The organism is Pseudomonas sp. NPDC087342 (genome assembly GCF_044744265.1).
Taxonomy (GTDB): Bacteria; Pseudomonadota; Gammaproteobacteria; order Pseudomonadales; family Pseudomonadaceae; genus Aquipseudomonas; species Aquipseudomonas nunensis.
This window is the reverse complement of sequence record NZ_JBIUXZ010000011.1, coordinates 20,489-134,041: the sequence shown is the minus strand read 5'-3', so window position 1 is coordinate 134,041 and position 113,553 is coordinate 20,489. Positions and strand designations below refer to the sequence as shown.

The window sequence follows — 113,553 nt, the reverse complement described above, 5'->3', positions numbered from 1 at the left end:
GCTGTAACCGCCCCGCGTCCAGATCTTCTTGAATCAGCCACTGCGGCAGAATCGCCACACCCTGCCCGGACAACGCAAAGGCCCGCAGCGTCGCCGAGTTGTCGGCGACAATCGCGGTTTTCCCCGGTTTGGGTTGGTACAGATACTCCGTCCCGGCCGGGTCGTTCACCGTCAGTTCAGGCACTCGTCCATGCCCCAACGTCGGCAACGATTCCAATGCCGGCAGCGTATCGACCGTCCCGAAACGCTCGACCAACCCCGGCGCCGCCACCGCAAAAATCTCGAACGTCGACAACTGCACTGCCCGCAGATTGGAATCGAGCATCCGGCCCAATCGGATCGCCACGTCGAAACGCTCGGAAATCAGATCGGCGTGGGTCGAGGAGGTGGATAAGTGGATGCTCAACTGCGGATGCTGCTCACGAAACACACCCAGCGCGGGCACCACCTGAGCCAGGGCAAACTCCACCGTGGTGGTAATCCGCAGCGTGCCCTTGAGCTGTGAATGTTCGGAACGGGCTTCCTCGATGGCCAGTTGGGCCTCGTCCAGGGTGCGCAAGCAGCGCCGATAAAAACGCTCGCCGGCATCGGTCAACGCCAATTGCCGGGTGCTGCGGGTCAGCAAGGTCACGCCCAGCTCTTCCTCCAGGCGCTTGAGGTTGAAACTCACCACCGCGCGGGTCTGCCCCAACGTCTCGGCCGCTGCGGTCAACGACCCGGCCTCGACCACGGCTTTGAAAGTGTCAAAACGGTCCAGGCTGACCATGCTCGCGGCACTCATTTGTCAAAATAATTTTGACAAACTAGCAGGCAAACCAGCGTTTTCCTAACGCCGCAAGCGCCCTACCCTGCACGCCTTATTACAGGGAAAGTGGCCATGGCCTATCGCTCGAAAGTCGCGCTGGTGTATTTGCTGGGGTTCGCCCTCGACTTGCTGAACATGTTCGTGGCCACCATCGCCTACCCCGACATTGCCCGGGAATTAGACGCTTCGGTGACCGAACTGGCGTGGATCAGCAACGCCTACATGCTCGGGCTGACGCTGATCATTCCGATGAGCGTGTGGCTGGCGGCGCGGCTCGGTGAGCGGCGGCTGATCCTCGGTTCGCTGCTGGTGTTCGGGATCGCTTCGGGGTTGGTGGCGCAGGCCGGATCGATTGAAAGCCTGATCGGCTGGCGATTGCTGCAAGGGCTCGGTGGCGGGTTGCTGCTTCCGGTCGGCCAGGCCTTGGCCTATCGGCAGTTTCCTCCGGCCCAGCGTGCGCATTTCACGGGTGTGGTGCTGCTGGTGGCGCTGATGGTGCCCGCGCTGTCGCCGGCGGCCGGCGGGTTGATCGTCGAGGCGTTGTCCTGGCGCTGGATTTTCTACCTGAACGTGCCGCTGGCGCTGCTCGCACTCAGCCTCGCCGCGCTGTGGCTGAAACCCGATCAAGCCACCAGTGAACGCCCGACACTCGATGCTCGCGGCCTGCTACTCGCCGTCTCGGCCCTGAGTCTGTTGTTGATTGCCCTGAGCCTGTTGAGTGAGCCGGACACTCGTCTTCTCGGCGTGCTCGGACTGATCGCCAGCGCGGCAATGGCGGCGCTGTACCTGCGCGACGGCTGGCGAAAACCCGCAGCAATCCTCGACCTGCAACTGATGAAGAATCAATCACTGCGCACAGCGATGCTGATCTACCTCTGTGTGCCCGGCATCTTTACCGGCACCCACCTGATTGCCGTGTTGTACCTGCACGACCTCGGTCTCGGCGCAGCGCAAATCGGCGCGTTGATGTTGCCGTGGGCGGCGGGCTCGGGTGTGGCGATCCTGTTGGGCAAACGCAACTTCAACCGCATCGGACCCAAGCCGTTACTGATCACCGGCATGCTGTTGCAGTGCCTGGGCATCCTCTTGCTGACACGCGCCGCACAGCCCGTCGGCCCGTTGCTGATCATCGCTTACGCAGTGATGGGCCTGGGCGGCAGCCTGTGCAGCGTCACCGCCCAGACCTTGGCGTTTGTCGGCATCGCGCCTGAAAAAATGGGCCACGCCAGCGCCCTGTGGAACATCAATCGCCAACTCGGTTTCTGCCTCGGCGCGGCGCTGTTGAGTTCATTACTCGGCGCGTTGGGCGCACAAGGTTTCAACTACTGCTTCCTCGCGGCGGCACTGCTGACCGTGATGCCAATGGCCGCCGTCCTGCGTCTAGATTCAACGAAAATCCTCGCTCTGCTCACTTCACCTGCCCTTCAGGAAAAATCCGTATGACTGACTACACCGACTACTTTGACGAAGTGATCCAGGCCCACGTGGCCATCGAACAATGGTTCGCCCAGGAACAAGACGAAACTGCACTGGATAGTTTGCTGGCGCGTTTTTCCCCGCAGTTTTCCATGGTTTCACCCTTGGGGCGGGTGTTGGATCTTGAGGCCTTGCGGGGGTTGTTTCGGATGGCAGGCGGGAAGAAGAACGGGTTCAATATCGAACTCAGCGAGATGTGCGGGATTGCCCTGCACGAACGCGGCGCGACGGTGAGTTATCGCGAGCAACAGACCGATGCGACAGGGTTGCACTCGGATCGACGGTCGACGGCAGTGTTTGAAAAACTCGAATCCGGGCGGGTGGTTTGGCGGCATTTGCAGGAGACGTTTTACCAAGGCTGACGCAACCGCCAGCGCCCGTGCATCCATGGCTCATTGCCTGGTTGTTGTCTGAGGCAATACCCGTAGAATGCGCGCACTCAATCGCATGGAAGCGCTGGCACATTGGAGCAAGGAACGGCTGAAATTCACCCTCCGCCCTTCTCCTGAAAATCCAGGCTCCCTCCTTTGCGCAATTGCACCTCAGGGAACTGTCATTGAAATTCAATAATGTGCTGCCATTGGCAATAGTCGCCTTGCTTGTTGGCTGTGATGCTTTGTCACCGGACGAGAAGCTGAACAAAGAGCTGCCCAACTTAAGTATCCAGGAGCTATTGCCCAAGCCCGTTGCCAACCAATACTGCAAGCCAGGCATGGACAGCGAACTTCTGTATGGCTTAGGCAGCATGCAATACGATGAAGACGAACGTCTTTATGGCATAGGACGTGTGCTGATCGAAAGCAAGGAACTGCAAATGGCCAAGAACTGTATGATCATGGCCGCCCCGGAGTACACCCGAAGTCTTTGCTTTCTGGCAGGTATGGTTGGCAGTAGGCCAAGTCCGGAAAACAATCGCGAAGCTTTCAATTACCTGGCTTACGCGGCATCAAAAAATGAGTCCTGCGCAGAATCGAGTCTGTCCGACGTCTACATCGTCGGCAAGTTGGACCAGGAACAGGACAAGACTTTGGGCATGCGCTGGTTGGAACGCGCCGCACGGCATGGCGACTTCGATTCACGACAAGATTTGATCAGTTTGAGCAGCGAGCAGGGCAATATGCCCGTCGCCTATGCTTGGGCGAGAATTCAGGATGACGCAGAAAAGATCGCCGCACTAAAAATAAATATGAATCCCGGACAAATCGCTGAAGGCGATCGGCACTACAACCAACTGCTCAGCCAAATCACCAGCCAGGAAGTCTTGAAACAGGCGCATCGCAAAGAACAAATCGCGCTGCATTCGGCGGACGTTTACATCAATCATCCAGAGGCGTTCGAGGGCATGTCCCCCGTGGAGCGTCGTGCCCTCATGGCCAGTGTTGTGGATACATTGAGCCTCTACCCGGACTTCACCAAACGCCAGCAACTTTACGCTTACGTGCTGATCGCCAGACGCACGCAATCCACTGGCCCAGCTGTGGATCTATGGCAGAACCCGGCAGTGCGTGCGGTGCTGAACGATAAAAAAATGAACATCGATGAAGTTGTGGCCAAGGCCTTGGCTATCTTGGCCAAGAATAGTAAATAACACCGGAACCTGGATCGTCGGCGGTGTTTGAAAAACTCGAATCCGGGCGGGTGGTTTGGCGGCATTTGCAGGAGACGTTTTGCAGTTGAATGGCCCCAAAAGATCGCAGTCTTCGGCAGCTCCAGGGTTTTGTACATACCAGTAGGAGCTGCCGAAGGCTGCGATCTTTTGATCTTCCGCTTACTCGGCAATTGCCTGCTTCACCACCACCGTGCAGGTAATCCCCGCCGCCAACAGCACGCCCTCCGGCACTTCATCAATGTGAATCCTGACCGGCACGCGCTGGGCCAACCGCACCCAGTTGAACGTCGGGTTCACATCGGCAATCAGCTCACGACTTTCCGGGTTATCGCGGTCGTAGATGCCGCGGGAAATACTCTCCACATGCCCCTTGAGTACTTCGCCGCTCATCAGTTGCATATCAGCCTTATCGCCCACTCGCACATGCGGCAATTTGGTTTCTTCGAAGAAGCCATAGACCCAGAACGAGTTCATATCGACCACGGCCATTTTCGCTTCGCCGATGCGCGCGTAATCACCGCGATGCACGTTGAGGTTGGTCACGTAACCGTCCACGGCGGCGCGAACTTCGGTGCGTTTGAGGTTGAGTTCGGCAGCTTCCAGTTGCGCCTGCGCGTGTTGGTAGTCGGCCAGGGCCGAGTCGGCGATGTTGCTCGCGTCGTCGCGGTTTTCCTTGGAAATCACCAGCGCGTCCATGTCGGCGCGGCGATGGGCGTTGACCTTGCGCATCTCCCACGTGGCCTTGCGCGAAGCCACTAATGATTGCGCCTGCTTGACCGCGATGCGGTAGTGCTCGGGGTCGATCTGCATCAGCAAATCGCCCTTCTTCACCAACTGGTTGTCACGCACCGGCACGGCGACCACTTCGCCGGTGACGTCGGCGGCGACGTTGATGATGTCGGCGCGCACGCGACCGTCGCGGGTCCACGGCGTGTCCATGTAATGCACCCACAGGGTCCGGCCGATCCATATCGCGAGGGCCAGTACCAGCAGGGTCGCGAGCAGGCTGAAAAGCTTTTTCATCAGTACGTTCTCAACGGTAGACCGTCAGCGCCAGGGCGCCGAACAGACAGGTAAACAGACTCAGGCGCAGCAGCGCCGGGTGCCAGAAGAAGCGGTACAGATCGAACCCGGACAAGAACCGGTCGAGCGCCCAGGCCAGTGCCGCGGCGATGAAAAACATCAGCGTCATGGTCGGCATATACACGCCGTGGAAGGCGATTTCACGCGGCATGTTCAACTCCTTTGACCGTAGCTTTTATGTAGCCGGCAAGCGGTGATTGCGGGTCGAGCAACGAGGTGCGGATGAAGTGCAGATAGCTCTTCACCCGACGCAACGCGGACGTGTCGAAGTGCGGGGCGAACGGTTCATCGGTGGCTTGCACGCGACTGATCGCATGATCGACCGCGATCAATCCGCGCTCGAGATTGCTCTGGCTCGGTTGCAAAAACAGCCGCACCAGCGAGCGTCCCATTACGCGAATTGCCTGACGCCACGGCTGGGATTCGGCATAGGCCGGATGCACCGGCAGAATCGCCTGTTCCTTGCGCAATTCGATGATCGCGTGGCCGACTTCCAGCACCACGAACATCCAGCGCAGCAAGTTCCGCTGCACCTGTGGCGAACCCACAGCCAAGCCATACGCCTGGTGCAGCAGATCCCGAGTGCGACTTTCAAAACTGGAGCCCAAGCCCTTGAGTTTGCCGCTGATCGCGTACACCACTTGCTCGCGCAAATCCTGCTCCAGCCGACGCCACAACCAGCGGCTGTTCGGCGGCAGGATGATCGCGCCGGCGGCGGCGCACACCAGCATGCCGAGGACCATCGCGATGTAGTCGTTGATAAAGGTGTAGGGGTTGTAGACCGTGAGGTTGTCCGGCACCGAACCAGTGCTGAAGAAGATCAGCAACCCGAGGCCGACCCCGGCGTATTGCGGGCGTGACGTCAGGAACGAACCGAGCACGATCACCGGCGCAAGCATCACGCACAGCAACGGAAAACCATCGATCCACGGGAAGATGAAAAACATCTCGACGAAGCCGATCAGCGCCCCGAGCAACGTGCCGCACGCCATCTGGAACGCCATGCGTTTCGGGTTCGGCGTCGCTGCGGAAAGGCCCACGGTGGCGGCGGCAATCAACGTCATCGTCGCTCCGCTTGGCCACGCGGTGGCGACCCAATAACTGCCGAGCACCACCAGAATAAACGCCGCGCGAATCCCCGACGCCGCCGAGGCCATCCAGTTGGTTTGCGGGGTGAACGGCTCGTCCCATTGCTCCCGCGCGTGACTGTGATCGGCCAGGGACGCGTGGGTCTGTGCATAACTGTGCAGGTCGTCGACGAAGCGATATAGCAGCTCGTAAGCGGTGTGGAAATCCAGCTGCTCGGCGTCGCTCGGCTCGCTCTCCTGGAAAGTCGCGCGCAGGCTGCGCACCCGCGCCGGCAAACCTTCCTTGTACGCGGTCAACGCCGTGACCAGGCGTGCGGCATCGGCATTGGTCAGCGCCCGACCGCTGAAGCCGTCGAGCAATTCGGCGAGGTCCTGCAAACCGGGTTTGATCGCCGCCACTACGTGGTCCGCCTCACTGCTGCGCAAGCGTTCGAGCAACTGGTGCAAGGCGTTGAAGCGGGTGGTGATGCTCATGAATTCGCTGTTCAAGCGACTGAGCCGACCGTTGCGCCGACGCATGTGTGGGTCTTCGAATACCGTCACGCTACGCAAGCCTTCCAGGCCCACCGCTTCGGCGATGAAGCGCACGTTGCTCGCCTCGAAGGCCTCGCGTTTGCTGCGACCGCGCAAGCCGTCGGTGACGAACAACGCGAACACGCCGAAGCGCTGATACAACGCGTTGCGCATCGCGGCGCTGGTGGTTTGCGGCAGAATCGCGGCGCTGATCAGGGTTGAGCAAATAATCCCCAGCGAGATTTCCAGCACCCGCCAGACCGCCGCCATAAATGCGCCGTCCGGGTGTGCCAATGCGGGCAAACCAACCATCGCTGCGGTGTAGCCGGCGAGCACAAAACCGTAGGCGCGGAAGTTGCGATAACGCGCCGCGCCGGCCGTGCACAGGCCAACCCAGATCGCCAATGAGCCGAGGAACAGTTCGGTGTTCTGCGCAAACAACGCGATCAGCAACACCATCACCGCTGACCCGGCGAGGGTGCCGAGGAAGCGATAAAAACTCTTGGCCAGCACGTGACCGCTTTGCGGCTGCATGACGATGAACACGGTGATCATCGCTGTGCGCGGTTGCGGCAATTCCAGGCGCATGGCCAGCCACAGGGTCAGGAACGCGGCGAGCAGCACTTTGAAAATGTAGACCCAGGTCACGCCATCGCTGCGTGCCCAGTCGTAAAAGCCCCGGCGCCATTCGAGGGAATACAGCCAGCGCAGCGGTGCGGGCAAAGTCCTGCTCATTGAGAAGAAACCTGAGTCGAGCAAAATCCTGTGGAACCGCGCGTACCTGTGGCGAGGGGGCTTGCCCCCGCTCGGCGGCGAAGCCGTCGTAAAACGAGTGAATTCGATGTCTCTGAAACAGCGCGATGGCAGGTTTTAGGGCTGCTGCGCAGCCCAACGGGGGCAAGCCCCCTCACCACAGGTTTTGTGTTCAATTCAAGATGCTCTGAACTGCACTAGAGATAGTCGCCGGGGTTTTCGGGGCGGCGGTCTGGCTGTCTTTCGGCACATCGCTGCCAGCACCAAGCCCACCGCCCAACGCCGTCACCAATTCCGCATGCGCACTCAACCGCGCGGCCTGCACTTGCTGCTGAACCTGCTGCTGTTTGAACAGCAACGTCTGGGCATTGAGCACGTTGAGGTAATCCGTGAGCCCGCGCTGGTAGGCGATCATCGCGATGTCGTAGGTCTTCTGTGCCGTGGCCACCGATTCGGCGGCGAACGCTTGCTGCTTGTCCATCGACTCGCGGCGGATCAATTGGTCGGAGATGTTCTTCAGCGCATTGACCAGCGTCTGGTTGTACTTAGCCACCGCGATGTCATACCCGGCGGACGCTTCACCCAGTTCCGAACGCAAACGACCGCCGTCGAAAATCGGCAACGAGATAGCGGGGCCAACGCTGTAGTTGAGTTTCTTGCCCGTCAAAAACTCCAGCGCACCGCCGCCCGTGGCCATGTAGCCGAGGCTGCCGACCAGATCGACGTTGGGGTAGAAGCCGGCGTGGGCCACATCAATGCCTCGGGCCTGGGCCGCGACTTGCCAGCGACTGGCGACTACGTCCGGGCGTTGGCCGAGCAACTGCGCGGGCAGCGACGACGGCAATTTCAGTGCGGCGCCCAGTGACAAGGTTGGCCGCTGCAACTGCGCGCCCTCACCCGGGCCTTTACCGGCGAGCGCCGCGAGTTGATTGCGGCTCAGGGCGATTTCTTCGTCCAGTGCGTCGATCTGCCGGTGGGTTTCCGGCAGCGGTGTTTCGGCCTGGCTGACTTCGAAATGCGTACCGATCCCGCCGTTCAAACGTTTTTGCGCGAGGTCGAGGATCTGCTGTTGCTGTTTCAACGTCGCGGCGACGATGTCCCGTTGCGCGTAATGCAGCGAGAGTTCGATGTAGGCGCGCACAATGTTGTTCTGCAATTCGAGCTGCGCCAGCCGTGCTTCAGCGGCGGTCATGTGCGCCATGTCCACGGCGCGCTCGGTGGCGTTGCTTTCACGACCCCACAGATCGAGGGCGTAGCTGAAGCCCAGTGAGGCGTTGTTATCCCAAGTCGTGGTATTGGACAGTTCGCCGGGGCCGTAGAACTGATCCGTCGGCCAGTTGTGGCGCTTGAGGGTCGATTCGCCATTGATCTGCAACGACTCGGCAGATTCGGCGATACCAGCCATGGACTTGGCCTGGCGCACCCGGGCGGCAGCCATGGCCATGGTCGGGCTGCCTTGCACGGCGAGGTCGATCCAGCGATTCAGTTGCGGATCGCCATAGGCCTGCCACCATTGCGCGGTGGGCCAGTGTGCGTCCTGTGCAGCGTTCTGGATGGCTTCGTCGGTGGCCAGCGAATCAGCCTCCAGCGCCTTGCCCTGCGGGGCAATACCTCCGGTACCGATGCAGCCGCTGATTGCCAGGGTTAAAGCCAAAACACTGAGCGTCTTGAGCGCTCTGTTGATGCGACGCGGCACTGCTGCAAATTCCTGAAAAGTGGAGGGAGGCACGAGATTTTGTGGGCGCCGCAATCCTTGTGGGAGCGAGCTTGCTCGCGATTGCGGTCTGTCATTCAACATTGATGTCGACTGGCACTCAGTCATCGCGAGCAAGCTCGCTCCCACAAGGTTTGTTTCGTAGGTCAGTTCCTGCGGTGGCGCAATTCTAGGGGTGGGCCTGGTTGGCGATAAGCTGGGATTCCTGTGAATCTTTGTTACCGTTACTGCGATAATCCCTTGGTCGGGGTCTCAGACCCTGAAACTTCGTGTCACAATTTGCCATCGAACCCGAGAGCACCCCATGGACACCTTGCAAAACATGCGCGCCTTCAGTTACGTGGCCGAGGCCGGCAGTTTCACCGCCGCCGCCGTGCAACTCGACACCACCACGGCCAACGTCTCGCGCGCGGTTTCCAACCTGGAAGCCCACCTGCAAACCCGCCTGCTCAACCGCACGACCCGCCGCATCGCCCTGACCGAGGCCGGCAAGCGCTACCTGTTGCGCTGCGAGCAGATCCTGGCCTACGTCGAAGAAGCCGAAGCCGAGGCCAGCGACGCCCACGCCCGCCCCGCCGGGCAACTGAAAGTGCACACCATGACCGGCATCGGCCAGCACTTCGTTATCGACGCGATCGCCCGCTACCGCAAGACCCACCCGGACGTGACCTTCGACCTGACCATGGCCAACCGCGTCCCGGACCTGCTGGACGAGGGCTACGACGTGTCCATCGTGCTCGCCAGCGAACTGGCGGACTCGGGTTTCGTCTCCCAGCGGTTGGGCATCACTTACAGCATCGTTTGCGCCTCGCCGGCTTATGTGAAAGCCAACGGCTGTGCGCAAAAACCCAGCGACCTGCTCAACCACGCCTGCCTGCGCCTGGTCAGTCCGGTGATCCCGCTGGAAAAATGGACGTTCGACGGCCCGGAAGGCCAGGAGATGGTCACCATTAACAGCTCCCCGTTTCTGGTGAACTCCGCCGACGCGATGAAAACCGCGATCACCAGCGGCATGGGCGTGGGCGTGTTGCCGGTGTACGCGGCGATTGAAGGGCTGCGCAACGGCACGCTGGTGCGGATGATGCCGAACTACCGCTCGCAGGAGCTGAATCTGTACGCGATCTACCCGTCGCGGCAGTACCTGGATGCGAAGATCAAGACGTGGGTCGAGTACCTGCGCGGGTCGTTGCCGGAGATATTGGCGGCGCATCAGGCGGAACTGACGGCGTATGAATTGAGCGGAAGCCTGGCCGGCGCGCGACTGGCGAATTGAGCTACGGACGGTCCTACAAACTGCGGATTTTCGAGGACGTTTCCGACGTGTTTTGACGGTTGTTGTGTGGGAAGGGAAGTGGATAGGCTTTGGGGGTCACTGACGCATCAGTGACCGGGTCTGGAAAACCCGAATCGATACCTCACCTCAGCACATGGCATACTGCGGCGCTTTTTTCCGCTAGCAATGTTATGGCGGCTGTGCGCGGGAGACCTTCGGGTCTACCGGGTTTTTGGTGAGGTTTGACCGGTTTTTCCAGTCCGCGCACGGCTGCCACCCTTCGTCTGGAAAACGAAAGTGGCAGCTCCATAACCTCACGATGGAGTAGCACCTTTATGTTCAAGCCAACACCGAATCCTCCGCACACTCCCAGCCACCTATTCCAGGTCGTCCCCAACGCCACCACCGAAGCCCTGATGGTCTACGCCAGCGAATCCCTCGCCTCCGCCAGCGTCATGGCCAGTGACTTCGCCGGATTTGTCGACGGCACCCACCGCAACACCCTGCTCGGCATCCAGCAAGTCATCATGCTGGCCGAACTCTCGGTGAACCGGGTGCTGGACACCATCGACCCGCAAGACTGACCAACACCATCGAACCTCCCCGGTGGGAGCGAGCCTGCTCGCGAAGGCGATTTCACATCCAGCATTAACGGTGACTGACTCACCGCTTTCGCGAGCAGGCTCGCTCCCACAAGGGGATTGTGTCCACCCGAGATCTCGCGCAAGACCCAAGAAGAATGTTAGCGTGCTTGGCATTCACCACCGCCCGCCGAGTCGCTTCCCATGAAAAAAACCGTCCTCGCCTTCAGCCGTGTCACCCCCGAAATGGTCGAGCGCCTGAAACAAGATTTCGACGTGATCGTGCCGAACCCGAAAAACGGCGACATCAACGCCCAGTTCAACGAAGCCCTGCCCCACGCCCATGGCTTGATTGGCGTCGGGCGCAAACTCGGCCGTGAGCAACTGGAGAACGCCGCCAAGCTGGAAGTGGTTTCCAGCGTTTCGGTGGGCTACGACAACTATGACGTCGCCTACTTCAATGAACGCGGGATCATGCTGACCAACACGCCTGATGTGCTCACCGAAAGCACCGCCGATCTGGCTTTCGCCCTGTTGATGAGCAGCGCCCGCCGGGTCGCCGAACTGGATGCCTGGACCAAGGCTGGCCAGTGGCAGGCAACTGTCGGCGCACCGTTGTTTGGCTGCGATGTGCACGGCAAGACACTGGGCATCGTCGGCATGGGAAACATCGGCGCGGCCATTGCCCGTCGTGGTCGGCTGGGTTTCAACATGCCGGTGATCTACAGCGGTAACAGCCGCAAGACAGAAATTGAACAAGAGCTCGGCGCGCAGTTCCGCAGCCTCGATCAACTGTTAGCCGAAGCTGATTTCGTTTGCCTGGTGGTGCCGCTCAGCGAGAAGACCAAGCACCTGATCAGCCATCGCGAACTGGCGTTGATGAAGCCGAGTGCGATCCTGGTAAATATCGCGCGCGGTCCGGTGGTGGACGAGCCAGCGCTGATCGAGGCGCTGCAGAACAACCGGATTCGTGGCGCCGGCCTGGATGTCTACGAGAAAGAACCGCTGGCCGAGTCGCCGCTGTTCCAACTGAAAAACGCCGTAACCTTGCCGCACATCGGCTCCGCTACCGATGAAACCCGCGAAGCGATGGCCAATCGCGCCTTGGCCAACTTGCGCAGCGCCTTGCTCGGTGAGCGCCCGCAGGATCTGGTGAACCCGCAAGTCTGGAAAGGCTGATTAAAAAAAACGGGCAGGTGTATGAAACACCTGCCCGTTTTTTATTAACGCTGACAACTTCAAGTTAGATACACACCTTGAAAACCAGTGCACCACCAAAAACTGGGTACCCACTATAAACTCCGCGCCATTCTCGACTATCACGAGTTCTGGCTACGGAGAGCATTTACATTGAACAACCTGAGCACTGACCAACTCATCAGATACAGCAAAGTCTTGCTGATGGCGTCCTTCAGTTTTTTTGGACTGTTAGTAATGATCAGCAACTTTACCGACTACCCTTCAAACTATGAATATGTTGGTCATATTCTGAGCATGGACACCACCCGAGAGAACAATTACATAAGTTATCGTGCAATTACATCGCCGATACTCCACCACCGAATTTACTGGATCATCATTACGCTGGAAGTGATCTACACCTTGTATTGCCTGATGGGAACTTATCAACTGCTCAAACATAGAAATGCTTCAGCCGAAACATTCCACGAGGCTAAAAAACTTTCTATCGTCGGCTTGTTGGTTGCTCTGTTTATTTATTACGTTTGCGTGCAAGTGATCGGTGTCGAGTGGTTTGACATGGATGAATCGCCAACGTGGAATGCCAAGGACTGGGCGCGGCATGTTGTCGATTTCATTGTGCCTTTGTTGATTTTCCTGGCCCTGAAGACCGAGCGCTGACGGCGCCAGCGCTCAAGCTTAAAATTGGCTCAGGCCAGTTTACCGCTGCCCTGCACCAGCGCAGCCTTGGGCTTGCGGAACACCAATACGTTACCCAGCATCACCAGCACCAGGCCCACCAGCGCCGGCGCGGTCCATTGGTAACCTTCGGCGAAGGCCGAGACGTTCAGTGCCACCACCGGGAACAGCACCGTGCAGTACGCCGCGCGCTCCGGGCCCATGCGCCCGACCAGCGTCAGGTAGGCGGTGAAGCCGATTACCGAACCGGGGATGACCAGATACATGAGGGAGCCGATGTAACGGGCGTTCCATTCGATGTCGAACGGGATGCCTTTGACCAGGCACCACACCGACAGCATCGCCGCGCCATAGGCCATGCCCCAGGCGTTGGTGGTCAGGGGTTTGAGCCCGGCCTTCTGTTGCAAGCTCGACAGCATGTTGCCAGCGGAGAAACACAGGGTCCCGAGCAAGGCTAAACCCAAACCGAGCAAGGTTTCAGGGCTGGCCGCATGGCCGGCGAGTTCCGGCCAGAACAACAAGCCAAGCCCCGACAGGCCAAGCGCGCCGCCCATCAACACATTGCGCGCAATTTTCTGACCGAAGAACACTCGCGCATTCAGGGCGTTCCACAGCGTCGCGGTGGAAAACACCACGGCGACCAGACCGCTGGGGATCCATTGGCTGGCGGTCAGGAAGCACATGAAGTTCACGCAGAACAGGCACAAGCCCTGGGCCAGGCAGATCAGATGCCCGCGACGGTTCATCACTTGCAGGCGACGGCTGAGCAGCAGCATCACGAACAGCACCAGCGCGGCGAGGCCGAAGCGATAGACAATCGACACCGGAATGGCCACTACGCCCAGTTGCCATTTCAAGGCAATCCAGGTGGTGCCCCAGATCAGCACGGTTAGTAAATACAACGACAGGTTCATGGCAACAACTCCTGGATGGGGCAATGCGGCGCTCTTTGTGGCAAGAAGGCTTTTGTGGCGAGGGGGCTTGCCCCCGTTGGGCTGCGAAGCGACCCCCAAAGATTTCGGCATCCGTTGCGAATCTTGTGAGCGCTTCGCACTCAAGCGGGGGCAAGCCCCCTCGCCACAAAAGCTCCCTCGCCACAGGGCACTGCCTGATTAGGAATCCAGTGTCCTGCGCCGGCGCCGGGTGCACTTGCATAAACTTGCGCTTTTGTCGGCCGACGGGCTGGCAGGTCAAGGTCTAGGGAGTAGGATGCAAGGCGTTGGAGAGAAAACGATCATGCCCGCACTGGAAACCCTGCAAGTTTTTCAAGCCCTCAACCGCTCGCCCAATGCTCGTCTTGAGCACAGCGCCGAGCTCGGTGACGGCATGGCTGCAGCTTTGTGGAGCAACCATCACGACGCCCAGGACTACGAAGCGCCGACTCACCACACCTTGTCCTGCTACATCGCCGGCGGCACCGGGACCTTTCGCCGTGACCAACCCGGCAACAAGGGCGGCCCGGACAAACTGTGCATCCTGCCCGCCGAGCATCAGTCCGGCTGGGTGATCAATGGCGATATTCGCCTGGCTCATCTGTATTTCAGCCCCGAACAATTCGCCCTCGGCTGCGTCACGCTACTGGACCGCGAACCGCGCGAACTGCAATTGCGTGAGGGCACTTTCCTCGAAGACCCACAACAGGCCCGGCGCTTTCGGCAGATGCTCACCCTCAATTGGGAAGAGCCCGGCGAGCGCGTGCTGACCAGCAGCCTGGCCCACGAAATGCTCAGCCACGCGTTGCTCAATCAGGTCGGCATGCGCCAGGGCTTGCGGCTCAAGGGCGGACTGGCTGCGCATCAGCGGCGGCAGTTGGTGGAGTTCATCGACAGTCAGTTGGCCGAACCCATCAGCCTGGGGCAGTTGGCGGGGTTGTGTGCGTTATCCGAATATCACTTTGCGCGGATGTTTCGCGAGAGCTTTGGCTTGCCGCCGCATCAATATGTGCTGGCGCGGCGTATGAGTCGGGCGCGGGAGTTGTTGCGCTCGACTTCCCAGCCGTTAGGGGAGATTGCGCTGGCGTGCGGGTTTGCCAGTGCGAGTCATTTCACCAATCGGTTTCGGCAGGTGTTGGGTGGGACGCCTGGGGAGTATCGGTTGGCGTTTTTGCGGTAGGCCTGGAGATTATCGGTGGCTGTGAGGGCCTCTTCGCGGGCAAGCCTCGCTCCTACAGAGGTACGCATTCCCCTGTAGGAGCGAGGCTTGCCCGCGAAGAACGATGACGCGGTTTACGGTCAGAACTCCAGGGTGCTGGACAGCGATATCTGCCGCGAATCCCCCATCGATACAAAGAACCGGCTCGCTGCCGAGGTGTAGTAAGTGCGATCAAACAGGTTCTTCACATTGAGCTGAAACTTGACCTTCTGCCCTTCGACTTTGGTGTCGTAAGTAGCGAATGCGTCAGCCACGGTGTAGCCCGGCAGATCGAAATCATTCGGTGCATCCCCCGCCCGCTCGCCGACATAACGCGCACCCGCACCGACCCGCAGTTGATCACCGCCGACAATAGTGCCGAAGTCGTAGACCGCTGACAGCGAGCCGGTGTTCTTGGCGACGTTTTGCAGTTTCTTGCCTTTGTAGTCCGGGTCTTCGGTGACTTCGGCATCGGTGTAGGCGTAGCTGCCGATCATGCTCCAGCGGTCAGTGAGTTGGCCGGTCAGGTCGATTTCCAGGCCACGGGAACGCACTTCGCCGGCGGCGCTGTAGATCGTGGTCGGGCCTTCGGAATTGGCGATCAGCACGTTGCGTTTCTTGATATCGAACAACGCGATGTCACCGGTAATGCGCCCCGGCATGTCGAGCCGGGCGCCGATTTCCCAGGACTTGGCTTCTTCCGGCGCGATGCTGCCGTCGAGCACGATGGTGCTGCCGCTCAGAGGTGCGATGGTCGAGTTGGGTTTGAACGATTCGGTGTAGCTGCCGTAGAACGACAGTTCATCGGTGTAGCGATACACCAGACCGGCGCGCGGCACGAATTTCTGGCCGTTGTTGTCGGTGTTGGCCTTGAACGGCACGCCTTTGCCGGCGTACTGGTCGTACTCCTGGAAGCGCCCGCCCGCGACCAGAATCCACTGGTCGGTGAGGTGAATCGAGTCCTGGGCGAAGATCGAATCGCTGCGCAGTTCATCGGTCTGGGCGCTGTCGGGTGCGCTGACGGTGGTGCCGGCGACTTCGCGGCCATACACCGGATTGACGTAGCTGAAGGTGGTCCGGCTTTTCTGGCGGATCAGGTCTTCGCGGTAGATCTTGCGGTACTCGTCATCGACGCCGAACACCAGGTCGTGTTGCATGCCCAATACATTCACTTTGCCTTCGAGGCTGGCAGTGGTGAAACGGTCGGTGCTGATCGCATTCTGAGTGCCGTCCATGCTGCGGGTCAGGGTGCCTTTCTTGGTATCGATGGCGGTGACACGCACTTGGCTGGCGTCGTAGGTTTCGCGGTTCCAGCTGTAGCCGAAGTGGGCTTTCCAGTTGTCGTTGAGCTCGTGATCGGCCTCGAAGTGATACAGGTCCGAGCGCCCTTCCATGTTGTTGAACGGCTCGTCGAGGCGCTCGTTACGCGAGATGTCCAGCGGATGGTTGGTGCGCGGATCGATGACCGTTCCACGGTCAAACGGGGTGAGGAATTCCCGGTGTTCGTAGGAGAACAGCAGCTTGGTGCTTTCGCCGAACCAGGCCAGGGACGGCGCCACCAATGTTTCACGGTGGGTGCCGAAGTTGCGCCAGTAGTCTTCGTCTTCGTGGTCCAGGACCATGCGATAGGCCAGCCCGGAATCGCCCAGTGCACCGGTGCTGTCGAGGCTGCCGCCGCTGCCGTTCTTGCCGTCGCCATAGGTCGAGCCGCGCAGCGTCAGGGCGTTGTATTGGGTCAGTTCGGGTTTCTTACTGACCATGTTGACCACGCCGCCCGGGTCCTGGATGCCGTAGAGCAACGAGGCCGGGCCCTTGAGCACTTCGACCCGGTCGACGGTGGCGTTCATGCCACGGCCCTGCACGATCGGCATGCCGTCGCGCATGATCGAGCCGTTGCGGTTGTCGCCGAAGCCGCGGGTCATCACCGAATCCTGAGTGCTCGCCAGGGTGTTGCCTTGGGTGATGCCGCTGACGTTGGCCAAGGCATCATCCAGATTGCGCGGCGCCTGGTCGCGAATGACCTGGGCCGGAATCACGTTGATGGTCTGCGGGGTTTCCTGAAGCAGCGCCGAACTGCGCATCACTGAACTGGTGGGCGGCGGCTGATAGCTCATGGTTTGATCCATCACCGAAGTGATGGTGGTCGCGCCCAGGTTGAGGGTGCCTTCGGTGGGCACAGGTTCAAGCGCCAGGGTATGAGCGTCGGTGCGGCGGAAGGTGAAGCCCGAACCGCTGAGCAAACGCTGGATCGCCTGTTCGGCACTCATCTGCCCGCTGACCGCCGGGGCGTTGATGCCGTAGGGCGCTTCGTCGGTGTAGACCACGCTGATGCCGGTGATCCGGCTGAAGTCGCTCAGGGCCTGGGGCAGCGGCTTGGCGGCCAGGGCAAAGTTGAATTGTGCGCGCTGTTGCGTACTGGCGGTTTCAGCGGCGATCGCCACGCTCAACGGCAGCAATGCCAAAGCCGAAAAACTCAGCGCCGAGGCACCGAACCACTGTTTGACCGAACCCGATTTTGCCCTGGACTTCATTGCTCATGACCTGTGTAGAACTGCTACGGGATGCGAATGACTCGCAGTTTCAGTCACTACACGGATGGGGCTCGGGTTTACCTCACTAAAATTTTGAAATTATTTTTATTTTGGGTTGGGTGGTGTTTGGTCTGGCGCCTTCGCGGGCAAGCCTCGCTCCTACAGGGATGTGTATTTACCCCGAAATTGCGATTCACAATGATCCCTTGTAGGAGCGAGGCTTGCCCGCGAAGAGGCCCGCCGCCTCACCGCAAAATAATGATTTGGCCCAACAGTTGATGCTGCTCAAACCCCATCACCCCCTGCAACGAACTCAACACCGCCTGCGGATCCTTGCTCGGAAAACTCCCGCTGACCCGCCGCGCCGCCAGTTCATCGTTAAGCAGCACAATCCGCCCCGGGTAATAACGGCGCAAATCCTCCACCACTTCCGCCAGGCTCGCCTTGTAGTAATTCAGCCAACCCTGGCGCCACGCGAGTTGCGCTTCGCTGTCCACGGCATGCAGTTTTTCCGCCGCACCTTCGCCGTAGGCAACCTGCTGCCCAGCGGTAAGGATTTGCTGCTCGGCATTGCGATCCGCCGTCACGCCAACCCGTCCAGACAACACCGTGACCTGCGCGCCATGCGGTTGCAGGCGTACTTCGAACTGCGTGCCCAGCACCCGCGCCTGGCCCTTTTCGGCCTCCACCACAAACGGCTCGCCGGTGTGGGTCACGCTGAAAAAACCGGCGCCGCGACGCAGTTGCACATGCCGTTCGCCACGGCTGAAATCCACGGCAATCGCGCTGTCGGCATCGAGGGTGACTTGGGTTTTATCCGCCAGAGTCACCGTGCGAACTTCCCCCGGCGCCGAGACATAGTCCGCGCCCAGATCATCCGCCCAACGCAGAGGCTGCCACCCCGCGCCGAGGCCGACCATCAGCAGCAGACACGCAGCCATCGCCAACGCGCCGGACCAGCGCCGCACGTTGGGGCGCCGCGAGCAGTTCATCGCATTGAGATAACCCTGCAGGGCCAACGCTTCCTCGTCGGCCAGTTTTCGCGCCGGCACTTCGCTCAATTCCCACACCACTTGCGCCTGGGCGTAGGCCTCGGCATGCGCGGGATCGGCCTGCAGCCAGTGGCTGAACGTGAGTTGATCGCCACTGCTGGGCTGATCGTGCAACAGGCTCAGCCACGCGAAAGCAGCCTGTTCCTGGGCGGGCGTCGGGGTGACGCGTTCGGCGTGGTTCACGGTGCTTTCCTTGGCGTGCGCGGTTCGGGTTCCCGCAGGCTGGCCTTGCAGGCGTCGAGGGCGCGCATCATATGTTTTTCCACGGCACTTTGGGACAAACCCATGGCCTTCGCGATCTCGGCGTACTTGCGGCCGTGAATGCGATTGAGCAAGAAGATCTGTCGCGTACGCTCGGGCAAAGCACGCAACGCGGCTTCGACATGGCGCAAATCGTTGCCTGCCTCCAGCGCGGCTTGCGGCTCGCTGCCCTGGCTGTCCGGCGCGTCGGGCATCCAGCCTTCGTTGACCCGCACCCGCGTACCTTCGCTGCGCAAGTGGTCGATGGCGATGTTGCCGGCACAACGCAGCAAGTAGGTGCTGAGTTCTTCGACCTGCACCAACGGCCGGCGCCAGAAGCGCAGGAACAAATCCTGCACCAGATCCGCCGCCGTCGCCCGGCAACCCACGCGTCGACTCACCAGCGCTTCCATCTGCGAACGCTGGGACAGAAACACCTGGAGGAAATGCGCGCGGGCGCCACGATGTTCGTCATCGTGGGATTCCGGAGGGCTGGCGAGCATCAGGTCAGCACTGCACAAACGGGGCTGGCGACCAGGCCCAACGCCGCCAACCACAAGGCCAGGCGCGGGCGATACGGCAGCAGCAACACCAGCAGCAATGCGCTGAGCATCAGGACGGCGAACCACTCGACCAAGCCCAAACCCCAACCGGTCGCGGACACCGCCGACCACAATGACAAGCCCAGTAACAGCCAGCCGCCGAGTCGCAGGTTGGATCGGCGTCGGGTCGAGGGTTTGCGCCCGAGCAGGTCAGCGTGATGCCGATCCATCGACAGGCAGAGCGCGGTGAATCCGCCGTAACAGAGCAACAAGGCCAGCAGCATTCAGGTCGCCTCGCGCTCAAGGGTGACAGGTCGGGCGCGCGCTCGGATGACCGGTTCAGTACGTCCCGAACGCTGCATTTTCCACGCGGCCCACGCCAGGAACAGGCCGCTGCCCAGGCACGTCAGGTCGAAACCGGCCATGGCCCAGTCGCCTTGGCGCAGCGAAACACCCAGATGATGCTGCGAGGTCAACGCATTGAGCAACGGCACCGCGCAGAACAACACAGCCGCCAGCGTCAACTGTTCAACCCACGCCGCGCGGCCACGGCGAAGCACGGCATGCAGCAGGCTCAGGCCCCAGACGATGAAGAAGACGTTTTCTTCCCAATGTGCCCGTTCCGCCATCCCAACCGGCAACAATCGATTGGCCCAGAAGAACGCCGCCACGGCAATCACCAGCCCCGACATGCTGGCGATGTTCAGCACTTCCACCAGCCGTAATTCGAACGGCATGACGCCGCTTTTCGCATGTTTGAGCTGACGCTTGCCGAGCCAGATCACCAGCCCGGTGCCGATCATCGCCGTGCCGGCCAAGCCGCAAATAAAGTACAACCAACGCAGCACCGGACCGGCGAAATGGCCCATGTGCAAACCATAGAAACCGCCGGCAATCGCCATCGGAATCGGCTGCTCCGCAGATTTGCTCAGTAGCTGGCCAGTCACGCCATTGAACGTCAGCGCGCGGCCAAAGTTGTAGACCACGCCATCGGCGCCATCGCGCTCCAGCACCACCGAGGCATTCGCATCGCCGGGATTATTCACCACCAAACTGCCGACTCGCCCGCCCGACCATTGCTCCCGGGTCTGGTCCAGCAACGAGGCCAACGGCGCCAACGTTCCCGGTTGGCCTGCTGCTGGCGGTGTGTTGCCCGCCGGGAACACTTCTTCGAAAAACGTCCCGGTCTGACCGTTGTACGAAGCGAGGATGCTGGCCGGCATCACCATCGACATGAAAATCACCAGGCTGCTATAGGTGATCATCAGGTGAAACGGCAACACCAGCACGCCCACCGCGTTATGCCCGTCGAGCCAGGAGCGCTGGCCCTTGCGCGGGCGGAAGGTGAAGAAGTCCTTGAAGATTTTCTTGTGGGTGATGATCCCGGTGATCAGCGCGACGAACATCAGCATGGCGGCGAGGGTCGACAACCAGCGGCCCCACGGGTAGGGCATTTGCAGCTCGAAGTGGAAACGGTAGAAGAACTCGCCGCCCAGGGTCGCCCGGCCCTGCACTTCGGCGCCGGTCAGTGGATCGAGAGTCTTTTTGCTGAACTGACCGCGCTTGCCCGGTTCGGCCGGGGCTTGTTGCCAGCGCACCTTCAGGCCGGGCTCGCGAGCGGTCGGCAGGTCGATAACCCAGCGCGACGCGTTGGCGGCGTGCTGCTGCAGATAGGTTTGCGCCACGCTCAGGCTGGCTTCGGAAGACACTGAGCGCGCGGGAATCTCCGGCTGCATCCAGTGAGTGGTCTCGGCCTTGAAATACGCGAGGGTACCGGTCAAAAAAATCGCGAACAGCAACCAGCCGAAGATCAAACCGACCCAGGTATGCAACCAGGCCATCGCCTGACGAAAGCCCTCTTTCATGGCTGGCCCGCCCAGTACGCCAACCCGGAAATCGCGCCCAGCACCAGGCTCGGCACGAGCATGCCAACCCACGCCCGCCACGCACTGCGGCAGGCAAAGCACCAGAGCACGGCCACCAGATAGGCGAGAAACGAGGTCATCATCCCGGTGATCACCGCTTCGGCGCGGGCCATGGGCAGCAACAGGCTGAGGCTGACACTGGCCATCGCGGCAACGACATAGCCGCCCAACAAGGCAGCCAACACCCGCGAGGTAACCGCCAGTCTGTAGGAAACGGGGAGCGTGCTGATCTTGCCTTTCATGTTTCGACCTTGAAACCGGGTGAGGCCCCGTGCACATCGCAGGACCAACAAGCGCGCAATATTAATGATAAATATTCTCATACGCAAAAGAGATCCGATTGCCGGATGCGCGATCGCGCCATTACAATGCGAACAATTCTTGTTCTCTAACGTATCCGTATGTGTCGGAGTGCTCCTGTTGCAGCCCGCCAATCCCGTCGAAGTGCTTTATCACGACCATCACAACTGGCTCACCGGTTGGTTGCGGCGCAAGCTCGGCTGCCCGGACAGCGCCGCCGACCTTGCCCAGGACACGTTCATGCGGGTGCTCACGGCCCGGGAAACGCCACAGATCATTGAGCCGCGCGCCTTCCTGACCACCATCGCCAAACGCGTGCTGTTCAACCACTACCGTCGTCAGGACCTGGAACGCGCTTACCTCGATGCCCTCGCGCAGATGCCGGAGTGCGTCGCGCCGTCGGAGGAAGAACGGGCGATCATCCTGCAAACCCTGATGGAGCTGGACCAGTTGCTCGACGGCTTGCCACGTCTGGTCAAGCGCGCCTTTTTGCTGGCGCAGGTCGATGGCCTGACTTATCCACAGATCGCCGCCGAGTTGGGGATCTCCATCGCCACGGTCAAACGGCACCTGAATAAAGCGGCGATGCGCTGCTACTTCGCCCTATGAACGCCCCGCCAGATTTTTCAAACCGTGTCGCCGAACAGGCGGTGCACTGGCTGCTGGAAATGCAGCAAGGGCCGTTGAACCCGCGCCAGCAACACGCCTGGCAGCAATGGCACGATGCACACAGCGAACATCAACGGGCATGGGAGCATATCCAGCGGGTCAATCAGCGCTTGCGCGGGTTGTCCTCGCCGCTGGCCCACGCGGCATTGAACGCACCGAAGTCCGGCAGTCGTCGTCAGGCGTTGAAGTTGCTGCTGATTCTGGGCGCCGGGTCTGCGGTGACTTGGGGCATGCGCGAACACAATCCTCTGACGCCGTTGCTGGCGGACTATCGCAGCCCGGTGGGTCAACGGCGCAAAGTGGCGTTGGGCGATGGCAGCCAGTTGCAGCTCAATACCGCGACGTCGGTGGATGTGCAGGCCGACGGGCTGATTCGTTTGCTCGAAGGCGAGGTGCTGCTGACTGCCGCTCGGAGTTTTGAAGTGCGCACGGCTCAGGGTTTGTTGAAAACCCAAGGCGCGCGGATGAACGTGCGGCAATTTGCGGATCGAACCCAGGTTGCGGTGTTTGAAGGGCGGGTCGAATTGACGCTCGACGGCGGTGCTCCTTTGTTGCTGCAAAGTGCCCGGCAATTGAGTTTCGGGCCTCGCGGCGTCAGCGCTCCCCTGCCCCTCGACGCCAACAGCGGCGCCTGGGCTGACGGCATGTTGGTGGCAGCGCATATGCGTCTTGGGGATTTTCTGGATGAGCTGGGTCGTTATCGTCGCGGGCAGCTTAATTGCGACGCGAAGGTGGCGGATTTGCTGATCTCCGGGACGTATCCGCTGGATGACAGCGAGCGGATTCTGCAGATGCTGGAAATCAGTTTGCCGGTGAAGGTGCGGCGGTTTACGCGGTATTGGGTGACCGTTGAAGCCCGTGCCTGAATCCAGGCCACACCATAAAACCTGTGGCGAGGGAGCTTGCTCCCGCTCGGCTGCGCAGCAGCCGTAAAACCTATGCACACGCACGATCAGAATAACTGCGGTGTCAGGTTTTGGGGCTGCTTCACAGCCCAGCGGGAGCAAGCTCCCTCGCCACAGAAATCGGTCAATCAAAAAATTTCGTACTACGTGAGCCGTTTTTCAGATCTGGCGTGACAGAGAAGGAAAGCCCCCTTGATTCCACCTTCTCAGGATCGTCGTCCATGCAACCCACTCGCCTCACCCCGCTGGCCCGCACCTTGCGCCAACTCTTGCTGGGCGCCAGCCTGAGCTTCGCCGCGGTCTCTTTGACTCAAGCCGCCGACGCCAAGCCGTACCACATCGCTCCCACCTCCCTGGAAAACGCCCTCAACCAGTTCGGCCGTGAAGCCGGGGTGCTGATTTCGTTTGGTTCGCAAGTCACCAGTGGCGTGAAAAGCCGTGGCCTGGAAGGCAACTACACAACGGAACAAGGTTTGAATGCATTGCTCGAAGGCACCGGCCTGCAAGCCCGATCCGAGGGCAACAACGCATTCAGCCTGCAACCGGCAGGTGACACCGCGCTAGAGCTGGGCACCTCGACGGTGGTCGGCGACTGGTTGGGTGATGCGGCGCAGATCAACGTGTTCGAACACCCCGGCGCTCGGGATGTAATCCGTCGCGAAGAGTTCGAACGCCAAGGCGCGACCCAGGCCAAGGACGTGCTCAACCGCATCCCCGGCGTCAACGCTCCGGACAACAACGGCACCGGCAGCCATGACATGGCGCTGAACTTCGGCATCCGTGGCCTCAACCCGCGCCTGGCCTCGCGCTCCACGGTGTTGATGGACGGCATTCCGGTGCCGTTCGCGCCTTACGGTCAGCCACAGTTGTCGTTCGCACCGATCAGCATGGGCAACATGGACGCGGTGGACGTGGTGCGCGGCGGCGGTGCGGTGCGTTACGGACCGCAGAACGTCGGCGGCGTGGTCAACTTCGTGACCCGCGCGATTCCCGATGCGCCAACGGTCAAGGGCGGTTTCCAGACTGAAACCAGCCCGTCCTCCAGCCACGACGGCTTCAAGACCACCGGCAATCTGCTGGCCGGCGGCACCGCCGATAACGGCCTGGGCGGCGCGCTGCTGTATTCCGGCACTCGCGGTGGCGACTGGCGCGAGCACAGCGACACCGAAATCGACGACCTGATCCTCAAGGGTAAATACCAGCTCGACGAGGCCAACAGTTTCAACGCCATGGCCCAGTATTACGAGGGCAAGGCCGACATGCCCGGCGGCTTGAACGTCGCCGATTACGATGCCGATCCGTACCAGTCGACGCGCCCGAAAGACCAGTTCTGGGGTCGCCGCACGATGTTCAATTTCGGCTATCGCTATCAGGAAGATCGCCGCGAATTCACCGCCAACACCTTCTTCACCAAAACCCTGCGCAGCGGTTATCTGGATCAGGGCACGTTTCTTTCGTTGTCGCCTCGCGAGTATTGGGTGCGTGGTCTGGAAACCCGTTTCGCCCAGGGCTTTGACCTCGGCCCGACCAGCCATGAAGTCGGCGTCGGCTATCGCTACATCAACGAGGCCGGCCACGAACTGCGCTACCGCACGCCGATTGCCAGCAATGAATTGCCGACTACTAACAGCCGCAATGACCGCGACACCCGTGGCGGTACTGAAGCCAATGCGTTTTTCGTCGACGACCGAATCGACATCGGCAAGTGGACCCTCACGCCGGGGATCCGCTACGAGATGATCGAATCGCAACAGACCAACAACCTGACTAACGTAAAGTACAAGGGCGACTACAACACCGCGCTGCCGGCGTTGAACGTGCTCTATCACCTGACCGACAGCTGGAACCTCTACGCCAACACCGAAGGTTCGTTCGGCAGCGTGCAGTACAGCCAGATGCCCAACCGGGTGACCAGCGGCGAAGTGAAACCGGAGAAGGCGCGGACCTGGGAATTGGGCACTCGCTACGATAACGGTGCGCTGAGGGCGGAAATCGGCGCGTTCCTGATCAACTTCGACAACCAGTACGAAAGTAACCAGACCAATGATTCGGTGATCGCCCGGGGCGAGACGCGGCATCAAGGTATTGAGTCGAGCATCAACTATGCCCTTGATGACTTGAGCCCTGCATTGACCGGTTTTGATATCTACGCCACTTACGCCTATGTAGACGCGACCATCCGCGAAGACGGGCCGAACAAGGGCAATCGTGTGCCCTTCTCCTCGAAACACAAGGGCACGCTTGGCGTCGGTTACACCGAAGGCGCATGGAAGCTGAACCTGGACAGCAGCTATCAGAGCGACCAGTTCGCCGACAACGCCAACACCTCGAAGGAAAGCGCCGACGGCAGCACCGGACGGATTCCGGGCTACATGCTGTTCAGCAGCCGCGCGGCGTATGACTTCGGGCCGAAGTTGTCGGATTTGAATGTGGCGGTGGGTGTGAAGAACATCTTCAACCACCAGTACTTCACCCGCTCGTTTGATGACAACAACAAGGGCAAGTACGTGGGGGAACCGCGGACGGTTTATGTGCAGACGTCGGTGGCGTTCTGATCGAACAGTCGCTTCACCCATAACGAACGCAAACCCTGTAGGAGCTGTCGAGTGAAACGAGGCTGCGATCTTTTGACTTTGATTTTTTTAAAACAAGATCAAAAGATCGCAGCCTCGTTTCACTCGACAGCTCCTACAGGGGACGTGTCGTGGTTGAGATTAAGGGGTGCAAAAACAAAAACGGGCCTGCATAAGCAGGCCCGTTTGTCAGTGGAAGGGTAAAAAGTGAATCAGGCCTCAGCCGTTTTGTGCAGCCTGTTCGTTTTCGAGAAATTCGTCTTCCAGCAGCGCATCGGCTGCAACTCTCTCGAATGGCACCACAGCGGCACGTGGTTTGCCCCGCAGTTTGCCGAACAGATGCTCTAGTGCGTGTTCGAGTTTTTCGGCCGCCCCGTCGATCGCTTGTTCAAGGGTATCGGCTTTATGGGTCACGGAAATTGGTTGATGGCCTTTAGGCCGCGCTTCCAGCTGGCAGCGCATGTCATGCGGTCCAGGCTTGTCGCCGTTTTCGTCCCGCAAGTGAACCTCAACGCGGGTCAGGTCCTCTTCGTAACGTTCGAGCGTGCTCTCAATGGTAGTACGTACCCACTCCTCCAGTCGGATGCTGCTTTGAATATGGTTATCACTGTTGACTTGGATTTGCATAGTTCATCCCTTATTTCAGCTAGCTCGCGAGAGGCCGATCGGCTGGCCCTTGGGCGTCATCACCGTGACCTCTTACTTACACAATCGGTGTGTGCGCAGAACATTTCAACCCCTAAAAAAAGATAAATATGGATTCGCAAAAAAAGCCGGACAACGGCCAAAAGCGCTGTTAAGGTCGGGAGTTGGGTCGCAACGCTTCTTTGTCACAATTCCTCACATCTGCTGCTCCGCCAGTGGATGCAGACTCCGAAAAATCCCCGCCTCTTCCACCAGCCAGTCATGCACCGCCCGCACGCCCGGATGGCTCAGCGCCCCTGGCGCATACAGCAGCACGTAGCGTTTGTGGTTCGGCACCGCCAGGCCAAACGGCACGATCAACGTCCCCCGCTCCAGCTCATCATTCAGTAGGGTTCGCCGCGCAATCGCCACGCCCATGCCGGCAATCGCCGCTTCGATGGTCAGGTGATTGCGATTGAAGGTGTGCCCGCGCCGTACGTCGGCCCCCTCGAAGCCGATGGCGTTGAGGTAGAACTCCCATTCCGCGTACTCGTAACTGCCGCGCCAGGCGGTGATGTCGTGCAGCAAGGGAAAATGCACCAGGTCCGCCGGGCCGTGCAGCGGCGGACGACCGCGCAACAGGCTCGGAGCGCACACCGGGAAGATCTGCTCGTCGAGCAAGGCTGTGGATAACAATCCGGGATAACTGCCGTCGTTCAGGTCGATGGCCAGGTCGAAGTCGCCCTCGTGTAACGGCACGCTGCTGTCCTCGGCCACCAGGCGCAGTTGAATGTCCGGGAATCGTTGCTGCAAACGTGGCAGGCGCGGGGTCAGCCACTTGCTCAGGAAGGATGGAATCGAGCGCAAGCGCAAAATCCCGCTGATCATTCCGGCGTCCAGTCGTCGCAATTCGGCGTCGATGCTGCCGTAAGCCTCGTTGACGGTGATGGCCAGTCGCTGGCCCTCAGCGCTCAATTCCACGCCACGCGCGCGCCGATGAAACAGGCGAAAGCCCAGGCGTTCTTCCAGTTGTCGGATTTGCTGGCTGACCGCACCCGGCGTGATGTGCAGTTCTTCGGCGCAACGGGTGAACGACAAGTGCCGCGCGGCACAGGAAAACACGTGCAACCAGACGTAAGTCTGGGCGTGTAATTGACGACTCATCGTTTAGTCCTGCTAAAGGCTGTCTTAGGAAGTTTCGTTGGTCACGTAGGACCGAGGTGGGCAGTATCGCCGACATTGCGCTTGTCCTACAAAAATGGCAGCGATTTCTCTTCCATTGCTTGTATAGGCTTTAGCATGGCTATCAGTGTTTTCGATCTCTTCAAAGTTGGCATCGGTCCGTCCAGCTCCCACACCGTGGGTCCGATGCGCGCCGCCGCGACCTTTGCCCAAGCCTTGATTGACCAGCAATTGCTGGCCGACGTACGGCGCGTGGAAATCCGTCTCTACGGTTCCCTGTCGGCCACCGGCGTCGGTCATGCCACCGACCGCGCCTGCGTCATGGGCTTGATGGGCGAGTGGCCGGACAGCATCGATCCGACCAGCATCGACAGCCGCATCCAGCAACTGCGCGAAACCGGCGAATTGTCCCTGGCCGGCAAAAGCACGATTGCCTTCAACTGGCAGCGCGATCTCCTGCTGCTCGACGAGAGCCTGCCCTACCACCCCAACGCCATGTCTCTTACAGCCTTCGGCGAAACCGGTGAGTTGTGGGAGCAAACGTACTACTCGGTCGGAGGTGGTTTCATCATCGAAGCGGCCGAAGCCGAGTCCGGCATCGCGCCGACCAGTGACGTGGTTTTGCCCTACGATTTCTCCAGCGCCGCCGAGTTGCTCAAGCTGTGCAACCAGCATGGCCTGCGGGTTTCCCAGTTGATGATGGAAAACGAGCGGGCCTGGCGCAGCGACGCCGAGATCCGCCAGGGGTTGCTGCACATCTGGTCGGTGATGCGCGAATGCGTCGAACAAGGCCTGCTGCATGAAGGCATCCTGCCCGGCGGTCTGAATGTTCCGCGTCGCGCGGCGAAATTGCACCGCAGTCTGTTGGAAATCGGCAAACCGAATGTCATCACTTCCACGCTGTCGGCCATGGAGTGGGTCAACCTGTTCGCCCTCGCCGTGAACGAAGAAAACGCGGCGGGCGGACGGATGGTCACCGCACCTACCAACGGCGCGGCGGGGATCATTCCGGCCGTGCTGCACTACTACATGAAATTCAACCCGGATGCGTCGGACGATGACGTGGTCGCGTTCTTTCTGGGCGCGGCGGCCGTCGGCATCCTTTGCAAGAAAAACGCCTCGATCTCCGGTGCCGAAGTCGGTTGCCAGGGCGAAGTCGGCTCGGCCTGCGCGATGGCTGCAGCCGGTCTGGCGGATGTGCTCGGTGCTACACCGGAGCAACTGGAAAACGCAGCTGAAATCGGACTGGAACATAACCTCGGCCTGACCTGCGACCCGGTCGGCGGCCTGGTGCAAGTGCCGTGCATCGAGCGCAACGCAATCGCCGCAGTGAAGGCGATCAACGCCACGCAAATGGCCCTGCGCGGCGACGGCAAGCACTTCATTTCCCTGGACCGGGTGATCCGCACCATGCGCGATACCGGCGCCGATATGCACGACAAATACAAAGAGACTTCACGGGGCGGCCTGGCGGTGAGCTGGGTGGAGTGCTGAGGCGCACTCCCGACCGTCCCGGCGGGCCGTTTGAAACGTAGCGAGCGAAGACAAGACAAGGCAAAAACAGGCGAGGAAGCGGAGTTTACTGGCTGTAAATGAGCATTCCGAGCCTGTTTTTAACGCAGGATTGTCGAGCGCAGTAGTTTCAAACGGTCTGCCTTCGTGAGCCCGAGCAAGAACAATAACGAGGCCAAAAACGATGACCGATGTACGTACACCTGCTGCCGATAATCCCGCTGTAGACCTGACACGCAATAGCGAAATTGCCCACAAGGGCTGGAGTAAATTCGACACCACCTGGATGCTCGGCCTCTACGGCACGGCGATTGGCGCGGGCACGTTGTTCCTGCCGATCAACGCCGGAGTCGGTGGTTTCTGGCCGCTGTTGATCCTCGCGTTGCTGGCGTTCCCGATGACCTTCTTCGCCCACCGAGGCCTGACCCGCTTCGTGCTGTCCGGGCGTTCGGGCGACATCACGGAAGTCGTGGAGGAACATTTCGGCATCGGCGCCGGCAAGCTGATCACGCTGCTGTATTTCTTTGCGATCTTCCCGATTCTGCTGGTGTACAGCGTGGCGCTGACCAACACCCTGAGCAGTTTCATGGAGCACCAGTTGCACATCGCCCCGCCGCCGCGGGCGATTCTGTCGCTGGTGCTGATCCTCGGTTTGATGGCCATCGTGCGTTGCGGCCAGGGCGTCATCGTCAAATGCATGAGCGTGCTGGTTTACCCGTTCGTCGCCGCGTTGCTGCTGCTCGGCCTGAGCCTGATCCCGAACTGGAACGGCGCGTTCTTCGCCACCGCCAGCGAAGGCATGCCGCTGCCGTTGTTCTTCAAGACGCTGTGGCTGGCAATTCCGGTGATGGTGTTCTCGTTCAACCATTCGCCGATCATCTCCGCCTTCGCCGTGGATCAGAAGCAACGCTACGGCGCCCAGGCCGAGCGTAAAAGCAGCGGCATCCTCGCCATCGCCCACGCGATGATGGTGGTGACGGTGATGTTCTTCTGCTTCAGCTGCGTGCTGGCCCTGTCGCCAGCGGATTTGGCGGCTGCCAAGGCGCAGAACATCTCGATCCTGTCGTACCTGGCCAATCACTTCCAGACCCCGGTCATCGCTTACGCCGCGCCGTTAATTGCGCTGGTGGCGATCACCAAATCTTTCCTGGGCCACTACATCGGCGCCAGCGAAGGCTTTCAAGGCTTGATCGTGAAAAGCCTGCGCGGCCGTGGCCGGGTGATGTCGTCGAGCTGGCTGAACCGCATCACTGCGCTGTTCATGATTCTCAGCTGCTGGGCCGTGGCCACGTTCAACCCGAGCATCCTCGGCATGATCGAAACCCTCGGCGGGCCGATCATCGCGTGCTTGCTGTTCCTGATGCCGATGTATGCGATCCGCCGCGTGCCGGCCTTGCGCCAGTACTCCGGGCAGGCCTCGAACGTGTTCGTGGTGTTGATCGGCTTGATTGCACTGTCTGCGATCATCTATTCATTCCTGCCCTGAATCGGGCAGATAAAAACACGGCGGGCCATAGTGCCCGCCGTTTTTTTGCCGTGATCATTGTCCGACAGTTTTCCCGGCATGGCCCTTGCTATGTCCATTACGCGACACGGACGAAAGCGCATGAACATGGAATGCCGATGGTCTGGTATTGCGAACCAACCCGATCACGGCCGGTCAACAACTGCACGTTCAATCAGGCGGTGACGCATCATGGACAACCCTTTTCAGCTCATTACCGATGCCTTTGCGCCGGACTATCAGATCAACCTGAGCATTCAGGGGCTGGACGGCAGCATCATGCTGACCCTCTCCAACAGTGGCCGCGTGGTCGCCAAACGCATGATCAGCGCTGAACAGCGCAACGACCCCAAGCGCCTCAAGCGCCTGGTGCAAAGCATTCAATTCGGCATCGCCATCGAGCAAGGCCACAGCGCCATGGCCATCCTCGAAGCCATGACCGACGGCGACAATCGAAACCTGCCGCCGCCTCAAGTCAAAGGTCACGCACGGCCAGCCATGCGCCTTTAAAGCTCGCCCTTCTCGACCTCAGGATGTTCACTGGAACCCGTGCCGATCTTGCGCTGCGGGTTCTCGATCTTCACCGAGGGGAATTGTGACGAGGCGTAACGCACCACCAGAATCGCAAACGCCAACAACAGAATCCCGCCGCACAGGTAGATGATGCCGATGTCCGGTGGGTTGTGGTGCGAGACGTTGGAAATCAGCAGTCGCGTCAGCGCAGTGATCGCCACGTAGATCAGGAAGCGCACCGGCATGTGGTTGGTCTTGAAGTAAATCCCGACCATCGCCCCCAGCTCCAGGTAGATGAACAGCAGCAGGATGTCATCGATCTTGATGTGCCCCGCCTCGATCATCTGCAAGAATTCCATCACCGCCGCCCACGCGGTCACCGCACCGATGGCGAACAGCGCCAGGTAGTGGAAGGTCTCGACGAACAGGTTGCCCAATGACTCGGCCAGTTGATGCACGTTTTGCCGCAGGTTCTCGGCCCAGTTGATTTTCACGATGATTCTTCCTTAGCTCGGTTCGAGCGGATGATGCGGGTTGGACGTGACGGTTGTTCTGCATGCAGAAAAAAGGCCAGGGTTGGGAATTGAGATGATGGCCGCGTGACATGAGACACTTCGGCGGTGATTGGACCGACGCCTTCGCGGGCAAGCCTCGCTCCTACAGGGTCGATGTGATCTGTAGGAGCGAGGCTTGCCCGCGAATGGAACAACGCGGTGCACCTGAACAAATGCCAATTTCGGTCTACATTGAAATGCCACTACCCAAAGCGCAGGGATTCGCTTATCCTTTTCGCTGTATATAGATACAGTAGTCGCGAAGACAACTTAATGTGAAGGCATGTGAGGTGGTGAATGGCCGTCGAAGTGGTATACCGCAGCAGCCGAGATCTGGAGCGCTTGTTCATGGATAAAGCCGAAGCTGACCGTCATGACAAAATGCTCGAACTGGCCGAATTGCTGGCTGAAGTGTTGCAAAAAGCCGTGCCGTCCCTGAGCGAGCAGCAAGTGGAAGAAGCCGGGATTTATATGGCGAAGAACCGCGATGTGTTCGCCAAGGCGTTCAAGAGCCAGCCGGACGCCTTGTCCGAATTGCTGAGCGCGCCTGCTGAAGTGGCTGAAGTGGCTGAACCTGTAGAGGTGGCTGAAGCCGCCGAGCCGGTCAAGCCTGCGAAAGCAGTCAAAGCCGTCAAGTAAGCAATGCCCGAATTGAATAGGCCTTGAGTCGAATGGCTCAGGGCCTTTTTAATGCTCGGAAATCAGCGATACAAAACTTTCTCCGCCAACTCATCCGCTACCCGTGCTGGCGAGCGTTTTTCCGCTTGGGCATGGGCGAAGACTTCGGTCAGCCGCGAGGCGATTTTCGACAGGTGCGCGGTGATGGTCGCCAGCTCTTCGCCACGGTGCTTGAGCGAGACGTAGATCAGCCCACCAGAATTGATCACGTAATCCGGCGCATACAGAATCCCGCGCCGCTCAAGCTGATCGGCAACGTCCAGGTGCGTCAGTTGATTGTTGGCCGAGCCGGCCACCGCCGAGCAGCGCAGTTGCGTCACGCTGTGGCTGTTGAGCACACCGCCCAGGCCGCACGGCGCGAGGATGTCGCACGGGGTGCTGAGCAACGCGTCGTTGGCAATCGGATGGGCGCCGAGTTGTTCCATGGCGAGTTGCACCTTGCCGTGATCAATGTCGCTGACCAGCAGTTCGGCACCGGCGGCATGCAGTTGCTCCGCCAAGGCAAAACCGACGTTGCCCAACCCCTGAATGGCCACACGCAAGCCTTCGAGGTTATCGCTGCCGAGCCGGGCCATGGCGGTGGCACGAATGCCGGTGAACACGCCCATCGCCGCGTGAGGCGCAGGGTCGCCCGCCGAGGTGGTGCTGGTGACGTGTTGGGTCTGTTGGGCGATGCAATCCATGTCCGCCACCGAGGTGCCGCTGTCGATTGCCGTGATGTAGCGGCCGTCGAGCTGATTGATGCAACGCCCGAAGGCTTCGAACAGCGCCCCACGGTTTTCGACATGGGCCGGGCGTACGATCACTGCAACGCCGCCTCCTTGGGCCAGGCCGGCCAGGGCCGCTTTGTAGCTCATGCCTTGGGCGAGGCGAATGGCGTCCTCGACGGCGGATTCGTCGCTGGGATAGGCAAGGTAACGACACCCACCCAAGGCAGGCCCCAGGTGGCTGTTATGAATGGCAATGACTGCCTTCAACCCGGTGACCGGGTCTACGCTAAGGTGTAGCGATTCAAGGCGAGTGCTTTGCATGAGAGCGAACATCGTAGGGCTCCCGAATCACTTCTGGTAGTCGCCAGTATAGGCTTGCGCCTGAAAATTGCTGAAGCGCACCGGAATAAGCAGCGAGCCTTTGAGGGCTTTCGGACATAACCTGCAACCGTCCACGCGCGACACTGGACGAAAGCGTTTGGCAGGGCTAAAACGAGGCATTCCCCGGAGATTTTGATGACCCCGCGCCAACGCTTCTTCGCCTGTCTGCAACGCTCACCGCCCGCGCTGTTCGAGGCGGCGCTGTGGATTGCGGCCGAACACGACGCCGAGATGAATCCCGAGGTCGTACTGGCAGAGTTCACCGAGCTGCAACTGCGGGTCAGTGCCGGCCTGCCGATGCTGCCCGTGAGCGAACTGGCCCAGCCGTTGTTACGGCGCATGAATGACCTGGGGTTCGCCCAGGACGATTTCACCCCGCTGCGTCCGCAAGTGGCCTTGATTCACAAAGTGCTGGAGCGCCGTCGCGGCCAACCGCTGGCCCTGGGCCTGATCGCGCTGGAGCTGGCCAGAAGGCTCGAGATCCCGATGGTCGGGGTCAACTTCCCCGGGCATTTCCTGCTGCGCGTGCAGGGCGCCGATCACCTGCTGGACCCGTGCGGCGGACGCCGCTTGTACCCCAACGACTGCCGCGATTTGCTGCAACGCCAGTACGGCCCGAACATCAAACTCAGCGCCGAACATTTGCTGACGGCCGACCCGGTGCACATGCTCCAGCGCCTGTCACGCAACCTGCGCCAGTTGCACCTCACCAACGATGACTACATCGGCGCCCTGGTGGACGCCGAGCGCGTGCTGGAATTGGGCAACGGCAGCGCCTCCGATTACCTGGCCCGGGCCAGCCTCTATCAGCGGCTCGACTGCCCGAACGCCGAGCGCTTCGACCTGGAACATGCGCTGCTGCTCAGCGACGACCCGATCCAGCGGATTCGTCTGACGGAGCGATTGGGCCACCTCCCCCCAAACTCCGTCGTTCACTGACCGCCCTTGTAGGAGCGAGGCTTGCCCGCGAAAGCGGTGTGTCAGCCAACATCAATATTGGATGTCCCGCCATCTTCGCGGGCAAGCCTCGCTCCTACAGGGGGTGGGGTTGTTTCTGATGGCGAACGCACCTGGATGATGAACAACGCCGCAATCACCGCCGGTATCGCGCAGAAGAAGAAAATCTGCTGCACCGGAATGTGCATCGCCAGCAGCATGCTGCCAAACAGCGGCCCGAGGATCGAACCGAAACGTCCCACTCCCAACGCCCAACCGGTGCCGGTGGCGCGCACCTGTGCCGGGTAGAAATTACTGGCGAAGGCGTTGAGGGTCAGTTGCCCGCCGATGATGCAGAACCCGGCAGCAAACACGCTGGCCACCAGATAACGCGGGTTGTCGTGATTGAGGCCCAGCAGAATCGTGCACAGCGCCGCCGCAGCCAGCACGCATGACAACAGCCGCACTTTGCTTTTGAGGCGGTCGGCAAACCAGGCCATGCAGATCGCGCCGACAGTGCCGGCGAACAGGAACATCGACGTCACCAGGTTGGCTTCATTGAGTTTCAAGCCACTTTCCAGCAACAGCGTCGGCAGCCAACTGATCATGAAATACAGCAGGATCAGGCTGACAAAAAACGTTGCCCAGATCAGCAGCGTCGGGCGCGCATAACCGTTGCGGAACAACTCCAGCACCGTCAGTTTGCTGCCCTGTTCCTGCTCGTTTTGTGCGATTGATGCGGCGGGCGGTTGCCAGTCCGGGAGCATCCGCGCGGTGACTTTGCGCAAGCGTGCGTAAGGGGGTGCATCGCGCAGCAGACGCGGCAAGGATTCGGGAAGGAACCAGGCCAGAAACGGGAACAGCAGCAAGGGCGTGACGCCACCGGCGAGGAACACCGCTTGCCAGCCGAAGCTGTCGATAAACCCCGCCGCAACGAACCCGCCCGCTGCGCCGCCGAAGGAAAACCCGCAAGCCGCCAAGGTCACCATCAAGGTGCGCAGACGTGGCGGCGAATATTCCGACATCAATGCCATCGCACTGGGCATTGCCCCGCCCATGCCGATCCCGCAGATAAAGCGCGCGGCCATCAAGGTATTCAGGGAATCGGCGAACACCATCAGCACAGTGAGGGTGGCGTAGATCAGCACGCAGCAGAGCAGAATCCGTCGCACGCCGAAGCGATCCGCCAATGGTGTCACAGCCAGGGAGCCAAGGGTCAGGCCCAGCAGGTTGGCGCTGAACACCGGGCCGAACGCGGCTTTTTCCAGACCCCAATCCTGAGCCAGCGCGGGCACCACGTAGCCGAGGACCTGCGCATCGTAGCCATCGGTGACCAGCAACAATGCCAGAAGCAACAGGAGCAACCACTGATAACGGGACACAGGACGGGCGTCGAGTGCCGCCCGGAAGCTGGCAATCTGGTTGTGCATCGCAAGGTACCTGTCTTGTTTTTATGGTGTTGTGGGGATATCGCCGATCCCTTGTAGGAGCGAGGCTTGCCCGCGAAGGCGGTGTGTCAGCTACATGGATGTCTGCTGATACACCGCCTTCGCGGGCAAGCCTCGCTCCTACAGAGGGCGGGGTGAAGCTTTAAGGGGTGTCGGGCTGGTTCGCCGGGTGCGCTTTTACGAACGCCGGGTGTGTCGCGGCCAGCGCTGCAACCCGACGAATCCGCGGATACGCTTCCAGCGGAATATTAAACCGCTCCGCCGCATACAACTGCGGGATCAGGTAAACGTCCGCCAGCCCCGGTTCATCACCGAAGCAATAACCGACATCACCAATCAACTGCTCCACCGTCGCCAGGCCCTGGCTGATCCAGTGCCCGATCCACTCCACCACCTGCGGTTCGTCGTGCCCCAACTGGCGCAGTTTGTTGAGCACGCTGACGTTGTGCAGCGGATGCACATCGCAACCGATGACCGCCGCCACGCCGCGTTCGTGAGCGCGGGCGGCGAGGTCTTTCGACAGCAGCGGCATCTGTGGATAACGTTCCTCCAGGTACTCGATGATCGCCGGCGACTGGATCAGCAGCTCACCTTCGTCAGTGCGCACAGCCGGCACCCGACCTTGCGGATTGATCGCCAGATACGGCGGCTGTCGATGCTCGCCACCGGGCGGTGCGATCAGGTTGATCGGAAGGGCCTGGTAATCCAGCCCCTTCAGCGCCAACGCAATACGCACACGGTACGACGAGGTCGAACGGTAGTAGGTATAGAGTTCCATGCCCCGCTCCTCTTAACGCGCCGGCACGACTTTGCCACGGCATTCGCCGAAACCGATCGAGGCAAAACCGTCGTGGCTGCAGCGAGCGCGGAGGATGATTTCATCACCGTCCTCAAGGAATTTACGGACTTCGCCGGAAGCCAGCTCGATCGGCTTTTTGCCGCCCTCGGTGATTTCCAGCAGGCTGCCAAACTGACCGCTTTCCGGGCCGGACAACGTGCCCGAACCGAACAAGTCACCGGCCTGCAATTGGCAACCGTTGACGCTGTGGTGCGCGACCATTTGCGCCACGGTCCAGTACATGTGTTTGGTGTTGCTCAGGGTCAGGCGATGAGCCGGCAGGTTTTGCTCGCGCATGGTTTCGGTGAGCAGCAGCACTTCCAGCTCGATGTCGAAAGCACCGCCATCCTGATCGCGTTTGTCCGTGAGGTACGGCAGCGGCAGCGGGTCGCCTTCCGGGCGTGCAGGTTGCGCGCGGCGGAATGGCTCCAGCGCTTCGGCCGTCACGACCCACGGCGAAATGCTGGTGATGAAACTTTTCGACAGGAACGGCCCCAGCGGCTGGTATTCCCAGGCCTGGATATCCCGCGCCGACCAGTCATTGAGCAGGCAGAAACCAGCGATGTGATCAGCCGCATCGCCAATCGCGATCGAGTCGCCCATCTCGTTGCCCTGACCGATCCAGATCCCCAATTCCAGTTCGTAATCCAGACGTGCGCATGGCCCGAACGTTGGCTCGGTCTGACCGGCCGGCAGGGTCTGGCCCTTCGGACGACGCACATCGGTGCCGGACGGGCGAATGGTCGAGGCACGGCCGTGATAACCGATCGGCACGTACTTGTAATTAGGAAGCAGAGGGTTATCGGGACGGAACAGTTTGCCGACGTTTTGCGCGTGCTCGATGCCGACGTAGAAGTCGGTGTAGTCGCTGATTTTCGCCGGCAGGTGCATCACGCAATTTGCCGCCAGTGGCAGCAGTTTGGCGCCCTGGGCTTCGATCTTGCCGTGCAGGGTGCTGCCTTCGGCGAACAGTTCCAGCAGGCGTTCGCGCAAAGCAACGCGGGCATCGCGGCCCAATTCGAAGAACGCGTTGAGCTGGCCGCCACGGGTCGCTTCGACCGCTGTGCGCGCGGCGCCGTCGAACAGACCGGCGTCCAGCGCCGCTTCCAGATCGAAAATATGTTCGCCGATGGCCACGCCGCTGCGCGGTGCCGAACCCTTCACGCTGAACACGCCCAACGGCAGGTTTTGCAACGGGAAATCGGTGTGGCCGTTGGCGGAGGCAACCCAGCTACGAGGGATGGAAGTCTGAGTCATGGGTTATCTCCGGGTCGGGTCGAAAGTGACGGGCAGCGTGGCCCAGCAGGCGTCGTAACTGGATTGCAGTTGTGGGCATTCGAGGGCGAACTGGCTCGGGCGCAGCACCTGGCTGGTCTCGAACATGAAGGCCATGGTGTTGTCGATTTTCGCTGGCGCCAGCTCGGCGTTGATCGCCTTGGTGCAGCTTTCGCCGTCCGGACCATGGGCGCTCATGCAGCTGTGCAGCGAGGCACCGCCGGGGACGAAGCCTTCAGCCTTGGCGTCGTATTCGCCCTTGATCAGGCCCATGAATTCGTTCATCAGGTTGCGGTGGAACCATGGCGGACGGAAGGTTTTCTCGGCCACCATCCAGCGCGGCGGGAAGATCACGAAGTCCAGATTCGCCAAGCCGTGAACGCTGGTCGGCGAGGTCAGGACGGTGAAGATCGACGGATCCGGGTGATCGAAACTCACGGTGCCGATGGTGTTGAAACGGCGCAGGTCATATTTGTACGGCACGTTATTGCCGTGCCAGGCCACCACGTTCAGCGGCGAGTGGTTGAGCTCGCAGCCCCACAACTGGCCGAGGAATTTCTGCACCAGAGCGGTCGGTTGCTTGAGGTCTTCGTAATGCGCCACCGGGGTCTGGAAATCCCGTGGGTTGGCCAGGCCATTGCTGCCGATCGGCCCAAGGTCCGGCAGGCGCAATGGCGCGCCGTGGTTTTCAGCGATGTAGCCGCGGGCCTGCGGGTCGAGCAGTTCGACGCGGAATTTCAGACCGCGTGGCAGCACGGCGATTTCCAGTGGCTCCAGCTCCAACACACCGAGTTCGGTGGCGATGCGCAGACGCCCCAACTCTGGCACCAGCAGCAGTTCACCGTCGGCATTGAAGAACACGCGCTCCATCGAACGGTTGGCGCGGTAGCTGTAGATGCTGATCCCGGACGGTTTTTCCGCACCCGAGTTGGCGGCCATGCTGACCAACCCGTCGATGAAGTCGGTGGGTTCGCTCGGGATGTCCAGCGGGTTCCAGCGCAGGCGGTTAGGGGTCACTTCACCCAAGGCGCCGCCGGCCAGTTGTCGGTCAAGTTTGACGAACGCCGGGTGATTGGCCGATGGCTGGATGCGGTACATCCAGGTACGCCGCGCTTCGCTGCGGGCCATGGTGAATGCGGTGCCGGAGAACAGTTCGGTGTAGAGGCCGTACGGGACTTTTTGCGGAGAGTTCTGGCCGACGGGCAATGCGCCGGGCAACGCTTCACTGCTGAATTCGTTGCCGAAGCCTGACTGGTAAGCCAGCGCTGGCGCCGTTGAATCGAGGTTCATGGAGCCTCCTGAACAGGGAGTAGGCAATGGCCTGTCGCTCTGTTGCAGAGGTCTTGGCACGCCCGGGTTATTTTTATCGTAATCCAATTACGCTTAACGTAATTTGATTGGTATTGACCGTCAAGCTATAAAGACGCCCATTCGTCCCGGGATCACACCGCCTCCATGGAAAAGCCGCGCAATAACGATAAACAGAAAGTCCGCTCGGCCGAGGTCGGCACTGACATCCTCAAGGCCCTGGCAGAACTGTCGCCGTCGACCTCGTTGTCGCGCCTGGCCGAACACGTGCAGATGCCGGCGAGCAAGGTCCACCGTTATTTGCAGGCGCTGATCGCCAGCGGTTTTGCCGAGCAGAACCCCGCCACCAACCACTACGGCCTCGGCCGTGAAGCCCTGCGCGTGGGCCTCGCGGCACTCAACAGCATGGACGTGCTGAAAGTCGCCGCCCTGCCTCTGGCCGAGTTGCGCGATGACTTGAACGAAACCTGCTTTTTGGCTGTGTGGGGCAATCAGGGTGCGACCGTGGTGCACATCGAACCGGCGGTGCGAGCGGTGACGGTGGTGACTCAGTTGGGGTCGGTGCTGCCCTTACTCAGTTCGTCCACCGGGTTGGTGTTCAGCGCGTTTTTGCCCAACCGGGAAACCGTGGAATTGCGCGAGCTGGAAATCAAGGCCAGTGCAGCGCATGCACTGGCTGACGAGCAGGTCTACGCGACCTTGTGTGAACAGATCCGCGAACGTGGCTTGCACCACGTTCACGGCTTGCTGATGCCCGGCGTCGATGCGTTGTCCGCGCCGGTCTTCAATGCCGTGGGTAACGTGGCAGCGGTATTGACCATTGTCGGTCCGACATCGCTGTTCCACGCCGATGAAGACGGCCCGGCGGCACAGCGTTTGCTGGCGGCGACGCAGGCCGTAAGTTGGCGGATGGGTTATCACCCAACACCAGGACTCTAAAATCGATGTAATGAAAAGAGGCGCTGATCAGTGCCTCTTTTTAACTGCGTAAATATACGTGTTCGTTGCGGGTATTAACTCATGTGAGTGGTTGCCATCCTGTGCGTACTTGGAATCGTTTGGCTGGCCACATAAGTCAGATAATTTACGCCGACGGTTACTCCGGTCGCGGTGGAAACAAGGCTGGCGTAATCGCTTATCTTCGAGAAGGTATCCATGCCGGCGCCGATTCCACCGACGCCCGATACCTTGCCCAGATATGCAGTGATAAGCCCTACCCAGGCCGCGGCGAGATGAGCATTCGCCGCTTTATCATCGCCATCATTGTAGGCACCTATTCCTCGCACGATGGAACGAGTTGCTTTAAGCAGGCTTGCCACCAACCCCACCGGAGGAATGAACAGCGAGGCAACATCAGCGACAAACTCGACCACAATCATCGTGTCGCGCCAGAACGCTTCGGAAAAACTCGTCGTCTGATGATCTACATCGGCAATAAAGCGATCCACCATCGGCGCGTACTCATAGTGAAGAGCGGTAATCGCCATTTTTAACCCGGAAAGCTCGAGCGTTGATTTGCGCTGTCGAATTTCGTGAAAGTAATTCTCCACTGTTGCTCGGTCTTGCAACCGAACACACTCCAGAATGGTGTTTTTTAAAGCGCCGCCACGCAGGTCCGCATTGATATCGTCGGCCGTACGGAACATTTCTTCTTCTACCGAGCCTGGTAGATACAGTATGTTTTCCGAACGCCCGTTGACTGTCCCAGTGAACCAGTAGGCGCCATCTACACGTTTCCCTTTCAAGTAGCAGCCATATATCCAACCGTTTGAAGGGTAAGAATGGGTGTCAGTATCCAGGCGATCCAGGATTGCTTTTAACCAGTCATAACGCTCCGGCGTAAGCTTGCCTTTGACTTTCTGAACCAGCGCATCCCTCTGCATCCTGTTCTGCTTAAGCTTGCCGTATAAAGCAGCACGAGCAGAACGGTCCTCGGGCTTACCGGCGACGAAGTCTTTTTTCAGATACGCAATATATTTATCACCTGGCAATAAATCGATCAGTTCACTGATGACAGCACCATTGAGCCTATCGAGGTTTTTCCCATCCCTCGATTTGAACGTTGCGGTACGCACCGTATCTTTGATCTGCACAACAACACTCGCCGCTGGGTGAACCCAGGCAAATGCCTGAATAAAAGGACTGGTATCGGAGCGCCACACTTCCCAGTTTATAAAGAGTTGAGTCAGCGTCATGGCACTGTGGCCCTTGAGATTGACTTCAATCTGATCCGGATCCAGCTCCGGATGCGCACCCGAGCGGCTTAAATATTGATTAAGTTCACGCTTTACCAGGTCACGGGCAAATGTTTGAAAAGGAATGACGCTTCCTGTTTCTTTGGTCAGCGCAAAAATGGCCTTGTGCTCAGTGTGCAATCGCGCAAACGTCTGGCGGTCTGCCAAAGTGGCTGCTTTGAACCAGTCAGGGGTCGAAGTTCTTTGCGCCTGATTAGCCGACTCAATCGCTTGTTGGACGCTCATGCGCAAAGGCCTTTGCGGTTCCACCCTCCAGTCGACAAACCTGATGTCGTTGCTCTTGCCTGCCATGGCCAGCGCACCAGATTCTTTTAACTCGTGCTCTATCTTTACTTGGTCGGCAGGAATGGATTGCTGCACGACATACTGAAGCCCTTCTGACCCCGCGCACCAGCCGGCAATGTGTTTCTGCAAATCGCCATAACTTGCAAATTCAAACCAATCCCGACCGCCCGGCGCACCTGGGGCGTACAACACATGCGGAAACTGTGTCTGATGGTTTGGCTGGGAATAGACAATCATGTCTTTGAACGGAATGTGACCATTACGGAACAACACACCCCAGACCACGAATGCCTGATCACCCAGATTGCAACGCTGGACCACCTCCAGGCCCTTCGGATTGAGATGGTTCTGCAGCTGTGCGCTGAAAACCGACAACGCCGTGAGCCTGCCCGCTGTTTCAATCAGTGCATCCTGTACCGCCGTCTGACGATAAACAGATTGGCGATAGTCGGGATACTTCACACGCAGGTCCAGCGCTTCAATAACCGATTCGACAAAGCCCTGTGTCAGCACAGCAGCCGTCGGCCCTCCAACGCGGAAGATAAAACGGGCACTTTTATCGTGCAGCCCACTGATAGAAAGCTCTGTCAGCGTCATCTGTTCTTCGTGCTCGATCTTTTTTGACCCGAGTCGGAAGGCATGACGAATCGTTACAAGAATATGATCTGGATCGATCTTCGTCCCCGTTCGTTGAAAAACATGCTGCTCAACACTTGCGCGTGCATAAGCCTTCAGTGAAACGGCGTTGCCTACCCGCTCATGCAGTTCGACTTCACTTTGCAGATGCGCTTTTTCCAGCGCCACATAACGCTGCTGGTCGGCTTTTGAAGCAACTTTCAACCACTGTGGCCAAGCATTTCTGGTGGCTTGTTGCAAATACCGGGCGGCACGCGTGTTGCCATCGGCAGTCACCTGAATCAAACCTTGTGTGCGGCGGAGTGAGTCCATGACCGTTGCATAATCATTGCCGGTCTCCTGTGCTTTCTTCCAGTAATGGGCGATATCGAGCGCCTGCTTTTCGAGTTGCCCGGTCGCGCAATAATTGAACAGATCCTCTTTGATATTAAAAAATCGGACGCCAAGCACTCCCTTTAAAGAACTGACCCCCTCAACAGGCAACGCTTCTAGCAAGGCCTTACGGCTGCTATCAACGCTCAACAATTCTGTAATGGCCCGGTGAAGACTCAACGAATCCGAGAACCTCCTGAGCCCATCGTTCGGCAGATAAAGTGCACAGGTACGCCCGTCATTACCGGGGACAAGTTCATTCTTGGTAGCGCCATCAATTTGTATAACAAATGCAGCAGGTAGGACCTGAACCTCCCCGTTACTCCCGACAATAGACACATTGAAAATTGATTGAGGCCAGACACGCGATGCTAAATACGCTCGATTGATCCAGCCTTGTTCATCTGCTGTGAAGTGTCCGTTGTGTACCACCAGATCCAGTTCAGCCCAAAATGCCTTGGCATATAGCTGCTCCAGCCGATCCTTCGGTGCCAGTAATTGCCGTCCCTGGGCATCGGTTCCGATGGCGGTCACCCAATAGTCATTCAAGTGAAACCCGTAACCCGGCACCAGGTTGACGAGAATGCTTTCAATCAGCCTTTCAACATCATAGATACCAAGTGTCTTGATTTGCGCCGAAAACGAAGTCGAATCTGGCTGATCGTACACGCCATAAACACCGATCGTGTATTGGGGTTTTAGTCCTCGTTCGAGACACTCCTGGACAACTTGAAACAGCGCCCCCACTGGTTGATAACCACCCTTGGGATCGACAGCCACTCTGTTGATGTAAATTTTATTCAAATCAAGATCAGGTTTGATTTGTCTCAGCGCATTGGTTACCAGCGTATGAAACATCACGTCAACCGCCGGCACTGCATTGCACTCGACAGCGATCATCGAGTTGACATCATTCAGCACGATCATCTTTTCGTGGACAATCGAAAACTGCTTACTTTCATTACTCACGTACACATTCCCTTGTTAACCATGAAGTGACTTTCTGCCACCCCGTCGAATGCGCCAACCTTATAAATTTAAAATCAAAAAAAGAAGTCGAAAGCTATTTCCAACTATATGTAATAAACAATTAAAAATACGACTCACACAAACTAACAATTAATCGACAACACCGTTAATTAATATGACTACCCGACAATACCCAGACGTTTGGCCTTGGCTACCGCTTGCGTTCTGCGCTCCACCCCCAACTTCCCATGAATCCTTCGAGCATGGGTCTTCACCGTGTGCAGCGATATATATAACTGCTCAGCAATCTGTTGATTGGAATTACCCAGGGCAATCAACTCAAGCACCTCCCGCTCTCGCAGGCTCAGTGGATTTTCATTGCCGATCGGTCGAAGTGATTCCGACTTCGCATCGTGATCAGACAGATGGCGAACAAGTAGGGGCTGACGCCGGCTCACATCACTTAATGCCTGTTGCAAGTGCCAACGGGCAATCAGTTCCCGAGCCTTTTCCCAAGCCACGCGTGCTGTCGTTTCATCACCGGCCAGCCAGGCAAGTTCTGCCTGCGCCAGGCGCAATTCCGTTTCAAGGTTCGCCATACCGTGCTGCCTGGCTTGATCGAGCAGATCGTCAAGTTGCACATGAGGAACCTGCCCCAGCTGGACTTCAGCCAGCACCAACAAGTATTCAATCCGCGGAATCAACTCAAGCGTCGCCGGCGGTGCCTGCCGTGCATTCGGAGCACGGTAATGACGCATTACCCGAGTCAGCGCCTCACGAGCCAACTCCGGTCGTCCCTGCTGTAACCAGAACTGGCTGCTGACCTGCAACATCACCCCGCGATACACCGTGTCGGGAATCTGCCGTTGCTGCATCAAACGTTCGGCGTCGCGCAACCGGATAAATGCCTGGGCGTAGTCGCCCTGATTGGCGGCCAATTGCGCCTGACCGAGAAAACCGTACAGCACGCGTTTGTCCTGGCTGCGCAGGCAAGCATGCAGGCCCGAATCAAAAAACTCGGCGGCTTGCGCATCGTAACCCTGGCTCAGGGCCAGACGCCCCCGGCGCAAGGCGATACGCCCCAGCAGTGGCGTCGCCGGGTCGGCCTGCTGACTCAGCAGTTCGTGAATATTGGCCAGCAGGCTTTCGGCACGTCCGGCAGCGCCACGCTGCTCCAGCAACTGCGCGTGATCGAGTTCCAGCAACCCTTCGTACAGCAGCGAATTGTGCGCCCGCGCCAGGCATAACGCTTCGCGATTCAGGGCCTGGGCAGCTTCAAGGTCGGCGTTGAGCAGCGCTTGCTGGGTCAGCCCGGACAGGCATAACAAACGCGCGGGCCAAGCCTCGGCCCCGAGAGCTGCAAGCGCTTCAAGAAAGTGTTCGCGAGCAGATTCCCCGCGTCCCTGCAAATGCAGCAACCAGCCCATTTGCGCCTGCCAACGCGCGAGTAATTGGCGCTGTAGGATAGCGCTCGGTTGCGGGGCGAATCGCTCCAGTTGTTCGATACAGGCCGACGCCTGTTCAAAGCGACCGGCGAACAGCAACGCCGCCGTGACCAGCCCGACCAATTGCGGCGAACCGAGCATCAAGTCATCGCCATGTTGCTCATGCAAGCGCAACAGCAACGCCGCGTTCTGGCCGCGAAACAAATGCTCAAGATTGAAATGCTGCAGCAAGCTGACGGCCACCTCGAATTCTTCGGCCAGCAACGCCTGTTCGAACGCCGCTTGCCAGTCTTCCTGGGCGCAAAACCACTGACAGGCACGCCGATGCCAGGAGCGCCCGCCTGGCCAGGGCTCATCGCGCATCAACCGACTCAGCGGCGCGAACACCTGCAACCAGTCCGGCGACTCTTGCCAGGCCTCGATAAAACAGCCGCGCAGTTGTAACTCGTGCATCCAGCGCGCGCCCTCCCCGGCGCCGAACAGGTGCTCGCACAGGCTGGCATTAAACCGTGGCAGATGCGCCAGCACTTGCCAGGCTTCGATCAGCTCGGCGGGCAAGCTGCTGAACAATTCATGCTGCAGATAATCGAGCAAGGTCGCCGTGCGGCCAGGGTGATTCGGGTCCTTGGCCCATTGGCAGCCATCGAGCAGGGCGATACGAACGGCAGCGCACCAGCCACCGCTGCGCTGGAAAATTCGCCGCGCGGTTTTCGCCGCCAACGGCGCTTCCACGTGATGCAGCAGTTGCTCGATTTCGGCCGCCGTCAGCGCCAGCGTGCGGCCATCGAATTCATGCAGTTCGTCGTCCAGCAACAGGCGCGGCCAGTTGCAATGAGGGCGCCGCCGACCACTCAACCACCAGGTGATCTGTGGGTTGCTCACCGCCAGTAGTTGATCGAGCAGCCCATCCAGGTCCGGGGTGGGCACTCGGCAGTAGTCATCGACAAACAACCAGATGGGTGTCTGCACTCGCGCCAGATGCGCCAACAATGCCGTCTCGTTTGTCGCCGGCAGCTCAAGCGCCTCCGCCAGCCGCAGGCAAAAATCGGCTCGGCTCAACGCCACACCGGATAATGCCAGCCACACCACCCGACACTGCGCTGGCGCCTGCAACAAGCACTCGGCCAGCAACGCACTCTTGCCACTGCCCGCTGGCGCGCACAGCAGTTTTACCCGCGCAGGCGATGCCAGCAGCGGTTCGCTCAGCCGGGTTCTGGAGAGGTGATGGGAGGACAGGCGAGGAAGAAATCCAGGCCGGTCCAGACACGGGGTCATGGCGGTCATAGCGGCGTGCCTTTTTATAGTTGTGCCGCCACCCTAGCCCTCTATAACGCGCTTGTTGAGAAACATTCAGAACGCTGATTGCTGCCCATAAAAAAGCGCGACCCACTGGTCACGCGCCCTGACTTGTAGGAGCGAAGCTTGCTCGCGAAGGCGTCGTGTCAGCCAACATCATTGTTGACTGTACGGCCGCTTTCGCGAGCAAGCTTCGCTCCTACAGGGGTGTGGTGTTTCCTTAGCGAACACCCTCTGCACGCAGGGCCGATGGCGTGTAGTCGGCGGCCTTGGCTTCGAAGCCGAATTCGAAGCTGTGTTTCTCTTCGTTCTTCATGCCCAGGGCGATGTAGCGACCGGCGATGATGTCGTAGAGCGCTTCAAGGGTGTAGGCCTGGGCCTGGTGATCGTAGTAGTACTGGGCGTGACCTTCGGCGACGCGCCACAGTTGGCCACGACCGTCATAGTGGTCCACCAGCGCCACTTGCCAGCTGTCTTCGTCGATGTACATGTGGCGTTTGGCGTAGATGTGCCGCTCGCTCGGCTTGACCGTGCCGACCACTTCCCAGACCCGGTGCAATTCATAGCGGGTCAGGTCCTGGTTGATGTGCCCGGCCTTGATGATGTCGTCGTACTTGAGGCTTGGCGAGTCGAGTTTGTAGCTGTTGTACGGGATGTACATTTCTTTCTTGCCGATCAGTTTCCAGTCGTAGCGATCCGGGGCGCCGGAGAACATGTCGAAGTTGTCGGACGTGCGCAGGCCATCGGCGGCAGTACCCGGCCCGTCATACGCGACTTGCGGCGCACGACGCACTCGGCGCTGGCCGGCGTTGTAGATCCACGCCAGGCGCGGTTCCTTCACCTGGTCGAGCGTTTCGTGCACCAGCAACACGTTACCGGCCAGACGCGCCGGGGCGGTGACCGACTGTTTGAAGAAGGTCAGCACGTTGGCGGCTTTTTCCGGGTCCAGGTCCTTCATCAGTTGCGGCACGGCGATCTCTTCTTCGAAGCGGATCGGCGTGTAGCTGCCGTTGGTCTGCGGGGTCACCTGGGTGATGATGCGCCTGAGGTTGCCGCCGTGATAACGGGTGATGTGGTTCCACAGCACTTCGACGCCATTCTTCGGAATCGGGAACGCGTAGTAGCGATTGCCGGTGAAATTGGCGAGGCCGTTACCGTCGTTGATGCTGGTGACGTTCAAGGCACTGCGCTTGGCCGACTCGTAGATTTCCGGCGGCACGGCGACAGTGCGGTGGGTCGGGTAGACCGGGATCTTGTAGGTTTCCGGGTAGCGCTTGAACATCGCCACCTGGCCTTCCGAGAGTTTGTCCTTGTACTTGTCGACCGTGGCCGCCGTGATCACGAACAACGGTTTTTCACTGGCGAACGGGTCGGCGAGGAAGCCTTTGCTGTCCACCGCGCCTGCGTTTTTCGGGATGCCGCCAGTCCAGGCCGGAATCGAGCCGTCGGCGTTGCCAGCCTTCTCTGCACCCAGTGGCGTGAGGCTGGTGCCGAGCTTGTTCGCCTCTTCCGGCGACACCGCCGCCATCACGTTGGCCGCCAGCAGGCTCAGGGCCAGGGCGCCGCATTGCAGAATCATCTTGCGCATTAAAATCATCCTTCTCAGCCAGATCAGAAGTTCACGCCGAAGCTCAGCGCCAGGAAGTCGCGGTCAGTCAGGGTGTTGTAGTCCCCGCCAAAAAAGTCGGTGTAACTCAGGCTCGCGGTGTAGGTGTTGCGGTAGTCGGCATCGACACCGACGCTGATCGCCTTGGCACCTTCGTTGAACAGGCCGTTGGGGCCGTAACCGCTGACATCATGGGACCAGGATAGGTTGGGCTTGAGGTTGATGCCGCCGATCACGTTGGCGTAGTCGAGGATCGCCCGGGCGCGGTAGCCCCAGGAGGTCGAGGTGACGAAGCCGTCGGTATCGCCGCCGAAACCGTACTGGCCGTAGACCGAGTCACGGCCGTAACGCAGCTTGTTCCGCGACTCCAGGCCACCGACCCGCACCACCGCCGCTTCACCGACCAGGGTCAAGCGCTGGGCGCCCAGCACCTGATCGAAGAAGTGCGTCAGGGTGCTCTGGAGCTGGGTCACTTCCTTGCGGCGATAACCTTTGTTGTCAGAGCCCGGCCCGGAGGCAATCGGCGAGGCCGCGCCGCCAGCAATCGGATTGATCATGGCCAGGGTCAGGTCGTTGGTGTTGACCTGCACCGGGGCGTTGGGGCGGTAGCTGATCTCGCCGGTCCAGGCGGTGCCGGTGGGCAAGGTGGTGGAGAAGCTCGCGCCGTACAGGCGAATGTCTTCCGGGTATTCGAGGTAGTACTGGCCGCGACCCAGCATCACGCTTTGAGCCAGGCCCGAACCGCTGCCCGGTGCCAGTCGGTTGGCAATGCTGACCATGCCCGGCAGGCTGGCCAGGGTCGACGCGCCGGCGGTGACGGTGCCGACCGTCGGTGTGCGGCTGTGGTAGTTCATGAAATACAGGCCGTACTCGGTATCGTCACCGAGCCAGCGCAGCGCCGTGCCCCACTGCCCCGAATCCCGCGCATCGCGGTCGCCGCCACGCGGCACGACCACGCCTTCGCGGGTGACCTGGATCGGCTGGCCAAAGGCTGCCGCCAGCGGTGCCAACGGTGCAATCGCCGGGCTGCCGACGGTGTAGTTGTTGTTGCAACCGTCCGCCGCCACATCGACACCGAAGTAGGTGCCGCAGTTGTCGAGAACGGTCTGGTCCCATTCCAACTGGTAGAAACCTTCAACGGTCAGTTGATCGGTCAAACCCTGGGAACCGAACAGCATGTTCACCGGGATCAAGCCTTCCTTGATCTCTGCGCCGGGACGCCGAAACGCGGAAACGTCGATCGGGTTGATGCTGTTGATCGAGTTGCCAATGAAGGTACTTTCGCCCCAGCTCACCACCTGCTTGCCGGCACGCACGGTGCCCGGCAAATCGGCGATGGAATAGTTGTGATAGATAAAGGCGTCGAGGATCTGTGCCCCGGACGACTTGGCGCCTTCCTTGCGACCGCTGTCGCTGATCTGCTTGAACTCGCGGTCCTCGTCCTTCAGTTCGAAGTCGTACCAGTACTTGCCACGTACAAACACACCGGTGTCGCCGTATTTCAGTTCAAGGTCGTGGATGCCCTTGACGATCTTGGAGAAGGTTTCGCCCTTCTTGAAGTTCAGCCGCCCGTCATCACCGGTCGATGACTGCCCCGTACCGCCGTTGACCGTGCCGACCAACGACTTGTCCGCATCACGCATGCCCCAGCTCGCGCCGACGGACAGCGAAGAATCGAACGTGCCCTCGATTTCCCCGACATTGAATGCAACGGCCTGGGCTTGTGCGCAGCAACCCAAAGCCACCGCAGCGGCAAGCGCCTGCGGCGTGAAGATGGCGCGCATTGTTGTTTTTGTCATGCGTCTTCCCCGGTGAGTGACAGAAGGCCCCACCCTACTGCCGCCAGTGGGGAGCGATAAGCGCACCAAGGAGGTATTCGCGCTGTACCTCTAAAGGATGAATGCCCATACGGGACGGGGTTTTGCGCGGGGTATGGATGGGCTGGATGGGGGGTTATCAGTTGAACGCATGACGCCGGGCTCGCGCTTATTTATGTAGCAACTTCCGAAGCCTGCGTTCGCCTCTGTAGCAGCTGCCGAAGGCTGCGTTCGGCTGCGAAGCAGTCGCGAATCCAGACGTTGCGCTACATCAGGGTGACCGCGTGCACAGGTTTTACGACCGCTTCGCTGCCGAACGCAGGCTTCGCCAGCTGCTACAAAACCGGGCGATCCCTGGTAATCCGGGACTGTTACACGCCCCGTAACAGTGCATGTCTCGAATCGCTATTTTTCCTTCGGGCTCAAACCCTTATTCTTGCCGCGCTTTCACGGGAAACCACCGGGAAGCACGAAGCCGTGGCGTGGTGATCGATCCATGCCATCGGCGAAAGATTTCAGATGAGTTGAAGCGGTTTTTCAGGTCATCGCTACCGTGTTCACTGACGTTGATTTATTGCTCCTTGATCAATCGTCTTACTTTGGCCGCTGCGGTTGCAGCGGCCTTTTTTATGCCTGTTGAAAAGTCGACACGCTCGTCCCGCGAAATTCTTCCGAAAACAGTGTCGGACGTTTCTTTTTGCGCAGAAGAATTCAGCCATAGATCTTATTGACCTGCGAACGCTCTCTCAAAACAAACCTCCCATTTCGCACAGACTTATCAGATCCAACAACCTCAACTCTGCTGTAACTTAAAACGCATCAAATCTTCTGGTGACAAGGATGTCGCTACCGGTCGTGATCGCACACCCCGCGCTATCGAGCACATTCAAAAGGACATGAATATGCAAAAGCCTCCACCCTTTGTACTGACACAAGCTGTCCATACGACAGCGATAGCTCCTCCGAACACATCAATAATTCGCGGGATATCCTCAACTCTTCCCCATAGCGGCATGTTTGGCATTCCGACCAACGTTGTAGTCAATTCGCGGGAGTTCACTGCCCACAGCATGAAAACTTCCAGGGAGTTTCAAACTCGCACAGAACAATTGGCTCAATCTATCGAGCTAGATCTGGCTACTACACGATTAGAAGGTCCAACTCATGCACTTCCTCCCGCAGAAGCCATAACTCGAGAGCTAGGAGTACGTCACACACTTATTCTCAGGAAGTCCGCTGACTTCCATCAAAAAACTGCAATTGCACATCAGTATTTTGGGGATGATCCGCTCACTAAAAACTTTGATGACTACTTTCGGAAAGCCCAGAGCATCGATAAAACGGTGAATGCGCGGGGGATCGCAATGCAGGCTTGGGTAACCTCGTACAGAGCGGCCCACGAAGCGAATTTGCTGTCGAAATCAATCCAAATGCTTAACCAGCAACAAATCGAAGTTCACCAGTGGCTGGCTGCCGTGCAGGCCAACGACCGGGAGCGAATCGCTGCGGAGCAGCAAGCACAGCGTGCAGCAGCCGAACGGGTGCGATTAGCGGCCGAAGCTGAAACTCGGCGACTCGCTGCCGAACAAGCAAAACTTTCCGAACAACGGCGTCAGCAAGCTTTGATCGAGGCCGCGAGGCGCCAAAAGGAAGAAGAGCAGATACGGATTCGTGAACAGGCCCGGCTGGCCGCGTTGGCGGATAAACAACGTCAGGATGCCCAACTGGCGAGTCTGGCTGCCGAAAGAGCGCGGATAAATGCTGAAGCCGAAGCTCAAGAAATAGCGCGGATTGCGGCGGTGAAGACAGCGTTGGCCGAAGCTGAGTCAAATGCTGAAGCAGCCGCACACGCATTCGCTGCCGAACAGGCTCGTCTTCACGCTGAAATGGAACAGCGTATCGAGGCGATACAAAAGAAACTTCTCGCCGAAAAACAGAGTCTGGAAATTCGCCGCAAAGTCATTGATACCGCGATTGCTGTGGCCAAACGACAAGCGCAACTGGCGACATTGAAGATCCAGCAACGAAAGGAAAACGCACAAGATCAGCAACGGGTTCAACCGGAGTTACAAGCTGAGGCAGAACTCCAGCAAGGGCAAAGCCAGACGCCGCAAACCCAACGTGTTTACCCGGCCTCAGGAGCTGTGGCTTCCACCAGCCCGATTTTCTCCTTCACCTCGACGGCCATTCGCCTTGCCCCCGCAACGTCATTCGCAATTCTCACCGCACTGCGAACCGGATTACTGACTGTGACAGCGGCGGGAGCGGCGCTGATCAGTCCGGTACTGGTTGGCTTCGCCGCTCTGTTGATGCCATCGCGCCTGGGCAATGGCGAGCGCTTGTCCATGAGCGTTCCCCTTGCCGAACTGTCGCCGGCGTCCTCACAGACATTGCGCGAAATAGCAGATCGACAAGGCACGCTGGAAATGCCCGTAGGGCTGGGTGTCCGGCCACTCGGTCCTGGCGCAGAAGCGTTCGTCGCGACGGCCGACGACTTCCATATTCGCTCGAGTGTCCCGGTTTTGAACGCGACTTATAACTCGCTGAACGACGTTTACGAAACCGCACTACCGGACTCGCCAGCGGACCTCCTCACCTGGACACCCGCCATCTCGCCGGGTAACAGCTCGACTGAATCGCCCATGTTTGAAACCGAGTTACAGGCGTATTCCGGCGGGACGATTGTTCCCGTTGAAGGGCGACTGGATCTGCATCCGATACTGGTCGAAGGCTGGGAAAGATTCATCATCGTGTTTCCTGATGACTCGGGGATTGCTCCGCTGTATGTGGTGTTTAGTAGTCCGTATGCCGGAGCTTCCGTCAAAGGGAAATACAGCGGTCGCATTTTTAACCCCGAGCAGGCTGGAGGTCCGATACTCCATCTGGATTGGCGCACGGCAGTCATCACGCAAGCCGGGATCGATGCTGTGAAATTGCACATCGCAAGGCTCGACCAATCGGATGCCAACGAGATAATGATTCAACGACTGGGGAAAATCCTTGGCGGATACTTGGAACACACAGATACAGATTTACGCTATTACACTCATGAGATTCGGGAGCTAGAGAGATTTCGAGCGTTGGGCTTGACCGATGGCTTTAAACCCGACAGAGAATCTCCATTCTGGAACAACGCACACACTGCCACCCTGGAGGATTTCAAGCTTCGAGATGATGAGGCGTTGCTCTACACAAAAGACGCCATTGCGGCTGCAGACAAACAAGATGAAGCGTTTTTCAACAATTTGTTGAAAGGAGATAAGCAATGAGCACCGTCGAGCAAATTGTCAGAAATGAATCGGTAGAAGATGTGCTGACTGTATTCGCACTTGGCTCGGCTATTCCGTCACTGGACAGAATGTTTGGACGTTACAGGTACGAAGTCGTTGCAAGCGGTGAACTGCTTGAAACGTATGCGAGACTTTTCGAACAAGGCGTTTTAGCTAACGGCAACGGGCCGGTTGCCGTCAAAGGACCGAACTGGCAAGCCCCCAAGTTTATGACTGACAACAAATATCCTTAGTCAACAAGTCAGGCCACCAAGCCCAAGCTTGGTGGCCTGAATACTTAAAGCGAATACTTCTGCAAATTCCCCATCATTTCCTTCAGCGCTTCAATGTTGTCCTTCGGATGCGCTGCGCCTTCGAAATCGCAGATCTGCTGCCAATGCGCCGCCACATCTTCCGGCGAAAACCCGACACGTGGATCAAACCCGGCGCCGAGGCTGCGCTCCCAACGCACCTTGCCCATCCAGCCGCCGCCAACTTCAAACAGCCCTGAGGTTTCCTGGCAGTTTTCGCTGGCCAGGTACACCACCAACGGGCTGACCAGTTCCGGTTTGAGTTGTTCGAACACTTGCGGCGGGATCAGCCCTTCGGTCATCCGGGTGCCGCCGGTGGGGGCAATGGCGTTGACCAGGATGTTGTTCTTGCGACCTTCGATGGCCAGGGTGCGGGTCAGGCCGTAGAGGCCGAGTTTGGCCATGCCGTAGTTGGACTGGCCGAAGTTGCCGTAGATGCCCGAGGTCGAAGCAGTGAAGATCACGCGGCCATAGTTTTGCTCGCGCATATGCGGCCAGGCGGCGCGGGTGACTTTGTAGGCGCCTTCGACGTGGACGCGGTAAACCAGGTCCCAGTCGGCGTCGTCCATTTTGTGGAAGGTCTTGTCGCGCAGGATGCCGGCGTTGTTGACCACGACGTCGACACGGCCAAACACGTCGAGGGCGTTTTGCACCAGTTTGTCGCCGTCGGTGACGGAGTCGTGGTTGGCTTCGGCAATACCGCCCGCCTCGCGAATTTCGGCGACCACACGGTCTGCTGCCGAGGCGTTGGCGCCTTCACCCTGAGCCGTGCCGCCGAGGTCGTTGACCAGCACTTTGGCGCCCTGTTTGGCGAACAGCAGCGCATGAGCCCGCCCCAGGCCGCCGCCGGCGCCGGTGATGATCACGACTTTATCTTCGAAGCGCACAGACTCATTCATGGGAGAACTCCAGCAGGCCAAAAGGACGATGACCTCGAGTGTCAGGCACGGGGCGGCGGGTCACAATCAAGACGAGGAGGCTGAATGGTGTGCGATAAGGCTGGGGGATGATGACCACAATGCGGCACGACCTGTAGGAGCAAAGCTTGCTCGCGAAGGCGGTATATCAGGCGACGTCGATGTTGAATGTCAGTCCGCCATCGCGAGCAAGCTTTGCTCCTACAGGGATTGTGGTGTGCAGGTGTCCGAGGTCACGAACACGCGCGCTTGAGCGGCGCTGAAACCTGCCGATCCCGAAACTCCAGGTAATGCTTGAGCACCTGCACTGGCGCTTCGGTTTGCGGGTAGTGGCCAATCCCGGGTAACAACACGGTGTCAGGATCAGGGATCAGCTCCCGATAACGCTCGACCATGTGCGCCCCGGAAATCGGATCGACCTCGCCATCAATCACCCGCAAAGGCACTCCGCCGCGCTGCATGGCGCTGACCCAGCGATCGCGCTGGACTCGTCGTTCCGGAATGTAGCCGATCAATTTATGCATGATCCGGGGCCCGTGATTGCTGTCGATCAGGCTCCAGAAATCATCCATTTCGCTTTCGGTCGGCCGGGTCTGGGGACCGAAGATCTGCCGGAAATTTTTCACCAGTGCGTCACGGGTAAAGGCGCGGCCGATCATCCAGCCCAATGGGCTGAGCAAGAGTTTTTGCGTCAGTAGCGGGCGATGGGTTTCGGGGAACAGGCCGCCATTGAGGAACACGCAACTGGCGATGTCTACCCGCGCTTCGTGATGCCGGGCCAGCAGTTCCTGGGCGACGCTGTCGCCGTAATCGTGGGCCAGCAGATGCACCGGCTGCTCGATGTTCAGGTGCGCGAGCAAGGCCTGCTGCAAATCGGCTTGCTCCAGCAGGCTGTACTCGTGGTTCACCGGTTTGGCCGAGTCGCCGAAGCCGAGCATGTCGCAGGCAATCACCCGATAGCGCTGCAGGAGCGGCTGCCACAGGTAATGCCAGTCCCAACTGGCGGTCGGAAAGCCGTGAATCAGCAACAGCGGCTCACCCTGCCCGGCCGTCCAGTAGCGAATAGCCTGGCCTCGGAATACAAACGTCTGGCCGCGTTTGCGCCAGACACACAGCGGGATCTCGGCGAGAGGCATTAGAGTTTATAACCCGGGTCTTGTTTATCGAGTTTGCGCAGCAGCGCCGGCCAGGCCAGCGCGCCACCCATCCCTTGAGCACTTTTGGTGACGCCGGCAATCATCGCCTTGGCGCCCGCCAGAATCTGCGGCTCGATGGCGATCAGTTCGGCACCACCGTTTTGTGCGAGCACCTGGATATCGCAGGCGCGCTGGAAGGTGAACATCATCAGAAAGGTGTCGGCGATGGTGCCGCCACAGGTCAGCAGACCGTGGTTGTGCAGCATCAGGAAATTGTTTTCACCGAGGTCGGCTTGCAGGCGGGCCTTCTCTTCGTGGTTCAGCGCAACGCCTTCGTAAGCGTGATAAGCCAGGCTGGACAGGACGAACAACGACTGCTGGCTGATCGGAAGGATCCCCTGTTTCTGCGCCGACACCGCCACACCTGCAGCGGTGTGGGTGTGCAGCACGCAGACCACGTCGTGACGCACTTCATGCACGGCGCTGTGGATGGTGTAGCCCGCCGGATTGATTTCGTAGGGACTGTCCATCAGCTTGTTGCCGGCCTGATCGACCTTGACCAGGCTCGACGCGGTGATCTCATGAAACATCAGCCCGAACGGGTTGATCAGGAATTCTTCGGTGCCCGGCACCTTGGCGGAAATATGGGTAAAGATCAGATCATCCCAGCCATGCAGCGCGACCAGACGATAACAGGCCGCCAGATCGACGCGGGTCTGCCACTCGGCGGCACTCACCTGATCTTTGACACTGTGGGGGGATTGGACGGGGGCGACACTCACGGCAGGAACCTCCTGGTTTTTATTATTTTTGCTCACGTGTCAGCAGTCTAGTCAGCCCCCGGAATTCGTGTAGTTGCATTCGCAGCCAGCTTGATGGCCGAGCGAGTCAGCTGCGCAATGAGCTTGGATCCATGTCAAAGGATCGACGCTAACAAGGGTGCCGCGAACAGATTCAGCAACCCTGTCAGAACCATGACCAGTCCCGCCACCGAGCCTTCTTCACCGCCCACTTCATGCGCCCGGCTGACCCCGGCACCGTGCGCACCGACACCGAACAAGGCCCCGCGTGCCAGGGCGCTGCGTAGCGGCAGCCACTTGAGCAGGATGCCGCCGAGCATCGCGCCGAACACGCCGGTGAACATCACGAATACCGCGGTCAATTCCGGCACGCCGCCGAGGTCGTGGGCCAGCGGCATGGCGAAGGGCGTGGTGATCGAACGTGGCACCAGCGACATCGTCACCGAGCTGTCCAGCGCCAACGCCTTGGCCAGCCCGAACGAACTGCCGATGGACGCCGCGCTGCCTGCCAGCATCCCGAGCAACAGCGCCGACCAGTGCCGCGCCAACATCTGCCGCTGCTGCCAGATCGGCACGGCGAACGCCACGGTGACCGGGCCCAGCACCAGCATCAGCCAATGGGTGTTGCTCGAATATTCGGCATAGGCGGTGTGCAGCGGCACGGCGAGCGCCAGCAGCAACACCGGGACCAGAATCAGCGGCGACAATAAATAGCGGCCGGTTCGCCGGTAGGTCCAGCGACTGAACAAATAGGCGAGCAACGTGAAGGCCAGCCAGAACATCGGCATCAACTCAAGCTTCATGGGGCCTCCTCAAACGCACGACCAGCTCCACGGTAAACGCCGTCACCAACATCACCATCAAGGTGCTGACGCCGATCACCAGCAGAATCCGCCAGCCGTCATCGCGCAGCAGACCGCCGTAATCGAGCAGGCTCATCAACGCAGGAATGAAGAACAACAGCATCTCGGCCATCAACAACCCGGCGCCCATCTGCAATGCGGCGGGTTTCACCCAACCGAACGCGAACGCCAGCAGCAACAGCGCCATGCCGATCACCCCACCTGGAATCGGCCAGGCAAACCAGGCGGCCAATTGGCAGCCAAGCAGATAGATCGCCAGCAGCACTGCCAACTCTGCAACTAATCGGGCGAGGTATTTCAGGGTTGATGCGTTCATGGTTTCGGTCCTCACAGGCGCTCATTTTACGGAGCGGGCTGTTATCCCCGAAACGAATTGTTAGACTCAGCCTCATTCCAAAATGGAATCCGGCCGATGGAATTCAAACAGCTACGCAGCTTCATCGAAGTGATGCACCAGGGTGGTTTCACCCAGGCCGCTAAGACCTTGCACATCAGCCAATCGGCGGTGAGCAAGCAGGTCGCACAACTGGAGCAAAGCCTCGGCACCCCGCTGCTCGAGCGCCTCGGCTCACAATTGCGCCTGACCGCCGCTGGCAGTGTGGTCTTGCAACGGGCAGAAGGCATGCTGCGCCTGCGCAACGAATTGCTCAGTGAACTGGACGATTTGAGCCAACTGGCCCGAGGGGAGTTGCGCCTGGGCTTACCGCTTTTGGGCAGCGATGCATTGTTCGCCGGGTTGTTCGCCGAATACCGGCGGCGCTACCCGAACATCAGTATTCAGTTGCTCGAAGGCGGCAGCCTGAACATCGAGCAAGCCGTGTTGAGTGGCGAACTGGAACTGGGCGGCAGCCTGTTGCCGAAGGATCCGCAATTCGCTTTCCAGCCGTTCTGCGATGAACCGCTGGACGCTCTGCTACCAGCCGATCACCCGTTGGCAGCGAAGACAGTGATTGGTCTGGAGGAGTTGGCCGACACGCCGTTCCTGCTGTATCAGCGCAGCTTCGTGCTGAATGACCGCTTGCTCCAGGCTTGTCAGCAGATGGGGTTTACGCCCAAGGAAGGCGGGCGTAGCGGCCAGGCGGATTTTCTAGCGGCGCTGGTCGCCGCCGGGCAAGGCGTGGTGCTGTTGCCAAGTGTGGTCGCGCGCGGGTTGGTGCGGCCAGGCGTGGTGCGCCTGACCTTGAACGCACCGGCGTATCTGCGCTGGGACATTGCCTTTATCTGGCGCCAGGGCGCGTACCTGTCAAAAGCCGCCCAGGCCTGGCTCGCACTGCTGCGCGAGCGTCCGGTCAGCCCCGCAGAGCGCTGACCAGCTCCGCCAGCCAAGGCTCGGCGTCGGTTTCCGGGGTGACGCTTTCGCTGGCATCCAGGCGCAGCATCGGCAGCACTTCGCGCAGGCCCAACTCGGCGAACAATTCGCGCATCTGCTCACCACCGCCACAGAACGTATCGCCATAGCTCGCATCGCCCAAACCGATCACCGCGCCGGGCAAACCACGCCAGGCGGCGGGCAATTGGTCTCGAATCATCGAGTACAACGGTTGCAGGTTGTCCGGCAGTTCGCCCATGCCCGTGGTCGAGGTCACGGCCAGGAAGGCCTCCGGGCCGAACGCCTGAACGTCAGCCAGGCTGGCGCGAGGGTTGTGCCAAGTGTCGAAACCGGCTTCTTTTAAAATATTCGCAGCATGCCGGGCGACTTCTTCAGCCGTGCCGTACACCGAGCCGGAAAGGATGGCGACTTTCATCAATCTGATCCTGAAGCTGTATAAAGACGGGCGATATTAACAGCACCGGCAAAAAACCTGCGATTGCCTCTCTATTAGAGTTGATGGCCAGTAGACAGCCCGTATTGTTCTTCTAGAATGCAGCCCTTATCAACTTGGAAAGGATTCTCGGATGATCAACGCCCAACTGCTGCAAATGGTGATCAACGCCTCCAACGACGGCATCGTGATTGCCGAGAAGGAAGGCGAGCAAGACAACATCCTGATTTACGTCAATCCGGCCTTCGAACGTCTGACCGGTTACACCAGCGAAGAAATCCTCTACCAGGACTGCCGCTTCCTGCAAGCCGGCGACCGCGATCAAGAAGCGCTGACGACGATTCGCCAGGCACTGGCCAGCGGCGGTTCGTGTCGGGAGGTGCTGCGCAATTACCGCAAGGATGGCACTCCGTTCTGGAACGAGCTGTCCCTTTCGACGGTTAAAAACGAAAGTGACGGACAAACTTATTTTGTCGGTGTACAAAAAGATGTGACCGTTCAAGTCAAGGCACAGCAGCGAGTTGCGCAGCTGGAGGCGCAGGTGGCTGAATTGCAGGCCGAGTTGGCGGCACTTAAAACGACGAGCGGCGCAAACAAATCTGCGAATTAATTGTCATTAACTACAATCACCGATGACTTTGTAACTTTTATTTACGAGCAAGCCATGCAACGCGACGCACTCTTGACCCAGGATGAGCTGGATTTCATCCAGACCATGCAGCACAACCCGCAGCTTAATGTGCGGGATGCAACGTCGAGCCTGCTCGTCAACGGTGGTTCGCAAATCCGCGATCTGCTCACGCGCCTCGCCGCCCACGAACAGGTCACCATCCAGGCCAACTTCGAAAACCAGCAAATGACCTTCCCGCTGCATCTGGTGGAGGATGAATTCCACGCGCTGCATTTGCGCTTGGGCGTGCCGAGTATTTTTGAAGACGGGCCGATGGTCCGGCCATGGCGCCTGACACTTGAGGAGCCGGTCGCGCTGGAGAATGCCAAAGGCCAGCCCGGCACGATGTGGGTCCACGAAGTGTCGTTCAAAGGGGTTTTGCTGGAAGTTCGCAACAAGACCAAACCGCCGAAGCATTTCGCCTTGTGGTTCAGCCCGTCAGGTTATGAGCGGATCGCGTTGCGCGGTACGTTCGAACGGGAAACCGAGCAAGGCTTCTTCGCCTATCAGTTAAGTCAAAGCGACAAGGACGAAACCGAACGCTTGCGTCAGTTCATCCTGCAGCAACATCGCCTGACCCATCCGGCCCTGCACGTCTGAGCCTCAAGTATCCAGGCTACCCGCCAGGAATTGCTTCAGACGCTGGCGCATCAACAAACCTTCGTTACCCAGACAGCCGATCGACGACCCGGCCAGGTGTTCCTGCGCCAGGTCAGACGCATCACCGGCGAGCATCAGCTGGCAATCCAGGCTCATCGCCAGGCGATTCAAGCGTCTCGGCAATTCCGGCGCAGGCACATGATTGGAAAACAGCACCAGCGCCTGGGGTTTGATTCTTTCGCAGACCAGGGTCAGCTCATCGAATGGCTGGCCGATCGTCAGCACACGCACACCCGCATCCGCCCCGCTCAAAAACAGCGCCGCCACCAGCAATTCCAGTTCATGACATTCACCGGCCAGCGCGCTGACAACCACCCGGCGCGGTGAGGTATCTCGAATCAGCAACAGGCGCTGCGCCACTCGTGATCGCAGGAACGCATCGAAGAACAACCATTCGCTGGTCTGGCCGAACGCTTCCTGACGCTGCAACAATTGCCTCCAGAGCGGCATCAGAATGTCCTGGAACACCACGGGCAGTGAGTAACTGGAAAAAATCTGCCCGTAGACCCGCTCCAGCTGCACGTCGTCAAACGCACTGACCGCTGCCTCGACCTGCTGCCGCCATTGGTGGTAGTCGGCAAGCACCAGTTCATCGGGAAAGATGTGCGAGAGCACTTTGAGCGGTTCGGTCTTGGCCAGTATCTTGCCAACCTTGCTCACCGCCACACCACGATCGATCCAGCCCAGAATGCTGCGAACCGTCTCGATATCGACCATCGAGTACAGCCGATGCCCGCTTTCGGTGCGCGTCGGCTGAATAAGGCCATAACGACGCTCCCAGGCGCGCAGGGTCACCGGGTTGATACCGGTCAGGCGAGCTACTTCTCGAATCGGAAAAAGTTCTTCCCGTTCAAGGGAAGCCGCTGGTAGCAAGCCAGGGCCAAAGTCAGTCAGGGCCGGCATTTGGGGGAGATCATCCATGGTCGAATTGGATCCTATACTAGCGCTTATTTTTCTCACTCATTCAAGCCATTGATGGATGACACATAAAAAATTGATGAGTCGACAAACGCCACTGGTTTAATTTTCATATTCGGGAATAATCCTTGCTTGTCTCAGGACGCAGCCCATCACCCCGGTGCTGTGTCTGGCGAAACTCCTACCCGGAGCGACGCAATTGCCTTACGGAGATACACAATGTCTACCTCACCCGTCACGCTGATGGTGGCGCGTCGCGTTGCCGATGGTCGTTATCAGGACCTGATCGCCTGGTTGCGTGAAGGCGAACAACTGGCCACCGACTTCCCTGGTTATCTTGGTTCAGGCGTGCTCGCTCCGCCACCCGATGATGACGAATTCCAGATTATCTTCCGCTTCGCCGACGAGCAAACCCTGCATGCCTGGGAGCATTCCGTCTCGCGCACTGCCTGGTTGGGCCGTGGCAGCGACTTGTTCGCGCACCCGACGGAACATCGGGTCAGCGGCATCGAAGGCTGGTTCGGCGCGGTTGGTCAACGCCCGCCCCGCTGGAAACAGGCCGTGGCGATCTGGCTGGCATTCTTCCCGGTTTCGCTGTTGTTCAACTTTGTCCTTGGGCCGTTGCTGGGCGAAATGAGCCTGCTGCCGCGCGTGCTCATCAGCACGTTGTGCCTGACGCCATTGATGGTCTATTTGTTTATTCCCTTGTCGACCCGCTTGCTGGCCAACTGGCTGCACAGCACGCCGGCGCGGCCGTTGCCTGCGGCGCCCACCACCCAGAATCACTGATCCCCCTGTAGGAGCGAGGCTTGTGTGGCGAGGGGGCTTGCCCCCGTTCGGCTGCGAAGCAGTCGTAAACCAGACACCGCAGTTCCAATCAAAGATTGCAGTCACTGGTTTTAGGGCCGCTTCGCGACCCAACGGGGGCAAGCCCCCTCGCCACACAATCCCGCCCGACATTGGCGAGTCCCACAATAGGTGTACGTCGCCGCGCGCTGGTATAGTTTTGCTCTAACCGCGACGCGAGCCGTTCATGACCTCTTCCGCAGCCCCAATCCTCATCACCGGTGCCGGCCAGCGTGTCGGTCTGCACTGCGCACAGCGTTTGCTCGAAGACGGCCATCGGGTGATCTTCAGCTACCGCAGCGAACGCCCCGGCGTGCAAGCGTTGCGCGATCTGGGCGCGACGGCGGTGTTCGGGGACTTCTCCAGTGAAACCGGTATCCTCGCGTTCATCAGCGAACTCAAGACCCACACCGACAGCCTGCGGGCGATTATCCACAACGCTTCCGAATGGCTGGCCGAAACCCTGGACACCGACGCCCAGGCTTTTACCCGAATGTTCAGTGTGCACATGCTCGCGCCCTACCTGATCAACCTGCATTGCGCCGACTTGCTCGAACGCTCTAGCCCCGCCGACATCGTGCACATCAGCGACGACGTGACCCGCAAGGGCAGCAGCCAGCATATTGGCTACTGCGCCAGTAAAGCCGGACTCGACAGCCTGACCCTGTCCTTCGCCGCGAAATATGCGCCAACGATCAAGGTCAACGGCATCGCACCAGCCCTGCTATTGTTCAATCCCGACGACAACGCGGCGTACCGCGCCAAGGCTTTGGCCAAGTCCGCGCTGGGCATCGAACCCGGCAGCGAAGTGATTTACCAGAGCCTGCGGTATCTGCTCGACAACCCTTATGTCACCGGCACGACCCTGACCGTCAACGGCGGACGGCACGTCAAATAAGCTGCCCCGCGAGGATGTTTCATGACGTTATCCCTGCCCCAGAACGACTTGTCCCAGAGCTATCGCGAAATCCTCATTGGCCTGGGTGAAAACCCCGACCGCGAAGGCCTGCAAGACACGCCGATGCGCGCCGCCAAGGCCATGCAATACCTGTGTCATGGCTACGAGCAAAGCGTTGAGGAAATCGTCAACGGTGCGCTGTTTTCATCCGATACCGACGAGATGATCATCGTTGCCGACATCGAGCTCTATTCGTTGTGCGAGCACCACATGCTGCCCTTCATCGGCAAGGCGCATGTGGCTTATATTCCGACGGGCAAGGTGCTGGGCCTGTCGAAGATTGCGCGACTGGTGGACATGTTCGCCCGTCGCCTGCAAATTCAGGAAAACCTCACCCGGCAGATCGCTGAAGCGGTGCAAACTGTGACAGACGCCGCCGGTGTCGCCGTGGTGATCGAGGCCAAGCACATGTGCATGATGATGCGCGGCGTCGAGAAACAGAATTCGACCATGAACACCTCAGTGATGCTCGGCGCCTTCCGCGAGTCGAGCAATACCCGCCAGGAGTTCCTGCAATTGATTGGACGGAGCAAGTAGCAATGCCACAACTTCAACCAGGAATGGCGCGCATTCGGGTCAAGGACCTGTGCCTGCGCACCTTCATCGGCATCAACGAGGACGAAATCCTCAACAAGCAGGATGTGTTGATCAACCTCACCATCCTGTACGCGGCACAAGAAGCGGTGCGCGACAACGACATCGATCACGCGCTGAACTACCGCACCATCACCAAGGCGATCATCGCCCACGTGGAGGGTAATCGCTTTGCCTTGCTCGAACGCCTGACCCAGGAAATTCTCGATCTGGTCATGGTCAACGAATCGGTGCTGTACGCCGAAGTGGAAGTCGACAAACCCCACGCCCTGCGATTTGCCGAGTCGGTGTCGATTACGCTCGCGGCGAGCCGCTAAGCTTCAAGCTTCAAGCTTCAAGCGGTAAGCTAACGGCCAACGCATCCCCAACTTGCAGCTTGAAGCTTACCGCTTACAGCTGTCTCGCAGAGACCCCTATGACCGATCAACAACGCCTGGAACTTGAAGCCGCCGCCTTTCGCCGGCTGGTCGCCCATCTGGACAGCCGTAAGGATGTGCAGAACATCGACCTGATGAACCTCTCGGGTTTCTGCCGCAACTGCCTGTCCAAGTGGTACAAGGCCGCCGCTGACGAACGCCAGATCGAAGTCACCCTCGATGACGCCCGTGAAGTGGTTTACGGCATGCCTTACGCCGAGTGGAAAGCCCAATACCAGCAAGAAGCCAGCGCCGAACAACAAGCGGCGTTCGCCAAAGGAAAACCCAATGAGTGATTTGAACACCCTGCGCGCCAGCCTCAACAGCGGCGAACACGCTTTCGCCGACACCCTGGCCTTCATCGCCGCCGGTTACGACTATCAGCCGCAAGCCTTCAACAACGGTGGCGTGGAAAACGCCGCCGGGCAGAACGAAGGCTCGTGCAAGACCTTGGGCCTGGCACTGCTGGAAGGCTTGAGCGATGAAGAAGCGCTGCTGGCGTTTGGCGAACACTATCGTTCGGTGGTGGCCACGCCTGAGGGCAGCGACCACGGCAATATCCGCGCGCTGATCGCGCAGGGTCTGGCCGGCGTGAAATTCACCCAGCAACCACTGACCCGCCGCTAAACGCCTTTGATGGGGGCACGGCCTGCCCACGATTAAACGCTTTCCTGTAGGAGCGAGGCTTGCCCCGAAGGCAATCTCAACACCGCCATCGCCGGCAAGCCGTGCCCCTGCAACACATCCCGACTTTTAAGATTGACCCGGCGACTTTATTTCGTTTGCCGGTGCCCCCTGCTCGCGGCTTAGATAAAAAGAAGCATCCCTTCTTCTGAGTCAGGTATCCATGAGCAGCGAAACCATCAGCCAGTCGATCAACGTCGTGCATCCCGTCACGCTCAGCCACGGCAAAAACGCCGAGGTCTGGGACACCGAGGGCAAACGCTACATCGACTTTGTCGGCGGGATCGGCGTGCTGAACCTCGGCCATTGTCACTCGCGCATCGTTGAAGCCATTCGCGAACAAGCCACCCGGCTGACCCACTACGCGTTCAACGCAGCCCCGCATACGCCCTACCTCGAACTGATGGATCGTCTGACGGCGTTCATTCCGGTGAGCTACCCGGTCAGCGGCATGCTCACCAACAGTGGCGCAGAAGCGGCGGAAAACGCCCTGAAGATCGTGCGTGGCGCCACTGGTCGGACAGCTGTCATCGCGTTTGATGGCGCCTTCCATGGCCGCACGCTGGCCACCCTCAACCTCAATGGCAAAGTCGCGCCTTACAAGCAGAAAGTCGGCGTACTGCCGGGCCCGGTGTATCACCTGCCCTTCCCGAGCAAGGACAACGACGTGACCTGCGCCGAGGCCTTGAAGGCGATGGATCGGTTGTTCAGCGTCGAGATCGACGTCAATGACGTCGCGTGTTTTATCCTCGAACCGGTGCAGGGCGAAGCGGGTTTCCTGGCGATGGACGTGGAATTCGCCCAGGCGTTGCGGCGCTTCTGTGATGAGAAAAACATCCTGCTGATCGCTGATGAAATCCAGTCCGGATTCGGCCGTACCGGCGAACGTTTTGCCTTCTCGCGCCTGGGCATCGAACCGGACCTGATCCTGCTCGCTAAAAGCATCGCCGGCGGCGTGCCACTGGGTGCGGTGGTCGGGCGCAAGTCCTTGCTCGACACCTTGCCCAAGGGCGGACTCGGCGGCACCTATTCAGGCAATCCGATTGCCTGCGCGGCGGCACTGGCGACCCTGGACGAGATGACCGATGCGAACCTGCGTGTCTGGGGTTCGCAGCAGGAAGAGGCCATCGTCAGCCGTTACGAAGCCTGGCGCGTCAGCAAGCTTTCGCCGTACCTGGGGCGCCTGACTGGCGTAGGGGCCATGCGCGGCATCGAGTTGAGCAACGCCGATGGTTCACCGGCCTCAGCGCAATTGACGCAGTTGCTGGCCCTGGCCCGGGATGCGGGTTTGCTGCTGATGCCTAGCGGCAAGTCGCGAAACATCATTCGGCTGTTGGCACCGCTGACCACCGAGGCCAGTGTGTTGGAGGAAGGCCTGGACATCTTCGAGGCGTGCCTGGCTAAGCTGACCTGAAACATCCGCCCAACCCAAATCCCTGTGGGAGCGAGCTTGCTCGTGATAGCGGTGTATCAGTCAACATCAATCGTGAATGATAAATCGCTATCACGAGCAAGCTCGCTCCCACAGGTTTATTGATTGGCTCCTAAATCACAGACACAAAAAAACCGGCCGAGGCCGGTTTTTTCATTGCTGCGAAATCAGAACTTAACGTTCTGCAGATCGTCGAGGTAACGCTCGGCGTCCAGTGCGGCCATGCAGCCTGCGCCGGCGGAGGTGATCGCTTGACGGTAAACGTGGTCAGCCACGTCACCGGCGGCGAAGATGCCTTCCAGGTTGGTTGCAGTCGCGTTGCCTTCACGGCCGCCGTGCACTACCAGGTAGCCATCTTTCAACGTCAGTTGGCCTTCGAACAGCGAAGTGTTCGGGGTGTGGCCGATGGCGATGAACACGCCGTCGACTTTCAGCTCGTCGAAGCTGCCGTCGTTGTTCTTCAGGCGAGCACCGGTCACGCCCATGTTGTCGCCCAGGACTTCGTCCAGGTTCGAGTTCAACTTGAGGATGATCTTGCCTTCGGCTACACGGGCATTCAGCTTGTCGATCAGGATCTTCTCGGCGCGGAAGGTTTCGCGACGGTGGATCAGGGTCACGGTGCTGGCGATGTTGGCCAGGTACAGTGCTTCTTCCACAGCGGTGTTACCGCCACCGACCACAGCCACTGGCTTGTTGCGGTAGAAGAAACCGTCGCAGGTTGCGCAGGCCGAAACGCCTTTGCCCATGAACGCTTCTTCCGACGGCAGGCCCAGGTAACGAGCGCTGGCGCCGGTGGCGATGATCAGGGCGTCGCAGGTGTAAGTCGCGCTGTCACCGGTCAGGGTGTACGGCTTGGCAGCGAAGTCCACGGCATTGATGTGATCGAAGACGATCTCGGTTTCAAAGCGTTCAGCGTGCTCTTTCATCCGCTCCATCAGCGCCGGGCCGGTCAGGCCATGGACGTCGCCCGGCCAGTTGTCGACTTCGGTGGTGGTGGTCAGTTGACCGCCAGCCTGCATGCCAGTGATCAGCAGTGGCTTGAGGTTGGCGCGGGCGGCATACACCGCAGCGCTGTAACCGGCAGGGCCGGAACCGAGAATAATCACTCGCGAATGACGGACTTCAGACATGACCTGCTCCTGTAAACCGGCCCGAATATCTGGCGCGGAACGCCGGGTTTGCCGGCGGGAATAAAAAAGGACTGTTGAAAGCACTTGGGGAAGGCTTGAGCTCGACAGTCCTGTAAAAAGAATGGGTGCAGCGTATCGAGGGGGCGAAGATTAAGGAAATACGGTTTAACAATCCAGCTCATAGGCGGTCTCTATCCCGTTACCGTGATTTTATAGACGCCTTTGTTACAGTGAATGTCGACGCCGATGCCGCGCTTTCACCCGCCCGGCAAAGTCGGTAAGGTCGGCGCGTTTACCCTCTGCTCGGAGCACCCTATGCCCGCCCCTGTTCTGTCCGGCCCGCAATACCTGCGCGAAGGCCTCAAGCTGGTCCTGAGCCCGGGCCTGCGTTTGTTCGTGTTGTTGCCGCTGATGATCAACCTGGTGCTGTTCGTCGGATTGATTTATCTGGCCGGCCATCAATTCAGTCTGTGGGTCGACACACTGATGCCGTCCCTGCCCGACTGGCTGAGTTTCCTCAGTTACATCCTCTGGCCGATTTTCGTGGTGCTGGTGGTGTTGATGGTGTTCTTCACCTTCACCATGCTGGCCAACGTCATCGCCGCGCCGTTCAACGGCTTCCTCGCGGAGAAAGTCGAAGTGGTGGTACGCGGCACCGACGACTTCCCGGCTTTCAGTTGGGGCGAACTGATCGAAATGATCCCGCGCACTCTCGCCCGGGAAATGCGCAAGCTCGGCTACTTCCTGCCCCGTGCCATCGGGCTGTTTATCCTCTCGTTCATCCCGGTAGTGAACATCATCGCCGCGCCGCTATGGCTGCTGTTCGGCGTATGGATGATGGCGATCCAGTACATCGACTACCCGGCGGATAACCACAAGCTCGGCTGGAACGAGATGCTCGCCTGGTTGCGCGAGAAGCGCTGGCAGAGCATGAGTTTCGGCGGGAGCGTGTACCTGGTGTTGCTGATTCCAGTGGTCAACATCCTGATGATGCCGGCGGCCGTCGCCGGGGCAACATTGTTCTGGGTGCGTGAGCGTGGCGCTGAAAATCTGGTGCCCCAGCGGTCGACGTCATAAATCCATCATCGCAATGACACAATGACGACATGGCCTCAGCCGAAACTGAGGCCATGACGACAGCTCTGCATATCACTCTGATCACCGAAACCTTCCCTCCGGAAATCAACGGCGTGGCCAATACCCTTGGCCGCTTGTGCGATGGTTTGCGCGCGCGCGGGCATCAGGTCGAGCTGGTGCGACCACGCCAGGGCTGTGATCGCCAGATGGGCAGTGACGATGAGTTGCTGCTGTGTCGCGGTTGGCCGCTGCCGGGTTATCCGGGGTTGCAGTGGGGTCAGTCGTCGATGCACAAGCTGCTGCGCCGCTGGAAACGTCATCGCCCCGATGTGCTGTACATCGCCACTGAAGGGCCGCTGGGTTTGTCGGCCTTGCGTGCGGCGCGACGCCTGGGGATTTCGGTGGTCAGCGGTTTTCACACCAACTTCCAGCAGTACTCGAGCCAATACGGGCTCGGCTTGCTGACGCGCCTGCTGACCCACTACCTGCGCTGGTTTCACAACCGCTCGACCCTGACTTTGGTGCCCAGCGTCAGCCAACGGCTGGAACTGGAGCGTCGGCAATTCGAACGCCTGGCACTGTTGTCCCGAGGCGTTGACAGCCAACTGTTTCACCCGGCCAAACGCCTGAATGCGCTACGTGAGCAATGGGGATTGGCGGACGATGACGTTGCCGTCATCCACGTTGGACGGCTGGCACCGGAGAAGAATCTGGGATTGCTCAAACGCAGCTTCGAAACGTTAAAGGAGACTTATCCACAGCGAAACCTGAAGCTGATCGTGGTCGGCGACGGACCGTTGCGGATGGCCCTGGAGAAGGAATTGCCGGAGGCGATTTTCTGCGGCTCACAGCGCGGTGAAGCCTTGGCCAGTCACTACGCGTCGGGGGATGTGTTTCTGTTTCCGAGCATGACCGAAACCTTCGGCAATGTGGTGCTGGAAGCGCTGGCCTCGGGGCTGGGTGTGGTGGCGTACGACATGGCGGCGGCGGGTCAGCACATTCGCCACGGCTACAACGGCGTGTTGGCCATGCCCGGGGATGAAGAGGCGTTCTGCGATGCGGCGCGCTGGTTGCTGGAGGAACGGGAAACCTTGCGCTGCGTGCGGCTGAATGCGCGTCAGCATGCGAGTCGCCAAGGGTGGCCGGCGATTATCGAGCAGTTTGAGGGGCAGTTGCGCGGGGCTTGTGTGCAGGGGCAGTCCCTGCCGAATGCGGCGTTGTTGCCTTAAAAGCTTCGCGGGCAAGCCTCGCTCCTACAGGGTTGAGTTGTGTCGATAGGTTGTGATCGACATCAATCCTGTAGGAGCGAGGCTTGCCCGCGAAGAGGCCCTTCCAGTCGCCGCTTAAACCAACGTCATCAACGCCTCACGGCTGAACGGCAGGATGTCTTCCTCACGACCATCACGCACTTTCTGCGCCCAGTCCGGGTCGACCAACAGCGCACGACCGACAGCCACCAGATCAAACTCATCGTTGTTCAAACGCTCCAGCAGTTTTTCCAGGCTGGCCGGTTGGGCGATCTTGTCGGTGTTGACCATGAATTGCAGGAACTCGCCGTCCAGGCCAACGCTGCCCACGGTGATGGTCGGTTTGCCGGTGAGTTTGCGGGTCCAGCCAGCCAGGTTCAGTTCGGAACCGTCGAACTCCGGCTCCCAGAAACGTCGCGTCGAGCAGTGGAAAATATCCACACCAGCGTCGGACAACGGCTTGAGGAATTCACCCAAGGCTTCCGGGGTTTGCACCAGGCGTGCGGTGTAATCCTGCTGCTTCCACTGCGAGAAACGGAAGATGATCGGGAAACCTTCGCCCACCGCCGCGCGCACGGCTTGAATCAATTCAATGGCGAAGCGCGAACGGTTGGCCAGGCTGCCGCCGTATTCGTCGGTGCGCTGGTTGGTGCCTTCCCAGAAGAACTGATCCACCAGATAGCCGTGGGCGCCGTGGATTTCCACGCCGTCCATGCCGATGCTCTGAGCGTCTTTGGCAGACTGGGCGAACGCGGCGATCACGTCCTGGATATCTTGTTTAGTCATGCCGTGAACCACGACCTGACCGTCCTTGAGTTTTTCCGACGGGCCGTAACCTGGAACGCTGGCGTCCGGCTCGGTACCGATGCGGCGCACACTGCCCACGTGCCACAGCTGCGGAACGATCTTGCCGCCTTCGGCGTGCACGGCATCAACGACTTTCTTCCAACCGGCCAACGCAGCGTCACCATAGAAGTGCGGCACGTTCGGGTAGCCGTTCGAGGCTTTGTGGCCGACGGTGGTGCCTTCGGTGATGATCAGGCCAACACCCGCCGCGGCGCGGCGACGGTAGTACTCGATCACTTTGGAATTGGGAACGCCGCCAGGGGAAAAGGAGCGGGTCATCGGCGCCATGACGACGCGGGTCGGCAGTTCGAGGTTGCCGAGGTGGAACGGTTTGAACAAGGCTTTGACGGGCATGGGACGCTCCACGGGGAAATGACTTTATGACGGCGATAATATGGAGAGTTGCCAGCCTTGAACAGCACTATTGATTGCGGTGATTAAGGTCTAAAAGGTCGAATACATGTAGGAGCGAGGCTTGCCCGCGAAGGCGTCAGGTCAGCCGCTATCAATGTTGAATGACATGACGCCTTCGCGGGCAAGCCTCGCTCCTACAAGAGGGGGGTGTTTCAGCTCAGAGCTTTTTCAATCGCATGGATGATCGTCGGATCATCCGGTGCCGTGCGTGGCGAAAACCGCGCCAGGACACGCCCGTCTTTACCGAGCAGGAATTTTTCGAAGTTCCAGGTGATGTCCCCTGGAAACTCCGCGCCCTCGCCCGCCAGCAAACGGTACAACTGATGACGCTCATGACCGTTGACTTCCAGCTTGCTGGACAACGGAAAGGTCACGCCATAGTTGAGGCTGCAGAATTCCTGGATCTCTTGCTCGGAGCCCGGTTCCTGTCCTGCAAACTGGTTGCACGGCAAGCCCAGCACGCTGAAGCCTTTACCTTTGTATTGCTGGTAGAGGTTTTCCAGCGCCGCATACTGTGGGGTCAAACCACATTTGGAGGCAACGTTGACCACCAGCACGACGTGCCCCTTGAAGGGTGCCAGAGGTAGATCCTGACCATCCAGGGCTTTCAAATTAAGGTCGTGGAAAGCACTCATGACGAACTCCAAATTCCCGTGTTCTTCTCGAAACAGCCACTTGGCGGCGCCATCTGGGACAGCCGCGGACTAAAAAGGCGCCCTCGGGCGCCTCTCCAGTTCTCTGAGCTTAGCGCAGAAATCAGTGGTGATGGCCACCTTCGCCATGGACGTGACCATGAGCGATTTCTTCCTGGCTGGCATCACGGATGTCGACGATCTTGACCTGGAAATTCAGGCGCTGACCGGCCAACGGGTGGTTGCCGTCGACGGTGACATCGTCGCCGTCCAGGTCACGGATGGTGACAATTTGCATCTGGCCGTCCGGAGCGGAAGCGTGGAACTGCATGCCCACTTCCAGTTCGTCGACGCCTTCGAACATGCTGCGGCTCAGGGTGCTGACCAGTTCAGCAGCGTATTCGCCGTAGGCATCTTCAGGTTCTACGGCAACGGTCAGTTCGTCACCGACGGTTTTGCCTTCCAGGGCTTTTTCCAGGCCCGGGATAATGTTACCTGCGCCTTGCAGGTAGACCAGCGGCGCGCCGCCGGCGGAGCTGTCGATGACCTCACCAGCGTCGTTGGTCAGGGTATAGTCGATGGAGACAGCCTTATTGGCGGCGATCAGCATGGGGCGAGACCTTTTGCAGAAGAATATAGAAAGAACGAGTTTAGCGAAGCAATCGCCCGAAAGCGAACACAACCCGGACAGACGGATCGCCATGAAACCCTCAACGGTCACAGGCTTTCATCAAGACGAGGATGGACATTGGGTGGCCGAGCTTTCCTGCGGCCACACCCAACACCTGCGCCATCAGCCGCCCTGGCAGTCTCGGGCCTGGGTCCTCGACCCGGCACAACGTATTGAAAAAATAGGCCAACCCTTTGCTTGCGGTTGGTGCGCACAAGGCTCGGTTAGCGATAACCTTGGCGACTGAATTTCGGTAGACGGCCAGCCATAGGCCGCAGCCATTGCCATGCACCTCCAGAGAATCCGCATGCAAACTTTTTTTATCGCGCCCACCGATTTTGGTGTGGGTCTGACCTCCATCAGCCTCGGGCTGGTGCGTACCCTTGAGCGAGCCGGGCTGAAAGTCGGCTTTTTCAAACCGATTGCCCAGCCGCATCCGGGCGACACCGGCCCTGAGCGTTCCACCGAATTGGTGGCGCGCACCCACGGCCTCAAGCCGCCGCAACCGCTGGGCCTGGCCCATGTCGAGCGCATGCTCGGCGACGGTCAGCTGGATGAGTTGCTCGAAGAAATCATCACCCTGTATCAGCAGGCTGCCGTCGGCAAAGACGTGCTGATCGTCGAAGGCATGGTGCCGACCCGCAGCGCGAGTTACGCCGCGCGGGTCAATTTGCACTTGGCCAAAAGCCTCGACGCCGAAGTGATCCTGGTCTCGGCACCGGAAAACGAAGTGCTGACCGAGCTGTCCGGCCGGGTGGAATTGCAGGCGCAATTGTTCGGCGGGCCGAAAGACCCGAAAGTCCTCGGCGTGATCCTCAACAAGGTCAAGACAGATGAAAGCATGGAGGCCTTTGCCTCGCGCCTGAAGGAACACTCGCCGTTGCTGCGCAGTGGCGACTTCCGTTTGCTCGGCTGCATTCCGTTCCAGCCGGAACTGAACGCCCCGCGCACCCGCGATGTGGCCGACCTGATGGGTGCGCAGATTCTCAATGCCGGCGACTACGAAACCCGGCGCATGACCAAAATCATCATCTGCGCCCGCACCATGCGCAACACCGTGGAGCTCCTCAAGCCCGGTGTACTGGTGGTGACGCCGGGCGATCGCGACGACATCATCCTCGCGGTCAGCCTCGCCGCCATGAACGGCGTGCCCCTGGCCGGCCTGTTGCTGACCAGCGACACCCTGCCCGACCCTCGGATCATGGACCTGTGTCGCGGCGCCTTGCAGGCGGGCCTGCCAGTGTTGTCGGTGAGCACCGGCTCCTACGACACCGCCAACCAGTTGAACGGCCTGAACAAGGAAATCCCGATCGACGACCGCGAGCGTGCGGAGATCATCACCGACTTCGTCGCCAGCCACCTCGACGCCAAGTGGCTGCATCAGCGTTGCGGCACGCCACGGGAAATGCGCTTGTCGCCAGCGGTATTCCGTTATCAATTGATCCAGCGCGCCCAGGCCGCCAACAAACGCATCGTGTTGCCCGAAGGCAGCGAGCCGCTGACCGTACAAGCCGCCGCGATCTGCCAGGCCCGTGGCATCGCCCGTTGCGTGTTGCTGGCGAAACCGGAAGATGTTGAAGCCGTGGCCCGCGCACAAGGCATCGAGTTGCCGCCGGGGCTGGAGATTCTTGACCCGGACCTGATTCGCGGCAATTACATCGAACCGATGGTGGCCCTGCGCAAAAGCAAAAGCCTCAACGCGCCGATGGCCGAGCAGCAACTGGAAGACACCGTGGTGATCGGCACCATGATGCTGGCGCTGGACGAAGTCGATGGCCTGGTGTCCGGGGTCATTCACTCCACCGCCAATACCATTCGCCCAGCCCTGCAATTGATCAAGACTGCGCCGGGCTGCACGCTGGTGTCGTCGGTGTTCTTCATGCTGTTCCCGGAGGAAGTGCTGGTCTACGGCGACTGCGTGATGAACCCGCACCCGAGCGCCAGCGAACTGGCCGAGATCGCGTTGCAAAGCGCCGACTCGGCGGCCGCGTTCGGCATCATTCCACGGGTGGCGATGATCAGCTATTCCAGCGGTGAATCCGCCAGCGGCGAAGAGGTCGAGAAGGTTCGCGAAGCGACGTTGCTCGCCCACGAACAACAGAACTCGCTGCTGATCGACGGCCCGTTGCAGTACGATGCCGCCGCCAACGAAACCGTGGCCAGGCAACTGGCGCCGAACAGTCAGGTCGCCGGTCGTGCCACGGTGTTCGTATTCCCCGACCTCAACACCGGCAACACCACCCACAAAGCCGTGCAACGCAGCGCCGATTGCGTGAGCCTCGGCCCGATGCTGCAAGGCCTGCGCAAACCGGTGAACGACCTGCCGCGCGGCGCGCAAGTCGATGACATCGTCTACACCATCGCCTTGACCGCGATTCAAGCTGCCAACCGACCTATGGATCTTTAAATGCTGGATTTCCTGCCTGCCGCCGTGCGCGGTGTAATTGCCTCTTTGTTGTTGGCGCTGAACACCATTCTGCTGTGCTCGTTTCTGTTCATCGTGGCGCTGTTCAAAGTATTGCCCTTCGCCCTCACCCAGCGCTTCACGCGTTGGTTGATGAGCCACACCCACGAAGCCTGGATCAGCAATAACAAAGCGTGGATGAACCTGGTCTGTCGCACCCGCTGGCACCTCAGTGGTCTTGAAGGGCTGGACTATAAGCACTCGTACCTGATCACCAGCAACCACCAGAGCTGGGTCGACATCATGGTGTTGCAATACGTGCTCAACCGACGCATCCAGCCGCTGAAGTTCTTTCTTAAACAGGAGCTGATCTGGGTCCCGGTGATTGGCCTGGCGTGGTGGGCGCTTGGCTTCCCGTTCATGAAACGCTACTCCAAGGCCTACCTGGAAAAGCACCCGGAGAAGAAAGGCAAAGACCTGGAAACCACCCGCAAGACCTGCGACAAATTCCGCAACAACCCGGTGGGGATTTTCAACTTCGTCGAAGGCACGCGCTTCACCGAAGGCAAGCACGCCCAACAGAAATCGCCGTTCAAGTACCTGCTCAAGCCCAAGGCCGGTGGCATTGCGTTTGTACTGGATGCGATGGGTGAACAGCTGGAGTCGATCGTCAACGTGACCATTCACTACCCTGCTGGCCGTCCCGGGTATTGGGATTTGCTCTGCGGGAACGTGAAGGATGTGGTGGTGCATTTTCAGGAGCTGAAGATACCGCCGCAGTTCATTGGCAAGAATTACGACCAGGACGGCGAGTACCGATTGCAGTTCCAGGGCTGGATCAATCAGCTGTGGGAAGACAAGGATGCGTTGCTGGCGCAGATGCATCGGGAGCATCCCGCCGAGTCTTGAGTTGCCTGTATTGGCCTCTTCGCGGGCAAGCCTCGCTCCTACGGGATCGGTGATTTCCTTGTAGGAGCGAGGCTTGCCCGCGAAGACGATTTCAGGGACACAAAAAAAACCCGCCGATGATCACTCATCGGCGGGTTTTTTATGAGCGGCTAACGCTTAGATCGCGCCACGCTGACGCAGCAGATCCAGCACTTGCTTGACGCTTTCTTCCAGCGACAGCGACTGGGTGTCGACCACAAGGTCGGCGTCCAGCGGCACGTCGTACGGGAAGGAGTCGCCCGGGATGTTGTCGCCACCGGCGGCATACAGCCCTTGCGGATCACGCTCGGCGCAGACCGCTGGCGAGGCCTGGACGTAGACCGTCAGCAGACGCTCTTTGCCAATCAGATCCTTGGCCTGCTCACGACCTTCGGCACTCGGCGCAACGAATGCCGCCAGTGTCAGCAAACCGGCTTCGTTGAACTGACGCGCAACGTGCGCCGCACGACGCCAGTTCTCGGTACGCCCGGAACGATCCTGCGGCAGACCTTTGTTCAGGTCGTGACGCAGGTTCTGGCCATCCAGTACGAACACCGCACGGCCCATGTCGAACAACTTGCGTTCAACCGCGTAAGCCAGGGTGCTTTTACCTGCACCGGACAAGCCGCTGAACAACACGGTAGCCGGTTGCTGGCCGAAACGCTGGGCGCGTTCTTCGGTAGCCACGTGCGCCAGTTTGCCATGGTGCGTGCTGCCACCATGGGCCAACGGCTGAGCGATGATCATGCCAGCGGCGACGGTGCCATTGGTCAAGCGATCGATAACGATGAACGAACCGGTGGTGCGGTTGCTCGCGTAGCCGTCCAGCGCGATGGCAGCGTCGAGGCTGACCTTGACCCGACCGATCTCGTTCAGGTTCAGCGAACTGGCCGGACCTTCTTCCAGAGTGTTCACGTCAACGCGGTTGACGATGCTGGTGATCGAACCCGGCACGTAGGACGTGGCGCGCTTGATGTCGTATTTCTTGCCCGGCAGCATCGGTTCTTCGGCCATCCACACCAGCATGGCGTCGAAGGCGTCAGTCACTTGCGGCAGGTTGTCGGCGTGCACCAGCAAATCGCCGCGGGAGATATCGATCTCGTCTTCCATGGTCAGCGTTACAGCCTGACCCGGACCTGCGTGCTCCAGCTCACCTTCGAAAGTGACGATGGATTTCACGCGGCTGCTCTTGCCCGACGGCAGCACCACGACTTCGTCGCCCTTGTGCACGATGCCGCTGGCCAGGGTGCCGGCAAAACCACGGAAGTTCAGGTTCGGACGGTTGACGTACTGCACCGGGAAACGCAGGTCGGTGTAGTTGCGGTCGTTGGCGATCTCGACGGTCTCGAGAATTTCCATCAGCGACTGGCCGGTGTACCACGGCGAGCGCTCGGACTTGTTCACCACGTTGTCGCCCTTCAGCGCCGACATCGGCACGAACGCCATGGTGGTCGGCTTGAATGCGATGCCTTCGGCGAACTTCAGGTAATCGGCCTTGATCGACTCGAACACGCTTTCATCGAAGCCGTTGATGTCCATCTTGTTGACGGCAATCACGATGTGCTTGATGCCCAGCAACGAGGCGATAAAGCTGTGGCGACGGGTCTGGGTCTGCACGCCGTAGCGGGCGTCGATCAGGATGATCGCCAGGTCACAGGTGGAGGCACCGGTGGCCATGTTGCGGGTGTACTGCTCATGGCCGGGGGTGTCGGCGATGATGAATTTACGCTTTGCGGTGGAGAAGTAGCGGTAGGCAACATCAATGGTGATGCCCTGCTCACGCTCAGCCTGCAGGCCGTCGACCAGCAAGGCCAGGTCGATGTCGTCGCCGGTGGTGCCGGACTTTTTCGAATCGCGGGTGATGGCTTCCAGGTGATCTTCGTAGATCATTTTGGAGTCGTGCAGCAAGCGCCCGATCAGGGTGCTCTTGCCGTCGTCGACGTTGCCACAGGTCAGAAAGCGCAGCATTTCCTTGCGTTCGTGCTGGCCCAGGTAGGCGAGGATGTCCTCGCTGATCAAATCAGATACGTGCGACATGACAACCCCTTAGAAATAACCCTGACGTTTCTTTTCTTCCATCGAGCCTGCGCCATCGTGGTCGATGACCCGGCCCTGGCGTTCGGAAGTTCGCGTCAGGAGCATTTCCTGAATGATGTCGGTCAGGCTGGTGGCCTCGGACTCGACCGCACCGGTCAACGGATAGTCGCCCAGCGTACGGAAACGCACCTTTTTCTTGACGATGCGCGCCTTGTCTTCGTCGCTCAGGTGATTGAGCAGGCGTTCGTCGTCGATCATGATCCAGGTGCCATTCATCTCGATAACGTCGCGCTCGGCGGCGAAATACAGCGGCACAATCGGGATGCCTTCGAGGTAGATGTACTGCCAGATGTCCAGTTCGGTCCAGTTCGACAATGGGAACACACGAATGGATTCACCCTTGTTGACGTTGCCGTTGTAGACGTTCCACAACTCTGGACGCTGGTTTTTCGGGTCCCAGCGGTGCTTGGTGTCGCGGAAGGAATACACGCGCTCTTTGGCACGGGACTTCTCTTCATCGCGGCGGGCACCACCGAAAGCGGCGTCGAAACCATACTTGTCGAGGGCCTGTTTCAGGCCTTCGGTTTTCATGATGTCGGTGTGTTTGGCACTGCCGTGGGTCAGCGGGTTGATACCCTGCGCGACGCCATCGGGGTTGACGTGGACGATCAGGTCCAGGCCCAGTTCTTCGACCATGCGGTCGCGGAATGCGTACATTTCCTGGAACTTCCACCGGGTGTCGACGTGCATCACCGGGAACGGCAACTTGCCCGGGAAGAATGCCTTGCGCGCAAGGTGCAGCATCACGGCGGAGTCTTTACCGACGGAGTACAGCATCACCGGGTTATCGAACTCGGCGGCGACCTCGCGGATGATGTGGATGCTTTCGGCCTCCAGCTGTTTCAGATGCGTCAGTTTGTCGACCATGGCTACTCACGAAAACGATCTTATGGACGGCCAGCGGGCCGTGTTCGAGCGGGGAATCCTAGCACAGCGCCCCCTTCTAATCAGGACGCCAACTAGATCGAAAGGGTATATGAATATACCCCCTCGTTTGGGCTACGGCCCTTGTAGGAGCGAGGCTTGCCCGCGAAGAATGATAACGCGGTTTACCAGAGGCACCGTGTAGTCGTTCTTCGCGGGCAAGCCTCGCTCCTACAGAGGGACGGTGATGTCAGATCGGGTTCGGGCAGTCGATGAAGATGTGCTCCAGCGCAAAGCGTCGTGCGAGGTAATCGCCCAAGGCCTGAACCCCGTAGCGCTCGGTGGCGTGATGCCCGGCGGCGATGAAGCTGATGTCGTTTTCACGGGCGCTGTGGAACGTCTGTTCGGACGCTTCACCGCTGAGGTACAGATCGACCCCCGCCAACACTGCCTGATCGATATAACCCTGACCGCCGCCCGTGCACCAGCCAACCCGACGAATCATTTCGCTGCCTTCAATCAGCAACGGTTCGCGTCCCATGACTTCCTGCACGCGACGGGCGAAGTCCCGGGGGCTCATCGGTTCGCTCAACGAGCCGACCAGGCCGACGACTTTCAGGTTGTCGGGATCAAGCGGGCCTTCGACGGTGATGTCCAACTGACGCGCAAGCTGTACGTTGTTGCCGACGTCCGGGTGCAGATCCAGCGGCAAGTGATAAGACAACAGACTGATGTCGTGCTTGAGCAGGGTTTTCAAGCGGCGCTGCTTCATGCCGGTGATGCACGGGTTCTCGCCCTTCCAGAAATAGCCGTGATGCACCAGCACCAGATCGGCCTTGGCCTCGACCGCCGCGTCCAGCAGCGCCTGGCTGGCGGTGACGCCGCTGACGATGCGCATCACTTGCGGACGGCCCTCGACTTGCAAGCCATTCGGGCAGTAGTCGGCGATCTTTGAACTGTTAAGGTAACGGTCGGCTTCTTCGACCAGGGTGCTCAGGGCGACGGCCATAAAAGACTCCTAAATATCCCGTTCAGAGGCGCGCTCGCCTCGTATAATGCGCGACATTATGGGCGGTCTCATACCACCTGCAACCTTTCCAGGACTTGCTTAATGCTTAAGGCGCTGCGTTTTTCCGGCTGGCCGCTGTTGGCCGGCGTGCTTATCGCTCTGTTGATAATCCAGCGTTACCCGCAGTGGGTCGGGCTTCCGAGCCTTGATGTCAATCTTCAACAAGCTCCGCAAACCACCAGCGTGCAACAGGGCCCGGTGTCTTATGCCGATGCCGTGGTCATTGCCGCGCCGGCGGTGGTCAACCTGTACACCACCAAAGTCATCAATAAACCGAATCATCCACTGTTTGAAGACCCGCAATTCCGCCGCTTTTTCGGCGACAACTCGCCCAAGCAGAAGCGCATGGAGTCGAGCCTGGGTTCCGGCGTGATCATGAGCCCGGAAGGCTACATCCTGACCAACAACCACGTGACCACCGGCGCCGACCAGATTGTCGTGGCGCTCAAGGATGGCCGTGAGACTTTGGCGCGGGTGATCGGCAGCGACCCGGAAACTGATCTCGCAGTTCTGAAAATCGACCTGAAAACCCTGCCGGCGATCACCATCGGCCGTTCCGACAATATCCGCATCGGTGACGTCGCGCTGGCCATCGGCAACCCGTTCGGCGTCGGCCAGACCGTGACCATGGGCATCATCAGCGCCACTGGGCGTAACCAGCTGGGCCTGAACAACTACGAAGATTTCATCCAGACCGACGCCGCGATCAACCCCGGCAACTCCGGCGGCGCGCTGGTGGATGCCAATGGCAACCTGACGGGCATCAACACTGCGATCTTCTCCAAATCCGGCGGCTCCCAAGGCATCGGCTTCGCGATCCCGGTGAAACTGGCGATGGAAGTGATGAAGTCGATCATCGAGCATGGCCAGGTGATTCGTGGCTGGCTCGGGATTGAAGTGCAGCCGCTGACCCAGGAACTGGCGGAATCGTTTGGCCTGTCCGGGCGTCCGGGGATTGTGGTGGCGGGGATTTTCCGTGACGGTCCGGCGCAGAAGGCCGGCCTGCAGTTGGGCGACGTGATCCTCAGCATCGACGGCGAACCGGCCGGTGATGGCCGCCGCTCGATGAACCAGGTGGCGCGGATCAAACCGACCGATAAGGTCACGATCCAGGTGATGCGTAACGGCAAGGAGCTCAAGCTGAGCGCCGAGATCGGCTTGCGTCCGCCGCCGGCGCCGGTCAAGGAAGAAGAATAATCAGACGCCATAAAAACCTGTAGGAGCGAGGCTTGCCCGCGAAGAACGATGACTCGGTGCAACAGATACACCGTGTGATCGTTCTTCGCGGGCAAGCCTCGCTCCTACAGGAGGTTGCGCTGTTTAGAGGTCGCCGAGGCCGTCGATCAGCGCCTGGTTCTGCTCTGGCGTGCCGATGGAGATTCGCAGGAACTGGGCAATCCGCTCCTGCTTGAAGTGCCGGACGATCACACCCTGCTCACGCAACTTCGCCGCCAAACCAGCCGCATCGTGCTGCGGATGCCGGGCGAAAATGAAGTTCGCCGCCGACGGCAGCACTTCAAAACCCTTCGCTTCCAGCTGCGCGACAACCTTCTCGCGATTCTCGATGACCAAGCGGCAAGTCTTGTCGAAGTACTCACGATCCTCGAACGCCGCCGCGGCCCCGACATTCGCCAGGCGATCCAGCGGGTAGGAGTTGAAGCTGTTCTTGATCCGCTCCAGCGCCTCGATCAGGTCCGGGTGCCCCACCGCCAGACCGACCCGCAGGCCCGCCAGGGAACGGGACTTGGACAGGGTCTGGGTCACCAGCAGGTTCGGGTAACGGTCCACCAGGCTGATCGCGGTTTCGCCGCCGAAGTCGATATACGCCTCATCAACCACTACCACCGAATCCGGGCTGGCCTTGAGGATTTGCTCGACGGCGTCCAGCGCCAACAGGCAACCGGTCGGCGCGTTCGGGTTCGGGAAAATGATCCCGCCATTCGGCTTGGCGTAGTCGGCCGGGTTGATCTGGAACTGCGCGTCCAGCGGCACAGCATCGAACGCAATGCCGTACAACCCGCAGTAGACCGGGTAGAAGCTGTAGCTGATGTCCGGGAACAACACCGGATTGTCGTGTTGCAGCAAGCCGTGAAAGATGTGCGCCAGGACTTCATCGGAACCGTTGCCGAGGAACACCTGATTGCTCTGCACGCCGTAGTACGTGGCCACGGCGTTCTTCAGCAGATCACTGTTCGGATCCGGGTACAGGCGCAGGTTGTCGTTCAGTTCGGTCTGCATCGCGGCCAAGGCTTTGGGCGATGGGCCGTACGGGTTTTCGTTGGTGTTGAGCTTCACCAGTTTCGCCAGTTTCGGCTGCTCACCTGGCACGTAAGGCACCAGACTCTTGACGAAGGGGCTCCAGAATTTACTCATAATCAGTCAACCTTCTTATCGTCAACGATGCGGTATTCGGCGCTGCGGGCGTGGGCGGTCAGCGATTCGCCACGGGCCAGCACGGATGCGGTCTTGCCCAGTTCGGAAGCACCCTGCTCGGAGCAGAAGATGATCGACGAGCGTTTCTGGAAGTCATACACACCCAGCGGCGAAGAGAAACGCGCGGTGCCGGAGGTCGGCAACACGTGGTTCGGCCCGGCACAGTAATCGCCCAAGGCTTCGGAAGTGTGGCGGCCCATGAAGATCGCACCGGCGTGACGGATCTGCGGCAACCAGGCTTGCGGATCAGCGACCGACAATTCCAGGTGTTCCGGCGCGATACGGTTGGCCACTTCGATGGCTTGCTCCATATCGCGCACGAGGATCAAGGCGCCACGGCCGTTGATCGAGGTTTCGATGATCTCGGCGCGCTCCATGGTCGGCAGCAACTTGGCGATGCTCGCGGCGACCTTGTCGAGGAACTCGGCGTCCGGGCTGACCAGGATTGCTTGCGCATCTTCGTCGTGCTCGGCTTGGGAGAACAGGTCCATGGCGATCCAGTCCGGATCGGTCTGGCCGTCGCACACCACGAGGATTTCCGACGGACCGGCGATCATGTCGATGCCGACCTGGCCGAACACGTGGCGCTTGGCGGTGGCAACATAGATGTTGCCCGGGCCGACCACCTTGTCGACCTTCGGCACGCTTTCGGTGCCATAGGCCAGCGCCGCTACCGCTTGCGCGCCGCCGATGGTGAACACCCGGTCCACGCCAGCGATGCAGGCTGCGGCCAGCACCAGTTCATTGAGTTCACCGCGCGGGGTCGGCACGACCATGACCACTTCGGTCACGCCGGCGACCTTGGCCGGAATCGCATTCATCAGTACCGACGACGGGTACGACGCCTTGCCGCCCGGCACGTAGAGGCCAGCGCGATCCAGCGGCGTAACCTTCTGGCCGAGCACCGTGCCATCGGCTTCGGTGTAGCTCCAGGAGTCCTGTTTCTGTTTTTCGTGGTAGCTGCGCACCCGCGCCGCGGCTTTTTCCAACGCTTCGCGCTGGGGCACGGTGATGCGGGTCAGGGCCAGTTCCAGGCGTTCGCGCGGCAAGATCAGGTCGGCCATGGACGCAACTTGCAAGCCGTCGAACTTCTGGGTGAATTCCACCAGCGCAGCATCGCCGCGCTCGCGCACAGCCTTGATGATGTCCAGCACCCGCTGATTGACCGAGTCGTCAGACACACTTTCCCAGCTCAGCAGATGATCCAGATGATGCGCGAAATCCGGGTCAGCAGCGTTGAGTCGGCGAATTGCAGTCGGTGCGGTCATAGCGAGAGCCTCATAGGAATGGCAAAAACTCAGGCGCCCTAACTTAGCAGTCGTTTCCGCTTGGGCACCTGAGAATTCTGGCTATGAGGCGGATAGACGGGCGCGACTTAACGTCGCGCAGGTGAATCAGCCGCGGTGTCGAGACTCCACTGCCTTGCGCAGGGTGTCGATCAACGCCTGGATACGGGCGTGCTGCATTTTCATCGAAGCCTTGTTGACGATCAGCCGGGAGCTGATGTCAGCGATGAATTCCTGTGGCTCCAGGCCGTTGGCCCGCAGCGTGTTGCCGGTGTCGACCACGTCGATGATCTTGTCGGCCAGGCCGATCAGCGGTGCCAGTTCCATCGAGCCGTAAAGCTTGATGATGTCGACCTGACGGCCCTGCTCGGCGTAGTAGCGCTTGGCAACATTGACGAATTTGGTGGCGACGCGCAGACGGCCCTTGGGCTCGATGGCGCCGACCTTGCCGGCGGTCATCAGTTTGCACAGGGCAATGCGCAGGTCCAGTGGCTCATAGAGGCCTTGGCCGCCGTATTCCATCAACACATCTTTACCGGCGACGCCCAGGTCCGCGGCACCATGCTCGACATAAGTCGGCACGTCGGTGGCGCGCACGATCAGCAGACGGACGTCAGGCTGGGTCGTGGGGATGATCAGCTTGCGGCTCTTGTCCGGATTCTCGGTCGGCACGATGCCCGCTTCAGCCAGAAGCGGCAGGGTGTCGTCAAGGATGCGGCCCTTGGACAGTGCGATGGTCAACATGGGAAACGTCAGTCCTTATCAAGGTACTCATGCCCGGTCGCAAACGGCGCCGGACACACATCGAGGCCATCACAGCCTCGATGAAGCAAATCAGTTAACGGCAAACTGTGGCGAGGGAGCTTGCTCCCGCTGGGTCGCGAAGCGGCCCCAACAGCGGGACTGCTGCGCAGTCCAACGGGAGCAAGCTCCCTCGCCACAATTGCAGCAGAAACTAGCCCGGTACGCGGCGGATCTTGGCGCCGAGCATCTGCAGTTTCTCTTCGATGCACTCGTAACCACGGTCGATGTGGTAGATGCGATCGATCAGGGTGTCGCCTTCAGCGATCAGCGCCGAGATCACCAGGCTGGCCGAAGCACGCAGGTCGGTGGCCATGACTGGCGCGCCCTTGAGCTTCTCGGTGCCGGTAACGATGGCAGTGTTGCCTTCGACCTGGATCTTGGCGCCCATGCGGTGCAGTTCGTACACGTGCATGAAGCGGTTTTCGAAAATCGTCTCGATCACAGCGCCAGTGCCTTCGGCAATCGCGTTGAGGGAGATGAACTGCGCCTGCATGTCAGTCGGGAACGCCGGGTACGGAGCGGTCCGCACGTTGACGGCTTTTGGCCGCTTGCCGTGCATGTTCAGCTCGATCCAGTCATCACCGCAGGTGATTTCGGCACCCGACTCACGAAGTTTTTCCAGAACGGCTTCGAGGATGGTCGGATCAGTGTCCTTGACCTTCACACGACCGCCGGTCACGGCAGCCGCGACCAGGTAGGTGCCGGTTTCGATCCGGTCCGGCATCACTTTGTAAGTGGCCGGGTGCAGACGCTCAACGCCATCGATGGTGATGGTGTCAGTGCCGGCGCCGGTGATCTTGGCACCCATGGCGATCAGGAAGTTCGCCAGGTCGATGACTTCAGGCTCGCGCGCGGCGTTAGCCAGGACGCTGCGGCCCTTGGCCAGTGCAGCGGCCATCATGATGTTTTCGGTGCCGGTCACGCTGACGGTGTCGAAGAAGAAGTGCGCACCGCGCAAACCACCTTCCGGCGCCTTGGCCTTGATGTAGCCGCCTTCAACGTCGATGACCGCGCCCATGGCTTCAAGACCACGGATGTGCAGGTCGACCGGACGCGAACCGATGGCGCAACCGCCAGGCAGTGCGACTTCGGCTTCACCGAAACGGGCAACCATCGGGCCCAATACCAGGATCGAGGCACGCATGGTTTTCACCAGTTCGTACGGTGCGATCAGGGTCTTGATGGTGCGCGGGTCGATTTCGACGCTCAGCTTTTCGTCGATCACCGGCTCGATGCCCATGCGACCGAACAGCTCGATCATGGTGGTGATGTCGTGCAGGTGCGGCAGGTTGGCCACAGTGACCGGGCCGTCGCACAGCAAGGTGGCGGCGAGGATCGGCAGGGCAGAGTTCTTTGCCCCGGAGATGCGGATTTCGCCATCAAGACGAACGCCGCCAGTAATAATCAATTTATCCATAAGAATCTCGACGCCCTTGGGCTCAGGTGCGCTCGGCCCAGGCCGCGCTGCTGAAAAATTTCATAGTGACCGCATGGATGCTGCCATCGGTGATCCATGGGTTCAAATGGGCATAGATCTGCTGCTGACGCTTCACCGGGCTCAACGCCGCCAGTTCATCGCTAATCACGTTCAGCTGAAAGTTGCAGCCTTCGCCTTCAACTTCGACTTGAGTTCCCGGCAGCTTTCCTTCGAGAAAGCTCTTCACTTCTACGGCCTGCATGCTCAACCTCAATCGGCGCCCTGTGCGCGCGGGTCGGACATCATACAAAAAAGCCCCGCGCCTGCGAACCCCGCATTCACAGGACTCTGACGGGGGGCTTGTTTAATGGATGTCGTTAGGGGTGCGCCAACAGCTCGGTCAATTCGCTGACCTGAGCGATTTCACGCATGTCTTCGGGCATTGCGCGGATGCTCAGGGCCTTGCCGGCCGCCTGGGCATCGCGCATGAAGCACAGCAGCAGCGACAAGCCGACACTGCTGGACTTCACCACTGCCGAACAATCAACCACCACGGCTGCGGCATTGCTGGACTTGATCAGCGCCTGGCCCTGCTTGCGCAAGTCAGGACCGGTGCGGTAATCCAGCACGCCGCTGAGCAGCAACTCGCCGGTTTCGCTCATGCGAACGGCCGACTCGCTCATTGGGACTGCTTCTCGGTGGAGGGCTTCTCGGTGGCTTCCTTGGCTTTAGCGACTTCCCCGGCCCAATTGTTGATGGTCTTGTCCAGGTCGTTGCCATTGCGCTGCATCGCGTCAGCGAACTGATCGCGGAACAGCTTGCCAATGTTGATGCCGTTGATGATCACGTTGCGCAGTTTCCACTCGCCATTGATCTTCTCGAGCGTGTACTGCACAGGATAAACCGCGCCATTACTGCCCTTGACCGTCATGCCAACGCTGGTGCGGTCGCCCGACTCGTCCTTGGCAGGTTCAACGGTGATGCCCTGGTTGTTGTACTCAAGCAAGGCGTTGCCATAGAACTGGAACAGGCCTTTCTTGAAGTTTTCCTGGAACGTCTGCATCTGCGCTGGTGTGGCTTTGCGCGAATACTTGACCGTCATGATGCTCTTGGAAATACCTTCGGCATCCACCACAGGCCCGACGATGGTGTTCAGCGCCGTGTAAAAGTCTGCGGGATCCTGCTTGTACTTCTCTTTATTGGCCGACAGGTCAGCGAGCATCCGGGTCGTGGTGTCCTGAACCAGATCGTGCGCCGAAGGCGCCGCCACGGCGTTAGCCATCAACGGCAGGGCCGCCAGTACAACCAACAGGCCACGTCGCAAGGTAGAGATCATTCAAAAGCTCCTCATTTGGCGTCTTTGCTAACGGTATTGAGCAGGAATTTACCGATCAGGTCCTCGAGCACCAGCGATGACTGGGTGTCATGGATAGTCCCGCCATCCTTGAGCAAGGCTTGTTCCCCGCCCACGCTGATACCGATGTATTTCTCGCCCAACAGGCCAGCCGTCAGGATAGATGCAGTGGAGTCAGTCGGCAGATTATCTACGCGCTTTTCCAGTTGCATGGTCACCCGGCCGGTGAAACTGTCGCGGTCCAGATCGATTGCCGTGACCTTGCCGATGGTCACACCGGCCATGGTCACTTTAGCTCTGACAGTCAAACCGGCGATATTGTCGAAGTACGCATAAAGTTTATACGTTTCGGCGTTTGCAGTCGGGGACAGGCCACTGACTCGCAGCGCAAGCAGCAGCAAAGCCAGGATGCCAGCCAGCAAGAAAAGGCCGACACCGATTTCCAGGGTGCGGTTTTGCATCAGAAATCTCCAAACATCAAGGCGGTCAGAATAAAGTCCAGGCCGAGCACTGCCAAAGAGGCATACACCACGGTCTTGGTTGTGGCACGACTGATCCCCTCGGAAGTGGGCTCGCAGTCATAGCCTTGGAATACGGCAATCCAGGTCACGACGAACCCGAAAACGATGCTTTTGATGATGCCGTTGAGCACGTCGCCATTGAACGTCACGCTGTTTTGCATGTTCGCCCAGTAGGAGCCGTCATAGACGCCCAGCCAGTCGACTGCCACCCACGAACCGCCCCAGATCCCGACGACGCTGAAAATCATCGCCAGCACCGGCAGGGAAATGAAACCGGCCCACAGGCGCGGGGCAACGATGTACTTGAGCGGGTCGACGCCAATCATTTCCAGACTGGACAACTGCTCGGTGGACTTCATGTTGCCGATTTCGGCGGTCAGGGCCGAACCCGCACGCCCGGCGAACAGCAATGCCGTTACCACCGGCCCCAGTTCACGCAGCAACGTCAGGGCAACCATCTGCCCGACAGCCTGCTCCGAACCGTAGCTGGACAGGATGTTGAAGCCTTGCAGCGCCAGCACCATGCCGATGAACACCCCGGAAACCACGATGATCACCAGGGACATCACGCCGATCGAATGCAGCTGTTTGATCAGCAAGCCGAAACCGCCGCCAATACCGCCGCGCCCCAGCAACGCATGAAACAGGAAAATCGCCGCACGCCCGAACACCCCGACGGCATCGATCGCCGCCAGGCCGAACCGGCGCACTCTTTCTATTAGTGAAATCTTGCGCATCAGCGCTTCCCCAGAAGATCTGCGCGGTAATCCGTCGCTGGAAAGTGATAAGCGACCGGACCATCGGGTTCACCTGTCATGAATTGACGGATTCGCGGTTCTTGCGAGTTCATCAGCTCTTCAGGCGTGCCCTGCCCCAACACTTGCCCCTCGCCCACCACATAGATGTAGTCAGCAATGCTCGCGGTCTCCGCCAGATCGTGGGAAACCACGATACTGGTGATACCCAGCGCGTCGTTGAGCAGGCGGATCAGGCGCACCAGCACGCCCATGGCGATCGGGTCCTGCCCCACAAAGGGCTCGTCATACATGAGGATCTGCGGATCAAGGGCAATGGCCCGGGCCAGCGCGACACGACGCTTCATGCCGCCGGACAATTCGTCCGGCATCAGGTCGATGGCGCCACGCAAACCCACGGCCTGCAATTTGAGCAGGACGATGTCGCGGATCATTTCTTCCGGCAGCTCGGTATGCACGCGCAGCGGAAAGGCAACGTTCTCGAACACATCGAGATCGGTAAACAGCGCGCCGCTCTGAAACAGCACGCCCATGTGCTTGCGCGCATCGAACAGGTCGCTGCGAGACAATTTGGGTAAATTTTGGCCGTTGACCCAGACTTCGCCGCTGGTAGGTCGCAACTGTGCGCCCATCAGCCGTAACAGCGTGGTCTTGCCACACCCGGAAGGACCCATGATGCCGGTGACCTTGCCGCGCGGGATGCGGATATCGACGTTATTGAAAATGCTGCGCGTACCGCGCTTGAAGGTCAGTCCCTTCAGCTCGACCGCGTAGGCGTTATCGGCACTCATCTAAACTCCTTGCGATGCAGCCTCTCACTCGGACGCCTGACTTTCTGACGAAAGCACATACCTCCCCGGGCAGGCCGAACTGGCGGCGAACTATATCACTGCAACGGGCAAGCGCCAAAGGCCCAAGCCGGCGCATGTTCAGCAATAGGACAGGCGAAAACGCTGATTTGGAGGGTTTCCGTAACAGGGATTTACAAAGCACGACGAACTAGCGTGAGGGTTTCGATCATTACCGCTATAATCGCCGCCTTTTCATCGGGCTATACGATTCTGACATGAGCCAATCCAGCGACCTGATTCAATCGGCACAACGCACTATCCGCCTCGAAGTGGAAGCCGTAAAAGGCTTGTTGCCCCATATCGACGCAGATTTCGTACGCGCTTGCGAGATGATTCTGGCCAGCAAAGGCCGCGTGGTCGTGCTGGGCATGGGCAAATCCGGGCACATCGGCAACAAGATTGCCGCCACCCTGGCCAGCACCGGCACCACGGCTTTCTTCGTTCACCCGGCCGAAGCCAGCCACGGCGACATGGGCATGATCACCCGCGACGACATCATCCTGGCGCTGTCGAACTCCGGCTCCACCAATGAAATCGTCACCCTGCTGCCGCTGATCAAGCGCCAGGGCATCAAGCTGATCAGCATGACCGGCAATCCAGACTCACCGCTGTCCAAGGCTGCCGAGATCAATCTCAACGTTCACGTGGAGCACGAAGCCTGCCCGCTGAACCTGGCGCCGACCTCCTCGACTACCGCCGCACTGGTCATGGGCGATGCCCTGGCCGTTGCGCTGCTGGAGGCGCGCGGCTTTACCGCTGAAGACTTCGCGTTTTCCCATCCGGGCGGCGCACTTGGCCGACGCCTGCTGCTGAAAGTCGAAACCGTCATGCACGCCGGCGCAGAATTGCCTCAAGTGCAACGTGGCACGCTGCTCAAGGACGCCTTGATGGAAATGACCCGCAAGGGCCTAGGCATGACCGCGATTGTGGAGGCCGACGGTAAACTGGCCGGGATCTTCACCGACGGCGATTTGCGCCGCACCCTCGACCGGACAATCGATATCCACCATACGACCATCGACGAGGTCATGACTGTTCATGGCAAGACCGCACGGCCCGATATGCTGGCAGCCGAAGCCCTGAAAATCATGGAAGACCATCGAATCAACGCACTGGTAGTCGTCGACAAGGAAGACCGCCCGGTAGGCGCGTTCAACCTCTCCGACCTTCTGCGCGCAGGAGTAATGTAATGAGCGACGACCTGCTGCAACGCGGCAAGAACATCAAGCTGGCGGTTTTCGACGTCGACGGCGTCCTCACCGACGGGCGCCTGTACTTCCTCGAAGACGGCAGTGAATTCAAGACTTTCAGCACCCTCGACGGCCAGGGCATCAAGATGTTGATGGCAGCCGGCGTGCAGACCGCTATCATCAGCGGCCGTAAAACCCCGGTAGTCGAACGTCGAGCGAAAAACCTCGGCATTCCACATCTTTACCAGGGTCGCGAAGACAAACTCGTTGTACTTGACGAGCTTCTTGGCCAACTCAACCTAAGCTATGAACAGGTTGCCTACCTCGGTGACGATCTGCCGGACCTGCCGGTGATTCGCCGCGTCGGCCTGGGCATGGCGGTGGCCAATGCCGCCAGTTTTGTGCGCGAACACGCCCACGGTGTCACCCAGGCCCGTGGCGGCGAAGGTGCCGCCCGCGAATTCTGCGAACTGATCCTTCGCGCCCAAGGTCGCCTGGATGCGGCCAACGCCGCGTATTTGTGAGCCAATTATGTTTATTCTGAGCAAAAAGTTTCGCAGGTTCATGCTCTTCGGTTGCATCGCTGCGATATTCGCCGCGGTCGGCTACTGGAACATCAGCCCGGAACGCTTCCTCGACCAGCCGGTGGCAAAAGTCGATGAAACCGCGATCGACTATTACGCAGTAAACGCTCACAGCGTTCAGTACCTGCCCGACGGCGGCTTGCAGTACGACCTGACGTCCGACAAGGTCGAGCACCTCAAGGCGACCGACGTGTCGCTGCTGACCAACCCGGACCTGAACATGTATCGCGGCACCGAATTCCCTTGGCATGTCACGAGTTTGCGTGGCGAAGTGAATGCAGACGGCACCCAGGTAGAGCTGATCGACTCGGTCCGCATTGCACGCACCGATGAACAGAAGCGCGAATTGATTGTTACCAGCACCCGTATGACAGTGTTCCCGCAGCAGCAATATGCGCAGACCGACCAACCCGTTAGAATCGACGGCGCTGGCGGTGTATCGACTGGCAACGGAATGAAAGCGTATTTGAAAGAAAGCAGGATACACCTGCTATCGAACGTAAGAGGACAGTATGAGGCTCGTTAAAACTCTCCCTATTTTGCTCAGTCTGGGCGCAGCACTGGGAAGCGTGAGCGCCTGGGCTCTGCCGAACGATCAAGAGCAGCCAATCCGCATTCAGGCCGACGATGCCCAGCTGGACGACAAAAACGGCGTTGCCACCTATAAAGGCGACGTGATCATTACCCAGGGCTCGATGAAGGTTACCGGCAACACCGTGACCATCACCCGCACCCCGGCCGGTGACATCGACGTGGTGACCTCGGTGGGCAACCTTGCCTACTTCGAGCAGCTGCAGACCGCTGGTGACGCCAAGCCTGTCCAGGGCTGGGGCGTGACCATCCAGTACCACGCCGCGCAAAACCGCGTCGTGCTGATCGACAAGGCCAAGGTTGTCGACAAGGACAACAACACCACCCAGGGCGAGAAAATCGTCTACGACACGGTCAAGAAACTGGCGAGCGCCGGCCGTGCCACGGGTAACAAGGTCACCGAATCGCGTCCGCGCATCGACATGGTGATCCAGCCGAAGCCGAAAACCGACCAGAAAAAGGCCAATTAATGGCAACCCTGAAAGCTCAGCATCTGGCCAAGAGCTACAAGAGCCGCCAGGTCGTGCGTGATGTCAGCCTGTCCATCGACAGCGGTCAGATCGTCGGCCTGCTGGGCCCGAACGGCGCCGGCAAGACCACCTGTTTCTACATGATCGTCGGCCTGGTACAGGCCGATCAGGGTCGCGTACTGATCGACGACCTGGACGTCAGCCACCAGCCGATGCACGGTCGTGCAAAGGCCGGTATCGGCTATCTTCCGCAGGAAGCGTCGATCTTCCGCAAACTGTCGGTGGCCGACAACATCATGGCCATCCTCGAGACCCGCAAGGAACTCGACAAGGCCGGTCGCCGCAAGGAGCTGGAAAGCCTGCTGCAGGAATTCCACATCAGCCATATCCGCGACAACCTGGGCATGAGCTTGTCCGGTGGTGAACGCCGCCGCGTAGAAATCGCCCGTGCGCTGGCCACCAACCCGAAATTCATCCTGCTCGACGAACCTTTCGCCGGTGTGGACCCGATTTCGGTAGGCGACATCAAGCAGATCATCCATCACCTCAAGGCCAAGGGCATTGGCGTGCTGATCACTGACCACAACGTCCGTGAAACCCTGGATATCTGCGAAACCGCGTACATCGTCAACGATGGCCAACTGATCGCCGAAGGTGACTCTGCCACCATCCTGGCCAACGAACTGGTCAAGGAAGTGTACCTGGGCCATGAGTTCCGCCTTTAAGCACTGAGGTGTCTGGCTGGTTGTCCAAGCGCTTGTATCGATAAAAAATCAACATTTTTTTATTGTTACAGCGCTCTAGGCAAACCCTGCAGTATCGGGCATATAATTTGCTTAAGTTTGGCGCTCCGGCGCCCTGTAGTGGATGGCGCATGCGCGCCGGCGAATAAGGTGTTAAGCCCCTGCCATGAAACCATCGCTAGTCTTGAGAATGGGCCAGCAGCTGACGATGACACCTCAGCTGCAACAGGCCATCCGCCTGCTCCAATTGTCGACCCTGGACCTGCAACAGGAAATCCAGGAGGCCCTGGAGTCCAATCCGATGCTCGAACGCCAGGAAGAAGGCGACGACTTCGATAACGCCGACCCCTTGGCCGACAAAGCCGAACAGCAACCCAACGCCGATGTTTCGGAACCCTCCTACCAGGAAACTGCCCCGACGGTGGATAACCTCGAGGAAGGCGACTGGAACGAGCGCATTCCCAACGAGCTGCCCGTCGATACCGCGTGGGAAGACGTCTACCAGACCAGCGCCAGCAGCCTGCCGAGCAACGATGACGACGAGTGGGATTTCACCACCCGCACATCCGCCGGAGAAAGCCTGCAAAGCCACCTGCTCTGGCAACTCAACCTGGCACCGATGTCCGACACCGATCGCCTGATCGCCGTGACCCTGATCGATTGCATCAACAATCAGGGCTATCTGGACGAAACCCTCGAGGAAATTCTCGAAGCCTTTGATCCGGAACTGGACATCGAACTGGACGAAATCGAAGCCGTCCTGCACCGCATCCAGCAATTCGAACCGGCCGGCATCGGCGCCCGCAACCTGGGCGAATGCCTGTTGCTGCAATTGCGCCAACTGGCCGCCAAGACGCCTTGGCTGGCCGAGGCCAAGCGCCTGGTCACCGATTACATCGACCTGCTCGGCAGCCGCGACTACAGCCAGCTGATGCGCCGCATGAAGCTCAAGGAAGATGAACTGCGCCAGGTCATCGAACTGGTCCAGAGCCTGAACCCGCGTCCGGGCTCGCAGATCGAGTCCAGCGAAGCCGAATACGTCGTTCCCGACGTGATCGTGCGCAAGGACAACGAGCGCTGGCTGGTGGAGTTGAACCAGGAGTCGGTGCCACGGCTGCGGGTCAACGCCCAGTACGCCGGCTTCGTGCGTCGCGCCGACACCAGTGCCGACAACACCTTCATGCGCAATCAGTTGCAGGAAGCCCGCTGGTTCATCAAGAGCCTGCAAAGCCGCAACGAAACCCTGATGAAAGTGGCCACCCAGATCGTCGAGCACCAGCGCGGCTTCCTGGAATACGGCGACGAAGCCATGAAACCGCTGGTCCTGCATGACATCGCCGAAGCAGTGGGCATGCACGAATCGACGATTTCACGGGTAACCACCCAGAAGTTCATGCATACCCCTCGGGGCATATATGAGCTGAAATACTTTTTCTCCAGCCATGTCAGCACCTCTGAAGGCGGTGAATGCTCGTCCACAGCGATCCGCGCGATCATCAAAAAACTGGTTGCCGCGGAAAATCAGAAAAAGCCGTTGAGTGACAGCAAGATCGCTGGTTTACTGGAGGCACAAGGCATTCAGGTGGCTCGCCGCACCGTCGCCAAGTACCGCGAGTCCCTCGGGATCGCGCCTTCGAGCGAACGCAAGCGGTTGATGTAAGCCACAGCACAGCGTTCCAGTGGCAGGTACCTCTACCTGCCGCTTTATGCACTGGCAACGAAGGAGAAGCTGTATGCAAGTCAACATCAGTGGACACCAACTGGAAGTGACCGAACCCCTGCGCGCCTACATCGGCGAAAAACTCGAACGATTAGAGCGGCATTTCGACAAGATCACCAACGTGCAGGTGACGATGACGGTCGAGAAGCTGAAGCAGAAAATCGAAGCCACCCTGCATATTCCCGGCAGTGAAGTGGTCGCCAACGCGGAACATACCGATATGTACGCAGCGATCGACTCACTTACCGACAAGCTGGATAAACAACTCAAAAAGCATAAGGAAAAGACCCAGAGCCTCCTCCAGGGCGCGACCGGTCGTTAACACTCCCTACCCATGATCCGACTTGAAAATATCCTGACCCCCGGCCGTTCCCTCGTGAACGTGCCGGGCGGCAGTAAAAAGAAAGCCCTCGAGCAAATTGCCAACCTGATCGCCCGGGAAGTGCCGGATCTGGAGATGCAAGATGTCTTCGAGGCTCTGATTGCCCGTGAAAAACTCGGTTCGACCGGTTTTGGCAACGGCATCGCCATCCCCCACTGTCGCCTCAAGGGTTGCAACTCCCCCATCAGCGCCCTGATGCACCTTGATGCACCTATCGATTTCGACGCCATCGACGGCGCCCCGGTTGACTTGCTGTTTGTCCTGCTCGTCCCGCAAGCCGCCACCGATGCGCACCTGGAGTTGCTGCGCCAGATCGCCAGCATGCTCGACCGCAAGGAAGTACGCGAAAAACTGCGCAGTGCCCCGAGCAACGAAGCCTTGTATCAGGTTGTCCTGGACGAGCAAAACGGTCACTAATCATGCGCCTGATCATTGTCAGTGGCCGTTCCGGCTCCGGTAAAAGTACCGCGCTCAATGTCCTTGAGGACAACGGCTACTACTGCATCGACAACCTGCCCGCCGGTCTGCTGCCGGAACTGGCCGAACGCGCCCTGATTCATACAGAGCTGGCACAGCCGCTGGTCGCCGTGTCCATCGATGCGCGCAACCTGCCCAGCCACCTCTCGCGCTTTCCCGAATTACTTGAAGAAGTTCGCAGCCGGCATATCCAGTGCGATGTGCTGTACCTGGACGCCGATGAAGAAACCCTGCTCAAGCGTTTCTCGGAAACCCGTCGCCGTCACCCGCTGAGCAACGCCAATCGCTCACTGGCCGAGGCGATCGAAGACGAGACTCAGTTGCTGGGGCCGATCGCCGACCTGGCCGACCTCAAGATCAACACCACCAGCCTGAACCTGTACCAGTTGCGCGACACCATCAAACTGCGCCTGCTGAACCAGCCGGAGCCCGGCACGGCGTTCCTGGTGGAGTCTTTCGGGTTCAAGCGTGGCATGCCGGTAGATGCCGACGTGGTGTTCGACGTGCGCTGCCTGCCCAATCCGTACTGGAAACCTGAGCTGCGAGCGCAATCAGGACTTGATCAACCAGTGGCCGAGTACCTGGCGGCGCAGCCGGACGTCGAAGAGATGTTCCAGGATATCTACGGTTACCTGTTCAAGTGGCTGCCGCGATTTGCCGCCAGCAACCGCGCCTACGTCACCATTGCCATTGGCTGCACCGGCGGTCATCACCGCTCCGTCTACCTGACCGAACGTCTGGGTCAGGCCCTGCAACAATCCCTGAAGAACGTCCAGGTTCGCCACCGCGACCTCAGCTAAAGGATTCACAACGCGATGCCTGCTCTGGAAATTGAAATCATCAACAAGCTGGGTCTGCACGCCCGCGCTTCTGCAAAATTCGTTGGCGTTGCCGGTGAGTTCAAGGATTGCTCGATCAGAGTAGGACGCACACCGGAATCCACCGTCGACGGCAAAAGCATCATGGCCATGATGATGTTGGCGGCTGGCAAAGGCACAAAGATCCACCTGAGCACTGAAGGCGAACAGGCTGAAGAGGCGCTACAAGCATTGGTGGATTTGATTAACGACTACTTCGGCGAAGGTGGCTGATCCGCATCCCTGTGTAGCAGCTGGCGAAGCCTGCGTTCGGCTGCGAAGCAGTCGTGAAATCAGACAATACGGTCTCACAGGCAAACCGCTTGCACAGGGTTGACGACTGCTTCGCAGCCGAACGCAGGCTTCGCCAGCTGCTACAAAACCCGCGTCAAGCCAACGCCGTATCCATCACCATCATCAAGCAAAAACCCATCAACAATCCCAGGCTAGCCAGTTTGTCGTGACCATTGCGTCGCGACTCCGGGATGACTTCATGGGTCACCACCAGCAGCATTGCCCCGGCCGCCAGCGCCAGACCCAACGGCAATAGCAATTCAGCCAGGCTGACCAGCCACGCACACAACAACGCGAACACCGGTTCGACCAACCCTGATGCCGCACCGATCAGGAACGCCTTGACCCGCGACATCCCTGCCCCGGCTAACACCAATGCAATCACCAGTCCTTCGGGTACATCCTGCAAAGCGATGCCCATGGCCAGGCTGTCGGCATCGGGCATTCCGCCACCAGCCGAAACGCCAACCGCCATACCTTCAGGAATATTGTGGGCAATGATTGCAAACACAAACAGCCAGATTCGCGGCGGGATCACCGGTCGTTCCAATGTACCGACAAGCATTTCCGGGCTGGCCCCGGAGACCTTGCGGTCCACCAGAAATAGCCCGAATGCACCGAGCATGATGCCGAAGCTGATCAGGCCACTGGCCGCCCAAGGTGTCAGCCCCAGGCTTTCGGCCGCGGAAATGCCCGGCACGATCAGCGAAAACGCCGTCGCCGCGAGCATCACCCCGGCACCGAAACCGAGCAAGGTATCGCTGAGCGCCTGGGGCATGCGCCGAATCACCAGGACCGGCACCGCTCCCAGCGCAGTGCCCAAGGCGCAAATCGCCCCACCCTGCAAGGCGCGCAGCAGTTTCGGCTCAAGGTCCAGCCATGCCAATCCCTGGGCACCCAACAACGTCATACCCGCCAGCAGTAACAGCGATCCCAACGCGTAACGAAACATTCGTCCGCTGCCAATCGCCAGTGTTTCAGTGCCCATAGTCAGCCTTGGATTGTTTTTATAGATGACTTAAACCAGCGCAGCCTGATAGCGCGCTGCGACTTCAGGCCAATTGATCACGTTGTAGAACGCGTTGATGTATTCCGGACGACGGTTTTGATAACGCAGGTAATAGGCGTGCTCCCAAACGTCCAGACCGAGGATCGGCGTGTTGCCGTTCATCAGCGGGCTGTCCTGGTTACCACTGCTTTCCACAATCAGGGTCTTTTGCGGCGTGACGCTCAACCACGCCCAGCCACTGCCGAAGCGAGTCAGCGCGGCTTTGGTGAAGGCGTCCTTGAAACTGTCGAGGCCGCCCAGTTGTTCATCGATGGCGGTGGCCAGCGCACCGTCAGGTTTGCCGCCGGCGTTGGGCGCCATGACTTCCCAGAACAGCGAGTGGTTGGCGTGGCCACCGCCCTGGTTTATCACTGCAGCGCGCAGTTTTTCCGGGAGTTGCTCGACGCTTGCCACCAGTTTCTCCACCGACCACTCGGCAAACTCGGTGCCTTCGACCGCAGCGTTGAGGTTGTTGATGTAGGTCTGGTGGTGCTTGGTGTAGTGGATTTCCATGGTTTGCGCATCGATATGCGGTTCCAGGGCGTCGTAGGCATACGGCAAGGCAGGCAGGGTAAAAGCCATTTCAATGGACTCCATGTTGAAGGGGGACAGGCTGATGCCGGGGCGACGCAGCATCCATATGCAGCAAACGATGGGTGCGCGGGTACTCGCCATGTTCACTGATGAAATTCAGCAATTCGACGTAGGTTTTGCTGCTCTGGCGTAGCGCGGCCTCGCGCAAGGCCGGGGCCAGCCGCGGGTCCTGCATGGTCTGCAACAACCGTTGATGGATCGCGCACAGGTACTCGGCGCTCTCCTCCGGCTGGTTCAGACGCAAATGCAGGTCCGCCAGGTTGTGGTGGGAAATCACGCAAGCGGCCACCGCTTCGTCGGCATCCGCCCAGCGCTCGAACAACACCTGGGCCAGCGCCAGTGCCTGCAAGTAAGCCTCGCGGGCATCGACGAACTCGCCCTGCATGAAATGGCGATTGGCCCTTTCGATCGTGCGTTTCCAGTGCTCCATGGTGTGCCTCCAAAGCGGTAGCGGTGATTACACGCCGCCTGCGGTGAGCTTCTCTGGGTTGAGCAACTCTTCCAGTTGGCTGCGCGACAGGTCGGTGTGTTCCAGGGCGACATCAATCACCGGACGGCCCTGCTGATACGCCTTCTTGGCGATCTCCGCGGCTTTTTGGTAACCGATGATCGGGTTGAGTGCGGTGACCAGAATCGGATTGCGTGCCAGCGCTTCCTTGATCCGGGCCTCGTTGACCTTGAAGCTGGCGATGGCTTTGTCGCCCAGCAGGCGGCTGGAGTTGGCCAGCAACTCGATGCTGCTCAGCAGGTTCTGGGCAATGATCGGCAGCATCACGTTGAGTTCGAAGTTGCCCGACTGACCGGCGATCGTGATCACGGTGTCGTTGCCGATCACCTGAGCGGCGACCATCGCCGTGGCTTCCGGGATCACCGGGTTGACTTTGCCCGGCATGATCGACGAGCCCGGCTGCAACGCTTCGAGTTCGATTTCGCCGAGGCCGGCCAATGGCCCGGAGTTCATCCAGCGCAGGTCGTTGGCGATTTTCATCAGCGACACGGCGGTGGCCTTGAGCTGACCGGACACCGCAACCGCCGTGTCCTGGGAACCGATCAGCGCAAACAGGTCCTTGCCTGGCTGGAATTGCACTTGGGTCAGTTTGCTCAGTTGCTGACTGAACAACGCCGCGAACTGCGGATGCGCGTTGATCCCGGTGCCGACTGCGGTGCCGCCCTGGGCCAGGGATTGCAGGCTCGGCAGCAAATCTTGCAGGTGGCCAATATTCGCCTTGAGCTGTTGCGCCCAGCCATTCAGCACCTGGCTCATGCGCACGGGCATGGCGTCCATCAAGTGCGTACGGCCAGTTTTGACGTGGTGATGGACCTGCTCGGCCTTGTGCTCGATCACTTGCACCAGATGCACCAGCGCCGGCAGCAATTGTTCATGCAAGACCAGCGCGGCACTGACGTGGATGGTGGTCGGGATGATGTCGTTGCTGCTCTGGCCGCAGTTGACGTGATCGTTGGGGTTCACCGGCTCGCCGAGCAAACGGCTGGCCAGAGTGGCGATCACTTCGTTGGCGTTCATGTTGGAGCTGGTGCCGGAACCGGTCTGGAAGATATCCACCGGGAAATGCTGCATGAAGTCGCCTTCGAGCAAGCCTTGCGCCGCATCGACGATGGCTTTGCCCTGGGACTCGCTGATCTGCTTGAGTTCGACGTTGGCCCGGGCGGCGGCAGCCTTGGCCAGGATCAACGCGCGAATGAATTGCACCGGCATCGGTTTGCCGCTGATCGGGAAGTTATCCACTGCACGTTGGGTTTGTGCGCCGTAGAGGGCGGCTTCCGGGACTTGCAGCTCGCCCATGCTGTCGCGTTCGATACGAGTGTTACTCATCGGGAAATCCTTGCACCAGTTCTATGAGGGGAATCGAGGGCTGCAACTCGCAGGTCGCCAGTTGCCAGGTGTAGCTCTGCCAGCGTTTGAGCCGGCATTTACACAGGGAGAGACGTTCGAGTTCGCGCAACGGGCGCCAGGCCTGGTCGAGACAATAGGTGCGCCAGTGCCACGGCAGCGCAACATCGGCGGCGGTGTCGAGCAGCAAACGGAAGGAAGTTTCAGCGATGGTCCAGGGCGAGGTTGCCGTACAACAGGCCAGATACCGGCCTTCGGCCAGGTAATGTTCGATCAGGCGCGGCTCATCGGGATCCATCGCGCAACGGATCTGGCGACTCATCCAGCGCCAGCTTTCGAGGTACGGCTGCTCGTGCAAGGCAGAACTCATAATCCGGGCTCATTCGGTAATGAGATTTATTATTAGATGATAATGAGAACCAAAACAACCCCGTAAAACAGATGAGGTCCATTGTGGGAGCGAGCTTGCTCGCGATGGCGATCGCACATTCAACATGTGTGTCGTCTGACACGCCGCCATCGCGAGCAAGCTCGCTCCCACAGGGGCGATGCAACACCATAAAAAAGGCGCGCCATCCGATGGGATGGCGCGCCTTTTTTTTAACGGTCGGGGCTTAGCTCCCCGCCACCGTCATCCGCTCGATCAACACCGAACCGGTGCGAATGTTGCTGCGCAGTTCCAGGTCATTCCCGACCGCAACAATCTGCTTGAACATGTCGCGCATGTTGCCGGCGATGGTCACTTCCTGGACCGCGAACTGGATTTCGCCGTTTTCGACCCAGAAACCCGCCGCGCCACGGGAGTAATCGCCCGTCACCATGTTCAGGCCCTGGCCCATCAGTTCGGTGACCAGCAAGCCACGGCCCATGCGGCGCAGCAGCGCGGCCTGGTCTTCGTCGCCATGGGTGACGAACAGGTTGTGCACGCCTCCGGCGTTGGCGGTGCTCGGCATGCCCAGTTTGCGACCGGAATAGGTGCCGAGGATGTACGACACCAGCACACCATTTTCGACGAACGGTTTGGCGTAGGTCGCCAGGCCATCGCCATCGAACGCCGAACTGCCCATCGCGCGCATCAAGTGCGGACGCTCATCGAGGGTCAGCCATTCCGGGAACAGTTTCTGCCCGAGGGTGCCTTCAAGGAACGACGATTTGCGGTACAGGCTGCCGCCGGACACCGCCGACAGGAAGCTGCCGAACAAACCACCGGCCAGTTCCGCCGAAAACAGCACCGGCACTTCGCAAGTCGGCACCGGACGCGCGCCCAGACGGCTCGCCGCTCGTTGTGCGGCGCGTTGACCGATGCTCACCGGGTCGGCCAGCAAGCTGCCCTGACGGCTCACGTCGTACCAGTAATCGCGCTGCATCTGGCCTTCGGCCTCGGCGATCATTACGCAACTCAAGCTGTGGCGGGTCGATGCGTAACCGCCGATAAACCCGTGGCTGTTGCCATACACGCGACAGCCCTGATGCGTGCTGAGGGTGGTGCCGTCAGCGTTCTTGATCCGGCTGTCGGTGGCAAACGCCGCCGCTTCGCAGCTCAGGGCCATTTCGATGGCTTGCTCGGGGGTGATGTCCCATTCGTGGAACAGGTCGAAATCCTGCAGATCCTTGGCCATCAGCGCGGCGTCTGCCAGGCCCGAAGCTTCGTCTTCAGAGGTGTGCTTGGCGATGGCGAGCGCGGCGGCCACGGTTTCGCGAATCGCGTCGGGACCGCTGGCCGAGGTGCTGGCCGAGCCTTTGCGCTGACCGACGTACAAGGTAATGCCGAAGCCTTGATCGCGGTTGAATTCGACGGTTTCGACTTCCCGCTGACGCACCGACGTGGACAGGCCCTGCTCCAGCGACACCGCGACTTCACAGGCACTGGCACCCTGGCGCTTGGCTTCAGCGATGATCTGCTCGACTTGCTCTTGCAGTGCCGGCAACGCTTGTGGGCCGACGCTTTCAACTGCACTCATGCTGTTCTCCACTCAAATTCTGCTTTCGGCTGGGGCCTTCGAGCGACCGGGCCGGACAAGCGGCCCCCGACTGGTTATCATGGCGGCGTTTCTTTGCGGACGGCCACCATGGTTGATTCTTACGACGACTCCCTCGATACGGGAGAAAAAAGCAAATCCCAGGTCAAACGCGAGCTGCATGCTCTGGTTGACCTCGGCGAACGCCTTACAACGCTCAAGCCTGACTTGCTGGCAAAACTGCCGTTGACCGACGCTATGCGCCGGGCCCTGGCCGATGCGCCCAAGCACACCGCGAATATCGCGCGTAAACGGCACCTTATGTTCATCGGCAAGCTGATGCGCGATCAGGACACTGACGCCATTCTGATGTTGCTCGATCAACTCGATGCCTCCACCCGGCAGTACAACGAACGTTTCCATGGCCTGGAACGCTGGCGCGATCGCTTGATCGCGGGCGACGATGCAGTCCTGGAGAAGTTCGTGCTCGACTACCCGGAGGCTGATCGTCAACAGTTGCGCTCCCTGATCCGTCAGGCCCAGCACGAACTGGCGACCAACAAGCCACCGGCATCGAGCCGTAAAATCTTCAAGTACATCCGTGAGCTGGACGAGACTCAACGCGGTCTGCGTTAAGTCCCGAATCGGGCGGGTTGCCACGCAACTCGCCCGAAGCTCCATCCCTTACGATCCTGTGCCACCCACAGTGATCGCATCGATTTTCAGCGTTGGCTGGCCGACACCCACCGGCACCGACTGCCCATCCTTCCCGCATGTCCCCACACCGCTGTCCAGCGACAGATCGTTACCGACCATCGACACCTTGCTCATGGCTTCCGGCCCGTTGCCGATCAACGTCGCGCCTTTGACCGGGGCAGTGATCTTGCCGTCTTCGATCAGGTACGCCTCGCTGGTGGAGAACACGAATTTGCCGCTGGTGATGTCCACCTGACCGCCGCCGAGGTTGGCGCAATAGATGCCGCGTTTTACCGAAGCGATGATTTCTTCTGGATCGCTTTCGCCGGCCAGCATGTAGGTGTTGGTCATCCGAGGCATCGGCAGGTGCGCGTAGGATTCACGGCGACCGTTACCGGTGCGGGCCACGCCCATCAGGCGCGCGTTGAGCTTGTCCTGCATATAGCCTTTGAGTACGCCGTTTTCGATCAGCGTGGTGCACTCGGTCGGGGTGCCTTCGTCATCGACGCTCAGCGAACCACGGCGACCGGCCAGGGTGCCGTCATCGACGATGGTGCACAGCTTGGAGGCCACCATCTCACCCATGCGCCCGCTATACGCGGAACTGCCCTTGCGGTTGAAGTCGCCTTCCAGGCCATGGCCGACGGCTTCGTGCAGCAGCACACCAGACCAGCCCGAACCCAACACCACCGGCAACGTACCGGCCGGCGCCGGAATCGCTTCCAGGTTCACCAGCGCCTGACGCAAGGCTTCACGGGCATAACCCATGGCGCGGTCATCGCTGAGGAAATAACGGTAATCGGTACGACCGCCGCCGCCATGACCGCCGCGCTCGCGACGGCCATTCTGCTCGACGATCACGCTGACGTTGAAGCGCACCAGCGGCCGCACATCTGCCGCCAGGCTGCCGTCGGTGGACGCCACGAGAATGCGTTCCCAGACCCCGGCCATGCTCACGGTGACTTGCTGGATACGCGGGTCGAGGGCGCGAGTCGCGACGTCGATACGCTTGAGCAGGTCGACTTTCTCGGCGCGGGTCATCACTTCCAGCGGGTTGTCCGGCCCGTACAACTGGGCGACGTCCTGAGTGGTGAATGCTTGCACCGTGCCGTTCTGCCCGGCACGAGAAATCGAACGGGCCGCACGCGCCGCCGCGCCGAGCGCTTCGAGGGTGATGGCATTGCTGTAGGCAAAACCGGTTTTCTCACCCGATTGCGCGCGCACGCCGACGCCTTGGTCGAGGTTGAAGCTGCCTTCCTTGACGATCCCGTCTTCCAGCGCCCAGGACTCGGAAATCTGGCCCTGGAAATACAGGTCGGCAGCATCGATACCCGGGCCGGCCAGATCACCGAGCACACTTTGCAGGCTCTCGATGGTCACGCCGCCGGGCGCTAACAGGTGGTCACTGACTGAGGACAACAACTCGCTCATATGCTTTACGCCTTAAATTCATCGTTCTGAGGCAGGTCGCTGGGCGCCCTGCGAGAAAAAGCGCCGGTGACTGGACACCGGCATCCGCGCCCTGATCGACGCCTGTTCGCTGCTATCGCGTTCGGCCAGCAGCACGGCCTCGCCTTGATCCTGTTGCGCCACCACGCGACCCCACGGGTCGACAATGGCAGCGTGTCCATAAGTTTCACGCGGCCCCGGATGGGTACCACCCTGGGCGGCCGCGAGTACATAACACTGGGTTTCGATGGCCCGTGCGCGGATCAGCACATCCCAATGGGCCGCGCCGGTCACGGCGGTGAAGGCCGACGGCGCGGTGATCAGCTCCGCTCCGGCGGCACGCAATTCGCTGTACAGCTCAGGGAAGCGCAGGTCATAACACACCGTCAGGCCGACCCGACCGACGGGCGTGTCTGCCACCACCACGCCACTGCCATAAGCATAGTCATCGGATTCACGGTAACGCCCGCGATTGTCCGCTACGTCGACGTCGAACAGGTGCAACTTGTCATACCGTGCAACGGTTTCGCCCTGGTCATTCACCAGCAGCGAGCAGGCATGCACTTTCGCCATCGGCTGATCCACCGGCGGCAACGGCAAAGTGCCGGCGACTATCCATAACTTGAGGGCGCGGGCGGTCTGTTTCAACCACGGCAGGATCGGACCTTCACCCAACGCTTCGGCGCGACCGATATCGGCGATGTCGCGACGGCCCATGGCCGCGAAGTTTTCCGGCAGCACCGCGAGCCTCGCGCCAGCGTTCGCCGCTTGTTCAAGCAGACGACGGGCCTGGGCCAGATTAGCCAGCACATCGCTCTGGCTGACCATTTGAATCACCGCTACAGACATGGCCATTTCCCTATTCGAATCAACACAAGACCTGTAGGAGCGAGGCTTGCCCGCGAACCGAAGCACCACGGTGTGTCAGGAAAGACGCCTTCGCGGGCAAGCCTCGCTCCTACAGAGGTAAGCGCCATGCTACTCCATCAAACGCAGAGGAGGCTTTTCAAAAAGGCTTGTCCAGGGTGATCTTCGGTTCTTTCCATGGGCCTTTGACGGTGTATTTGACGCTGGCAAAACGCGCCACGCGGTCGCCAATCAGTTTGTCGATCAGGAACAGCGCGCCACCAATGGCCGGCGCGCCGACAATCAGCGCGGCAATCGGCAGGTTGTTGGTCAGTGGCAACGTCACCAGCAACTTGGCATCGACCTGATCGCCGACCAGATCGAGCGTGCCATTGAGCTCAAGGTTGCTCGACGGACCGGTCAACAGGATCGGCTCGCGGGTCACGTAAACCCCGTTGCTAGCCACCAGCAGGCCTTTGACCCGGTCGTAACTCAGGCCTTTGCCAAACAGGTCGGAGAAGTCCAGGCGCAGGCGGCGGCCGATGGAGTTGAAGTTGAGCAAGCCGAACACCCGCAACGCTTGGGCACTGCCCTCGACTTCAACGAACTGACCTTTATTCAGCGAAGCATCGAGGCTGCCGGAGAAACGCTTGGTGGCCAGCCACGCCGGAGAACCGGGCCAGCGACCGTCGACGTCCATGTGAAACTCTTCACTGGTCACGCTCGGCGCAAAGCCCCAGCCCTTGAGCACATCGGCGAGGTTTTTGCCGCTGATCCGGCCCTTATACCAACTGCTGGTGGCGCCCGGCGTGCCTTCCCAGCCACCGCTGCCCTGCAACAGGATGCCTTTGAGGCCCATATCCAGCGTATTAAGCGCGATGCCTTTGGCGGTTGGCCGGACTTTCAGCGACCAGCCGCCCACCAGGTCAGTGCCCTGGAACAGCTGATTGATCGTGATATCCAGCGCCGGGATCTTGCTCGGGTCCACGGACGCCAAGGGGTCTGGCGAGTTTTCGTCGGCCAGCACGGTCGGATCGGGTGCCGGCAACCGCACGTATTGCAGATTGATCGCAATCGGCGCGGCTTTCGCGTCGGGGATGTTCACATTGCCCTTGGCCTGCTGACTGTCGAGTTGCAAAGCCCAGGCTGACGGCTTGCGGGTCAACTGCACCGAGGCTTGATCGAGGGTTGTACCGAAACCGCTGAGCTTGTCGACCTTGAAGTCCGCGCCGCTGAGCAACTGCTTGGCACTGCCGCCCGGATCCTGGCCGGCATACTTGTCCGCCAGATCCTTCCACGGGCCGACATCCAGCTCCGACAGCACGCCACTGACGCGCAGGCCTTTGTTCGCCGGCAACACGGCATTGCCGCCACCGAGAAACAATTCGCCGCGACCGTCGGCAAAATTACCGGAGGGTGCTGCGAACGTGAAGTTCGCCAGATCGCCATAGGTGACCCAATAACGCCGCTCCGGCCCTTGCAGGGTCATGCGGAACACCGTGTCACGGCCCACGTCCGCCGCCATGCCGAACGGCGCCGGCAAATCGACGGCGACGCCTTTGAGGTTAGAGCTGACGATCAATTGACTGTCGGCGCCGTTGAGGTTCAGTTGCAGCTGATAGGGAACGATGCCGGATACCGGTAACGGCTGGGTCACGTTCAGCCAGTCGGTGAGTTTCTTCACCTCGACCTGACCGGAAGCGGTGACCCGGGTATCGAGCCTGCCCGGACTGCCATCGGCGAAGATTTGCGCAGTGACCGGCTTGTCGAACGCCTTCGCAGTGATGTTCTGCCCGCTCAGGCCCTTGCTGCTGTCGAAGCGGAAATCGCCCTTGAGCTGCGTCAGTTCCAACGTCGGTTCGGCCAGTTTCAGCCGCGCCTTGTTGGTCTTGAAGTCGACAATAATCTTTGGCTGGTCGCCCTTGGCCAGCGGGATATCGAGCTTGAGTTTGCCCTGCAAATCGCCCTCGCCTTCCCAACCGGCGAAGGTGTCGGCGGTGCCGATCGGTGCTTGCTGCAAAATCTTCAGGCCATCGCCCAAGCCGCCGGCAAACCCCCCATCGAGGAACATGTGGACGTTCTGCCCGGCCGGCGCGTGCGGAATATTGACGTAGACATCGCTGACCTGGGTGTCGAGCAACTGGCCTTTGCTGGCCAGAATGCGCACGCCGCTGTCTTCAATAAACACATCGCCACTGACCTTGCTGACATGCGGCCAACCCGGCTGGAACGCCAGTTCGGCGTCGTGCACCTTGAAGAACAGGCTGATGCTGCGCGCGGTATCTTCGGCGCCATGGTTCAGCGAGCCTTGGTACTGGAAGAAGCCCTGGTCCACCGCGCCTTTGAGGATTGCCGTGCGCAGCCATTCGTCCAGCGCCGGGCTGAGCACGGTCGGCAGGTACTTGGCGGTGTATTTGCCGTCGCCGTCCACCAGGCCGACCCGCAGGTCCATGTAGTCTTCCTGGGTGTGGTCGAAATGCAGGCGGATCAGGAAATCGCCGGCAATCTTGCCCTCTTCGCCGAGTACCTTCAGGTACGGCGCGATCAGGGTGAAGCCTTCTTTATCGAGCTTCCAGGTCAGCCGGGCATTGGCCTGAATGTATTGCCATGGCTTGGCGAAAATCGGGTCCAGGTGCAGGGAAAAATCCTTGCTGTCCATGCGCAACTCGCCGTGACCAAGGTCGCCGCTGATGCTGCCACTGACATTTCGCGCCGCCGGTGCGCCGTGATAGGCGTCGAAACCGACCCGCTCCAGGTTGGCGGCGAAACTGAATTTGCTGTCGTCGGTGGCGTTGGGCCGCATGTCGATCAGCACGTTACGCAATGCACCGGTGACCTTGAGTTTATCCACTGCGGTGGCCACGCCTTCAGGCAACGGTCCCAGCGCATTGAGCAGCGGCGTGAGCGGGGTCAGGTCCAGTCGATCGGCTTGCAGGTGCCAGAGTTCTTCGTTTTTGTCAGTGGCGACGCTTTGCTTGAGTTGCAGATGGGTTTCCCAGCGGGTGTCACCAAAATTCATCGACAGGGAATCGAGAGTCACCAGGGCGCCTTCGTCGCTGCGCTGGAAGTAAGCGTTGATCGCCAGGTTGTTGAGCTGGATCGGCTTACGCTCGGCGTAGGCACCCTTGATTTGCGGAGCATTCAGGCGAATCGCCGCGCTTTGCACAGCGCCTTTGTCCCAGTTCAGCCACAGCTCGCCACCGGCCTTGATCTCGGAGAAATTCCATTGCTGGGTCAAGCGGCCGGGCAACCATTTCGACCAATCGCTTTGCGGCAGGCTCAGGTAAGCCTCCGCCGCTCCGTCCTTCCAGGCGCTGGCCCGCACGCGGGTGCGCAGGCTCATGGCCACGGGTTGACCATCGGGCAGGGTCAGGCGCGCGTCGAGGCGTTGACGAGAGGCGCCGGTTTTCAGATTGATGCCAACGTAGGTCAACGTCAGCGGAGGATGATCCACCGGTTGCAAGGTGATCTGGCTATCGAGGATCGACAGCTGTTCGACCATCTGCATGCGATTGAGCAATTGCTCCGGGTCCATTGGCTGATCTTGCTGCACCGGCAGACCTTCCAGCGCCCATTTACCATCCTCGCCTTCCTTGAGGCTGATCTTCAGGCCGTTGAGTTCCAGGTGAGCAATGCGCACTTCGCGAGCCAACAGGCTGGCCCAAAGGTCTGGCACGGCACGCACGTTATCCAGGCGCAGGGCATTGGTGCCCGCGCCGACCGTCACGTCGTGGGCCAGCAGAATGGGTGCAAAACCGCTCCAGTTGCCCTCAAGCTTGCCGATTTGCAGGGGCATGCCCAGCGCGGCACTGGCCTTGGTCTCGACGTCGGCGCGGTATTCGGCCACCAGCGGCGTCAGTTCCCGACCGAGGCTGACGTACAACGCCATCAGCACCAGAACCAACGCACACAGGCCCAGTCCCCAGCGGGTCAGTGCGGCCAAAATGCGTGTCAGACGGTCCATGTCAGGTGGCTCCCATGGCAAAAATACTGCAAAAAGCTGAGGCCAGCCGTTCTAGTCGCGGTGAAACCTGGAGATTCAGAGCAGCACCACGTCGTATTGTTCCTGGGAATACATGGTTTCGACCTGAAAACGAATGGTGCGACCGATGAACCCTTCCAGTTCGGCAACGTTACCCGACTCTTCGTCGAGCAAGCGATCCACTACTTTCTGATTCGCCAATACACGATAGCCTTCCGCCTGATAGGCGCGGGCTTCGCGGAGGATTTCGCGGAAAATTTCGTAGCAGACCGTTTCCGGAGTCTTCAGCTTGCCGCGCCCCTGACAACTGCTGCACGGCTCGCACAACACTTGTTCAAGACTTTCGCGGGTGCGCTTGCGAGTCATCTGCACCAGGCCCAACTCGGTGATGCCGATGATGTTGGTCTTGGCGTGATCGCGTTCCAGTTGCTTCTCGAGCGTGCGTAATACCTGGCGCTGGTGCTCTTCGTCTTCCATGTCGATGAAGTCGATGATGATGATCCCGCCGAGGTTGCGCAGGCGCAGCTGACGAGCGATGGCGGTGGCAGCTTCGAGGTTGGTCTTGAAGATGGTTTCTTCGAGATTGCGATGGCCGACGAACGCGCCGGTATTGACGTCGATGGTGCTCATGGCTTCCGCCGGGTCCACCACCAGATAGCCACCAGACTTGAGCGGCACCTTGCGCTCCAGGGCTTTCTGAATTTCGTCTTCGACGCCGTACAGGTCGAAAATCGGCCGCTCGCCCGGATAATGCTCAAGGCGATCAGCGATTTCCGGCATCAGTTCGGCGACGAACTGTGTGGTTTTCTGGAAGGTTTCCCGGGAGTCGATGCGGATCTTCTCGATCTTCGGGCTCACCAGGTCACGCAAGGTGCGCAGGGCCAGGCCGAGGTCTTCGTAGATCACGCTCGGCGCGCCGATGGTTTGAATCTGGGCGTTGATCTGGTCCCACAGACGGCGCAGGTAGCGGATGTCCATGAGGATTTCATCGGCACCGGCACCTTCGGCGGCGGTGCGCAGAATGAAGCCGCCGGCTTCCTTGATGCCTTCTTTGGCCACACAGTCGGTGACCACTTGCTTGAGGCGTTCGCGCTCGGCTTCGTCTTCGATTTTCAGGGAAATGCCGACGTGCGCCGTGCGCGGCATGTACACCAGATAGCGCGATGGAATCGACAGCTGCGTGGTCAGGCGCGCGCCTTTGGAGCCGATCGGGTCCTTGGTGACTTGCACTACAAGGCTCTGGCCTTCGTGCACCAGGCTGCTGATGCTTTCTACCGCAGGGCCTTCACGCAGGGAGATTTCCGAAGCGTGAATGAACGCGGCACGGTCCAGGCCGATGTCGACGAAAGCCGCCTGCATGCCCGGCAATACCCGCACAACCTTGCCTTTATAAATGTTGCCGACGATGCCGCGCTTTTGTGTGCGCTCGACGTGAACTTCTTGCAGGACACCGTTTTCAACCACCGCCACGCGCGATTCCATCGGCGTGATGTTGATCAGGATCTCTTCACTCATGGCAGGGTCTCGTTCAGGCATGTTCACGATAATGGCCGCATCTAGTCAGTACGACGCTCAGCGCGCGTTAAGGGTTTGCCAACAGGGTATGCCGAAATGGCCGAGCAGTTCTGCGCTTTCGCACAGCGGCAATCCAACCACCGCCGAATAGCTGCCATCGAGCCCGGCGACAAACACTGCGCCCAACCCTTGAATGCCATAGCCGCCAGCCTTGTCGTGGGGTTCGCCGCTGGCCCAGTAGGCCGCCGCTTCCTCGCGACTGATGCTGCGAAAACGTACCAGGCTGCGCACCACTCGAGTCTCGCAACGCTCGCCGTCAAGCACGGCAATCGCCGTCAGGACTTCGTGCTCCTGCCCCGACAACATCATAAGCATGGCGCACGCATCGGCTTCGTCCACTGGCTTGCCGAGAATTTTCCCGTCCAGTACCACGGCGGTATCCGCACCCAATACGCAAAATGCTGTGTCGGACACAACCGTACGGCGCCCGGCCTCGGCCTTGCCGCGCGCCAGACGCTCGACATAGGCCGATGGGGATTCGTTGTGCAAAGGGGTTTCATCGATGTCCGCACTGATGGCGGAGAACGGCACGCCGATCTGCGTGAGCAGTTCACGGCGACGTGGCGAGCCTGAGGCGAGGTATAACTGCGTCATCAAGACATCTCCCTGTTTAGTGCCCTGCCTCACAAGTACTGCTCCTTTTTGGCGGCGTCTGGGCACCGGTGCGGGCACATGCCTGACCGAATTAATTGATTTTGTAGCGCCGACGCAGACCACGCAAACCGAAGCTGACCCATGGCCAGAGCAACGCGCTCACCAGGGCCGGCAGCACCAAAGCCAAGGTTGGCTGGCGGTTACCGGTCAGGGCGCTCAGCCACAGTTGCACCAGTTGGGCGAGGCCGAAGATCACCAGAAGCACCAGGCACTGCTGCCACATCGGGAACATCCGCAGGCGCTGTTGCAACGCCAACACCAGATAGGTGATGAGCGTCAGGATCAACGCGTTCTGGCCGAGCAATGTGCCATAGAGCACGTCTTCAGCCAGCCCCAGGCAAAACGCGGTGACCATGCCGACTTTCTGCGGCAGGGCCAACGCCCAGAATGCCAGCAGCAACGCCAGCCACAGCGGACGCAGGATTTCCATGAATTGCGGCAACGGCGAAACGCTGAGCAGCAGGCCGATGGCGAAAGTCAGCCAGACGATCCAGCCGTTTCGGGATGAAGTAGCACCCGCCATTATTCTCTTCCCTTAGTGGTGGCCGGTGCAGAGACAGGCGGTTTGGCAGCGGGTTTCGCAGCAGCCGGTTTGGCGACAGGCTTGGCCGGATGGGTCGTGGCCGCTGGCTTGGCCGGTGTCGTTGCAGCCGGCGTTGCGGCGGCTGGCGCGGTGGCCGGCGCAGCAACGGCCGGGGTCGGCACGACCGCAGGAATCGGTTTAGGCACGGTGGCCGGAATGATCGGCCCGCCGCCATGCTGGTCCAGTGCTTCCTGGGCCTGGGCGGCGTCGTTGGCGCGCTCTTCCGCGGTGCGGCCATCGCTGAACACCAGCAACAGATAACGGCTGCGGTTCAGGGCGGCGGTCGGCACGGCGCGGACGATGGCAAACGGCTGACCAGAATCGTGAATCACTTCCTTGACCGTCGCCACCGGGTAACCTGCCGGGAAGCGCTGGCCGAGGCCGGAGCTGACCAACAGATCGCCTTCTTTAATGTCGGCAGTGTCGGCCACGTGACGCAGTTCGAGGCGCTCAGGATTACCGGTGCCGCTGGCAATCGCGCGCAGACCGTTGCGGTTCACCTGCACAGGAATGCTGTGGGTCGTATCCGTCAGCAACAGAACACGGGAGGTGTACGGCATCAACTCCACCACCTGGCCCATCAGGCCACGGGCGTCGAGCACCGGCTGACCGAGGATCACACCGTCGCGCTCACCTTTATTGATGATGATGCGATGTGTGAACGGGTTGGGGTCCATGCCGATCAACTCGGCCACTTCGACCTTCTCATTGACCAACGCGGAGGAATTGAGCAACTCGCGCAGCCGAACGTTCTGCTCGGTGAGGGCGGCAAGCTTTTGCATGCGACCCTGCAACAGCAGGTTTTCGGTCTTGAGTTTTTCGTTCTCGGCAACCAGTTCGGTACGGCTGCCAAATTGGCTGGCCACACCTTGCCATAGCCGCTGCGGCAGGTCGGTGATCCAGTAAGACTGCATCAGCACCAGCGACATCTGACTACGCACTGGCTTGAGCAGTGTGAAGCGGGCATCGACGACCATCAGCGCGACCGATAGCACGACCAGCACCAACAAGCGCACGCCCAGTGAGGGGCCCTTGGCGAAAAGCGGTTTAATAAGCCGCTCCTCCCAGGCAAATGTTCTCTTTATTCATACGGCATCAAACCGGCCTGGATGCAGACTGACAGAAGATAAACGCAACAGGCAGCACTGCAAAGTGCTGCCTGCGCGCTCACAGCATAGATGCAACCCAACGACTTATTCGCTGGAGAGCAGGTCCATGGTGTGTTTATCCATCATTTCCAGGGCACGACCACCGCCGCGAGCCACGCAGGTCAGCGGGTCTTCGGCAACGATCACCGGCAGACCGGTTTCCTGGGCCAGCAACTTATCGAGGTCGCGCAGCAAGGCGCCACCACCGGTCAGTACCAGGCCACGCTCGGCGATATCGGAAGCCAGTTCCGGCGGCGATTGCTCCAGGGCACTTTTCACAGCCTGAACGATGGTGGCCAGGGACTCTTGCAGAGCTTCCAGCACTTCATTGGAGTTCAGGGTGAATGCGCGTGGAACGCCTTCCGCCAGGTTACGACCACGTACGTCGACTTCACGTACTTCGCCGCCCGGGTAGGCCGTACCGATTTCCTGTTTGATGCGCTCGGCGGTGGATTCGCCGATCAGGCTGCCGTAGTTGCGACGCACGTAGGTGATGATCGCTTCGTCGAAGCGGTCGCCGCCAACCCGTACGGATTCGGCGTAAACCACACCGTTCAGGGAGATCAGCGCAATTTCAGTGGTACCGCCACCGATATCGACAACCATCGAACCGCGTGCTTCTTCAACCGGCAGGCCGGCACCGATCGCAGCAGCCATCGGCTCTTCGATCAGGAACACTTCACGCGCACCGGCACCAAGGGCCGATTCACGGATGGCACGACGCTCCACCTGGGTGGATTTGCAGGGAACGCAGATCAGCACACGAGGGCTAGGCTGCAGGAAGCTGTTTTCGTGAACCTTGTTGATAAAGTACTGCAGCATCTTTTCGCAAACGCTGAAGTCGGCAATAACGCCGTCTTTCATCGGACGAATGGCTGCAATGTTGCCCGGCGTACGGCCGAGCATGCGCTTGGCCTCGGTGCCGACAGCAACGACACTTTTCTGGTTACCGTGTGTCCGAATAGCCACAACCGATGGCTCATTCAGGACGATTCCGCGCTCGCGCACGTAATTCAGGGTGTTGGCAGTGCCAAGGTCAAT

The 113,553-nt window shown here is 59.7% G+C and carries 107 protein-coding genes and 1 pseudogene (1 of these 108 running past the window's edge); 46 read left to right on the top strand and 62 right to left on the bottom strand.

Features of this window, described 5'->3' with window-relative positions; genetic code table 11:
• Positions 1-766, bottom strand: the 5' portion of a protein-coding gene (locus ACIOYV_RS21275) for a LysR family transcriptional regulator (protein WP_401326767.1). The gene continues 116 nt to the left of window position 1, outside the view; the window shows 766 of its 882 coding nt (coding positions 1-766); it begins with the start codon at positions 764-766; its stop codon lies off the left edge, out of view.
• A gap of 111 nt (positions 767-877) precedes the next feature.
• Here ACIOYV_RS21275 and ACIOYV_RS21270 point away from each other — a divergent pair, with 111 nt between their 5' ends.
• From ACIOYV_RS21270 to ACIOYV_RS21260, 3 genes are all read left to right on the top strand, one after another.
• Complete coding sequence (locus ACIOYV_RS21270; protein WP_401326764.1) at positions 878-2,248, top strand: MFS transporter; 1,371 nt, start codon at positions 878-880, stop codon at positions 2,246-2,248.
• The gene (locus ACIOYV_RS21265; RefSeq protein WP_401326761.1) at positions 2,245-2,643 is read left to right on the top strand and encodes a DUF4440 domain-containing protein; all 399 of its coding nucleotides are present in this window, start codon (positions 2,245-2,247) and stop codon (positions 2,641-2,643) included. Before ACIOYV_RS21270 ends, ACIOYV_RS21265 begins: the two co-directional genes overlap by 4 nt.
• 194 nt (positions 2,644-2,837) lie before the next feature.
• Positions 2,838-3,869, top strand: coding sequence for a sel1 repeat family protein (locus ACIOYV_RS21260; RefSeq protein WP_401326758.1), 1,032 nt, complete (start codon positions 2,838-2,840; stop codon positions 3,867-3,869).
• Positions 3,870-4,049: 180 nt separating this feature from the next.
• On the opposite strand, the gene ACIOYV_RS21255 is transcribed toward ACIOYV_RS21260, so the two are convergent.
• The 4 genes from ACIOYV_RS21255 to ACIOYV_RS21240 all read right to left on the bottom strand — a co-directional run bounded on the left by ACIOYV_RS21255 (position 4,050) and on the right by ACIOYV_RS21240 (position 9,023).
• Positions 4,050-4,913 (bottom strand): efflux RND transporter periplasmic adaptor subunit, encoded by an 864-nt coding sequence (locus ACIOYV_RS21255; protein ID WP_401326755.1) that lies wholly within the window; start codon positions 4,911-4,913, stop codon positions 4,050-4,052.
• A 10-nt stretch (positions 4,914-4,923) separates the two neighbouring features.
• Complete coding sequence (locus ACIOYV_RS21250) at positions 4,924-5,124, bottom strand: DUF1656 domain-containing protein (RefSeq protein WP_007896379.1); 201 nt, start codon at positions 5,122-5,124, stop codon at positions 4,924-4,926.
• The gene (locus ACIOYV_RS21245; protein WP_401326752.1) at positions 5,114-7,309 is read right to left on the bottom strand and encodes an FUSC family protein; all 2,196 of its coding nucleotides are present in this window, start codon (positions 7,307-7,309) and stop codon (positions 5,114-5,116) included. Before ACIOYV_RS21245 ends, ACIOYV_RS21250 begins: the two co-directional genes overlap by 11 nt.
• A 190-nt stretch (positions 7,310-7,499) precedes the next feature.
• A complete protein-coding gene (locus ACIOYV_RS21240) occupies positions 7,500-9,023 on the bottom strand; it encodes an efflux transporter outer membrane subunit (RefSeq protein ID WP_401326749.1) in 1,524 nt (507 codons plus the stop codon).
• A 322-nt stretch (positions 9,024-9,345) separates the two neighbouring features.
• Between ACIOYV_RS21240 and ACIOYV_RS21235 the strand changes: the two genes are divergently transcribed.
• The 4 genes from ACIOYV_RS21235 to ACIOYV_RS21220 all read left to right on the top strand — a co-directional run bounded on the left by ACIOYV_RS21235 (position 9,346) and on the right by ACIOYV_RS21220 (position 12,755).
• Entirely contained in the window at positions 9,346-10,314 is a 969-nt protein-coding gene (locus tag ACIOYV_RS21235; RefSeq protein ID WP_123405442.1) for a LysR family transcriptional regulator, read from the top strand.
• A gap of 335 nt (positions 10,315-10,649) precedes the next feature.
• Positions 10,650-10,898 (top strand): DUF6124 family protein, encoded by a 249-nt coding sequence (locus ACIOYV_RS21230; RefSeq protein ID WP_401326745.1) that lies wholly within the window; start codon positions 10,650-10,652, stop codon positions 10,896-10,898.
• 201 nt (positions 10,899-11,099) lie between these two features.
• Positions 11,100-12,074 (top strand): D-glycerate dehydrogenase, encoded by a 975-nt coding sequence (locus ACIOYV_RS21225; protein ID WP_290024580.1) that lies wholly within the window; start codon positions 11,100-11,102, stop codon positions 12,072-12,074.
• Positions 12,075-12,245: 171 nt separating this feature from the next.
• Entirely contained in the window at positions 12,246-12,755 is a 510-nt protein-coding gene (locus ACIOYV_RS21220; RefSeq protein WP_401326742.1) for a DUF2165 family protein, read from the top strand.
• Positions 12,756-12,784: 29 nt separating this feature from the next.
• Here the strand turns inward: ACIOYV_RS21220 and ACIOYV_RS21215 are convergent, their stop codons facing one another.
• Positions 12,785-13,687 (bottom strand): DMT family transporter, encoded by a 903-nt coding sequence (locus ACIOYV_RS21215; protein ID WP_401326740.1) that lies wholly within the window; start codon positions 13,685-13,687, stop codon positions 12,785-12,787.
• Positions 13,688-14,009: 322 nt separating this feature from the next.
• Here ACIOYV_RS21215 and ACIOYV_RS21210 point away from each other — a divergent pair, with 322 nt between their 5' ends.
• Positions 14,010-14,885: a helix-turn-helix transcriptional regulator gene (locus tag ACIOYV_RS21210; protein ID WP_401326738.1), complete on the top strand. Its 876-nt coding sequence runs from the start codon at positions 14,010-14,012 to the stop codon at positions 14,883-14,885.
• A 119-nt stretch (positions 14,886-15,004) separates the two neighbouring features.
• On the opposite strand, the gene ACIOYV_RS21205 is transcribed toward ACIOYV_RS21210, so the two are convergent.
• The 6 genes from ACIOYV_RS21205 to ACIOYV_RS21180 form a co-directional block, all read right to left on the bottom strand.
• Complete coding sequence (locus ACIOYV_RS21205) at positions 15,005-17,434, bottom strand: TonB-dependent siderophore receptor (protein ID WP_401326735.1); 2,430 nt, start codon at positions 17,432-17,434, stop codon at positions 15,005-15,007.
• Positions 17,435-17,679: 245 nt separating this feature from the next.
• Positions 17,680-18,669: a FecR family protein gene (locus ACIOYV_RS21200; RefSeq protein WP_401326732.1), complete on the bottom strand. Its 990-nt coding sequence runs from the start codon at positions 18,667-18,669 to the stop codon at positions 17,680-17,682.
• On the bottom strand, positions 18,666-19,229 hold the full coding sequence (locus tag ACIOYV_RS21195) for an RNA polymerase sigma factor (RefSeq protein WP_152981027.1): 564 nt from the start codon (positions 19,227-19,229) through the stop codon (positions 18,666-18,668). The genes ACIOYV_RS21200 and ACIOYV_RS21195 overlap by 4 nt, the downstream gene beginning before the upstream one ends.
• Positions 19,229-19,552: a DUF3325 domain-containing protein gene (locus ACIOYV_RS21190; protein ID WP_401326728.1), complete on the bottom strand. Its 324-nt coding sequence runs from the start codon at positions 19,550-19,552 to the stop codon at positions 19,229-19,231. The genes ACIOYV_RS21195 and ACIOYV_RS21190 overlap by 1 nt, the downstream gene beginning before the upstream one ends.
• A complete protein-coding gene (locus ACIOYV_RS21185) occupies positions 19,553-21,133 on the bottom strand; it encodes a PepSY-associated TM helix domain-containing protein (protein ID WP_401326726.1) in 1,581 nt (526 codons plus the stop codon). It abuts the gene before it with no gap.
• The gene (locus ACIOYV_RS21180; RefSeq protein WP_401326723.1) at positions 21,130-21,435 is read right to left on the bottom strand and encodes a DUF3649 domain-containing protein; all 306 of its coding nucleotides are present in this window, start codon (positions 21,433-21,435) and stop codon (positions 21,130-21,132) included. Before ACIOYV_RS21180 ends, ACIOYV_RS21185 begins: the two co-directional genes overlap by 4 nt.
• Positions 21,436-21,613: 178 nt before the next feature.
• Here ACIOYV_RS21180 and ACIOYV_RS21175 point away from each other — a divergent pair, with 178 nt between their 5' ends.
• The 3 genes from ACIOYV_RS21175 (at position 21,614) to fecA (ending at position 25,622) form a co-directional block, all read left to right on the top strand.
• Positions 21,614-22,102 (top strand): sigma-70 family RNA polymerase sigma factor, encoded by a 489-nt coding sequence (locus ACIOYV_RS21175; RefSeq protein ID WP_169371541.1) that lies wholly within the window; start codon positions 21,614-21,616, stop codon positions 22,100-22,102.
• Positions 22,099-23,028, top strand: a complete 930-nt coding sequence (locus ACIOYV_RS21170) for a FecR domain-containing protein (protein WP_401326720.1) — start codon at positions 22,099-22,101, stop codon at positions 23,026-23,028. Before ACIOYV_RS21175 ends, ACIOYV_RS21170 begins: the two co-directional genes overlap by 4 nt.
• Positions 23,029-23,288: 260 nt before the next feature.
• Positions 23,289-25,622, top strand: coding sequence for a TonB-dependent Fe(3+) dicitrate receptor FecA (gene fecA, locus ACIOYV_RS21165; RefSeq protein WP_401326717.1), 2,334 nt, complete (start codon positions 23,289-23,291; stop codon positions 25,620-25,622).
• Between the two features lie 237 nt (positions 25,623-25,859).
• Here the strand turns inward: fecA and ACIOYV_RS21160 are convergent, their stop codons facing one another.
• Both ACIOYV_RS21160 and ACIOYV_RS21155 read right to left on the bottom strand, forming a co-directional pair.
• Positions 25,860-26,267, bottom strand: a complete 408-nt coding sequence (locus ACIOYV_RS21160; RefSeq protein ID WP_054049780.1) for an HPF/RaiA family ribosome-associated protein — start codon at positions 26,265-26,267, stop codon at positions 25,860-25,862.
• A 213-nt stretch (positions 26,268-26,480) separates the two neighbouring features.
• Positions 26,481-27,428 (bottom strand): LysR substrate-binding domain-containing protein, encoded by a 948-nt coding sequence (locus tag ACIOYV_RS21155; RefSeq protein ID WP_054049783.1) that lies wholly within the window; start codon positions 27,426-27,428, stop codon positions 26,481-26,483.
• 135 nt (positions 27,429-27,563) lie between these two features.
• On the opposite strand from ACIOYV_RS21155, the gene ACIOYV_RS21150 reads away from it, so the two are divergent.
• From ACIOYV_RS21150 to ACIOYV_RS21140, 3 genes are all read left to right on the top strand, one after another.
• The gene (locus tag ACIOYV_RS21150; protein ID WP_401326712.1) at positions 27,564-28,940 is read left to right on the top strand and encodes an L-serine ammonia-lyase; all 1,377 of its coding nucleotides are present in this window, start codon (positions 27,564-27,566) and stop codon (positions 28,938-28,940) included.
• A gap of 202 nt (positions 28,941-29,142) precedes the next feature.
• A complete protein-coding gene (locus ACIOYV_RS21145; protein ID WP_054049786.1) occupies positions 29,143-30,444 on the top strand; it encodes a serine/threonine transporter in 1,302 nt (433 codons plus the stop codon).
• A gap of 210 nt (positions 30,445-30,654) precedes the next feature.
• Entirely contained in the window at positions 30,655-30,972 is a 318-nt protein-coding gene (locus ACIOYV_RS21140) for a DUF3509 domain-containing protein (RefSeq protein ID WP_054616099.1), read from the top strand.
• On the opposite strand, the gene ACIOYV_RS21135 is transcribed toward ACIOYV_RS21140, so the two are convergent.
• A complete protein-coding gene (locus ACIOYV_RS21135) occupies positions 30,969-31,469 on the bottom strand; it encodes a phosphate-starvation-inducible protein PsiE (RefSeq protein ID WP_054049790.1) in 501 nt (166 codons plus the stop codon). The genes ACIOYV_RS21140 and ACIOYV_RS21135 overlap by 4 nt on opposite strands.
• A gap of 357 nt (positions 31,470-31,826) precedes the next feature.
• On the opposite strand from ACIOYV_RS21135, the pseudogene ACIOYV_RS21130 reads away from it, so the two are divergent.
• Positions 31,827-32,081 (top strand): annotated as a pseudogene (locus tag ACIOYV_RS21130) (YebG family protein); the annotation flags it as partial.
• A 149-nt stretch (positions 32,082-32,230) separates the two neighbouring features.
• Here ACIOYV_RS21130 and ACIOYV_RS21125 read toward each other — a convergent pair.
• Complete coding sequence (locus ACIOYV_RS21125) at positions 32,231-33,250, bottom strand: Glu/Leu/Phe/Val dehydrogenase dimerization domain-containing protein (protein WP_054049794.1); 1,020 nt, start codon at positions 33,248-33,250, stop codon at positions 32,231-32,233.
• A gap of 183 nt (positions 33,251-33,433) precedes the next feature.
• On the opposite strand from ACIOYV_RS21125, the gene ACIOYV_RS21120 reads away from it, so the two are divergent.
• Positions 33,434-34,237, top strand: coding sequence for a SirB1 family protein (locus ACIOYV_RS21120; RefSeq protein ID WP_163908493.1), 804 nt, complete (start codon positions 33,434-33,436; stop codon positions 34,235-34,237).
• Positions 34,238-34,278: 41 nt separating this feature from the next.
• Here ACIOYV_RS21120 and ACIOYV_RS21115 read toward each other — a convergent pair whose 3' ends face one another.
• The 4 genes from ACIOYV_RS21115 to hmgA all read right to left on the bottom strand — a co-directional run bounded on the left by ACIOYV_RS21115 (position 34,279) and on the right by hmgA (position 39,085).
• Positions 34,279-35,664, bottom strand: a complete 1,386-nt coding sequence (locus tag ACIOYV_RS21115; protein ID WP_401326706.1) for an MFS transporter — start codon at positions 35,662-35,664, stop codon at positions 34,279-34,281.
• Between the two features lie 160 nt (positions 35,665-35,824).
• Positions 35,825-36,460, bottom strand: coding sequence for a maleylacetoacetate isomerase (maiA, locus tag ACIOYV_RS21110; RefSeq protein WP_401326703.1), 636 nt, complete (start codon positions 36,458-36,460; stop codon positions 35,825-35,827).
• A gap of 12 nt (positions 36,461-36,472) precedes the next feature.
• Positions 36,473-37,777, bottom strand: coding sequence for a fumarylacetoacetase (gene fahA, locus ACIOYV_RS21105; RefSeq protein ID WP_401326701.1), 1,305 nt, complete (start codon positions 37,775-37,777; stop codon positions 36,473-36,475).
• 3 nt (positions 37,778-37,780) lie between these two features.
• Positions 37,781-39,085, bottom strand: a complete 1,305-nt coding sequence (gene hmgA, locus ACIOYV_RS21100) for a homogentisate 1,2-dioxygenase (RefSeq protein ID WP_401326698.1) — start codon at positions 39,083-39,085, stop codon at positions 37,781-37,783.
• 165 nt (positions 39,086-39,250) lie between these two features.
• On the opposite strand from hmgA, the gene ACIOYV_RS21095 reads away from it, so the two are divergent.
• The gene (locus ACIOYV_RS21095) at positions 39,251-40,042 is read left to right on the top strand and encodes an IclR family transcriptional regulator (RefSeq protein WP_401326695.1); all 792 of its coding nucleotides are present in this window, start codon (positions 39,251-39,253) and stop codon (positions 40,040-40,042) included.
• Between the two features lie 74 nt (positions 40,043-40,116).
• Here ACIOYV_RS21095 and ACIOYV_RS21090 read toward each other — a convergent pair whose 3' ends face one another.
• From ACIOYV_RS21090 to ACIOYV_RS21075, 4 genes are all read right to left on the bottom strand, one after another.
• Positions 40,117-43,620: a dermonecrotic toxin domain-containing protein gene (locus ACIOYV_RS21090; RefSeq protein WP_401326692.1), complete on the bottom strand. Its 3,504-nt coding sequence runs from the start codon at positions 43,618-43,620 to the stop codon at positions 40,117-40,119.
• Positions 43,621-43,799: 179 nt separating this feature from the next.
• Positions 43,800-46,349, bottom strand: a complete 2,550-nt coding sequence (locus ACIOYV_RS21085; RefSeq protein WP_401326689.1) for a LuxR C-terminal-related transcriptional regulator — start codon at positions 46,347-46,349, stop codon at positions 43,800-43,802.
• A gap of 232 nt (positions 46,350-46,581) precedes the next feature.
• Positions 46,582-47,949: a DUF1329 domain-containing protein gene (locus ACIOYV_RS21080; RefSeq protein WP_401326686.1), complete on the bottom strand. Its 1,368-nt coding sequence runs from the start codon at positions 47,947-47,949 to the stop codon at positions 46,582-46,584.
• Positions 47,950-47,972: 23 nt separating this feature from the next.
• Complete coding sequence (locus ACIOYV_RS21075; RefSeq protein WP_054049815.1) at positions 47,973-49,766, bottom strand: DUF1302 domain-containing protein; 1,794 nt, start codon at positions 49,764-49,766, stop codon at positions 47,973-47,975.
• A gap of 920 nt (positions 49,767-50,686) precedes the next feature.
• Here ACIOYV_RS21075 and ACIOYV_RS21070 point away from each other — a divergent pair.
• Both ACIOYV_RS21070 and ACIOYV_RS21065 read left to right on the top strand, forming a co-directional pair.
• Entirely contained in the window at positions 50,687-53,053 is a 2,367-nt protein-coding gene (locus ACIOYV_RS21070; RefSeq protein WP_401326683.1) for an S-type pyocin domain-containing protein, read from the top strand.
• Positions 53,050-53,307, top strand: coding sequence for an immunity protein (locus ACIOYV_RS21065; protein WP_401326680.1), 258 nt, complete (start codon positions 53,050-53,052; stop codon positions 53,305-53,307). The genes ACIOYV_RS21070 and ACIOYV_RS21065 overlap by 4 nt, the downstream gene beginning before the upstream one ends.
• 44 nt (positions 53,308-53,351) lie before the next feature.
• On the opposite strand, the gene ACIOYV_RS21060 is transcribed toward ACIOYV_RS21065, so the two are convergent.
• From ACIOYV_RS21060 to ACIOYV_RS21040, 5 genes are all read right to left on the bottom strand, one after another.
• Positions 53,352-54,263 (bottom strand): SDR family oxidoreductase, encoded by a 912-nt coding sequence (locus tag ACIOYV_RS21060; protein ID WP_054049821.1) that lies wholly within the window; start codon positions 54,261-54,263, stop codon positions 53,352-53,354.
• Positions 54,264-54,514: 251 nt separating this feature from the next.
• Positions 54,515-55,417 (bottom strand): alpha/beta fold hydrolase, encoded by a 903-nt coding sequence (locus ACIOYV_RS21055; RefSeq protein ID WP_401326676.1) that lies wholly within the window; start codon positions 55,415-55,417, stop codon positions 54,515-54,517.
• Positions 55,417-56,199 (bottom strand): class II aldolase/adducin family protein, encoded by a 783-nt coding sequence (locus tag ACIOYV_RS21050; protein ID WP_401326673.1) that lies wholly within the window; start codon positions 56,197-56,199, stop codon positions 55,417-55,419. Before ACIOYV_RS21050 ends, ACIOYV_RS21055 begins: the two co-directional genes overlap by 1 nt.
• Positions 56,200-56,333: 134 nt before the next feature.
• On the bottom strand, positions 56,334-57,020 hold the full coding sequence (locus ACIOYV_RS21045; RefSeq protein WP_054049829.1) for an LrgB family protein: 687 nt from the start codon (positions 57,018-57,020) through the stop codon (positions 56,334-56,336).
• Positions 57,010-57,396, bottom strand: a complete 387-nt coding sequence (locus ACIOYV_RS21040; protein WP_401326670.1) for a CidA/LrgA family protein — start codon at positions 57,394-57,396, stop codon at positions 57,010-57,012. Before ACIOYV_RS21040 ends, ACIOYV_RS21045 begins: the two co-directional genes overlap by 11 nt.
• Positions 57,397-57,492: 96 nt before the next feature.
• On the opposite strand from ACIOYV_RS21040, the gene ACIOYV_RS21035 reads away from it, so the two are divergent.
• Positions 57,493-58,389 (top strand): LysR family transcriptional regulator, encoded by an 897-nt coding sequence (locus tag ACIOYV_RS21035; RefSeq protein WP_054616115.1) that lies wholly within the window; start codon positions 57,493-57,495, stop codon positions 58,387-58,389.
• On the opposite strand, the gene ACIOYV_RS21030 is transcribed toward ACIOYV_RS21035, so the two are convergent.
• Complete coding sequence (locus ACIOYV_RS21030; protein WP_401326666.1) at positions 58,370-58,825, bottom strand: flavodoxin; 456 nt, start codon at positions 58,823-58,825, stop codon at positions 58,370-58,372. The genes ACIOYV_RS21035 and ACIOYV_RS21030 overlap by 20 nt on opposite strands.
• A 151-nt stretch (positions 58,826-58,976) precedes the next feature.
• On the opposite strand from ACIOYV_RS21030, the gene ACIOYV_RS21025 reads away from it, so the two are divergent.
• Complete coding sequence (locus tag ACIOYV_RS21025; RefSeq protein ID WP_401326663.1) at positions 58,977-59,453, top strand: PAS domain-containing protein; 477 nt, start codon at positions 58,977-58,979, stop codon at positions 59,451-59,453.
• A gap of 54 nt (positions 59,454-59,507) precedes the next feature.
• Positions 59,508-60,113 (top strand): hypothetical protein, encoded by a 606-nt coding sequence (locus tag ACIOYV_RS21020; protein ID WP_054616118.1) that lies wholly within the window; start codon positions 59,508-59,510, stop codon positions 60,111-60,113.
• Between the two features lie 3 nt (positions 60,114-60,116).
• Here ACIOYV_RS21020 and ACIOYV_RS21015 read toward each other — a convergent pair whose 3' ends face one another.
• A complete protein-coding gene (locus ACIOYV_RS21015; RefSeq protein WP_401326806.1) occupies positions 60,117-61,076 on the bottom strand; it encodes a MerR family transcriptional regulator in 960 nt (319 codons plus the stop codon).
• A gap of 234 nt (positions 61,077-61,310) precedes the next feature.
• Here ACIOYV_RS21015 and ACIOYV_RS21010 point away from each other — a divergent pair, with 234 nt between their 5' ends.
• From ACIOYV_RS21010 to ACIOYV_RS20980, 7 genes are all read left to right on the top strand, one after another.
• Positions 61,311-61,880: an antibiotic biosynthesis monooxygenase gene (locus tag ACIOYV_RS21010; protein WP_163908464.1), complete on the top strand. Its 570-nt coding sequence runs from the start codon at positions 61,311-61,313 to the stop codon at positions 61,878-61,880.
• Between the two features lie 244 nt (positions 61,881-62,124).
• Positions 62,125-62,835 carry a dihydromonapterin reductase gene (gene folM / locus ACIOYV_RS21005; RefSeq protein ID WP_401326659.1) on the top strand — a complete coding sequence of 237 codons (711 nt, stop codon included), beginning with the start codon at positions 62,125-62,127 and terminating at the stop codon, positions 62,833-62,835.
• A gap of 21 nt (positions 62,836-62,856) precedes the next feature.
• The gene (gene folE / locus ACIOYV_RS21000) at positions 62,857-63,432 is read left to right on the top strand and encodes a GTP cyclohydrolase I FolE (protein ID WP_163908460.1); all 576 of its coding nucleotides are present in this window, start codon (positions 62,857-62,859) and stop codon (positions 63,430-63,432) included.
• Positions 63,433-63,434: 2 nt separating this feature from the next.
• Positions 63,435-63,806, top strand: a complete 372-nt coding sequence (gene folX, locus ACIOYV_RS20995; protein WP_054049847.1) for a dihydroneopterin triphosphate 2'-epimerase — start codon at positions 63,435-63,437, stop codon at positions 63,804-63,806.
• A gap of 98 nt (positions 63,807-63,904) precedes the next feature.
• The gene (locus ACIOYV_RS20990) at positions 63,905-64,201 is read left to right on the top strand and encodes a DUF1244 domain-containing protein (protein ID WP_054049849.1); all 297 of its coding nucleotides are present in this window, start codon (positions 63,905-63,907) and stop codon (positions 64,199-64,201) included.
• Complete coding sequence (locus ACIOYV_RS20985; protein ID WP_401326654.1) at positions 64,194-64,532, top strand: HopJ type III effector protein; 339 nt, start codon at positions 64,194-64,196, stop codon at positions 64,530-64,532. The genes ACIOYV_RS20990 and ACIOYV_RS20985 overlap by 8 nt, the downstream gene beginning before the upstream one ends.
• 220 nt (positions 64,533-64,752) lie before the next feature.
• Positions 64,753-66,003, top strand: coding sequence for an aspartate aminotransferase family protein (locus ACIOYV_RS20980; RefSeq protein ID WP_401326651.1), 1,251 nt, complete (start codon positions 64,753-64,755; stop codon positions 66,001-66,003).
• A gap of 185 nt (positions 66,004-66,188) precedes the next feature.
• Here the strand turns inward: ACIOYV_RS20980 and trxB are convergent, their stop codons facing one another.
• Positions 66,189-67,151 (bottom strand): thioredoxin-disulfide reductase, encoded by a 963-nt coding sequence (gene trxB / locus ACIOYV_RS20975; protein ID WP_054049855.1) that lies wholly within the window; start codon positions 67,149-67,151, stop codon positions 66,189-66,191.
• Between the two features lie 315 nt (positions 67,152-67,466).
• On the opposite strand from trxB, the gene cysZ reads away from it, so the two are divergent.
• Positions 67,467-68,228, top strand: a complete 762-nt coding sequence (gene cysZ, locus ACIOYV_RS20970) for a sulfate transporter CysZ (RefSeq protein WP_290025470.1) — start codon at positions 67,467-67,469, stop codon at positions 68,226-68,228.
• A 29-nt stretch (positions 68,229-68,257) separates the two neighbouring features.
• The gene (locus tag ACIOYV_RS20965) at positions 68,258-69,457 is read left to right on the top strand and encodes a glycosyltransferase family 4 protein (protein ID WP_401326647.1); all 1,200 of its coding nucleotides are present in this window, start codon (positions 68,258-68,260) and stop codon (positions 69,455-69,457) included.
• Between the two features lie 114 nt (positions 69,458-69,571).
• Here ACIOYV_RS20965 and ACIOYV_RS20960 read toward each other — a convergent pair whose 3' ends face one another.
• The 3 genes from ACIOYV_RS20960 to ACIOYV_RS20950 all read right to left on the bottom strand — a co-directional run bounded on the left by ACIOYV_RS20960 (position 69,572) and on the right by ACIOYV_RS20950 (position 71,977).
• On the bottom strand, positions 69,572-70,675 hold the full coding sequence (locus ACIOYV_RS20960; protein ID WP_401326644.1) for an NADH:flavin oxidoreductase: 1,104 nt from the start codon (positions 70,673-70,675) through the stop codon (positions 69,572-69,574).
• Between the two features lie 212 nt (positions 70,676-70,887).
• Complete coding sequence (locus ACIOYV_RS20955; protein ID WP_163908448.1) at positions 70,888-71,370, bottom strand: glutathione peroxidase; 483 nt, start codon at positions 71,368-71,370, stop codon at positions 70,888-70,890.
• Positions 71,371-71,491: 121 nt separating this feature from the next.
• Entirely contained in the window at positions 71,492-71,977 is a 486-nt protein-coding gene (locus ACIOYV_RS20950; protein ID WP_145252538.1) for a peptidylprolyl isomerase, read from the bottom strand.
• Here ACIOYV_RS20950 and ACIOYV_RS20945 point away from each other — a divergent pair.
• The 3 genes from ACIOYV_RS20945 to ACIOYV_RS20935 are packed head-to-tail and all read left to right on the top strand — an operon-like array spanning position 71,946 to position 75,350.
• The gene (locus tag ACIOYV_RS20945) at positions 71,946-72,284 is read left to right on the top strand and encodes a DUF3565 domain-containing protein (RefSeq protein ID WP_083471363.1); all 339 of its coding nucleotides are present in this window, start codon (positions 71,946-71,948) and stop codon (positions 72,282-72,284) included. The two genes, ACIOYV_RS20950 and ACIOYV_RS20945, sit on opposite strands and share 32 nt — an antisense overlap.
• A gap of 60 nt (positions 72,285-72,344) precedes the next feature.
• Positions 72,345-74,444, top strand: coding sequence for a phosphate acetyltransferase (pta, locus tag ACIOYV_RS20940; protein ID WP_054049868.1), 2,100 nt, complete (start codon positions 72,345-72,347; stop codon positions 74,442-74,444).
• Positions 74,445-75,350, top strand: a complete 906-nt coding sequence (locus ACIOYV_RS20935) for an acyltransferase (protein ID WP_401326639.1) — start codon at positions 74,445-74,447, stop codon at positions 75,348-75,350. It abuts the gene before it with no gap.
• Positions 75,351-75,506: 156 nt separating this feature from the next.
• Here ACIOYV_RS20935 and cysN read toward each other — a convergent pair whose 3' ends face one another.
• The 3 genes from cysN to ACIOYV_RS20920 all read right to left on the bottom strand — a co-directional run bounded on the left by cysN (position 75,507) and on the right by ACIOYV_RS20920 (position 79,338).
• Positions 75,507-77,405 carry a sulfate adenylyltransferase subunit CysN gene (gene cysN, locus ACIOYV_RS20930; RefSeq protein ID WP_401326636.1) on the bottom strand — a complete coding sequence of 633 codons (1,899 nt, stop codon included), beginning with the start codon at positions 77,403-77,405 and terminating at the stop codon, positions 75,507-75,509.
• 9 nt (positions 77,406-77,414) lie between these two features.
• Positions 77,415-78,332, bottom strand: a complete 918-nt coding sequence (gene cysD, locus ACIOYV_RS20925) for a sulfate adenylyltransferase subunit CysD (protein WP_054049875.1) — start codon at positions 78,330-78,332, stop codon at positions 77,415-77,417.
• Between the two features lie 247 nt (positions 78,333-78,579).
• Complete coding sequence (locus ACIOYV_RS20920) at positions 78,580-79,338, bottom strand: Nif3-like dinuclear metal center hexameric protein (protein WP_054616127.1); 759 nt, start codon at positions 79,336-79,338, stop codon at positions 78,580-78,582.
• A gap of 102 nt (positions 79,339-79,440) precedes the next feature.
• Here ACIOYV_RS20920 and algW point away from each other — a divergent pair, with 102 nt between their 5' ends.
• Complete coding sequence (algW, locus tag ACIOYV_RS20915) at positions 79,441-80,595, top strand: Do family serine endopeptidase AlgW (RefSeq protein ID WP_054049878.1); 1,155 nt, start codon at positions 79,441-79,443, stop codon at positions 80,593-80,595.
• 123 nt (positions 80,596-80,718) lie between these two features.
• On the opposite strand, the gene hisC is transcribed toward algW, so the two are convergent.
• The 10 genes from hisC to ACIOYV_RS20865 all read right to left on the bottom strand — a co-directional run bounded on the left by hisC (position 80,719) and on the right by ACIOYV_RS20865 (position 88,759).
• On the bottom strand, positions 80,719-81,771 hold the full coding sequence (hisC, locus tag ACIOYV_RS20910; RefSeq protein WP_401326631.1) for a histidinol-phosphate transaminase: 1,053 nt from the start codon (positions 81,769-81,771) through the stop codon (positions 80,719-80,721).
• A 2-nt stretch (positions 81,772-81,773) separates the two neighbouring features.
• The gene (hisD, locus tag ACIOYV_RS20905) at positions 81,774-83,099 is read right to left on the bottom strand and encodes a histidinol dehydrogenase (protein WP_054049882.1); all 1,326 of its coding nucleotides are present in this window, start codon (positions 83,097-83,099) and stop codon (positions 81,774-81,776) included.
• Positions 83,100-83,225: 126 nt separating this feature from the next.
• Positions 83,226-83,861, bottom strand: a complete 636-nt coding sequence (hisG, locus tag ACIOYV_RS20900; RefSeq protein WP_054049885.1) for an ATP phosphoribosyltransferase — start codon at positions 83,859-83,861, stop codon at positions 83,226-83,228.
• Between the two features lie 211 nt (positions 83,862-84,072).
• Complete coding sequence (gene murA / locus ACIOYV_RS20895) at positions 84,073-85,338, bottom strand: UDP-N-acetylglucosamine 1-carboxyvinyltransferase (protein ID WP_054049887.1); 1,266 nt, start codon at positions 85,336-85,338, stop codon at positions 84,073-84,075.
• Between the two features lie 22 nt (positions 85,339-85,360).
• Positions 85,361-85,600 carry a BolA family protein gene (locus tag ACIOYV_RS20890; protein ID WP_046052891.1) on the bottom strand — a complete coding sequence of 80 codons (240 nt, stop codon included), beginning with the start codon at positions 85,598-85,600 and terminating at the stop codon, positions 85,361-85,363.
• A 115-nt stretch (positions 85,601-85,715) separates the two neighbouring features.
• Positions 85,716-86,021, bottom strand: coding sequence for a lipid asymmetry maintenance protein MlaB (locus tag ACIOYV_RS20885; RefSeq protein ID WP_054049889.1), 306 nt, complete (start codon positions 86,019-86,021; stop codon positions 85,716-85,718).
• A complete protein-coding gene (locus tag ACIOYV_RS20880; RefSeq protein ID WP_401326625.1) occupies positions 86,018-86,674 on the bottom strand; it encodes a phospholipid-binding protein MlaC in 657 nt (218 codons plus the stop codon). The genes ACIOYV_RS20885 and ACIOYV_RS20880 overlap by 4 nt, the downstream gene beginning before the upstream one ends.
• Before the next feature lie 11 nt (positions 86,675-86,685).
• A complete protein-coding gene (gene mlaD / locus ACIOYV_RS20875) occupies positions 86,686-87,153 on the bottom strand; it encodes an outer membrane lipid asymmetry maintenance protein MlaD (protein ID WP_054049893.1) in 468 nt (155 codons plus the stop codon).
• Entirely contained in the window at positions 87,153-87,950 is a 798-nt protein-coding gene (gene mlaE, locus ACIOYV_RS20870) for a lipid asymmetry maintenance ABC transporter permease subunit MlaE (protein ID WP_163908438.1), read from the bottom strand. Before mlaE ends, mlaD begins: the two co-directional genes overlap by 1 nt.
• Entirely contained in the window at positions 87,950-88,759 is an 810-nt protein-coding gene (locus ACIOYV_RS20865; protein WP_054049897.1) for an ATP-binding cassette domain-containing protein, read from the bottom strand. The genes mlaE and ACIOYV_RS20865 overlap by 1 nt, the downstream gene beginning before the upstream one ends.
• Before the next feature lie 275 nt (positions 88,760-89,034).
• Here ACIOYV_RS20865 and ACIOYV_RS20860 point away from each other — a divergent pair, with 275 nt between their 5' ends.
• The 10 genes from ACIOYV_RS20860 (at position 89,035) to ACIOYV_RS20815 (ending at position 96,067) form a co-directional block, all read left to right on the top strand.
• Positions 89,035-90,009, top strand: a complete 975-nt coding sequence (locus ACIOYV_RS20860; protein WP_401326620.1) for a KpsF/GutQ family sugar-phosphate isomerase — start codon at positions 89,035-89,037, stop codon at positions 90,007-90,009.
• Complete coding sequence (locus tag ACIOYV_RS20855; protein ID WP_265043238.1) at positions 90,009-90,533, top strand: HAD family hydrolase; 525 nt, start codon at positions 90,009-90,011, stop codon at positions 90,531-90,533. The genes ACIOYV_RS20860 and ACIOYV_RS20855 overlap by 1 nt, the downstream gene beginning before the upstream one ends.
• A 13-nt stretch (positions 90,534-90,546) precedes the next feature.
• Positions 90,547-91,119: an LPS export ABC transporter periplasmic protein LptC gene (lptC, locus tag ACIOYV_RS20850; RefSeq protein WP_265045748.1), complete on the top strand. Its 573-nt coding sequence runs from the start codon at positions 90,547-90,549 to the stop codon at positions 91,117-91,119.
• Entirely contained in the window at positions 91,106-91,654 is a 549-nt protein-coding gene (gene lptA / locus ACIOYV_RS20845; protein WP_401326616.1) for a lipopolysaccharide transport periplasmic protein LptA, read from the top strand. Before lptC ends, lptA begins: the two co-directional genes overlap by 14 nt.
• Positions 91,654-92,379 (top strand): LPS export ABC transporter ATP-binding protein, encoded by a 726-nt coding sequence (gene lptB / locus ACIOYV_RS20840; protein ID WP_054049904.1) that lies wholly within the window; start codon positions 91,654-91,656, stop codon positions 92,377-92,379. The genes lptA and lptB overlap by 1 nt, the downstream gene beginning before the upstream one ends.
• 184 nt (positions 92,380-92,563) lie before the next feature.
• Positions 92,564-94,057 (top strand): RNA polymerase factor sigma-54, encoded by a 1,494-nt coding sequence (locus tag ACIOYV_RS20835; protein WP_054616129.1) that lies wholly within the window; start codon positions 92,564-92,566, stop codon positions 94,055-94,057.
• A gap of 73 nt (positions 94,058-94,130) precedes the next feature.
• On the top strand, positions 94,131-94,439 hold the full coding sequence (gene hpf / locus ACIOYV_RS20830) for a ribosome hibernation-promoting factor, HPF/YfiA family (protein ID WP_054049907.1): 309 nt from the start codon (positions 94,131-94,133) through the stop codon (positions 94,437-94,439).
• Positions 94,440-94,451: 12 nt separating this feature from the next.
• On the top strand, positions 94,452-94,916 hold the full coding sequence (gene ptsN, locus ACIOYV_RS20825; protein ID WP_054049909.1) for a PTS IIA-like nitrogen regulatory protein PtsN: 465 nt from the start codon (positions 94,452-94,454) through the stop codon (positions 94,914-94,916).
• A 2-nt stretch (positions 94,917-94,918) separates the two neighbouring features.
• Positions 94,919-95,776 carry an RNase adapter RapZ gene (rapZ, locus tag ACIOYV_RS20820; RefSeq protein WP_054616130.1) on the top strand — a complete coding sequence of 286 codons (858 nt, stop codon included), beginning with the start codon at positions 94,919-94,921 and terminating at the stop codon, positions 95,774-95,776.
• A gap of 15 nt (positions 95,777-95,791) precedes the next feature.
• The gene (locus ACIOYV_RS20815) at positions 95,792-96,067 is read left to right on the top strand and encodes an HPr family phosphocarrier protein (RefSeq protein WP_054049912.1); all 276 of its coding nucleotides are present in this window, start codon (positions 95,792-95,794) and stop codon (positions 96,065-96,067) included.
• 154 nt (positions 96,068-96,221) lie between these two features.
• On the opposite strand, the gene ACIOYV_RS20810 is transcribed toward ACIOYV_RS20815, so the two are convergent.
• The 6 genes from ACIOYV_RS20810 to pmbA all read right to left on the bottom strand — a co-directional run bounded on the left by ACIOYV_RS20810 (position 96,222) and on the right by pmbA (position 101,582).
• Positions 96,222-97,115, bottom strand: coding sequence for a ZIP family metal transporter (locus ACIOYV_RS20810; protein WP_054049914.1), 894 nt, complete (start codon positions 97,113-97,115; stop codon positions 96,222-96,224).
• Positions 97,116-97,145: 30 nt separating this feature from the next.
• The gene (locus ACIOYV_RS20805; RefSeq protein WP_401326608.1) at positions 97,146-97,757 is read right to left on the bottom strand and encodes a superoxide dismutase; all 612 of its coding nucleotides are present in this window, start codon (positions 97,755-97,757) and stop codon (positions 97,146-97,148) included.
• 1 nt (position 97,758) lies between these two features.
• Positions 97,759-98,199 carry a hypothetical protein gene (locus ACIOYV_RS20800; protein ID WP_163908422.1) on the bottom strand — a complete coding sequence of 147 codons (441 nt, stop codon included), beginning with the start codon at positions 98,197-98,199 and terminating at the stop codon, positions 97,759-97,761.
• Between the two features lie 27 nt (positions 98,200-98,226).
• The gene (locus ACIOYV_RS20795; RefSeq protein ID WP_401326605.1) at positions 98,227-99,603 is read right to left on the bottom strand and encodes a class II fumarate hydratase; all 1,377 of its coding nucleotides are present in this window, start codon (positions 99,601-99,603) and stop codon (positions 98,227-98,229) included.
• Positions 99,596-99,991 carry a FagA protein gene (locus ACIOYV_RS20790; protein WP_163908419.1) on the bottom strand — a complete coding sequence of 132 codons (396 nt, stop codon included), beginning with the start codon at positions 99,989-99,991 and terminating at the stop codon, positions 99,596-99,598. Before ACIOYV_RS20790 ends, ACIOYV_RS20795 begins: the two co-directional genes overlap by 8 nt.
• 244 nt (positions 99,992-100,235) lie before the next feature.
• A complete protein-coding gene (gene pmbA / locus ACIOYV_RS20785) occupies positions 100,236-101,582 on the bottom strand; it encodes a metalloprotease PmbA (RefSeq protein WP_163908417.1) in 1,347 nt (448 codons plus the stop codon).
• A 108-nt stretch (positions 101,583-101,690) separates the two neighbouring features.
• Between pmbA and yjgA the strand changes: the two genes are divergently transcribed.
• Positions 101,691-102,215: a ribosome biogenesis factor YjgA gene (gene yjgA, locus ACIOYV_RS20780; RefSeq protein ID WP_054049927.1), complete on the top strand. Its 525-nt coding sequence runs from the start codon at positions 101,691-101,693 to the stop codon at positions 102,213-102,215.
• Between the two features lie 48 nt (positions 102,216-102,263).
• Here the strand turns inward: yjgA and tldD are convergent, their stop codons facing one another.
• The 8 genes from tldD to mreB form a co-directional block, all read right to left on the bottom strand.
• Positions 102,264-103,706 (bottom strand): metalloprotease TldD, encoded by a 1,443-nt coding sequence (gene tldD / locus ACIOYV_RS20775; protein WP_054049929.1) that lies wholly within the window; start codon positions 103,704-103,706, stop codon positions 102,264-102,266.
• An 18-nt stretch (positions 103,707-103,724) separates the two neighbouring features.
• Positions 103,725-104,573, bottom strand: coding sequence for a carbon-nitrogen hydrolase family protein (locus ACIOYV_RS20770; protein ID WP_265043217.1), 849 nt, complete (start codon positions 104,571-104,573; stop codon positions 103,725-103,727).
• Positions 104,574-104,730: 157 nt separating this feature from the next.
• On the bottom strand, positions 104,731-108,534 hold the full coding sequence (locus tag ACIOYV_RS20765; protein ID WP_401326599.1) for a YhdP family protein: 3,804 nt from the start codon (positions 108,532-108,534) through the stop codon (positions 104,731-104,733).
• A 75-nt stretch (positions 108,535-108,609) separates the two neighbouring features.
• Positions 108,610-110,067, bottom strand: coding sequence for a ribonuclease G (gene rng / locus ACIOYV_RS20760; protein WP_054049935.1), 1,458 nt, complete (start codon positions 110,065-110,067; stop codon positions 108,610-108,612).
• A 57-nt stretch (positions 110,068-110,124) separates the two neighbouring features.
• Positions 110,125-110,721, bottom strand: coding sequence for a Maf family protein (locus ACIOYV_RS20755; RefSeq protein WP_401326594.1), 597 nt, complete (start codon positions 110,719-110,721; stop codon positions 110,125-110,127).
• 91 nt (positions 110,722-110,812) lie between these two features.
• Complete coding sequence (gene mreD, locus ACIOYV_RS20750) at positions 110,813-111,304, bottom strand: rod shape-determining protein MreD (RefSeq protein WP_401326591.1); 492 nt, start codon at positions 111,302-111,304, stop codon at positions 110,813-110,815.
• Positions 111,304-112,416: a rod shape-determining protein MreC gene (gene mreC, locus ACIOYV_RS20745; protein ID WP_401326803.1), complete on the bottom strand. Its 1,113-nt coding sequence runs from the start codon at positions 112,414-112,416 to the stop codon at positions 111,304-111,306. Before mreC ends, mreD begins: the two co-directional genes overlap by 1 nt.
• A gap of 141 nt (positions 112,417-112,557) precedes the next feature.
• On the bottom strand, positions 112,558-113,553 hold a 996-nt coding region (mreB, locus tag ACIOYV_RS20740; RefSeq protein WP_401326588.1), incomplete at its 5' end, for a rod shape-determining protein MreB.

Excerpts from the sequence above, each read along its gene's own strand:
- ACIOYV_RS21270 (WP_401326764.1), top strand. The coding sequence starts at position 878 with ATGGCCTATCGCTCGAAAGTCGCGCTGGTGTATTTGCTGGGGTTCGCC.
- ACIOYV_RS21265 (WP_401326761.1), top strand. The coding sequence starts at position 2,245 with ATGACTGACTACACCGACTACTTTGACGAAGTGATCCAGGCCCACGTG.
- ACIOYV_RS21255 (WP_401326755.1), bottom strand. The coding sequence starts at position 4,913 with ATGAAAAAGCTTTTCAGCCTGCTCGCGACCCTGCTGGTACTGGCCCTC.
- ACIOYV_RS21250 (WP_007896379.1), bottom strand. The coding sequence starts at position 5,124 with ATGCCGCGTGAAATCGCCTTCCACGGCGTGTATATGCCGACCATGACG.
- ACIOYV_RS21245 (WP_401326752.1), bottom strand. The coding sequence starts at position 7,309 with ATGAGCAGGACTTTGCCCGCACCGCTGCGCTGGCTGTATTCCCTCGAA.
- ACIOYV_RS21235 (WP_123405442.1), top strand. The coding sequence starts at position 9,346 with ATGGACACCTTGCAAAACATGCGCGCCTTCAGTTACGTGGCCGAGGCC.
- ACIOYV_RS21230 (WP_401326745.1), top strand. The coding sequence starts at position 10,650 with ATGTTCAAGCCAACACCGAATCCTCCGCACACTCCCAGCCACCTATTC.
- ACIOYV_RS21225 (WP_290024580.1), top strand. The coding sequence starts at position 11,100 with ATGAAAAAAACCGTCCTCGCCTTCAGCCGTGTCACCCCCGAAATGGTC.
- ACIOYV_RS21215 (WP_401326740.1), bottom strand. The coding sequence starts at position 13,687 with ATGAACCTGTCGTTGTATTTACTAACCGTGCTGATCTGGGGCACCACC.
- ACIOYV_RS21210 (WP_401326738.1), top strand. The coding sequence starts at position 14,010 with ATGCCCGCACTGGAAACCCTGCAAGTTTTTCAAGCCCTCAACCGCTCG.
- ACIOYV_RS21205 (WP_401326735.1), bottom strand. The coding sequence starts at position 17,434 with ATGAAGTCCAGGGCAAAATCGGGTTCGGTCAAACAGTGGTTCGGTGCC.
- ACIOYV_RS21195 (WP_152981027.1), bottom strand. The coding sequence starts at position 19,229 with ATGCTCGCCAGCCCTCCGGAATCCCACGATGACGAACATCGTGGCGCC.
- ACIOYV_RS21190 (WP_401326728.1), bottom strand. The coding sequence starts at position 19,552 with ATGCTGCTGGCCTTGTTGCTCTGTTACGGCGGATTCACCGCGCTCTGC.
- ACIOYV_RS21185 (WP_401326726.1), bottom strand. The coding sequence starts at position 21,133 with ATGAAAGAGGGCTTTCGTCAGGCGATGGCCTGGTTGCATACCTGGGTC.
- ACIOYV_RS21180 (WP_401326723.1), bottom strand. The coding sequence starts at position 21,435 with ATGAAAGGCAAGATCAGCACGCTCCCCGTTTCCTACAGACTGGCGGTT.
- ACIOYV_RS21170 (WP_401326720.1), top strand. The coding sequence starts at position 22,099 with ATGAACGCCCCGCCAGATTTTTCAAACCGTGTCGCCGAACAGGCGGTG.
- fecA (WP_401326717.1), top strand. The coding sequence starts at position 23,289 with ATGCAACCCACTCGCCTCACCCCGCTGGCCCGCACCTTGCGCCAACTC.
- ACIOYV_RS21160 (WP_054049780.1), bottom strand. The coding sequence starts at position 26,267 with ATGCAAATCCAAGTCAACAGTGATAACCATATTCAAAGCAGCATCCGA.
- ACIOYV_RS21155 (WP_054049783.1), bottom strand. The coding sequence starts at position 27,428 with ATGAGTCGTCAATTACACGCCCAGACTTACGTCTGGTTGCACGTGTTT.
- ACIOYV_RS21150 (WP_401326712.1), top strand. The coding sequence starts at position 27,564 with ATGGCTATCAGTGTTTTCGATCTCTTCAAAGTTGGCATCGGTCCGTCC.
- ACIOYV_RS21145 (WP_054049786.1), top strand. The coding sequence starts at position 29,143 with ATGACCGATGTACGTACACCTGCTGCCGATAATCCCGCTGTAGACCTG.
- ACIOYV_RS21140 (WP_054616099.1), top strand. The coding sequence starts at position 30,655 with ATGGACAACCCTTTTCAGCTCATTACCGATGCCTTTGCGCCGGACTAT.
- ACIOYV_RS21125 (WP_054049794.1), bottom strand. The coding sequence starts at position 33,250 with ATGTTCGCTCTCATGCAAAGCACTCGCCTTGAATCGCTACACCTTAGC.
- ACIOYV_RS21120 (WP_163908493.1), top strand. The coding sequence starts at position 33,434 with ATGACCCCGCGCCAACGCTTCTTCGCCTGTCTGCAACGCTCACCGCCC.
- ACIOYV_RS21115 (WP_401326706.1), bottom strand. The coding sequence starts at position 35,664 with ATGCACAACCAGATTGCCAGCTTCCGGGCGGCACTCGACGCCCGTCCT.
- maiA (WP_401326703.1), bottom strand. The coding sequence starts at position 36,460 with ATGGAACTCTATACCTACTACCGTTCGACCTCGTCGTACCGTGTGCGT.
- fahA (WP_401326701.1), bottom strand. The coding sequence starts at position 37,777 with ATGACTCAGACTTCCATCCCTCGTAGCTGGGTTGCCTCCGCCAACGGC.
- hmgA (WP_401326698.1), bottom strand. The coding sequence starts at position 39,085 with ATGAACCTCGATTCAACGGCGCCAGCGCTGGCTTACCAGTCAGGCTTC.
- ACIOYV_RS21095 (WP_401326695.1), top strand. The coding sequence starts at position 39,251 with ATGGAAAAGCCGCGCAATAACGATAAACAGAAAGTCCGCTCGGCCGAG.
- ACIOYV_RS21085 (WP_401326689.1), bottom strand. The coding sequence starts at position 46,349 with ATGACCGCCATGACCCCGTGTCTGGACCGGCCTGGATTTCTTCCTCGC.
- ACIOYV_RS21080 (WP_401326686.1), bottom strand. The coding sequence starts at position 47,949 with ATGCGCAAGATGATTCTGCAATGCGGCGCCCTGGCCCTGAGCCTGCTG.
- ACIOYV_RS21075 (WP_054049815.1), bottom strand. The coding sequence starts at position 49,766 with ATGACAAAAACAACAATGCGCGCCATCTTCACGCCGCAGGCGCTTGCC.
- ACIOYV_RS21070 (WP_401326683.1), top strand. The coding sequence starts at position 50,687 with ATGCAAAAGCCTCCACCCTTTGTACTGACACAAGCTGTCCATACGACA.
- ACIOYV_RS21065 (WP_401326680.1), top strand. The coding sequence starts at position 53,050 with ATGAGCACCGTCGAGCAAATTGTCAGAAATGAATCGGTAGAAGATGTG.
- ACIOYV_RS21060 (WP_054049821.1), bottom strand. The coding sequence starts at position 54,263 with ATGAATGAGTCTGTGCGCTTCGAAGATAAAGTCGTGATCATCACCGGC.
- ACIOYV_RS21055 (WP_401326676.1), bottom strand. The coding sequence starts at position 55,417 with ATGCCTCTCGCCGAGATCCCGCTGTGTGTCTGGCGCAAACGCGGCCAG.
- ACIOYV_RS21045 (WP_054049829.1), bottom strand. The coding sequence starts at position 57,020 with ATGAAGCTTGAGTTGATGCCGATGTTCTGGCTGGCCTTCACGTTGCTC.
- ACIOYV_RS21040 (WP_401326670.1), bottom strand. The coding sequence starts at position 57,396 with ATGAACGCATCAACCCTGAAATACCTCGCCCGATTAGTTGCAGAGTTG.
- ACIOYV_RS21035 (WP_054616115.1), top strand. The coding sequence starts at position 57,493 with ATGGAATTCAAACAGCTACGCAGCTTCATCGAAGTGATGCACCAGGGT.
- ACIOYV_RS21030 (WP_401326666.1), bottom strand. The coding sequence starts at position 58,825 with ATGAAAGTCGCCATCCTTTCCGGCTCGGTGTACGGCACGGCTGAAGAA.
- ACIOYV_RS21025 (WP_401326663.1), top strand. The coding sequence starts at position 58,977 with ATGATCAACGCCCAACTGCTGCAAATGGTGATCAACGCCTCCAACGAC.
- ACIOYV_RS21020 (WP_054616118.1), top strand. The coding sequence starts at position 59,508 with ATGCAACGCGACGCACTCTTGACCCAGGATGAGCTGGATTTCATCCAG.
- ACIOYV_RS21015 (WP_401326806.1), bottom strand. The coding sequence starts at position 61,076 with ATGCCGGCCCTGACTGACTTTGGCCCTGGCTTGCTACCAGCGGCTTCC.
- ACIOYV_RS21010 (WP_163908464.1), top strand. The coding sequence starts at position 61,311 with ATGTCTACCTCACCCGTCACGCTGATGGTGGCGCGTCGCGTTGCCGAT.
- folM (WP_401326659.1), top strand. The coding sequence starts at position 62,125 with ATGACCTCTTCCGCAGCCCCAATCCTCATCACCGGTGCCGGCCAGCGT.
- folE (WP_163908460.1), top strand. The coding sequence starts at position 62,857 with ATGACGTTATCCCTGCCCCAGAACGACTTGTCCCAGAGCTATCGCGAA.
- folX (WP_054049847.1), top strand. The coding sequence starts at position 63,435 with ATGCCACAACTTCAACCAGGAATGGCGCGCATTCGGGTCAAGGACCTG.
- ACIOYV_RS20990 (WP_054049849.1), top strand. The coding sequence starts at position 63,905 with ATGACCGATCAACAACGCCTGGAACTTGAAGCCGCCGCCTTTCGCCGG.
- ACIOYV_RS20985 (WP_401326654.1), top strand. The coding sequence starts at position 64,194 with ATGAGTGATTTGAACACCCTGCGCGCCAGCCTCAACAGCGGCGAACAC.
- ACIOYV_RS20980 (WP_401326651.1), top strand. The coding sequence starts at position 64,753 with ATGAGCAGCGAAACCATCAGCCAGTCGATCAACGTCGTGCATCCCGTC.
- trxB (WP_054049855.1), bottom strand. The coding sequence starts at position 67,151 with ATGTCTGAAGTCCGTCATTCGCGAGTGATTATTCTCGGTTCCGGCCCT.
- cysZ (WP_290025470.1), top strand. The coding sequence starts at position 67,467 with ATGCCCGCCCCTGTTCTGTCCGGCCCGCAATACCTGCGCGAAGGCCTC.
- ACIOYV_RS20965 (WP_401326647.1), top strand. The coding sequence starts at position 68,258 with ATGGCCTCAGCCGAAACTGAGGCCATGACGACAGCTCTGCATATCACT.
- ACIOYV_RS20960 (WP_401326644.1), bottom strand. The coding sequence starts at position 70,675 with ATGCCCGTCAAAGCCTTGTTCAAACCGTTCCACCTCGGCAACCTCGAA.
- ACIOYV_RS20955 (WP_163908448.1), bottom strand. The coding sequence starts at position 71,370 with ATGAGTGCTTTCCACGACCTTAATTTGAAAGCCCTGGATGGTCAGGAT.
- ACIOYV_RS20945 (WP_083471363.1), top strand. The coding sequence starts at position 71,946 with ATGGAGACAGCCTTATTGGCGGCGATCAGCATGGGGCGAGACCTTTTG.
- ACIOYV_RS20950 (WP_145252538.1), bottom strand. The coding sequence starts at position 71,977 with ATGCTGATCGCCGCCAATAAGGCTGTCTCCATCGACTATACCCTGACC.
- pta (WP_054049868.1), top strand. The coding sequence starts at position 72,345 with ATGCAAACTTTTTTTATCGCGCCCACCGATTTTGGTGTGGGTCTGACC.
- ACIOYV_RS20935 (WP_401326639.1), top strand. The coding sequence starts at position 74,445 with ATGCTGGATTTCCTGCCTGCCGCCGTGCGCGGTGTAATTGCCTCTTTG.
- cysN (WP_401326636.1), bottom strand. The coding sequence starts at position 77,405 with ATGTCGCACGTATCTGATTTGATCAGCGAGGACATCCTCGCCTACCTG.
- cysD (WP_054049875.1), bottom strand. The coding sequence starts at position 78,332 with ATGGTCGACAAACTGACGCATCTGAAACAGCTGGAGGCCGAAAGCATC.
- ACIOYV_RS20920 (WP_054616127.1), bottom strand. The coding sequence starts at position 79,338 with ATGGCCGTCGCCCTGAGCACCCTGGTCGAAGAAGCCGACCGTTACCTT.
- algW (WP_054049878.1), top strand. The coding sequence starts at position 79,441 with ATGCTTAAGGCGCTGCGTTTTTCCGGCTGGCCGCTGTTGGCCGGCGTG.
- hisC (WP_401326631.1), bottom strand. The coding sequence starts at position 81,771 with ATGAGTAAATTCTGGAGCCCCTTCGTCAAGAGTCTGGTGCCTTACGTG.
- hisD (WP_054049882.1), bottom strand. The coding sequence starts at position 83,099 with ATGACCGCACCGACTGCAATTCGCCGACTCAACGCTGCTGACCCGGAT.
- hisG (WP_054049885.1), bottom strand. The coding sequence starts at position 83,861 with ATGTTGACCATCGCACTGTCCAAGGGCCGCATCCTTGACGACACCCTG.
- murA (WP_054049887.1), bottom strand. The coding sequence starts at position 85,338 with ATGGATAAATTGATTATTACTGGCGGCGTTCGTCTTGATGGCGAAATC.
- ACIOYV_RS20890 (WP_046052891.1), bottom strand. The coding sequence starts at position 85,600 with ATGCAGGCCGTAGAAGTGAAGAGCTTTCTCGAAGGAAAGCTGCCGGGA.
- ACIOYV_RS20885 (WP_054049889.1), bottom strand. The coding sequence starts at position 86,021 with ATGAGCGAGTCGGCCGTTCGCATGAGCGAAACCGGCGAGTTGCTGCTC.
- ACIOYV_RS20880 (WP_401326625.1), bottom strand. The coding sequence starts at position 86,674 with ATGATCTCTACCTTGCGACGTGGCCTGTTGGTTGTACTGGCGGCCCTG.
- mlaD (WP_054049893.1), bottom strand. The coding sequence starts at position 87,153 with ATGCAAAACCGCACCCTGGAAATCGGTGTCGGCCTTTTCTTGCTGGCT.
- mlaE (WP_163908438.1), bottom strand. The coding sequence starts at position 87,950 with ATGCGCAAGATTTCACTAATAGAAAGAGTGCGCCGGTTCGGCCTGGCG.
- ACIOYV_RS20865 (WP_054049897.1), bottom strand. The coding sequence starts at position 88,759 with ATGAGTGCCGATAACGCCTACGCGGTCGAGCTGAAGGGACTGACCTTC.
- ACIOYV_RS20860 (WP_401326620.1), top strand. The coding sequence starts at position 89,035 with ATGAGCCAATCCAGCGACCTGATTCAATCGGCACAACGCACTATCCGC.
- ACIOYV_RS20855 (WP_265043238.1), top strand. The coding sequence starts at position 90,009 with ATGAGCGACGACCTGCTGCAACGCGGCAAGAACATCAAGCTGGCGGTT.
- lptA (WP_401326616.1), top strand. The coding sequence starts at position 91,106 with ATGAGGCTCGTTAAAACTCTCCCTATTTTGCTCAGTCTGGGCGCAGCA.
- lptB (WP_054049904.1), top strand. The coding sequence starts at position 91,654 with ATGGCAACCCTGAAAGCTCAGCATCTGGCCAAGAGCTACAAGAGCCGC.
- ACIOYV_RS20835 (WP_054616129.1), top strand. The coding sequence starts at position 92,564 with ATGAAACCATCGCTAGTCTTGAGAATGGGCCAGCAGCTGACGATGACA.
- hpf (WP_054049907.1), top strand. The coding sequence starts at position 94,131 with ATGCAAGTCAACATCAGTGGACACCAACTGGAAGTGACCGAACCCCTG.
- ptsN (WP_054049909.1), top strand. The coding sequence starts at position 94,452 with ATGATCCGACTTGAAAATATCCTGACCCCCGGCCGTTCCCTCGTGAAC.
- rapZ (WP_054616130.1), top strand. The coding sequence starts at position 94,919 with ATGCGCCTGATCATTGTCAGTGGCCGTTCCGGCTCCGGTAAAAGTACC.
- ACIOYV_RS20815 (WP_054049912.1), top strand. The coding sequence starts at position 95,792 with ATGCCTGCTCTGGAAATTGAAATCATCAACAAGCTGGGTCTGCACGCC.
- ACIOYV_RS20810 (WP_054049914.1), bottom strand. The coding sequence starts at position 97,115 with ATGGGCACTGAAACACTGGCGATTGGCAGCGGACGAATGTTTCGTTAC.
- ACIOYV_RS20805 (WP_401326608.1), bottom strand. The coding sequence starts at position 97,757 with ATGGCTTTTACCCTGCCTGCCTTGCCGTATGCCTACGACGCCCTGGAA.
- ACIOYV_RS20800 (WP_163908422.1), bottom strand. The coding sequence starts at position 98,199 with ATGGAGCACTGGAAACGCACGATCGAAAGGGCCAATCGCCATTTCATG.
- ACIOYV_RS20795 (WP_401326605.1), bottom strand. The coding sequence starts at position 99,603 with ATGAGTAACACTCGTATCGAACGCGACAGCATGGGCGAGCTGCAAGTC.
- ACIOYV_RS20790 (WP_163908419.1), bottom strand. The coding sequence starts at position 99,991 with ATGAGTTCTGCCTTGCACGAGCAGCCGTACCTCGAAAGCTGGCGCTGG.
- pmbA (WP_163908417.1), bottom strand. The coding sequence starts at position 101,582 with ATGAGTGCAGTTGAAAGCGTCGGCCCACAAGCGTTGCCGGCACTGCAA.
- yjgA (WP_054049927.1), top strand. The coding sequence starts at position 101,691 with ATGGTTGATTCTTACGACGACTCCCTCGATACGGGAGAAAAAAGCAAA.
- tldD (WP_054049929.1), bottom strand. The coding sequence starts at position 103,706 with ATGAGCGAGTTGTTGTCCTCAGTCAGTGACCACCTGTTAGCGCCCGGC.
- ACIOYV_RS20770 (WP_265043217.1), bottom strand. The coding sequence starts at position 104,573 with ATGTCTGTAGCGGTGATTCAAATGGTCAGCCAGAGCGATGTGCTGGCT.
- ACIOYV_RS20765 (WP_401326599.1), bottom strand. The coding sequence starts at position 108,534 with ATGGACCGTCTGACACGCATTTTGGCCGCACTGACCCGCTGGGGACTG.
- rng (WP_054049935.1), bottom strand. The coding sequence starts at position 110,067 with ATGAGTGAAGAGATCCTGATCAACATCACGCCGATGGAATCGCGCGTG.
- ACIOYV_RS20755 (WP_401326594.1), bottom strand. The coding sequence starts at position 110,721 with ATGACGCAGTTATACCTCGCCTCAGGCTCGCCACGTCGCCGTGAACTG.
- mreD (WP_401326591.1), bottom strand. The coding sequence starts at position 111,304 with ATGGCGGGTGCTACTTCATCCCGAAACGGCTGGATCGTCTGGCTGACT.